Source organism: Streptomyces fulvorobeus (genome assembly GCF_013167895.1).
Classification (GTDB): Bacteria; Actinomycetota; Actinomycetes; order Streptomycetales; family Streptomycetaceae; genus Streptomyces; species Streptomyces fulvorobeus.
This window is the reverse complement of sequence record NZ_BLWC01000001.1, coordinates 5,199,674-5,313,313: the sequence shown is the minus strand read 5'-3', so window position 1 is coordinate 5,313,313 and position 113,640 is coordinate 5,199,674. Positions and strand designations below refer to the sequence as shown.

Annotated in this window: 98 protein-coding genes and 10 pseudogenes (1 of these 108 running past the window's edge); 40 read left to right on the top strand and 68 right to left on the bottom strand. The window is 71.6% G+C overall.

Going from position 1 to position 113,640, the window contains the following annotated elements:
• Window positions 1-33 precede the first annotated feature (33 nt).
• From Sfulv_RS23855 to Sfulv_RS23835, 5 genes are all read right to left on the bottom strand, one after another.
• Window positions 34-453: a hypothetical protein gene (locus Sfulv_RS23855; RefSeq protein ID WP_173316566.1), complete on the bottom strand. Its 420-nt coding sequence runs from the start codon at window positions 451-453 to the stop codon at window positions 34-36.
• Window positions 447-1,217, bottom strand: coding sequence for a M23 family metallopeptidase (locus Sfulv_RS23850; protein WP_173316565.1), 771 nt, complete (start codon window positions 1,215-1,217; stop codon window positions 447-449). Before Sfulv_RS23850 ends, Sfulv_RS23855 begins: the two co-directional genes overlap by 7 nt.
• A 74-nt stretch (window positions 1,218-1,291) precedes the next feature.
• Window positions 1,292-2,167 carry an NlpC/P60 family protein gene (locus Sfulv_RS23845; RefSeq protein WP_173316564.1) on the bottom strand — a complete coding sequence of 292 codons (876 nt, stop codon included), beginning with the start codon at window positions 2,165-2,167 and terminating at the stop codon, window positions 1,292-1,294.
• Window positions 2,168-2,290: 123 nt separating this feature from the next.
• Complete coding sequence (locus Sfulv_RS23840) at window positions 2,291-2,806, bottom strand: RNA polymerase sigma factor (RefSeq protein WP_173318164.1); 516 nt, start codon at window positions 2,804-2,806, stop codon at window positions 2,291-2,293.
• Window positions 2,807-2,927: 121 nt separating this feature from the next.
• Window positions 2,928-3,593: a M15 family metallopeptidase gene (locus Sfulv_RS23835; protein ID WP_173316563.1), complete on the bottom strand. Its 666-nt coding sequence runs from the start codon at window positions 3,591-3,593 to the stop codon at window positions 2,928-2,930.
• 221 nt (window positions 3,594-3,814) lie between these two features.
• Here Sfulv_RS23835 and Sfulv_RS23830 point away from each other — a divergent pair, with 221 nt between their 5' ends.
• From Sfulv_RS23830 to Sfulv_RS23820, 3 genes are all read left to right on the top strand, one after another.
• On the top strand, window positions 3,815-7,081 hold the full coding sequence (locus Sfulv_RS23830; RefSeq protein ID WP_173316562.1) for an AfsR/SARP family transcriptional regulator: 3,267 nt from the start codon (window positions 3,815-3,817) through the stop codon (window positions 7,079-7,081).
• Between the two features lie 212 nt (window positions 7,082-7,293).
• Entirely contained in the window at window positions 7,294-7,668 is a 375-nt protein-coding gene (locus tag Sfulv_RS23825; protein ID WP_173316561.1) for a hypothetical protein, read from the top strand.
• Between the two features lie 37 nt (window positions 7,669-7,705).
• Window positions 7,706-8,086, top strand: a complete 381-nt coding sequence (locus Sfulv_RS23820) for a hypothetical protein (protein WP_173316560.1) — start codon at window positions 7,706-7,708, stop codon at window positions 8,084-8,086.
• A gap of 97 nt (window positions 8,087-8,183) precedes the next feature.
• On the opposite strand, the gene Sfulv_RS23815 is transcribed toward Sfulv_RS23820, so the two are convergent.
• The 8 genes from Sfulv_RS23815 to Sfulv_RS23780 all read right to left on the bottom strand — a co-directional run bounded on the left by Sfulv_RS23815 (window position 8,184) and on the right by Sfulv_RS23780 (window position 16,549).
• Window positions 8,184-9,077 (bottom strand): NAD-dependent protein deacetylase, encoded by an 894-nt coding sequence (locus tag Sfulv_RS23815; protein ID WP_173316559.1) that lies wholly within the window; start codon window positions 9,075-9,077, stop codon window positions 8,184-8,186.
• A gap of 319 nt (window positions 9,078-9,396) precedes the next feature.
• Entirely contained in the window at window positions 9,397-11,265 is a 1,869-nt protein-coding gene (locus Sfulv_RS23810) for an ABC transporter ATP-binding protein (protein WP_173316558.1), read from the bottom strand.
• Window positions 11,262-11,696 (bottom strand): lasso peptide biosynthesis B2 protein, encoded by a 435-nt coding sequence (locus Sfulv_RS23805; protein ID WP_173316557.1) that lies wholly within the window; start codon window positions 11,694-11,696, stop codon window positions 11,262-11,264. The genes Sfulv_RS23810 and Sfulv_RS23805 overlap by 4 nt, the downstream gene beginning before the upstream one ends.
• Window positions 11,693-11,947 carry a lasso peptide biosynthesis PqqD family chaperone gene (locus Sfulv_RS23800; RefSeq protein ID WP_173316556.1) on the bottom strand — a complete coding sequence of 85 codons (255 nt, stop codon included), beginning with the start codon at window positions 11,945-11,947 and terminating at the stop codon, window positions 11,693-11,695. Before Sfulv_RS23800 ends, Sfulv_RS23805 begins: the two co-directional genes overlap by 4 nt.
• Window positions 11,948-11,987: 40 nt before the next feature.
• Complete coding sequence (locus Sfulv_RS23795) at window positions 11,988-13,844, bottom strand: lasso peptide isopeptide bond-forming cyclase (protein ID WP_173316555.1); 1,857 nt, start codon at window positions 13,842-13,844, stop codon at window positions 11,988-11,990.
• Window positions 13,845-13,870: 26 nt separating this feature from the next.
• Complete coding sequence (locus Sfulv_RS23790; RefSeq protein ID WP_173316554.1) at window positions 13,871-13,981, bottom strand: keywimysin-related RiPP; 111 nt, start codon at window positions 13,979-13,981, stop codon at window positions 13,871-13,873.
• A gap of 699 nt (window positions 13,982-14,680) precedes the next feature.
• A complete protein-coding gene (locus tag Sfulv_RS23785) occupies window positions 14,681-15,247 on the bottom strand; it encodes a VanZ family protein (protein ID WP_371874701.1) in 567 nt (188 codons plus the stop codon).
• A gap of 318 nt (window positions 15,248-15,565) precedes the next feature.
• A complete protein-coding gene (locus Sfulv_RS23780; protein WP_246353208.1) occupies window positions 15,566-16,549 on the bottom strand; it encodes a YihY/virulence factor BrkB family protein in 984 nt (327 codons plus the stop codon).
• A gap of 1,050 nt (window positions 16,550-17,599) precedes the next feature.
• Here Sfulv_RS23780 and Sfulv_RS23775 point away from each other — a divergent pair.
• Window positions 17,600-18,886, top strand: coding sequence for a PP2C family protein-serine/threonine phosphatase (locus Sfulv_RS23775; protein WP_173316553.1), 1,287 nt, complete (start codon window positions 17,600-17,602; stop codon window positions 18,884-18,886).
• A 122-nt stretch (window positions 18,887-19,008) separates the two neighbouring features.
• On the opposite strand, the gene Sfulv_RS23770 is transcribed toward Sfulv_RS23775, so the two are convergent.
• The 11 genes and pseudogenes from Sfulv_RS23770 to Sfulv_RS23720 all read right to left on the bottom strand — a co-directional run bounded on the left by Sfulv_RS23770 (window position 19,009) and on the right by Sfulv_RS23720 (window position 28,744).
• The gene (locus Sfulv_RS23770) at window positions 19,009-19,320 is read right to left on the bottom strand and encodes an SCO5918 family protein (protein ID WP_173316552.1); all 312 of its coding nucleotides are present in this window, start codon (window positions 19,318-19,320) and stop codon (window positions 19,009-19,011) included.
• Window positions 19,321-19,375: 55 nt separating this feature from the next.
• A complete protein-coding gene (locus Sfulv_RS23765) occupies window positions 19,376-19,780 on the bottom strand; it encodes a CBS domain-containing protein (protein WP_173316551.1) in 405 nt (134 codons plus the stop codon).
• Between the two features lie 67 nt (window positions 19,781-19,847).
• A pseudogene (locus Sfulv_RS23760) lies at window positions 19,848-20,897 on the bottom strand (DEAD/DEAH box helicase); the annotation flags it as partial.
• Between the two features lie 315 nt (window positions 20,898-21,212).
• On the bottom strand, window positions 21,213-21,416 hold the full coding sequence (locus tag Sfulv_RS23755) for a cold-shock protein (protein ID WP_173316550.1): 204 nt from the start codon (window positions 21,414-21,416) through the stop codon (window positions 21,213-21,215).
• A 400-nt stretch (window positions 21,417-21,816) separates the two neighbouring features.
• A complete protein-coding gene (locus Sfulv_RS23750) occupies window positions 21,817-22,152 on the bottom strand; it encodes a helix-turn-helix domain-containing protein (RefSeq protein WP_173316549.1) in 336 nt (111 codons plus the stop codon).
• A gap of 826 nt (window positions 22,153-22,978) precedes the next feature.
• A complete protein-coding gene (locus Sfulv_RS23745) occupies window positions 22,979-23,575 on the bottom strand; it encodes a hypothetical protein (protein WP_173316548.1) in 597 nt (198 codons plus the stop codon).
• Window positions 23,576-23,630: 55 nt separating this feature from the next.
• A complete protein-coding gene (locus Sfulv_RS23740) occupies window positions 23,631-24,797 on the bottom strand; it encodes an ROK family glucokinase (protein ID WP_173316547.1) in 1,167 nt (388 codons plus the stop codon).
• Between the two features lie 111 nt (window positions 24,798-24,908).
• Window positions 24,909-25,751, bottom strand: coding sequence for an ATP-binding cassette domain-containing protein (locus tag Sfulv_RS23735; RefSeq protein WP_173316546.1), 843 nt, complete (start codon window positions 25,749-25,751; stop codon window positions 24,909-24,911).
• A complete protein-coding gene (locus Sfulv_RS23730) occupies window positions 25,718-26,782 on the bottom strand; it encodes an ABC transporter permease (RefSeq protein WP_173316545.1) in 1,065 nt (354 codons plus the stop codon). Before Sfulv_RS23730 ends, Sfulv_RS23735 begins: the two co-directional genes overlap by 34 nt.
• Complete coding sequence (locus Sfulv_RS23725) at window positions 26,779-27,789, bottom strand: sugar ABC transporter substrate-binding protein (RefSeq protein ID WP_443098582.1); 1,011 nt, start codon at window positions 27,787-27,789, stop codon at window positions 26,779-26,781. Before Sfulv_RS23725 ends, Sfulv_RS23730 begins: the two co-directional genes overlap by 4 nt.
• Before the next feature lie 196 nt (window positions 27,790-27,985).
• Window positions 27,986-28,744: a GntR family transcriptional regulator gene (locus Sfulv_RS23720; protein ID WP_173316543.1), complete on the bottom strand. Its 759-nt coding sequence runs from the start codon at window positions 28,742-28,744 to the stop codon at window positions 27,986-27,988.
• Window positions 28,745-28,875: 131 nt separating this feature from the next.
• On the opposite strand from Sfulv_RS23720, the gene Sfulv_RS23715 reads away from it, so the two are divergent.
• Entirely contained in the window at window positions 28,876-29,877 is a 1,002-nt protein-coding gene (locus tag Sfulv_RS23715) for a Gfo/Idh/MocA family protein (RefSeq protein WP_173316542.1), read from the top strand.
• Window positions 29,878-29,997: 120 nt separating this feature from the next.
• On the opposite strand, the gene Sfulv_RS23710 is transcribed toward Sfulv_RS23715, so the two are convergent.
• Together Sfulv_RS23710 and Sfulv_RS23705 are read right to left on the bottom strand one after the other, a co-directional pair.
• Window positions 29,998-30,738 (bottom strand): response regulator, encoded by a 741-nt coding sequence (locus Sfulv_RS23710; RefSeq protein ID WP_173316541.1) that lies wholly within the window; start codon window positions 30,736-30,738, stop codon window positions 29,998-30,000.
• Window positions 30,735-31,952: a sensor histidine kinase gene (locus tag Sfulv_RS23705; RefSeq protein WP_173316540.1), complete on the bottom strand. Its 1,218-nt coding sequence runs from the start codon at window positions 31,950-31,952 to the stop codon at window positions 30,735-30,737. Before Sfulv_RS23705 ends, Sfulv_RS23710 begins: the two co-directional genes overlap by 4 nt.
• Before the next feature lie 145 nt (window positions 31,953-32,097).
• Here Sfulv_RS23705 and Sfulv_RS23700 point away from each other — a divergent pair, with 145 nt between their 5' ends.
• Window positions 32,098-32,301, top strand: a complete 204-nt coding sequence (locus tag Sfulv_RS23700) for a hypothetical protein (RefSeq protein ID WP_173316539.1) — start codon at window positions 32,098-32,100, stop codon at window positions 32,299-32,301.
• Here Sfulv_RS23700 and Sfulv_RS23695 read toward each other — a convergent pair.
• Window positions 32,291-33,220, bottom strand: a complete 930-nt coding sequence (locus Sfulv_RS23695; protein ID WP_173316538.1) for a DMT family transporter — start codon at window positions 33,218-33,220, stop codon at window positions 32,291-32,293. The two genes, Sfulv_RS23700 and Sfulv_RS23695, sit on opposite strands and share 11 nt — an antisense overlap.
• Before the next feature lie 163 nt (window positions 33,221-33,383).
• On the bottom strand, window positions 33,384-33,863 hold the full coding sequence (locus Sfulv_RS23690; RefSeq protein ID WP_173316537.1) for a hypothetical protein: 480 nt from the start codon (window positions 33,861-33,863) through the stop codon (window positions 33,384-33,386).
• Window positions 33,864-33,902: 39 nt separating this feature from the next.
• On the opposite strand from Sfulv_RS23690, the gene Sfulv_RS23685 reads away from it, so the two are divergent.
• Window positions 33,903-34,859: a helix-turn-helix transcriptional regulator gene (locus Sfulv_RS23685; protein WP_173316536.1), complete on the top strand. Its 957-nt coding sequence runs from the start codon at window positions 33,903-33,905 to the stop codon at window positions 34,857-34,859.
• 225 nt (window positions 34,860-35,084) lie between these two features.
• Here the strand turns inward: Sfulv_RS23685 and Sfulv_RS23680 are convergent, their stop codons facing one another.
• The 3 genes and pseudogenes from Sfulv_RS23680 to allB form a co-directional block, all read right to left on the bottom strand.
• Window positions 35,085-35,414: a putative quinol monooxygenase gene (locus Sfulv_RS23680; protein ID WP_173316535.1), complete on the bottom strand. Its 330-nt coding sequence runs from the start codon at window positions 35,412-35,414 to the stop codon at window positions 35,085-35,087.
• 92 nt (window positions 35,415-35,506) lie between these two features.
• Complete coding sequence (gene alc, locus Sfulv_RS23675; protein ID WP_173316534.1) at window positions 35,507-36,622, bottom strand: allantoicase; 1,116 nt, start codon at window positions 36,620-36,622, stop codon at window positions 35,507-35,509.
• Between the two features lie 2 nt (window positions 36,623-36,624).
• Window positions 36,625-37,967, bottom strand: a pseudogene (gene allB, locus Sfulv_RS23670) (allantoinase AllB).
• A 335-nt stretch (window positions 37,968-38,302) separates the two neighbouring features.
• Between allB and Sfulv_RS23665 the strand changes: the two are divergent.
• Window positions 38,303-39,103 (top strand): IclR family transcriptional regulator, encoded by an 801-nt coding sequence (locus Sfulv_RS23665; protein WP_173316532.1) that lies wholly within the window; start codon window positions 38,303-38,305, stop codon window positions 39,101-39,103.
• A 131-nt stretch (window positions 39,104-39,234) separates the two neighbouring features.
• Here the strand turns inward: Sfulv_RS23665 and Sfulv_RS23660 are convergent, their stop codons facing one another.
• Complete coding sequence (locus Sfulv_RS23660) at window positions 39,235-39,540, bottom strand: DUF5955 family protein (protein WP_371874700.1); 306 nt, start codon at window positions 39,538-39,540, stop codon at window positions 39,235-39,237.
• Window positions 39,541-39,756: 216 nt separating this feature from the next.
• On the opposite strand from Sfulv_RS23660, the gene Sfulv_RS23655 reads away from it, so the two are divergent.
• Both Sfulv_RS23655 and aceB read left to right on the top strand, forming a co-directional pair.
• Entirely contained in the window at window positions 39,757-40,362 is a 606-nt protein-coding gene (locus Sfulv_RS23655) for a nucleotidyltransferase family protein (RefSeq protein WP_173316530.1), read from the top strand.
• Window positions 40,363-40,619: 257 nt separating this feature from the next.
• Window positions 40,620-42,239, top strand: a complete 1,620-nt coding sequence (gene aceB / locus Sfulv_RS23650; RefSeq protein ID WP_173316529.1) for a malate synthase A — start codon at window positions 40,620-40,622, stop codon at window positions 42,237-42,239.
• A gap of 139 nt (window positions 42,240-42,378) precedes the next feature.
• On the opposite strand, the gene Sfulv_RS23645 is transcribed toward aceB, so the two are convergent.
• Entirely contained in the window at window positions 42,379-43,341 is a 963-nt protein-coding gene (locus Sfulv_RS23645) for a fibronectin type III domain-containing protein (protein ID WP_173316528.1), read from the bottom strand.
• 161 nt (window positions 43,342-43,502) lie between these two features.
• Between Sfulv_RS23645 and Sfulv_RS23640 the strand changes: the two genes are divergently transcribed.
• Entirely contained in the window at window positions 43,503-44,105 is a 603-nt protein-coding gene (locus Sfulv_RS23640; protein ID WP_173316527.1) for a TIGR03086 family metal-binding protein, read from the top strand.
• A gap of 252 nt (window positions 44,106-44,357) precedes the next feature.
• Window positions 44,358-45,179 (top strand): chitosanase, encoded by an 822-nt coding sequence (locus Sfulv_RS23635; protein ID WP_305961382.1) that lies wholly within the window; start codon window positions 44,358-44,360, stop codon window positions 45,177-45,179.
• Between the two features lie 65 nt (window positions 45,180-45,244).
• Here Sfulv_RS23635 and Sfulv_RS23630 read toward each other — a convergent pair whose 3' ends face one another.
• The 9 genes and pseudogenes from Sfulv_RS23630 to Sfulv_RS23590 all read right to left on the bottom strand — a co-directional run bounded on the left by Sfulv_RS23630 (window position 45,245) and on the right by Sfulv_RS23590 (window position 53,712).
• Entirely contained in the window at window positions 45,245-46,663 is a 1,419-nt protein-coding gene (locus Sfulv_RS23630) for a nucleobase:cation symporter-2 family protein (protein WP_173316526.1), read from the bottom strand.
• Between the two features lie 253 nt (window positions 46,664-46,916).
• Window positions 46,917-48,308: an 8-oxoguanine deaminase gene (locus Sfulv_RS23625; RefSeq protein ID WP_173316525.1), complete on the bottom strand. Its 1,392-nt coding sequence runs from the start codon at window positions 48,306-48,308 to the stop codon at window positions 46,917-46,919.
• Between the two features lie 45 nt (window positions 48,309-48,353).
• Window positions 48,354-49,745 carry a nucleobase:cation symporter-2 family protein gene (locus Sfulv_RS23620; protein WP_173316524.1) on the bottom strand — a complete coding sequence of 464 codons (1,392 nt, stop codon included), beginning with the start codon at window positions 49,743-49,745 and terminating at the stop codon, window positions 48,354-48,356.
• 67 nt (window positions 49,746-49,812) lie between these two features.
• The gene (gene pucL, locus Sfulv_RS23615) at window positions 49,813-50,736 is read right to left on the bottom strand and encodes a factor-independent urate hydroxylase (RefSeq protein WP_173316523.1); all 924 of its coding nucleotides are present in this window, start codon (window positions 50,734-50,736) and stop codon (window positions 49,813-49,815) included.
• Window positions 50,737-50,742: 6 nt separating this feature from the next.
• A pseudogene (gene uraH / locus Sfulv_RS23610) lies at window positions 50,743-51,149 on the bottom strand (hydroxyisourate hydrolase).
• The gene (gene uraD / locus Sfulv_RS23605; protein WP_173316522.1) at window positions 51,149-51,661 is read right to left on the bottom strand and encodes a 2-oxo-4-hydroxy-4-carboxy-5-ureidoimidazoline decarboxylase; all 513 of its coding nucleotides are present in this window, start codon (window positions 51,659-51,661) and stop codon (window positions 51,149-51,151) included. The pseudogene uraH and the gene uraD overlap by 1 nt, the downstream one beginning before the upstream one ends.
• Window positions 51,662-51,819: 158 nt before the next feature.
• Window positions 51,820-52,194, bottom strand: a complete 375-nt coding sequence (locus Sfulv_RS23600; protein ID WP_173316521.1) for a helix-turn-helix domain-containing protein — start codon at window positions 52,192-52,194, stop codon at window positions 51,820-51,822.
• Entirely contained in the window at window positions 52,191-52,442 is a 252-nt protein-coding gene (locus Sfulv_RS23595) for a YkoF family thiamine-binding protein (protein ID WP_173316520.1), read from the bottom strand. The genes Sfulv_RS23600 and Sfulv_RS23595 overlap by 4 nt, the downstream gene beginning before the upstream one ends.
• Window positions 52,443-52,545: 103 nt before the next feature.
• Window positions 52,546-53,712 carry a lactonase family protein gene (locus Sfulv_RS23590; RefSeq protein ID WP_173316519.1) on the bottom strand — a complete coding sequence of 389 codons (1,167 nt, stop codon included), beginning with the start codon at window positions 53,710-53,712 and terminating at the stop codon, window positions 52,546-52,548.
• Between the two features lie 224 nt (window positions 53,713-53,936).
• On the opposite strand from Sfulv_RS23590, the gene Sfulv_RS23585 reads away from it, so the two are divergent.
• From Sfulv_RS23585 to Sfulv_RS23575, 3 genes and pseudogenes are all read left to right on the top strand, one after another.
• Window positions 53,937-54,776 (top strand): TIM barrel protein, encoded by an 840-nt coding sequence (locus tag Sfulv_RS23585; RefSeq protein ID WP_173316518.1) that lies wholly within the window; start codon window positions 53,937-53,939, stop codon window positions 54,774-54,776.
• A gap of 48 nt (window positions 54,777-54,824) precedes the next feature.
• Window positions 54,825-55,718 (top strand): 2-hydroxy-3-oxopropionate reductase, encoded by an 894-nt coding sequence (locus tag Sfulv_RS23580; RefSeq protein ID WP_173316517.1) that lies wholly within the window; start codon window positions 54,825-54,827, stop codon window positions 55,716-55,718.
• Window positions 55,719-55,907: 189 nt separating this feature from the next.
• Window positions 55,908-57,364, top strand: a pseudogene (locus Sfulv_RS23575) (catalase).
• A gap of 389 nt (window positions 57,365-57,753) precedes the next feature.
• On the opposite strand, the gene gcl reads toward Sfulv_RS23575, so the two are convergent.
• Entirely contained in the window at window positions 57,754-59,529 is a 1,776-nt protein-coding gene (gene gcl, locus Sfulv_RS23570; protein ID WP_173316516.1) for a glyoxylate carboligase, read from the bottom strand.
• Window positions 59,530-59,756: 227 nt separating this feature from the next.
• On the opposite strand from gcl, the gene Sfulv_RS23565 reads away from it, so the two are divergent.
• Window positions 59,757-60,461, top strand: a complete 705-nt coding sequence (locus Sfulv_RS23565; protein ID WP_173316515.1) for a hypothetical protein — start codon at window positions 59,757-59,759, stop codon at window positions 60,459-60,461.
• Between the two features lie 95 nt (window positions 60,462-60,556).
• Entirely contained in the window at window positions 60,557-60,787 is a 231-nt protein-coding gene (locus Sfulv_RS23560; protein ID WP_173316514.1) for a hypothetical protein, read from the top strand.
• A 47-nt stretch (window positions 60,788-60,834) separates the two neighbouring features.
• Here the strand turns inward: Sfulv_RS23560 and Sfulv_RS23555 are convergent, their stop codons facing one another.
• The 3 genes and pseudogenes from Sfulv_RS23555 to Sfulv_RS23545 form a co-directional block, all read right to left on the bottom strand.
• Window positions 60,835-61,953: a winged helix DNA-binding domain-containing protein gene (locus Sfulv_RS23555; protein WP_173318155.1), complete on the bottom strand. Its 1,119-nt coding sequence runs from the start codon at window positions 61,951-61,953 to the stop codon at window positions 60,835-60,837.
• A 93-nt stretch (window positions 61,954-62,046) separates the two neighbouring features.
• Window positions 62,047-63,084 carry a glutathione S-transferase family protein gene (locus Sfulv_RS23550; protein ID WP_173316513.1) on the bottom strand — a complete coding sequence of 346 codons (1,038 nt, stop codon included), beginning with the start codon at window positions 63,082-63,084 and terminating at the stop codon, window positions 62,047-62,049.
• A pseudogene (locus Sfulv_RS23545) lies at window positions 63,081-64,588 on the bottom strand (MFS transporter). The gene Sfulv_RS23550 and the pseudogene Sfulv_RS23545 overlap by 4 nt, the downstream one beginning before the upstream one ends.
• Window positions 64,589-64,757: 169 nt before the next feature.
• On the opposite strand from Sfulv_RS23545, the gene Sfulv_RS23540 reads away from it, so the two are divergent.
• Window positions 64,758-67,154, top strand: a complete 2,397-nt coding sequence (locus Sfulv_RS23540) for a DUF8508 domain-containing protein (RefSeq protein WP_173316512.1) — start codon at window positions 64,758-64,760, stop codon at window positions 67,152-67,154.
• Between the two features lie 9 nt (window positions 67,155-67,163).
• Here Sfulv_RS23540 and Sfulv_RS23535 read toward each other — a convergent pair whose 3' ends face one another.
• The 9 genes from Sfulv_RS23535 to Sfulv_RS23495 all read right to left on the bottom strand — a co-directional run bounded on the left by Sfulv_RS23535 (window position 67,164) and on the right by Sfulv_RS23495 (window position 76,789).
• Complete coding sequence (locus Sfulv_RS23535; protein WP_173316511.1) at window positions 67,164-67,373, bottom strand: hypothetical protein; 210 nt, start codon at window positions 67,371-67,373, stop codon at window positions 67,164-67,166.
• Window positions 67,370-68,638, bottom strand: a complete 1,269-nt coding sequence (locus Sfulv_RS23530) for a beta-ketoacyl-[acyl-carrier-protein] synthase family protein (RefSeq protein WP_173316510.1) — start codon at window positions 68,636-68,638, stop codon at window positions 67,370-67,372. The genes Sfulv_RS23535 and Sfulv_RS23530 overlap by 4 nt, the downstream gene beginning before the upstream one ends.
• Window positions 68,635-68,868: an acyl carrier protein gene (locus tag Sfulv_RS23525; protein WP_173316509.1), complete on the bottom strand. Its 234-nt coding sequence runs from the start codon at window positions 68,866-68,868 to the stop codon at window positions 68,635-68,637. Before Sfulv_RS23525 ends, Sfulv_RS23530 begins: the two co-directional genes overlap by 4 nt.
• A gap of 372 nt (window positions 68,869-69,240) precedes the next feature.
• On the bottom strand, window positions 69,241-69,918 hold the full coding sequence (locus Sfulv_RS23520) for a hypothetical protein (RefSeq protein WP_173316508.1): 678 nt from the start codon (window positions 69,916-69,918) through the stop codon (window positions 69,241-69,243).
• A 78-nt stretch (window positions 69,919-69,996) separates the two neighbouring features.
• Window positions 69,997-71,136: an XdhC family protein gene (locus Sfulv_RS23515; protein WP_173316507.1), complete on the bottom strand. Its 1,140-nt coding sequence runs from the start codon at window positions 71,134-71,136 to the stop codon at window positions 69,997-69,999.
• Window positions 71,137-71,174: 38 nt separating this feature from the next.
• Entirely contained in the window at window positions 71,175-72,632 is a 1,458-nt protein-coding gene (locus tag Sfulv_RS23510; RefSeq protein WP_173316506.1) for an NCS2 family permease, read from the bottom strand.
• A 247-nt stretch (window positions 72,633-72,879) separates the two neighbouring features.
• Window positions 72,880-75,297, bottom strand: a complete 2,418-nt coding sequence (locus tag Sfulv_RS23505) for a xanthine dehydrogenase family protein molybdopterin-binding subunit (RefSeq protein WP_173316505.1) — start codon at window positions 75,295-75,297, stop codon at window positions 72,880-72,882.
• Window positions 75,298-75,302: 5 nt separating this feature from the next.
• Complete coding sequence (locus Sfulv_RS23500) at window positions 75,303-75,896, bottom strand: (2Fe-2S)-binding protein (protein ID WP_173316504.1); 594 nt, start codon at window positions 75,894-75,896, stop codon at window positions 75,303-75,305.
• Window positions 75,897-75,898: 2 nt separating this feature from the next.
• Window positions 75,899-76,789, bottom strand: a complete 891-nt coding sequence (locus Sfulv_RS23495; RefSeq protein WP_173316503.1) for an FAD binding domain-containing protein — start codon at window positions 76,787-76,789, stop codon at window positions 75,899-75,901.
• 272 nt (window positions 76,790-77,061) lie between these two features.
• Here Sfulv_RS23495 and Sfulv_RS23490 point away from each other — a divergent pair, with 272 nt between their 5' ends.
• Together Sfulv_RS23490 and Sfulv_RS23485 are read left to right on the top strand one after the other, a co-directional pair.
• Complete coding sequence (locus Sfulv_RS23490) at window positions 77,062-78,801, top strand: PucR family transcriptional regulator ligand-binding domain-containing protein (protein ID WP_173318153.1); 1,740 nt, start codon at window positions 77,062-77,064, stop codon at window positions 78,799-78,801.
• Window positions 78,802-78,965: 164 nt separating this feature from the next.
• Window positions 78,966-79,745 (top strand): annotated as a pseudogene (locus tag Sfulv_RS23485) (hypothetical protein); the annotation flags it as partial.
• Between the two features lie 41 nt (window positions 79,746-79,786).
• Here Sfulv_RS23485 and Sfulv_RS23480 read toward each other — a convergent pair.
• Window positions 79,787-80,543 (bottom strand): annotated as a pseudogene (locus tag Sfulv_RS23480) (GntR family transcriptional regulator).
• A 145-nt stretch (window positions 80,544-80,688) separates the two neighbouring features.
• On the opposite strand from Sfulv_RS23480, the pseudogene Sfulv_RS23475 reads away from it, so the two are divergent.
• Both Sfulv_RS23475 and Sfulv_RS23470 read left to right on the top strand, forming a co-directional pair.
• Window positions 80,689-81,536 (top strand): annotated as a pseudogene (locus Sfulv_RS23475) ((2Fe-2S)-binding protein).
• A 191-nt stretch (window positions 81,537-81,727) separates the two neighbouring features.
• Window positions 81,728-82,834 (top strand): DUF2637 domain-containing protein, encoded by a 1,107-nt coding sequence (locus Sfulv_RS23470; protein WP_173316502.1) that lies wholly within the window; start codon window positions 81,728-81,730, stop codon window positions 82,832-82,834.
• A gap of 44 nt (window positions 82,835-82,878) precedes the next feature.
• Here Sfulv_RS23470 and Sfulv_RS23465 read toward each other — a convergent pair whose 3' ends face one another.
• From Sfulv_RS23465 to Sfulv_RS23455, 3 genes are all read right to left on the bottom strand, one after another.
• Window positions 82,879-83,289: an ATP-binding protein gene (locus Sfulv_RS23465; protein ID WP_173316501.1), complete on the bottom strand. Its 411-nt coding sequence runs from the start codon at window positions 83,287-83,289 to the stop codon at window positions 82,879-82,881.
• 170 nt (window positions 83,290-83,459) lie between these two features.
• Window positions 83,460-85,202 (bottom strand): pyruvate dehydrogenase, encoded by a 1,743-nt coding sequence (locus Sfulv_RS23460; protein WP_173316500.1) that lies wholly within the window; start codon window positions 85,200-85,202, stop codon window positions 83,460-83,462.
• 65 nt (window positions 85,203-85,267) lie between these two features.
• Window positions 85,268-86,752, bottom strand: coding sequence for a protein phosphatase 2C domain-containing protein (locus Sfulv_RS23455; RefSeq protein WP_173316499.1), 1,485 nt, complete (start codon window positions 86,750-86,752; stop codon window positions 85,268-85,270).
• 435 nt (window positions 86,753-87,187) lie between these two features.
• Between Sfulv_RS23455 and Sfulv_RS23450 the strand changes: the two genes are divergently transcribed.
• Both Sfulv_RS23450 and Sfulv_RS23445 read left to right on the top strand, forming a co-directional pair.
• Entirely contained in the window at window positions 87,188-88,177 is a 990-nt protein-coding gene (locus Sfulv_RS23450) for a helix-turn-helix transcriptional regulator (protein ID WP_173316498.1), read from the top strand.
• Window positions 88,178-88,269: 92 nt separating this feature from the next.
• Window positions 88,270-88,752, top strand: a complete 483-nt coding sequence (locus tag Sfulv_RS23445) for a DUF456 domain-containing protein (RefSeq protein WP_173316497.1) — start codon at window positions 88,270-88,272, stop codon at window positions 88,750-88,752.
• Here Sfulv_RS23445 and Sfulv_RS23440 read toward each other — a convergent pair.
• From Sfulv_RS23440 to Sfulv_RS23420, 6 genes and pseudogenes are all read right to left on the bottom strand, one after another.
• Window positions 88,661-90,118, bottom strand: a complete 1,458-nt coding sequence (locus tag Sfulv_RS23440; RefSeq protein WP_173318151.1) for a DNA-3-methyladenine glycosylase 2 family protein — start codon at window positions 90,116-90,118, stop codon at window positions 88,661-88,663. The two genes, Sfulv_RS23445 and Sfulv_RS23440, sit on opposite strands and share 92 nt — an antisense overlap.
• 72 nt (window positions 90,119-90,190) lie before the next feature.
• A pseudogene (gene rsgA / locus Sfulv_RS23435) lies at window positions 90,191-91,380 on the bottom strand (ribosome small subunit-dependent GTPase A).
• 396 nt (window positions 91,381-91,776) lie between these two features.
• Window positions 91,777-91,977 (bottom strand): hypothetical protein, encoded by a 201-nt coding sequence (locus tag Sfulv_RS29815; protein ID WP_218578059.1) that lies wholly within the window; start codon window positions 91,975-91,977, stop codon window positions 91,777-91,779.
• 317 nt (window positions 91,978-92,294) lie between these two features.
• Window positions 92,295-92,585, bottom strand: a complete 291-nt coding sequence (locus Sfulv_RS23430; RefSeq protein WP_173316496.1) for a hypothetical protein — start codon at window positions 92,583-92,585, stop codon at window positions 92,295-92,297.
• Window positions 92,586-92,832: 247 nt separating this feature from the next.
• On the bottom strand, window positions 92,833-93,066 hold the full coding sequence (locus Sfulv_RS23425) for a chaplin (protein WP_173316495.1): 234 nt from the start codon (window positions 93,064-93,066) through the stop codon (window positions 92,833-92,835).
• A 316-nt stretch (window positions 93,067-93,382) separates the two neighbouring features.
• Window positions 93,383-93,595 (bottom strand): hypothetical protein, encoded by a 213-nt coding sequence (locus tag Sfulv_RS23420; protein ID WP_173316494.1) that lies wholly within the window; start codon window positions 93,593-93,595, stop codon window positions 93,383-93,385.
• Between the two features lie 310 nt (window positions 93,596-93,905).
• On the opposite strand from Sfulv_RS23420, the gene Sfulv_RS31260 reads away from it, so the two are divergent.
• Window positions 93,906-94,700 (top strand): chaplin, encoded by a 795-nt coding sequence (locus Sfulv_RS31260; RefSeq protein WP_246353205.1) that lies wholly within the window; start codon window positions 93,906-93,908, stop codon window positions 94,698-94,700.
• 154 nt (window positions 94,701-94,854) lie between these two features.
• On the opposite strand, the gene Sfulv_RS23410 is transcribed toward Sfulv_RS31260, so the two are convergent.
• Together Sfulv_RS23410 and Sfulv_RS23405 are read right to left on the bottom strand one after the other, a co-directional pair.
• Window positions 94,855-96,078, bottom strand: coding sequence for an acetyl-CoA C-acetyltransferase (locus Sfulv_RS23410; protein WP_173316492.1), 1,224 nt, complete (start codon window positions 96,076-96,078; stop codon window positions 94,855-94,857).
• 97 nt (window positions 96,079-96,175) lie between these two features.
• Window positions 96,176-97,099, bottom strand: coding sequence for a LysR substrate-binding domain-containing protein (locus Sfulv_RS23405; RefSeq protein ID WP_173316491.1), 924 nt, complete (start codon window positions 97,097-97,099; stop codon window positions 96,176-96,178).
• Between the two features lie 221 nt (window positions 97,100-97,320).
• Here Sfulv_RS23405 and Sfulv_RS23400 point away from each other — a divergent pair, with 221 nt between their 5' ends.
• From Sfulv_RS23400 to Sfulv_RS23390, 3 genes and pseudogenes are all read left to right on the top strand, one after another.
• Complete coding sequence (locus tag Sfulv_RS23400; protein ID WP_246353819.1) at window positions 97,321-98,238, top strand: CoA transferase subunit A; 918 nt, start codon at window positions 97,321-97,323, stop codon at window positions 98,236-98,238.
• Window positions 98,239-98,282: 44 nt separating this feature from the next.
• Window positions 98,283-99,061, top strand: a pseudogene (locus Sfulv_RS23395) (CoA-transferase subunit beta).
• Window positions 99,062-99,095: 34 nt separating this feature from the next.
• Window positions 99,096-100,634, top strand: a complete 1,539-nt coding sequence (locus Sfulv_RS23390) for a 3-hydroxyacyl-CoA dehydrogenase (protein WP_173316489.1) — start codon at window positions 99,096-99,098, stop codon at window positions 100,632-100,634.
• A 137-nt stretch (window positions 100,635-100,771) separates the two neighbouring features.
• On the opposite strand, the gene Sfulv_RS23385 is transcribed toward Sfulv_RS23390, so the two are convergent.
• On the bottom strand, window positions 100,772-101,917 hold the full coding sequence (locus Sfulv_RS23385; RefSeq protein WP_256669073.1) for a YihY/virulence factor BrkB family protein: 1,146 nt from the start codon (window positions 101,915-101,917) through the stop codon (window positions 100,772-100,774).
• 17 nt (window positions 101,918-101,934) lie between these two features.
• On the opposite strand from Sfulv_RS23385, the gene Sfulv_RS23380 reads away from it, so the two are divergent.
• The 12 genes from Sfulv_RS23380 to Sfulv_RS23330 form a co-directional block, all read left to right on the top strand.
• A complete protein-coding gene (locus Sfulv_RS23380; RefSeq protein ID WP_173316488.1) occupies window positions 101,935-103,572 on the top strand; it encodes an acyl-CoA dehydrogenase family protein in 1,638 nt (545 codons plus the stop codon).
• 279 nt (window positions 103,573-103,851) lie between these two features.
• On the top strand, window positions 103,852-105,060 hold the full coding sequence (locus tag Sfulv_RS23375; RefSeq protein ID WP_173318147.1) for a helix-turn-helix domain-containing protein: 1,209 nt from the start codon (window positions 103,852-103,854) through the stop codon (window positions 105,058-105,060).
• Window positions 105,061-105,181: 121 nt separating this feature from the next.
• On the top strand, window positions 105,182-106,420 hold the full coding sequence (locus tag Sfulv_RS23370) for a peptidase M23 (RefSeq protein ID WP_173316487.1): 1,239 nt from the start codon (window positions 105,182-105,184) through the stop codon (window positions 106,418-106,420).
• Window positions 106,421-106,510: 90 nt separating this feature from the next.
• Window positions 106,511-107,104, top strand: coding sequence for a GNAT family N-acetyltransferase (locus Sfulv_RS23365; RefSeq protein WP_173316486.1), 594 nt, complete (start codon window positions 106,511-106,513; stop codon window positions 107,102-107,104).
• Between the two features lie 119 nt (window positions 107,105-107,223).
• Window positions 107,224-107,304, top strand: a complete 81-nt coding sequence (locus Sfulv_RS31560; protein WP_371874725.1) for a putative leader peptide — start codon at window positions 107,224-107,226, stop codon at window positions 107,302-107,304.
• A 119-nt stretch (window positions 107,305-107,423) separates the two neighbouring features.
• Window positions 107,424-109,121, top strand: coding sequence for a nitrite/sulfite reductase (locus Sfulv_RS23360; RefSeq protein ID WP_173316485.1), 1,698 nt, complete (start codon window positions 107,424-107,426; stop codon window positions 109,119-109,121).
• Window positions 109,118-109,297, top strand: a complete 180-nt coding sequence (locus Sfulv_RS23355) for an IS1 family transposase (RefSeq protein ID WP_173316484.1) — start codon at window positions 109,118-109,120, stop codon at window positions 109,295-109,297. The genes Sfulv_RS23360 and Sfulv_RS23355 overlap by 4 nt, the downstream gene beginning before the upstream one ends.
• Window positions 109,294-110,010 (top strand): phosphoadenylyl-sulfate reductase, encoded by a 717-nt coding sequence (locus Sfulv_RS23350; protein WP_173316483.1) that lies wholly within the window; start codon window positions 109,294-109,296, stop codon window positions 110,008-110,010. Before Sfulv_RS23355 ends, Sfulv_RS23350 begins: the two co-directional genes overlap by 4 nt.
• On the top strand, window positions 110,010-110,579 hold the full coding sequence (cysC, locus tag Sfulv_RS23345) for an adenylyl-sulfate kinase (RefSeq protein ID WP_173316482.1): 570 nt from the start codon (window positions 110,010-110,012) through the stop codon (window positions 110,577-110,579). Before Sfulv_RS23350 ends, cysC begins: the two co-directional genes overlap by 1 nt.
• Window positions 110,576-111,511, top strand: a complete 936-nt coding sequence (gene cysD, locus Sfulv_RS23340; protein WP_173316481.1) for a sulfate adenylyltransferase subunit CysD — start codon at window positions 110,576-110,578, stop codon at window positions 111,509-111,511. Before cysC ends, cysD begins: the two co-directional genes overlap by 4 nt.
• A gap of 1 nt (window position 111,512) precedes the next feature.
• Window positions 111,513-112,865 carry a sulfate adenylyltransferase subunit 1 gene (locus Sfulv_RS23335; protein WP_173316480.1) on the top strand — a complete coding sequence of 451 codons (1,353 nt, stop codon included), beginning with the start codon at window positions 111,513-111,515 and terminating at the stop codon, window positions 112,863-112,865.
• A gap of 234 nt (window positions 112,866-113,099) precedes the next feature.
• Window positions 113,100-113,640 carry the start of an aliphatic sulfonate ABC transporter substrate-binding protein gene (locus Sfulv_RS23330; protein WP_173316479.1) on the top strand. It continues 575 nt past the right edge of the window, so 541 of the gene's 1,116 nt are visible here — the first part of the coding sequence; it begins with the start codon at window positions 113,100-113,102; its stop codon lies off the right edge, out of view.

Sequence of the window (113,640 nt, the reverse complement as noted above, 5' to 3'; positions counted from 1 at the left end):
GTCCCGGGGCATCCGGTCGGCGCGGGCGGTCGCTCAACAGGTCGGCAGACCCGAGTCCCGCTCGTCGTTGCCGCCTCCGACGAGGAAGATCTCACTCATGTACGAGGACGGGACCATGCCGACTGCCGGGGTCTTGACCCACCAGGTGTGCCAGTAGTCGCCGTAGGTCGCCCGGCCGCCCTTGACCTGGCACAGCACCTTGAGGAAGCCGTCGTCGGGCGAGGTGGAGGTGACCGGGGCCTGCGGATCGGGGGCGGAACGCAGGTTGACGTCCGAGCCCCAGATCGGGCACCGGAACCAGCCCCGGTAGTCCGGGTCGGGGGTGCAGGGCGCCGGGTCGGCGGCCTGCGCGGACGAGGTGACGGCAGGGGAGAGAAGCAGCCCGGCGGCCAGCGCGACCGCCGCGACACCCTTCGTACCGGCGCGGAAACGGCTCAAGGTGGCGGTCAGCACTGGTTCACCCCCGGCAGCCAGGCGTCGGGGTGGTCGATGTAGATGTTGGTGATGTAACCGCCGAGCGCCGGGATGTAGGACCAGGCGTCGTTGGTGTAGCCCTCGGCGGTGACCGAGTCGCCGCGCGTCTGGCACTGCACGTAGACCGCGGTCGGCCCGGTCAGCGTGCGCACGACCCCCGCGCTCAGCCGCGGCTCCGTGCGCACCCGGACCGATGTGCCCCAGGTGGTGAAGTTGGTGCTGGGCGTTCCGGTGCCCGGGGTGCACGGCAGGCTCACACCGCGCGCGCTCAGGTAGGGGACGGGGTCCATGCCCCGGGTGCTGGACGTGGAGGCGTGCGCCTCGAAGTGCAGGTGCGGCCCGGTGGACTGGCCCTCGGAGCCCATGTACGCGATCAGCTGGCCGCTGTTCACCCGCTGGTTCACGGAGACGGTGCGCTCGTACATGTGGCCGTACTCGGTGACGGTGCCGTCGTCGTGCCGGATGCGGATCCACTGGCCGTAGCCGCTGGCGGTGCCGGAGACGATGACGGTGCCGGCCCCGGCGGAGTAGATCGCCGTACCCCGGTTGTTGGCGATGTCCACGCCGTCGTGGCCCGAGTGGTACCACTGGGTCACTGTGCCGGCGGCCGGGCAGGAACCGGCGGCTGCGACTGCGGCGACCGGGGCGGCTTCGGCCGTGCCGGCCGCGAGCGGGACCAGCCCGGCCGCGGCGACCGTGGCGATGAACAGGCCGATGGACTTGCTGCGCGTGAGTGTGCGCATGACGGAGTCTCCTCTGTGAGAGTTGTCGGTGCGAGGCGTGAGGTGTGCCGGTTGTGGTGTGCCGACCCCGTGGATCAGCAGGTGGGGACCCCGGGCAGCCAGGCCGCCGGGTCGTTGATGTAGATGTTCGAGATCCATGCCTTGTACTTCGGCAGGTAGGACCAGGCGTCGTTGGTGTAGCCCTCGGCGGTGATCATTTCCCCGCGCACCTGGCAGAGCACGTCCACGGCCGTGGGGCCGGGCAGCCGGCCCACGGGAAGCTGCCGGGTGCTGGGATCAGGACGCAGGCTCACATCGGTGCCCCAGGTCATGAACCGCTTGGTGCCCGCGGGCGGCTGCTCGGCGCCGGCGATGCGCAGGGCCCCCGCGTACTGGGTGTTGAGCCGTACGTCACTGACCATCACGAGCGTCCCGGACTCCCGGGCCTCGACCATCCTGCCGTTGCCGAGGTAGATGGCGATGTGGTGGACGCTGCCGAGGTTGGCCGGGTCCGACCCCCACAGCAGCAGGTCGCCCGGCTGAAGCGGAGCGATCCCCTGGGCGCGGGTGAACCGGGCCGTGGCACCGCTCCACTTGGCCTGGTTCCACGTCCCCTCGGGCAGGGCGATGCCCGCTCCCTGCCACGCCGCGTACTGCACCAGGTGCGAGCAGTCAAAGCCCTTCACCTGGCTGTCGTGGGCGCCCGGGCCACCGCCGGGGTAGTCCTGACCGTACGTCGGCCCGTGGACGGAGCCGCCGCCCCACGAGTAGGGCACCCCGATCTGCGAGCACGCGGCGTTGACGATCGCCTGGGCCTGGGCGGGAGCGTCCGCCAGGGGACGGCAGTCGGCGGCGGCCACCGCCGTCGAGGAGACCGGCGACGAGGCGGCCATCGCCGTACCGGTACAAGCCAATGTGGTGGCGAGGAGCAGTCCTCCCGCCGTCGAGAGAGCGCGGTTGGTGCGGCGCATGGGGTTCCCCCTGGTGTGTCGGCGTGACGTGCGTGGGTGCTGTACGGGGCGGCGGCTCCCGGCAGTTGGTAGGGCTGCCTTGTGCCGCGTGGTGAAAGAGGCGGTCGGTTCGGCGGTCGGTTCCTATGCGTCGAGCACGGCGCGGATCTTGGCGAGTCCGCGCATACGGTTGCGTTGGACCGTGCCGCGGTGGGCGCCGAGCCGTTCCCCCGCCATGTCATGGGTCAGGTCCTCTATGTCGACCAGGATCACGGCGGCCGCCTCCTTGGGGGACAGCCCGCTCAGCAGCGCGGCCGTCACCGCCTCGGCCTCGCGGCTCGCGAAGCCGCCGTCCCAGCCGTGTTCCGGCAGCGTGTCGGTGCAGCGCTCCCGACGTGAGGGGTGCCGCCACAGGTCGCGCAGCAGGTTCAGCGCCGCCGCGCAGGTGTAGGCGTACGGCTGCTGCTGACGCGTCAGGGTGTGGGCGCGTGCCCGGCGGGAAAGCCTCAGGTACGTCTCCTGCAGCAGGTCGTCGGCGTCGTGCGGATTGCCGGTCAGGGCCAGCAGTCTGCGCCGCAGCCTCGGCATCACGGCGGTGAACGCCTCGTCGAACTCGGCAGCGGTCATGTGGCCGGCGAAGGCCCCCGTGGGCGTGCTCATGCTGGTGGTGGTCGTGGTCGTGGTCGTGGTCGGTGTCGCAGTGTCGAAGGTCCTGGACGACGTGGTCAGCGTCGTCGTCATGCAGGTGTTCTCCACGGTGTTTCCCCCGGGTCCGGCTGTCTCAGACTGTGGTTGGGCGCAGGGAGGCGGGACCGTACTTGGCCGTCGGCGCCTGGGTCAGGAGCGCCCAGTACCGGTCCCCGTACGACCAGTGCCACCACTCGGTGGGGTAGTTGACGAAACCCGCCGCCGTCATGGCCCGGCCCATCACCTCCCGGCCGGCACGGGCGACGGCGTCGATGTTGAGCGCGGCGGTGCGGCAACCGCCCTCGCTCTCCTCGGGGGTGGCGTTGACCTCCGTGCCCAGTGGCAGTTCGGCACCGTCGTCCGTGCACAGCGTCAGGTCCACCGCGCCGCCGCTGACGTGCGGGGCGACTTCCGGGGGCGAGATGTACGCGCTGGCCAGCTCCCGGATGCGGTCAGCCCCGGCGCCCGGATGCGCCGCCCGCAGCGTCGCCGCGTACTCGTCGAAGTAGCGGCGCTGCAGGGCGGGCGGCCGGAAGCCCTCCACCATCAGCAGGCGGATGCCCGGGGGCAGCGCGTCCTGTGCGAGCAGGAGCCGGCGCAGCACGTCGGCCCTGAGATGGGCATACGAGCCGTCGTCGTCCGTCTTCCGCGTGTCGACCCGCAGTGCGGCGACCTCCCGGGTGTCGACCAGGGGCTCACCGTTCTCGATGACACGCGTGGCGGCGACCCGGGGGTCCGAGAGCAGAATGATGTCCGTCACGCTCACAGCGTCCAGCCGGGCGATGCAGGATCGATGCAGATCCTCTGCAGGACGCATGCAGCGCCGGAACGGGCCACCAGCACCGGCAGACCCGACGGGTTCCGGCCACCCCGAACGCCACATCGGCCAACACTGAATCCGGCAGTCCGGCAACCGGCTTAGGAACGCCTGGCGGTGGATAAATTGTCCCCGACTGCGGAGACGTGAAATCGGGGGACACGGTGGACGTTCGCCTTCTGGGCCCGGTCGAGGCGGTGAGCGGGGGACACCGGATCGCACTGAACGGCGCCAAACCGACTGCGATCTTCGCGGCTCTCGTCGTGCATCTCGGTGAGGTGCTGTCCGTCGAGCGGCTGGTCGATCTGGTCTGGGAGGAGGAGCCGCCTGCCACCGCGCGGGCGCTCGTCGCCTCGCACGTCTCCGGACTGCGCCGGTCCCTGGCCGGTACGGAGGGCGCGGAGGCCATCCGTACCCGCTCCCCGGGTTACGTCGCGGAGTTCCCGCCCTCCGCCGTGGACGCCCGGTGTTTCGAGGAGGCGTTCGCCGCAGGACGGAGGGCGGCGGCCGACGGGCGGGCCGAGGAGGCTGTCGACATCCTGCAGGCGGCGTCGCGTCTGTGGCGTGGCCGGGACGCCCTGGAAGGGCTCGGTCAGTCCTTCGCCCGTGTCGAGGCCATGCGCCTGACGGAACTCCGGCATGAGGCGACCGAGTTCCGCTTCTCCGCCGAACTGGACCTGGACCGGCGTACGGACCTCATCTCCGAACTCGTCGCCCACGTCGCCGCCCACCCCCTCCGGGAGCGCCCGCGCGGCCAGCTGATGACCGCCCTGTTCCGCGCCGGCCGGATGCCCGACGCGCTGCGCTGCTACGACGAGGGCCGCCGTCTGCTCCGTACGGAACTGGGCATCGACCCCGGCCCGGAGCTGCGCGCGCTGCACCAGGCCCTGCTGCGGGCGGACACGACGGTGCTGGGAGCGCCGGCTGCCCGGCAGGCCGCGCCCGCCGGGAAGGGGCCCGTGCCCGCACCGGCGGCGGCTCGCCCGCGCTCGGACGAGGACACACCGGCGACCCGCCGCTCCGAGCGGTCCCGTGAGGACACCGGTCATCCGGCGCCCAGCCAGCTCCCGCCTGACGTCGCTGACTTCATAGGCCGTACCGAGCAGGCGGCCTGGGCGACCGCCCTGTTGCAGGAGGTGCGCGACCCGCTGCGCACCGCGCCGACCATCGGGGTCATCTCCGGCCGGTCGGGCACCGGCAAGACCGCCCTGGCCGTCCACGTGGGCCATCGCACCGCCGAGCTCTTCCCCGACGGACAACTCTTCGTGGACCTGCGTGCCTCGGACTCCGAGCCGGTACAGACCGCGGACGCCCTGGCCCGACTGCTGCGCGCCCTCGGGGTGGACCCCGAGACCCCGGCGCGCGACGAGAAGGACCTCATCGGGCTGTACCGCACCCACATCGCGAGCCGCCGGGTCCTGCTCATCCTCGACAACGCCGTCAGCGCGGCCCTGCTGCGCCCGCTGCTCCCGCCGGGCGGCGGCTCGGCCGTGCTGATCACCGCCCGCCGCCGGCTCATGGCGCTGGAGGGCGCCGCCCACCTCGATCTGGGGGTGCCGCCCGAGACGGAGGCACTGGACCTGCTGGCCCGTGTGGCCGGTCCGGCCCGGCCCGCCCTGGAGCCCGACCGGGCCGCCGAGATCGTCGCGCTGTGCGGTCGGCTGCCGCTCGCCGTCCGGATCGCCGGGGTCCGCCTGGCGGCCCGTCCCCACTGGACACCGGCGCGGCTCGCGTCACGCCTGCGGGACGAGCGTCGCCGACTGGACGAACTGCAGGCGGGCGACCTGGAAGTGCGCGCGAGCCTCGGACTGGGCTACGCGGACCTGGACAAGCAGGAGCAGCGCGCCCTGCGCCGTCTGGCCCTGCTCGATCTGCCCGACTTCGCCGCGTGGATCGCCGGACCGCTCCTGGACGTGAGCGAGGACGACGCGGAGGACGCGGTCGAGATACTCGTGGACTGCCACTTCGTGGAGGTCGTGGCCACCGACGAGACGGGCGGAACGCGCTACCGCATCCACGATCTGGCGCGCGAGTACGCCCGGGAGCGCTGCTTGACCGACGACTCCCCGGAGGAACGGGAGACGGCGGTCCGCAGACTGGTGGCCTGCTGGCTGGACATGGCCCGCGTCGCGGCGGCCCACGGACCGGGCGGCGCGTCCCGGCTCCTGTCGGTCACCACGACGGCCGCGCTGGCGCGGGGCATGGACGGGCTGACGCGGGACGTGGCCGGGTCACTGCGGGATGGGGAGGGGCCGGCGCAGGTCGCCGGTGGGGCCGCGCGGGTCTCGGACGGGTCGGCCCCGCCGACGGAAGCGCTGGCCCACCTGACGGACGAACCGGCCGCGTGGTTCGCCGCTGAGCAGCCGTGTCTGCTGGCCGCCGTCATCCACTGCGCGGACCACGGCATGTTCGACGCCGCCCGCGAGCTCGCCGCCACGCTCATGGCCGCCTCCATGGCCCTCTACAACCAGTTCGACGCCTGGTCCCGTTCCCACGACGTGGCCCTGGCGGCGGTACGCCGTGGCGGCGACGTCGAGGGCGAGGGCTGGCTGCTGAACGGGCTCGGCCAACTCCGTCTGGAGCAGGACCGCTTCGATGAGGCGTACGCGTTCTTCACCCTGGCGCTGCGGCTGTTCCAGGAGCGATCCGTACGCATCGGCTGCGCGGACGCACGGGCCGGCATGGGCGCGGCCCGCCGTGAACAGGCCCGCTTCGACGAGGCGTTGCCGCTGCTGACCTCGGCGCTGGAGCAGTACCGGGAGCCGGAGGACACGGTGTCCATGGCCCATGTGCTGTACGGCATCGGTTACGTGCACCGGGAACAGGGCCGCGACGACGAGGCGTGGGAGGCCCTCTCCCGCGCCCACCGCCTGTACGTCACCGCCTGGGACCGGCACGGCGAGGCGCTCGCGCTGCGCTCACTGGGCCTGTGCCACCGGGCGCGTGGTGACCTGGCGGGTGCGGAGACCCTCCTGCGGCAGTCCCTCGCCATCTTCGAGGAGACGGACGACGCCTACGGCGTCATGTACGCGAGCCAGGCACTGGCCAAGGTCGAGTTCCGGCAGGGCCGGATGACCGAGGCCCGGCAGCGGCTCGAACGGTGTCTGGACATCACCCGCGAGCGCCAGGACATGTTCGGCGAGGCCCTCGTCCTGCGCACCATGGGCGAGTGGCACCTCGCCGCGTCCGACTGGGAGACGGCTACCGGGACCCTGCGGCAGGCGCTCTCCCTGTGGGACGAGCTGCAACTGCCGCTGTGGCGTGCCCGTACCCTGAGGGATTTGGCCCGCGCCGCCCTGGCCCAGGGCGGGACCGGGACGAGCCGCGAACTCGAGCAGGAGGCGTACGAGGTCTTCCGCCGGCTCGGCACCCGCGAAGCGCTTGAAACCCTGAAGCCACGGGAAGGTAGGGCGGGCATCGGAACCGGCTGAGCCGGGGCGTCCACCGATATGGGCCAGGCGGCAACTGATAGAGGGCATACGGTTATCACCGGGGACGAGCACCTGGCCCACGTCAGCGACTGTGCGTTCTGACGGACCACCTTCGCGAAAGTGCCCCGCGGTGCTGTCATACGGACGCACCACCCCTTCCGTCACACAGTCGAACAGCAGGCAGTCACGGCAGAACGGCGAAGGGGAAAACAATGGCGAAGCGATCCAAGCTGGCGGCAGTGGGAATGGCGCTGGCCGCGGCTGTCTCCCTGCTCGGCACGGCCGGCAGCGCGGAGGCCGCCGCACAGGGCGTGAACACCACCGTCCAGGCCGGCAGCAATATCAGGGAGGCCGCCACCACGAACAGCCGGCTCGTGGGCACCACCGCGTTCCTGAGCGAGGCGTACATCCACTGCTACAAGCTCGGCCAGCACGTGACGGTCGGCAACTACGGCACCAATGTCTGGTACTACGGCAACGTCTTCGACGACGACGCGACGCCGGCGCACTTCTACAGGAACGTGTGGCTGTGGGGCGGCAACGTCAACGTCGGCACCGACCCGTCCCCCGACGTCGCGCCCTGCTGACGCCGCCGATTCCACGATCGAACCGAGGAGCATGCCCATGATCAGGCGACGTATGTCGGCCGCGGCTGCCGGGCTGGCGCTCGGCGCTGCCCTTTCCCTGCTCGGCACCACAGGGACCGCCCAGGCCGCGCCTTCCAGCGCCGACGGCTACGCGGCGACGGTGCAGGCGAACAGCAATCTGCGAGACGCCCCCAACACCAGCAGCCGGATCTGGGGCACCACGACGAAGGTGACCGAGGCCGGCATCGCCTGCTACACGCGCGGCCAGTACGTGCAGGTCGGCAGCTACGGCACCAACGTCTGGTACTACGGCACCGTCATCGACTACGACATCGGCCACATCTACAGCAACGTGTGGATGTGGGGCGGCAACGTGAACGTCGGTGCCGACCCGGCCCCCGGCATCCCCGGCTGCTGACCGACTCCCCCCGCCCCTCCCCCGCGCTCCACGCCCCCGAGGCTCCGTCCCGTGCGGACGCCCGGGGGCGCGGCAGGCTCTGCGGAGGCGAGGGAAGTCAGTGGTTGCCGTCGGCGGGGAGCTTCAGATGGCCGGCCACGCTGGTCAGGGCCTCGCCGAGGGGGAGCGCGACGCGGGTGAGGGCGAGCTGGTCGCCCCGGGTGGCATCCCGGTTGACGATGAGCACCGGCGTGGATGCCTGGAATGCCTGACGGACGAACCGTAGCCCGGACATCACGGTGAGCGAGGAACCCAGGACCAGCAGCGATGTCGCTTCCCGGACCAGCTGACGGCACTGCTCGACCCGCGGTGGGGGTACGGATTCACCGAAGAAGACGACGTCCGGTTTGAGGATGCCGCCGCAGCTCACGCAGGGCATCACGCGGAACCCCCCGACCTGGGCGTCGGTGAGGTCGGCATCGCCGTCAGGATTGACGCCGGCCGCCACCGGCTCGAAGCCCGCATTGGCCTCCTCCAGACGCAGGGCGAGTTCTCGGCGCGCGCTGCCGGCCCCGCAGGACAGGCAGACGACCCGTTCCAGGCTGCCATGCAGCTCGACGACGTCCCTGCTGCCGGCGGCCTGGTGCAGTCCGTCGACGTTCTGAGTGATCACACCCGAGAGCAGCCCGTGCCGCTCGAACGCGGCGACGGCCCGGTGGCCGGCGTTGGGGCGGGCACGGCCGAAGATGCGCCAGCCGAGATGGCTGCGGGCCCAGTACCGGCGGCGTGCCTGGGCGCTGGCAGTGAATTCCTGGTACGTCATCGGTGTGTGCCGGCCAAGGCTTCCGCCCTCGCCCCGGTAGTCAGGGATGCCCGATTCCGTGGAGAGGCCCGCTCCGCTGAGCACCAGCACCCCGCCTGTGCTCAGGGCATCGACGACCGGTGCCAGATCCGTGGTGCCGGGCGGCAGGTCCTCGGCAGGAGCCCAGCTCAGGGTGGGTCGCATGCGCATGCCGCCAGGATACGGAATCCGTGGCGGCACGGCCTTGGTACCGGTGCACGGCTGAGGCGGTCACCGTGTCGCTGCCACAGTGACCGGGGCCTGCCGTGCCGCTTCAGCCGGTGGTCAGCGCGGCGTTCCACACGAGCGGTCGACATAGTGGTTTCGCATGCCGAGCTGTTGAGGGCTGTGGTGGCGAGTGGGTTCCCACTTCGCTGCGCGTGCGGGCACGGGTGCCCGTCCCTGGAGGTCCTGGACTGCCCCGCGGCACTCGCAGAGTTCTCCGTCGTTCCAGTCGGCCGGTCCGGTGCTCGGCACTGTGGCCCTTCCCCTATCGGCCGGGTCGCAGGGGTCGGTACGCGTGGGTGGGGTGTGGTCCGGTGGAGCGCGTGGTGGCCGGCCGGAGTATCTGTCCGGCGGCGAGCTCCCGGTAGACGGGGCTGGTGGCGAGGAGTTCCTCGTGAGGTCCGCAGGCGACCGCGGTGCCCCTGTCGAGGACGACGATGCGATCGGCGTGCTGGACTGTGGACAGGCGGTGGGCGATGACCAGTACGGCGCATTCCTGGGCCGCGTCGCGCATCACGGCGGTGAGCGCGGTTTCGTTGACGGCGTCCAGGTGGGAGGTCGGCTCGTCCAGCAGGAGGAGGCTGGGCCGGGCCAGGAGGGCGCGGGCCAGGGCGACCCTCTGCCGTTCGCCTCCGGAGAGGGTGCCGCCTCGTTCGCCGAGCATCCCTGACAGGCCGCCGGGCAGGCGTGCGGCGACGTCGCTGAGCTGGGCGAGTTCGACTACGCGCTCGATCTCGGCCTCGGAGGCGTGAGGCTGGGCGTAGGTGATGTTGGCGCGCAGTGTGCCGTGGACGACGTGGGTGTTCTGGTCGACGATCGCGATGCGTGACCGGCACTCCTCGCGGCTCAGCTCGGTGGCAGGCCGGCCGTCGAAAAGCAGGAGACCGCCATCTGGTTCGTAGAATCTGGCCGCCAGGGCGAAGACGGTGCTTTTGCCCGCGCCCGACCGGCCGACCAGAGCTGTCTGGCTCCGGTGGGGGGCGGTGAAGGAGATGCCGCGCAGCACAGGGCGGTCCGGGTCGTAGCCGAAGGTGAGGTCCTCCAGGGCGAGTGCGGGCTTCTCCTGTGGACCGGCCGGCCGGGTGAGTACCCGTGTACGCGGGCGTACGGCCGGCATGTGAGTCCGTGCGGGTTCAGCGGGTAGGCACAGTGCCTGCCCGATGCGCTGGTAGGCCCCCATGCCTCGCTGGATGAGACCGACCGCGCGGAATACCGAGGACAGCGGCAGGGCCAGATACGAGGCGTAGAGCAGGAAAGCGACCAGGTCGCCGAGCGAGTTGGCGTCTGTGCTCACCCGCAGACCGCCGATGACCAGGACGATCAGGAAGGAGCCCTGGACGGCCAGTTCCACGGCCGGGCTCATCAGGGAGGCGAGCTTCGCAGTCCGTACACCGGCGCTGTACGCCGATTCGACGCATTCGCCGATGCGGGCGGCTTCACGGTCCTCCGCGCGGTGCACCCGGACCATCGGCAGGGCGCCGAGCGCGCGTTCCAGGTCGGCTGCGATGGCGCCGATGGAGGTCTGCATACGCTCGGAGGCGGCCCGGATGCCCTTCAGCAGCGAGATGACGATCACGGCGGCGACAGCTACGGTCGCCGCGACCAGGAGGAGGAGCAGTGGATCGATCCACAGCATGAGGACGATCGCCCCGGCGGCGACGAGGGTTCCGGTGACCAGGTCGACCAGCGCCTGGGACACCACTTCCCGCAGCAGGGTGGTGTCGGTGGTGACGCGGGAGATGAGGTCGGCGCTGCGGTGCTTGTCGTACTCCCGCATCTCCAGGCGGAGCAGCCGCCCCACGAGGCTGTGGCGCAGCTGCCGTACGACGCGCTCCCCCATGCGTTCCAGGACGAAACGGCCCATCGCTCCGGTCGCCGCTTCGGTGACGAACAGCGCGGCCAGGAGCAGCAGCAGGGGGCCCAGTACCTGTCCGCGTCCGCTGGCGTCCACGACCTGTTTCGCGACGAGTGGCTGAGCCAGGCCGAGAGCGGAGGCGACGAGTGTGAGCGCGGTGGCGACGAGGGCGGATGTGCGGTGCCCGTCGGTCAGCCGGTACATGGTGGCGACTGCGGCGCGCGTGGAGCGGTCGTCCTCGGTGGCCGGCTGTGGCTGGTCCGCGACGGTCTCGGTCATCGGCCCGATCGGGTCGCGGCAGCGATCGTCATGAGCCGGGTGAAGTAGTCGTCGGGTACGCCCTCGTCCACGGGGTGACCGTCCGCCTCGATCCAGGCGTGTGCGGTGAACGGCGGCACCACGCGCACCCCTGTGCACCAGGTCGGCCAGGTCCCGGTCAGGCGGCACAGCAGGGCGGCTCCCAGGGAACGGGGCAGACAGCCCTTCGGGCCGGCGCAGCGCAGGCTTACCGCGCACATGGCGTCCCGCGCGTTCTTGGCCTGTACGCCGGTGGCCGGCCTGGCGCCGCGGCATACGAGGCCGAGCACGGTACGGATGCGGCGGGGCGGCAACAGGGCGAGCACGATGGCGGGTACCAGGACGAGGCGGGCGGCCAGGCGCCACGCGAAGGGGACTCCGGTGGGCCGTTCCAGTGCGCTGGGGGTCGTCATTCTGCCAGCCCCGAGGTCCGCAGCTGCTGGACCAGGGCGGCGACGTCCTGCCTCGCCTGGGTGGCGTCGACGTCGAACTCGCCGGTGACAGCGGCGACCGCTTCCGCTTCGTCACCGCCCGCCATCAGCGTCCTGACCACCAGGCTGGCCGTGGGATTCAACTCGTAGTACTCACCGCCGCGTTCGTCCAGAAGGACCGTGCCGTACTCGGTCTCCGCTGCGGAGACGTCGGCGCCGAACCGCAATGCCATGGCGTACGTACCTTTCCTGGGTGGAGTGCAGGGAACAGTTTCAGGAACCGGCCCGCGCGGTGGACCCGGTGGTGCGGGCCAGGCCGCGCAGCCAGGCTTCGGCTGCGATGGTGGAGTAGAGGATCGCGTCGCGGAGTTCGGGTGTTCCCGGCCGCCGGGCGAGCCCGCGCAGCGCGTTCCCGTCGACCAGCCCCAACTGCTCCAGCCGGGAGTCCTCCCACAGGGCCACCAGGTCGGCGCGGTGCTCGCGCAGTCCGTTGGCGGCGTCCATGGACGCGGCGGCCTTGTTGGTGCGTCGCAGGCACGCATCGGGAACGATCCCGCTCATCGCGGCGGTCAGCAGGGGTTTGTACTGCCAGGGCGTGACGCGCTCGCTCGGGCGCACTGCCAGGCATGCCTCGATGACGCGGTCGTCCAGGAACGGTGATGCCATCGGCACCCCCGCCCGGGCTGCCATCCCGTCCCACTGACGCAGGATGCGCGTGCAGGAACGGATCTGGTCGAGGTCGGCGTGCAGACCCCGGTCCGGGTGCAACGGCATCGCGTTCGCCGCTGCCTCGCGCAGTACTCGCTGTGCTGCCCGTTCGGCGTCGGGGGTGACCCAGTCGAAGAGGCGTGGGGGCATGCCCCAGCCGAGGCTGGTGCTGACGCTGGTGGGCAGCGGGTCGCGCAGGCGGCCGCTGGAGTCGGCGAGCCACTTCCCGTACGGTCGCGAGTCGGTCAGCGCCCGTGCCGTGCCCCCCAGCGGCCACTGCCACAGGGCACGGAAGCCGCGGAGCCGGCGCAGGGCGAACAGCGGCCGGGTCCGCGCCAGGCGGTGGTAGTACGCCTCGGAGCACCAGGCCACATGGTCGCCGCCGATGCCGGTCAGATGCAGTCGGCTGCCGCGCTCGGCCATGGCGGGCAGGTGGTGCAGGACCCGGGAGCGGTCCATGACGCCGATGGTCGGTTCGTCCAGCAGGTCGTCGATGCTGAGCAGCTCGTTGTAGACCAGTGGGGAGGCGTCGGCGTCCCACACCACGTGATCGACGTCCGGCATGGAACGGGCCGCCTGCTGGGCCCAGTACAGGTCGGTGTCGGCGGGATCACGTCCCGGCCAGGTGCTCGCCACCACGTGGGCCGGTGAACGGTCGGCCAGGAAGCAGATGGAGGTGGAGTCCAGGCCGCCGGACAGGTCGGAGCTGACCACGCCGCCCTGCCGGGTACGGGCATCGACCGCCGCGGTGAGGGCATCGCGGACGAGGGGGGCACCCTCGGCGAGCGTGCGCGACGGCTCCAGTGGTGTCCACCAGCGGGAGTGGCGTACGGTCCGGCCGTCCGCCGCGACGGTCAGCGCGTCCTGCGGGGACACGGCGGTGATGCCGCGCCACATGGGTGCTTCGGCGAGCGGATGGGGAACCGGCCAGAGCAGGCGGACGGCCAGTTGCTCCTCGTCCAGTTCGGCGGCTGAGGCGGCGGCGAGCACATCAGCGCGGCTGGCAGCCACCTGTACGCCGTCGACGGCAGCGTGGAAGACCAGTCGGAGCCCGGATGCTGTGCCCTGGACCCTGATCTGTCCGTCGAGCGCGGCGATGAGATGGAAGCTCCCGGGGAGGGAGCGGGCCAGGGCGTCGAGTTCGCCGAGGTCACGCAACCGTCCGGCGCGGCGCTCCAGTTCGGTGGCGTCTACCGGGCAGCAGCCGATGACGGCGAGACCGGTGCGGCCGGCGAGCGCGGAGGTGATTTCGGTGTCGTGCCAGTGGCCGACGATCCAGGGACGGCCCGAGGCGTGGGTGAGGGTCCGGCTTCCGGGGCGGGAGAGGGAGCGGGCCACGGCGGCCGCGTCCTCACGGTCGGTGAAGACCGTGAAGTGCGCGTCGCCGGGGCCCGTCCCCGCACTCTCGTGCAGTTCAGTCATGACGTCGAATCAGGACCGTTTGTCCGTCAGTTCTTGCTCAGGAGCAGCCGGTCGTTGCCGGAACGCCCCAGGAGCCCGGTCACCTTCCGGAATGCCCCCAGCTTGGCGACCGTCGGTGCTTCGTAAGCCTTCTTCATGATGTCTCCCTCATGCAGGTTTACACGCCCGCCTCCCTGGCCGGCTGTGCACCGGAGACCGGTCCACAGCCGCCCTGCCCAGAGCCTGTCGGAAGCCCGGAACGAGGCAGCGGGTGCACTCCATAGCTACCTGCATCACCAGGTGCCGTGGCAAGGGCACTGAAGAAAGTCGGATAATCCGAACAATGCAGATCCGGTCGGATGTCCAGACGGCAGGTCAACCATATGGGCCGAAAGGCAACAAGGGGCGAGCGGAGTGCCCGGGAAGGAAGAGAAACGTTTCCACCTGCGGGTCCCAAATGCACATGGGCCGCTTTTCCGGGAGGGAATCCGAGGGAAACCGGCCGGAGCCGACCGGGCGCACTCACTCTCCTGGTCGCGCTACTTTGCCGTCCGCGTCTTGCCCGGATTCCGGATGCAACCGCCGCGCATCTCCAGCCTCACGGGTGGCCACCTGAGGCCGCGCGGCAAGGAGCCGCTGAATCCGCACGGGGCGGCATACGGTGCCTCACCGCCCGGACACTCCGGTTTCCTCCCCTCCCCGTACGTCCGCCGCAGACGGGAAGGTGACGGCCCTCAGGCCCCGGCGGACAGTGGACCCCGCCCCCTGCCGCGCCAGAACCTCAGTCGCGGCCGGAGTCGGGGTCATGGCCACCGCATCGACCGACAGCGGCGGCAGGGGCCGCCTGGAAGGCTCCGCTATGCCTGATCCGCAGCGGTCTCGGGGTGCTTGCTGGATCGGTGCCACCAGTGACGGCGTCGGGGATGCACGGCACGGCCCAGCCAGAGGCCGAGCAGCAGGTAACCCAGAAGGGCGCCCGTGGTGTTGAGCAGAACGTCATCGATGTCGAAGGTGCGCCCCATGATCAGGGCTCCCTGGACGAGTTCCACGAGGAGCATCACGACCGCGGTGGCCAGCGCCACCCGGACCAGCCCTCGCGTTCGGGGCACCAGCACCGGAAGCAGCACACCGAACGGCACACCCATCACGATGTTGCCGCCGAGCTGCTTGACCGTGTCGAAGGTCACCGGCTGGGCGAGGTAGGCACGGATGGAGTCACCAGGGCGCAGATTGCTGTGGGTCAACGGCACGGACGCCGCCGACGGTTCCAGCGTCAGCCGGGCCAGCACCACCGCGAACCCCACCATCGCCGCGAAGGCCACCAGCATGGCCAGTACCCGGCCGAGCACGGACATGGGGGGTGTGCCGGGGGCCCGGACCCCGGGTTCCGTCGCAGTCGTGTCACGCAGGACTGTTCGCGCCATCACAAGCTCCTAGCCACATTGGTCTACTTCTGGGTGTTCCGATATCCGCGACCTCAAGTGGCAGGCGCTGCGCTGGGCCCGTCCCGGTCCGAAGAGAGGTCGGTGACCGGGGCGGGGCACTGGTCACCGACGGACCAGTTGAGTGTGTCACGCTCGCAGCCTCTTCCCTCGCACGAGATCCGCCACAGGTCTTCCGAACCCGCCTTGTGCGACCGGTCATTCGTCGCTTTCCACCGGCGGAGTTCGTCAGAGGTGTACGCCGCGGGTCGGTGACGGGCGCCGGCGCCGGGGGTTGCTCGGCATCGGCTGCCCGGTGGGTCACCGACGACGGAGTTTGGCCAGTTCGGCGTTGAACTGGGCGCCGGTGAGGAGGGCCAGGTTGGACAGCCACAGCCACACCAGGAAGACGATGATCCCGGCGAGCGACCCGTACAGCCGGTTGTAGGTGCCGACGTGCGAGACGTAGAGGGCGAAGCCGCCGGAGGCTACGAGCCACAGGGCCACGGCCAGCGCGTCTCCCACAAGCCGCTGCCGCACCCCACGTGTCCCGGACGGGCCCGAGCTGAACAGCACCAGCACCAGGACGGCGACCAGGCACAGCAGGAGCGGCCATTTAAGCGCGTTCCAGGCGGTGCCGGCCATGCTGTCCATCCCCACGAGCCGGCCCACCGTGTGCGCCGCTTCGCCGGTCAGGATGAGCACCAGCGCACTGGAGACGAGAAGCATCAACAGCACCAGGGCGGTCACCACCAGGCGTGGTGCCGTCCTCCACACCGGGCGCAGGTCCTCGACACCGTGCATGACGTGCAGGGCCCGGCGGAAGACCCCCAGATAGCTGGAGGCGGACCACAGGGCGCCGACCATGCCGAAGACAGCCAGCGTCCAGGCGGCCGCGTGCTGCTCCGCCATGCCCTGCAATGTGCTCCGCATGACGGGGCGGGACTCGGTCGGCACGACAGCGAGCACGTTACCGATCAGGTTGTCGGTGGTCGATGCACCGACGATCCCCAACAGGGAGACCGTGACGAGGAGCGTCGGGAAGAGCGCGAGCACCGCGTAGTAGGTGAGGGCGGCGGCGAAGTCGGTCACGTTGTCGTTCCACACCGAGGCGGGGGTCCGGCGCAGCGCGGTACCGATGTGCTGCCAGCCCGGCAGGTCGCGCGCGTACTTCGGGGGCGGGAAGGGCGGCGTGGCTGCCTGGCGGGTCCGCACGTGGAGCGCGGGGAGCTCCGTTCCGGAGCGGGGCGGTGGCGGGCGGTCGGCACCGCCGGGCTCGAACGCAGGCATCGGTGAGCTGCTCATCAGGCGTGCGTGTCCCCCCTCGTGCCATGGGCCGACGTCCGGCTCCTGTTGGCAGACTTCCCCGGCGAGCCGTTCGTACGTCACCCCGGGCGACACGCCCCTTACATCGATGCGCGCATCCGCCTGAAGACACCGGCGTACCGCATCTGTCCGTGCCGCAGAACTTATCCGCTGCGCCGCCGGACAGCCAACTCCTTCACCTTCCGGGGTTTCAAGAGCGCGGGCTCCGGAGGGGGTCGACGCTCGCGGACCAGTCGTAATACCCGGGGGGACAGTGTCCGAAGGGGTGGACGAATCGTTCTGACCAATGTGACGGATGATCATTGGGCGGACTCCATCCGCAGCGCACCGGCCGGCAGCGGCAAGCGCAGAGCGGGTGCTCGTCTCCCGGAACAAATGCGCCGAGGACCTTCCCGCAGCCCGGCTCACGCCAGTGGGCCGGGCTCCGAGGAATCCGCGAACCGGAATACGCCTCTTTACAGTCGGCTCGCCGAGGAGTGGACGGCCCGGGGTGCCACCATCCCCTGCCACCCCGACCCGCTGTGGCAGCGCCTGGTGTCCGTCGAACACTTCAGACGCGAGACGGAAAGCACACTGCGCCGGCTCCACCTGTCAGCGGACCTCCCGTGGGAGCCGCAGCCGCGTCGGTACGACTGAAGGGGCCCGGAGTGATGCACGCCTCGCTGGTGTACCCCGGCCCCTTCACCACCCGGGCCCGCGCCGCGCCCGCGGCAGCCCGGGAAGCCGGTCACGGCACCACCCCGGTCTCCTCCCGTGCCTCGGGATCTCCCCCTGGACCTGCCGCTGGACCTCCCCTGGAAGGGTCGCCTCTCGCCTCCGCTGACGGCCCCACGCCGACCGCCGCCCCGAGGACCGGGTACGCACCACGGTGCCGCCCACCGCATCTCCCGGACCCGCCTCGGCACTCCCCTCGGCCGAGGGGTGAACCCCGTCCCGCGGTGGGGTAGCTTGCCTTCTCGTGCTCGCCAGCGAAGCCGTGTCACCGGGCATACGCTCTGGGGCGGCACGAGAGCGGGAAGGGGGGCTCCCATGCGGGACTTCGGAACGGACGAACTGGGTGAGGCACTGGCCGCGGCGGAGGCCGCACCGCCGGTGGAGTCCGTCGACGTCATATCCGCGGCTCTCCGAAGACAGCTCGGGGCCCGGTCCGTGTCGTTCCTGATCACCGACTTCACCGGCAGCTCCGTCGTCCGCCTGGGCACCACGGACGACATCGACCTGGACCGTCCCGCAGATCCGATCGCCGTCTCCGGCACCGTGTACGACAAGGTGATCCGGACTCAACGACCGCATGTGGAACGCGTAGGGGACGGTGCCTGGACCCGGGTGATCGCCGCGGTCACCAACCGCGGGGACGCGCTCGGACTGCTGGAGCTCTATCTGCCCCACCACCCCGGCCCGAACAGCCTGCAGAAGATCAGCCGGAGCGCGCACGCCCTGGCCTACATCATCATCGCCAACCGGCCCTTCACCGACCTGTACCAGTGGGGCCGGCGCACCACCCCGCTGAGCCTGGCCGCCGAGATCCAGCACCGGCTGCTGCCCACGTCGCTCGCCTGCGAAGCCGCCCAGTTCGCGGTCGCCGGCGCCTTGGAACCGGCCGAGTTCGTCGGCGGCGACACCTTCGACTACGTCATAGACCGTGACCACGTCCAGCTGTCCGTCACCGACGCCATGGGGCACGACGTGGACGCCGCCCTCCTCGCCACCCTCCTCGTGAGCGCACTGCGTCGCGCCCGCAGGCAGGGAGCCGGCCTCGCCGAACAGGCTCGGATCGCCGACCAGGCCGTGGCCGCGCACAGCGGCGGCCGCTACGTCACCGGACAACTGCTGCGTATCAGCCTGCACGACGGCCGAACCGAGTTCATCAACGCGGGCCACCCCTGGCCCCTGCGCCTGCGCGAGGGAAAGGTCGAGGAGATCGTGCCGAGCATCGACATGCCCTTCGGCCTCCTGGCCCCGCACACCTACACGGTCCAGCCCTTGGACCTGCGGGCCGGGGACCGGCTGGTCATGCTCACCGACGGGATGCTGGAGCGCAGCGCCGCCGGCCTCGATCTGCCCGCCCTGATCGAGAACACCCAGGACCTGCACCCACGGGAGGCCGCCCGTGTACTGATCGAGCATGTCGTCCACGCCCACGACGGGCTCCTGCAGGACGACGCCACCGTGATGTGCCTGGACTGGTACGGCATCGAGTCCACCCGCCGCGACGCCGACCACGGCGCCGACCTCACCGAAGCGTCCCCCACGGTCGGACAGCACACCGTCGGACAGCACACCTCTCCCCCAGGGCCCGCTGATCCTCGAAGGTGAGGTCGCCCGGCCCGGTTCGTCGCACGACGAGCGGGCGCGTCGGACCGGCGACAGGGCCTCACCGCCGCCACTGCGACCACTGACCCGCTGCCGCCCCGAGGAAGACCGGTACGCGGTGGGGGTCAGGCTGCCGCAGGGGCACCGAGCATCGCGGACGCGTGTTGCAAGGGGTTGAGAACGCGGGTGAGCGCGGGGGCCTGGGGAACGCCGCGACAGGTGAAGCCGAGCTGGGTCATGGCTCGGACGACCTCACCGGCGCTGAAGTCGCGGCGGTCCTGACGTGTGACGACCTGGCCGACCTGCTTGACGGGGTAGGTGCGTCGGCCGATGATCACGGACTCGCCGGACGCCTGCTCGGGCTTGATGCCCTTCATCGACTCCAGGACGCCGCCCTTGGTGAGATCGAAGGGGAGGCGGGCGATGACACAGCGCATGATGCCTCACAGGGAGAGGAGCGAAAGGGGGGTGTTCTGATGCGGTTGAGGCGGTTCAGCGGGCGAGAGCGAGGACGCCCAAGGCGCTGCCGTGTTCGTCGACCACTGGCAGGGCATCGACCTGGTTGTAGCGCATCATGTGGCCGGCTTCGGCCATGGTGGTCACAGGGGAGGTGAACGGTCCCCGGTCGCCGAGGATGTCCCGCAGCTGAACCCTGTCCGAGTACGCGGAGCCGTCATGGGCTGCTGTGAGCTGAGCCCGGGTGACCAGCGCGACACACCGGCCGCTGTCGTCGCAGACCAGCAGATGCCCGGTTCGGGCACTGGCCATGACGGACAGGGCCACCTCGACGGTCATGTCGTCGCAGACCTGCGGTCCCGCGGTGTCCATGGCGTCGGCCACCGTCCTGGGTACGGCAGTGGCATCGGTGGAGCGGGGCTGCATCTGGACCAGGGTCAAAAGGTGCCTCCTGCAAGAGTGGGTCAGCTTCCGGATCACGAAGTTCTCAGGCCGCCGCATCGAAGACGGGCTGCGACTTCCCGCCGTGCGGACCGGCCGCCTGTACGCCGTCGGCCGGCAGGTGGCCGGTGGGCTCGTCCACGGCCCGCCCGGTGTCCACGAACGTGACCACCCGGCCTTCGCGCGCCGCGATCCGCGTCGTCCTACGGTGCTTGTCGGCGCCGTGGACGTGCGGCACGTGACGTTCCGTCGTGGTGACCGCAGCGGAGGGGTCGACGGAGTGGACGACCAGGTCGGTGAAGTAGCGGCGCACCAGGCGGTCGACGTCATGGTCGAGGGTCGCGGAGAACAGCATCCGCTGACCCTCGGGGCGGACCTGGCCCAGCACCTCTGCCACCTGGGGCATGAAACCCATGCCGGCCATCTGATCGGCCTCGTCCAGGACGGTGACCGCGACCTGGTCCAGCAGGCAGTCACCGCGGTCGATGAGGTCATTGAGCCGGCCCGGCGTCGCGACGACGACCTCGGCGCCACCGCGCAGCGCGTTGGCCTGCCTGCCGATCGGCATTCCGCCGACGACGGTGGTCAGGCGCAGCCTCACCGAGCGGGCATACGGGGTGAGCGCGTCGGTCACCTGCTGGGCGAGTTCACGCGTCGGCACGAGGACCAGGGCCAGCGGCCGGCGGGGCTCGGCGCGCTGTCCGGCGGTACGGGCGAGAAGAGCGAGGCCGTAGGCGAGGGTCTTGCCGGAGCCGGTGCGCCCGCGCCCCAGGACATCGCGGCCCGCGAGGGTGTCGGGCAGGGTCGCGCCCTGGATCGGGAAGGGGACGCGCACGCCCTGCGCGGTCAGCGCCGCAAGCAGCTGCTCGGGCATGTCCAGGTCGGCGAACGCCTCGACCACGGGCGGCGTGGGAGAGACCGTCCTCGACCGGGCGAACTCTCCCTGGGCCACCGCGGGCCGCCGGCCGTGTCCGCCCGACCGGCTCGGACCACCTGAACGGCTCGGGGCGGACATGCCGAGGCGTGCGCCCCGCCGCGAACCGGCGTCGGGGCCGAGAGCGAGACCGCCGGCACGGCCGCGGCTGGAGGGACTGTTGTCCGTACGTGTGAGGTTCATCGAGAAACTTCCTTGATACACGGCACGTACCAAGGAATTCCCGCAACGGAGAAACGGTGCGGGGAATCACGAGAAACGGACCGAATGGACTGCTGAAAAGAATGCGGCCTACAGTGAGCCTGGCGCGATACGAAGGCGATGAAACGGGTGACGTCGTACGGACGAGAAATCCGGGGCACCGACCGGTCGCGGCTCCGAAGAGGCACAGGCCCTGAAGGGACACAGCCGGCGCCCAGGGACACCGACGTGGGAATGTCCGTAGCTGGGGCCCGCACCCGTGGGGTGCGGGCCCCAGCTACGGAGTACGCGTCGGCGTCAGGCGGGAACGATGTTCTCGGCCATCAGGCTCTTCTGGCCCGGCGCGATGTCGAAGACGACCTTCTGGCCTTCGAGCAGCTCACGCAAGCCCTGCGCGGCAAAGTTGGAGAAGTGGGCGAACACGTCAGCACCACCACCATCCTGCTCGATGAAACCGAAACCCCTGGCCGCGTTGAACCACTTCACGGTGCCTGATGCCACGCCATGTCTCCTTCGGGGCCCGACCGGCGAATGACCGGCAATACAAAGCGCTTCCAGAGGCCGGTAGTACCGGCGAAGGCGCGCTCGCAGTTCATGGGAATCAAAACTGCAACGGAGCCCGACAGTAGCACGAAGTAATGGAGCAGGCACGGTAGATAACTGCTCTCTCCTAGGTGCGCTATAAACACTCCCGGCATGGCGCGTTAAACCCTCACCTCACGGTCATAGATATCTCCCCGCCCGCAGCGCAGCGTTTCAACAAGAAGGGCAGTCGCGGAACCGGCGGGCGGCACAGCAGAGCGCCCACGCCGAAGGCGTGGGCGAGGAGGACCTGACGACTGCGGACGTCAGGCCCCGAGAGTGCGTGCGGGAACCACCGGCGCCCGGCGGGGGCTCGGCCTCAGACCGCGGGCGGACCGGACGGCCCGGTGGGGCGGTGGTGTTCGGCGTTGATGCGCTGGGCTTCCTGGAGCTGGTCCTCGAGGATGACGATGCGGCAGGCGGCGTCGATGGGGGTGCCCTGGTCGACGAGTTCGCGGGCGCGGGCGGCGATGCGCAGCTGGTAGCGGGAGTAGCGGCGGTGTCCGCCCGGGGAGCGGAGCGGGGTGATGAGGCGGGCTTCGCCGATGGCGCGGAGGAAGCTCTGGGTGGTGCCGAGCATTTCGGCGGCCCGGCCCATGGTGTAGGCGGGGTAGTCGTCGTCGTCGAGACGGCTGACCGGGTCGTCTGCTGTCACGTGCATCTCTCCGGGGAACGCGTTGGAGGGGCCCTGGTGTCCTATGACACCAGGGCCCCGAAGGAACTGCTACACCATCTGCCGACCTTGGTCCTGCGTCGGCCTGCTGTTTCCGTGGCCCCGACCTGCATGATGTCGGGGGTACGGGGATCGCGGTTGCTTGACCGGAGACCACCTCACTATCGATGTCCTGCGGTACCCGGGCCCACAACATCCGCCCGGGCGATCCTGATGGCGTTCGCCTCCTCCGTTCTTCCCTCTGGGAACACTCACCTGTCTCAGAGCCGTACGGCTCTGTGGCCTGTGTCAGCGCCACTCTCCGGCAGCCAGCCCCGTCGCCCGTCCTGCGCCTGCTCTGGCTTGGAACCCCACTGCCGAACCTCCCGGTGCGCGCGTCCGCAGCCGACGCCTTCACCGAGGTGCTGCTCAGTCCTGGCTGCTGAGAACTACCTCAACTGCGGTACTGCTCACGGCGGCCCCTGATCACTGCGGGCCCCCCGGTCCGGTCGCCAGCCCCGTCGCCGTCCTGCAACCACCCTGGCTTCGAAACTCCGCCACCGCACCGTGCTGCACACAACAACTGCGGTACTGCTCCCCGGCAGTTCGTCTCTGCCGGGCCCTGCTGTCTCTCTGGCTACGAGAGAAACCATAGCCATACCACCACCCAATGTCTACTCCAGCCGACATAGATTTCCGCGTGTCCAGCGGAGAGACAGTCGTCACCGGCCATGGAGGGGGTGAGCGGCGTCTTCGCACCACAGCTTCTCGTCCGACTGGGGGATGCCGGACAGGTCACGTCCGGCGGAGCCGCCCGTGCGGTCCCGGCTCAGGGGGTGGCCGCGGACACGACGTAGATGACGGGGGCGGCCGGATCGGTCATGTTGACGGTGATGTTCTGCGTGGGGCGCGGATCCTTGTTGGTGTGCGTCAGCCCCGCCCAGTACACACCCGGTCCGAAGTACCAGCCGGTGATCTTCGTGTCCCGGGGACTGATGGTGACCGCGCCGGGTTCGAGGGCGGCCCGCCCCGTTCCGACGCCGCTCAGGAAGCGGTCCAGCCCGGCCGACGTCGTACGGAACTTCACGTACATCCGGCTGGCCTTCCAGTTGTTGGTCTCGTAGTACTGGACCCCCGTCGCGTTGCCGGGGATCGGGATCTCGAAGATCCGCCGCTGCATGCCGGAGGGCCAGTCCTCGCGCAGTCCCTGCGCCGCCGCCTCGGCCTCCTTGTCCTTGCCTGAGCGGCGGCTCTGCCCCGCGGAGATCACCAGGTAGCCCGCCGGGACGCCGATGAGCAGGACGATCGTGATCGCCGTGATCAGCCGGCGGCGGATCATCCGGCGCCGGTCCTGCGGGGGCGGGCCGTCGCCTTCGCCGGACGGCGAGTCCTGGCGCGGCGCGGCGGTGTGCTCGGCTGCGGTCATGGTCGGAGGTCCCCAGGTGCTGCGGATACGGAGGGCGGAAGGCGGAGCGGCGCGGTCACTCCAGGGTGCGGGCGCTCCGGGTGCTGCGGATGGTGCTCGCCGCCTGGTCGTAGATCTGTGCGTACCGCTCGTACCGCTCGACCCGGCGGCGGTTGGCGCGGCGGAATCTGCGGGCGACCAGGCGTGCCAGGTCCGCGGCGCCGACCATACCCGCCTCGGGGCCGAGCTGTGCCTTCGCGATGCGGGCCTCGGGGCGGTAGCCGCGGCCGGTGAGGTGCCGCTTGAAGGCGTCGCGCGCGGGGCCGATCAGCAGGTCGTCCGCGGCGCTGACGCCGCCGCCGATGACGAAGCAGGACGGGTCGAGCGCGGCGGCGAGGTTGGCGATGCCGACGCCGAGCCACTGGCCGATGTCCTGGAGGAGTTCGACGCACATCGCGTCGCCCTCGCGGGCCAGTTCGGTGATGAGCGGTCCGGTGATGTCGGGGATGTTGCCCTTGACCCGCTCGATGAGGCAATGGGCCACCGGGGAGTCGGCGGCGGCCATTTCCCTGGCCTCGCGCACGAGGGCGTTGCCCGAGCTGTACTGCTCCCAGCAGCCGCGGTTCCCGCACGGGCAGCGGTGGCCGCCCGGTACCACCTGCATGTGGCCGAACTCACCGGCGACGCCGTACTTCCCGCGCTTGACGTGTCCGTCCTCCAGGATCGCGCCGCCGATCCCGGTGCCCAGCGTGATCATGACGAGGTGGTCCTCACCGCGGCCCGCGCCGAAGCGCCACTCCGCCCAGGCGGCCGTGTTGGCGTCGTTGTCGACCATCACGGGGACGACGAGGCGGGAGGCGATGGCGTCGCGCAGCGGTTCGTCGCGCCAGGCGAGGTGGGGGGCGAACAGGACCTTGGAGCGGTCGGCGTCGACCCAGCCGGCCGCGCCGATGCCCACGGCGTGCACGTCGTGCCGGTCGGAGAGGTCCAGGACCAGCTCGACGATGGTGTCCTCGACGACCTTGGGGCTCTTGGACTTGTCCGGCGTCTCGGTCCGCAGCTGTTCCAGGATGTTGCCGTCCGCGTCGACGACGCCGGCCATCACCTTCGTACCGCCGATGTCGATGCCGACGGTCGGCACCCGGGGGGCCGTCAGGTGCGAGCGCCGCTCGCGCGTGCCGACGGTCTTCAGGACGGTGGCGCGGGCGGAGCCGCGGTGTGCGAAGTCGCGGTACGTGCTCATCGTCCCTGCGTCGGTCGGGGGCCGGTGCGTGGTGGCGCCGGCGGCGGACGGTGTCCGTCCCGGTCGATTCTGCCATTGCGTGCCGGTGTCCGTCCGCCGGCCGTGCTGTCCTCAGCTGCCTGCCGCGCCCGGTGCCGGTCCGGTGGCGCGTTCCAGCTCGTGGCTCAGCTCCTCCAGTTCGCTGCCGCCCGCCATCTGCCTGGTCAGCTCGTCCAGCGTGATGCTGTCCCGGGTGTGGCTGCCGGACATGACACCGCGCTTGAGCAGGACGAACCGGTCACCCACCAGGTACGCGTGGTGGGGGTTGTGCGTGATCAGGACCACGCCCAGACCGGCGTCCCTGGCGGCGGCGACGTACTTCAGCACCACGCCGGACTGCTTCACGCCGAGCGCCGCCGTGGGCTCGTCCAGGACGAGGACCTTGGCGCCGAAGTGGACCGCGCGGGCGATGGCCACGCACTGGCGCTCGCCGCCGGAGAGCGTGCCGATCGGCTGGTCGACGTCGCGCAGGTCGATCCCCATCCGCAGCAGCGCCGCGCGGGTCGTCTCGCGCATCAGCCGTACGTCGAGGCGCTTGAGCGGCCCGGCGCCCCTGGTCGGCTCCGAGCCGAGGAAGAAGTTCCGCCAGACCGGCATGAGCGGTACGACGGCGAGGTCCTGGTAGACGGTGGCGATGCCCTGGTCCAGGGCGTCGCGCGGGTTGGCGAGCGTGGTCTCCTCGCCGTCGATCAGGAAGGTGCCGCCGTCGTGCCGGTGCAGCCCCGCGATGATCTTGATGAGGGTGGACTTGCCGGCGCCGTTGTCACCGAGTACGCAGGTGATCTCCCCCGCGTGGACCTCCAGCGAGACGTGTTCGAGCGCCTTGATGTTGCCGTAGAACTTGCTGACGTCGTCGAGTTCGACGAGTGCCTGGGTCGCGGTCATGCCGTCGCCTCCGCGCGCTTGCGCACCCATGCGTTGAGCAGGGTGGCCAGGAGCAGCATCGCTCCGAGGAAGAACTTGAACCAGTCGGGGTTCCACTCCGCGTACACGATGCCCTTGCTGGTCATGCCGAAGATGAACGCCCCGACCGCCGAGCCGATCGCGGAGCCGTAGCCGCCGGTGATCAGGCAGCCGCCGATGACGGCCGCGATGATGTACGTCAGCTCGTTGCCGACGCCTTCGCCCGACTGCACCACGTCGTAGCTGAACAGCAGGTGCTGTCCGGAGACCCAGGCGGCGAAGGCCACCCCGAGGTACAGCCCGATCTTGGTGCGGATCACCGGTACACCGACAGCCCGCGCGGCCTCGGCCTCGCCGCCGACCGCGAAGATCCAGTTGCCGAAGCGGGTGCGCAGCAGGACCCAGGTGGCGATCGCGACGAGCACGAACCACCACAGGATGGTGACCTTCAGCTCCATGCCGCCGATGGTCAGCTGCGAGGCGAAGACCTTGCGGGCCGACCCGAAGCCCTCCATGTCACCGATCGACTTCGTCGACACGGTGCCGCTGATGAGCTTGGTGAAACCGAGGTTGAGCCCGGTCAGCATCAGGAACGTACCGAGCGTGATGATGAAGCTCGGCAGTTTCGTACGGGTGAGCATGAAGCCGTTGAAGGCGCCGAAGGCCAGGGTGACCAGCAGGGAGACGAAGACGCCGACCCAGACGTTGGCCGTCATCTGGTAGCTGAACATCGAGGAGATCAGCGCGGAGCTGGTCACCAGCACCCCGGCGGAGAGGTCGAACTCGCCGCCGATCATCAGCAGGGCCACCGGCGCCGCCATGATCCCGATGGTGGAGGCCGCGTAGAGGACAGTGCCGAAGCTGGATGCCTGCAGGAAGCTGTCGGCGACGACCGCGAAGAAGAGGAAGACGGCCACGGCGCCGACGACCGAGCCGAGCTCGGGGCGGCCGAGGAGGCGGCGCAGCGGCGAGGTGCGCAGCAGCCGTTCGTCGGGCGCGCCGGGTGCGGGGGCCGGTGACGCCGGTTGCCCGGTCGCTGTCATCGGGTTCCCCGCTTCGTGTACTCGGCGAGCTCGGACGCGTCGTCGGCGGTGATGATCTGCGGGCCGGTGAGGACGGGCAGGCCGCCGCCGAGTGCGTTGCGGTTGTAGCGGTGGAGCCAGAGCAGGTCGACGGCCTCGTACCCCTGGAGGTAGGGCTGCTGGTCGACGGCGAAGCCCAGCGTGCCGTCCTTCAGCGCGGTGGCGACCTTGGCGTTCAGGTCGAAGGTGTCGATCTCGGCCTTGCTGCCGGCGCTGTCCTTCGCCTTCACGGCGGCGTCGGCGAACGGGGCGCCGAGCGTGACGACCGCGTCGATGCTCTTGTCGGACTGGAGCTTCGCCTCGATGGACGCCTGGACGTCGGGCATGTTGGTGCCGTCGACGTAGAGGTTCTGCAGCGTGCCGCCGAAGGACTTCTTCGCTCCGTCGCAGCGCTGTTCGTGGCCCACGTTGCCCTGCTCGTGCAGGATGCAGAGGGCCTTCTTGCGGCCCCGCTTGTCGAGCTCGTCGCCCACCGCCTCACCGGCGATCGACTCGTCCTGCCCGATGTGGGTCAGCGCGCCGAACTCCGCGGACTCAGCGGAGCCGGAGTTGACGGTGATCACGGGGATGCCCGCCTTGGTGGCCTTGGCGACGACGGCCTTCATGGCGTCCGGCTTGGCGAGCGTGACGATCAGCCCGTCCACCTTCTTGTCGATCGCCGCCTGGACGAGCTGGGCCTGCTGCTGCGCCTCGTCGTGGTGCGAGTACAGGAAGTTGATGTTGTCCTTCACGGCGGCCTGCTTCGCTCCGCTCTGGACGATGTCCCAGAAGGTGTCGCCGTCGCCCGAGTGGGTGACCATGGCGAAGGTCCACCGCGGTGTGTCCACCGCGGACCGCCCCTCGGCGGCCTGCGCCGCACGCTCCTCCGCCCGCTTGCCGCCGGTGCTGCTGCATCCCACGAGGGACGCCCCCAGCACCGCCGCCAGAACGGCACCCATCGCACGTACCCCTGTCCGAACCCTTGCCACGACGCCGTGCCCTTCCAGTGCTGCTCGCTGTGCTGCTTGGTGGAGCCGGTCGGAGCGCGCTCCCGGCCCGGCTGCCCAAGTATCCCCGAGAGGGTGTGCGCCTCGACCGGCAGGGGAGCGGGGGTGCGGCGCCGGGGTACCACCGTCACACGTCCTGTCCGCACATTCTCACGCACGGGGAGCCGGCGACAGCGGCTCAGGGGCGTACGAGCAGCTGGAACTCGAAGGAGTAGCGCGAGGCGCGGTAGACGTGCGAGCCGAACTCGACCGCGCGCCCGGTGTCGTCGAACGTGGTGCGCCCCATGGTGAGCAGCGGCGCCCCCTCGGACTCCGCGAGCCGCGCCGCCTCCTCCGCGGTGGCGGCCCGCGCCCCCACGGACTGCCGCGCGCTGTGCAGGGTGATGCCGGACGCCCGCATCATCCGGTACAGCCCGGTCGACTCCAGCTCTTCGGTGGAGAGGCCGAGCAGCCCGGCGGGCAGGTGGTTGCGCAGCAGCGCCATGGGTTCGCCGTGGGCGGACCGCAGGCGTTCGACGAGGTGGACCTCGCTGCCCTCGGCGACCCCGAGCTCGGCGGCGACCTCCGCGGTGGCGGGTTCGACGGAGTTGCGCAGGACACGGGTGGCGGGGCGCTGTCCGGCCTTCTCCAGGTCGTCGTAGAGCGAGCTGAGTTCCAGCGGGCGCCGCACCTGGCTGTGCACGACCTGCGTACCGACGCCCCGGCGGCGGACCATCAGTCCCTTGTCCACGAGCGACTGGATCGCCTGGCGGACCGTGGGACGGGAGAGGCCGAGCCGGGACGCGAGGTCGATCTCGTTGCCGAGGAGGCTGCCGGGGGCCAGCCGGCCCTGTTCGACAGCCGCTTCCAGCTGCTGCGCCAGCTGGAAGTAGAGCGGCACCGGGCTGGTGCGGTCCACGCTCAGCGGGAGCGGCTGGTCGGTTCCTTGTGTGGGCACGGAACGAGCCTAGTTCGGTTGTCCTGACAAAGCCATGCCGTCTCGAACGGGCGAACGAGCCGTTCGATCACCCTGTTCAATTGTCAGGACAAATGCTTGACATGTCCAAGGGTGAACGCCACCTTGGGGCCATGCGCATCGGACTTATCGGAACGGGACGTATCGGCACCTTCCATGCGGAGGCGCTCAGCCGCCACCCGGCCGTGGAATCCCTGGTGGTGGCCGACGCCGACCCGGCCCGCGCGGCTCTGGCAGCCGCCCGTACGGGAGCGACCGTCGCCTCGGTGGAGGAACTCCTCGCCCACGGCGTCGACGCGGTGGTGATCGCCTCGGCGACCGCGTCCCACGCCGGGCTCATCGCCCGTGCCGCCCGGTCCGGCCTCCCCGTCTTCTGCGAGAAGCCGATCGCGGTCGACCTGCCGGGCACCCTGCGGGCCCTGGCCGAGGTCGAATCGGCGGGCACCGTCCTGCAACTGGGTTTCATGCGCCGCTTCGACGCCGGGTACGGTACGGCCCGCGCCGCCGTACGGGAGGGGCGGCTGGGCCGGCTGCACACGGTGCGCGCGATCACCTCCGACCCGGCGCCGCCGCCCGCCGCCTACCTGCCGCTCTCAGGGGGCCTGTACCGCGACTGCCTCGTCCACGACTTCGACATGGTGCGGTGGGTGACGGGCCGTGAGGTGGCGTGGGTGTACGCGACGGGGTCGGACGCGGGGCCCGCGATGTTCCGCGAGGCGGGAGACGTCGACGCGGCGGCGGCGCTGCTGACCCTGGACGACGGGACGCTGGTGACGGCCACGGCCACCCGGTGCAACGGCGCCGGGTACGACGTGCGCATGGAGCTGGCGGGCGAGCTGGACCAGATCGCGGTCGGCCTGGACGACCGTACCCCCTTCACGTCGGCGGAGCCGCAGGGTCCCGGAGCCCCGCCGAAGCCGTGGCCCGGCTTCCTGGAGCGGTTCGCCCCGGCGTACGAGGCGGAGCTGGACGCCTTCGTGCGGGTGGTCCGGGGTGAGCTGGCGAACCCGTGCGACGGACGGGAGGCGCTGCACGCCTTGCGGATCGCGGAGGCGTGCGAGTGGTCGCGGCGCGAGCGCCGGCCGGTGGGTATGGCGGAGGTCCCGGGCGGCTGAACGGGTACGTCACTCCCGCGTCGGGGCGGGCGCGGCGGCCCCGGGATCAGCTCACCCGTACGCCGTCACAGCCCGGCCCGACCGGCGTCGAGCCGTGCGGGCGGCGTACTGGCGGCCTTCTCAGCTCCGGTCCGGCCGTTCGGCGCGGGCCGCGGGCCCGGCCGCGTCCTCGTCGAGCAGCCCCGCGTCGTGGATCAGCAGCGCGATCTGGACTCGGTTGTTGAGTCCGAGCTTGGCGAGGACGCGGGAGACGTGCGCCTTGACCGTGGCCACGCTCAGATAGAGCGCGGCGGCGATCTCCGCGTTGGAGGCGCCCCGCCCGACCGCGAGTGCCACCGCCTGCTCGCGTTCGGCCAGCCCGGCGAACCGCTGCCGGGCGCGGTCCGCGCGGCCCGCCCGGTCGTCCGGCGCGCCACCCGCCGCCCGGGCCATGAGCTGCCGGGTGACGGCGGGCGAGAGGACCGGATCTCCGGCGGCGACACGGCACACGGACTCCACGATCAGGGTGGGCGGGGTGTCTTTCAGGACGAAGCCCGCGGCCCCCGCGCGGATGGCGCGCAACACCTGTTCATCGGCGTGGAAGGTGGTGAGGACGACGACTTCGGGGGCGTCGGGCCGGCGGCGTACGGCCTCGGTGGCGGTTAGCCCGTCCATGACCGGCATGCGGATGTCCATGAGTACGACGTCGGGGCGCAGCCGGTCGACGAGTTCTTCGACCTCGGTGCCGTCCGCCCCCTCCCCCACGATGTCGATGGAGTCGGCCCCGCCGAGCATCAGGGTGAGCCCGGCCCGTACGAGCGGGTCGTCGTCCACGATGAGCAGCCGGACCGGTCGCGCCACCGGGGGCGTCGGGGTAGTCATGCGGCCCACGGTAGCCAGGCCCGGACGCCGAAGCCGCCGCCGGGTTCCGGGCCGTGGCCGAGGTGGCCTCCCGCGAGGGTGGCGCGTTCGGTGAGGCCGATGAGGCCCTGGCCCGAGCCGGGAACCCGCTCGAAGGGTTCGACGGGGGCGGGGTTCAGGGCCTCGATGGTGAGCCCGTCGCCGGGGCCGCCGGCCAGGATGAGGGTGACCTCGCTGCCGGGCGCGTGTTTGCGGGCGTTGGTGAGGCATTCCTGGGCGATGCGGTAGACGGTGCGGCCGAGGGCGGCGGGGGCGGCGGCGGGATCGGCCACCCGGTTGCCGAGGGTCACTTTCATGCCCGCGTGCCGGGACTCGGCGACCAGGGCCTCCAGGGAGAGGAGGGTGGGCTGAGGCCGGTCGCTCTCGTCGCCCTCACCGGGTGCCCGCAGCACTCCGATGATCTCGCGGAGGTCCTGGAGGGCCTCGTGGGCGCTGTCCCGGATGACTCCGGCGGCCCGGGCGACCTCGGCCGGGGGCGCGTCCGGCCGGAACTCCAGCGCGCCCGCGTGGACGCTGAGGAGCGTGAGCCGGTGGGCGAGTACGTCGTGCATCTCGCGGGCGATGGCTTCACGGGCCAGCCGCTGGGCCTGTTCCGCGCGGAGCCCGGCCTCGGCCTCGGCGCGGCGGGCGCGTTCGCGGAGGGTCAGGACGAGCTGGCGCCCTGACCGGACGACCATGCCCCAGCTGATGACCAGCAGGATGAGCAGGACGCCGATGATCGTGGAGGCGATCAACGAGACGCCCGGGTCGGGGCGCAGCCACGGTTGCAGGGGCGCGACGGCCAGCGCGCCCGCCGCGACGAGTGCGACCGGCTTGAACGGCCGGTGCACGGCCAGGCTGAACAGCGCGATCAGCAGGGAGCCGGCCGCCACGGGTTCGACGATGCCGATGACGGTGAGGGCCACGGCGAGCGCCACGGGCCACCGCCTTCGGACCCACAGCGCGCAGCAGGCCGCCCCGCCGGCCAGGGCGTCGACGAAGACGGCCGCGTCCGGTGTCGTGGGGTCCGCCTCGACCGTACCGAGGGCCAGCAGGCCGACGCCCACGGCACAGAGGAAGGCCGTGATGTCGACCGCCCAGTCCCGCACCGTGCGCCGCGGCCTGTCCCGGCCGGCCGGAAGCCCGGGGTCCGCCGTCGCCGACGGCAGCAGCCATCGGTACTCCGTTCGCGTCATGCCGGCAAAGCTACGCAGCGGGGAGGCCGGGGAGGGCCGGCGAGTGCGGGGAAGCGACCGAAGTCGCGCGGCCGAAGACTTTCGGCGCGGCTCGGCAGACCGGTGGCCGACGCGGGGGCGCCAGCGTGCGCGCGAGGCTCGGCGCATGAAGAGATTCGTGGAGTCGGTGGGCTTTGTCGTCTTCGTTCAGGGCGTGGCCGGGCTGTTGCACGAGTGGACGGGGTGGTTCCGGCTCTGGGCGGTCGTGCGGCGGGTCGAATTCCTCGAAGCGAACCAGACGTTCGCCCACATCGCGCTGGTGGTGACGGGCGTCGCGGTGATGGTCGCGGCCGAGGCGGTCAAGGAGTGACGGCGGCCCGGTCCGCGCTGCGACGCCCCCACGCGGTACCCGCCAGCACGAGACCGGCCCCCACCACTCCGAGGACGCCGAGCCGATCCCCGCCGATGGAGATGCCCACCGCGGCGGCCCACAGGGGTTCCGTGCCGAGCAGCAGGCTGACCCGGGACGGCGAGGTGCGGCGTACGGACCACATCTGTACGAAGAACGCGAAGAGCGTGCAGAACACGGAGAGGAACAGCAGCCCGGCCCACTCCCCGGCCCCGAACTCCGCGGCGACGGTCCAGGGTGCCGCACCGCTACCGGGAAGGGCGGCGAGAAGGACGAACACGGCTACCGCGCCGCCGAGTTGCACGGTGGTCAGCGACAGCGCGTCGGCGTCCTGGACGGACTTCATCCGGGCCATCAGCAGGACGTGGACGGTACGGGCGACGGCGGCCAGCAGCATGAGGACATCGCCCGTGGAGGGGCTCGTGAAGCCGCCGCCCTGGGTGAGCAGGAGCACCCCAGCCACCGAGAGCCCGGCCGCCGCGAGGAAGGCCCCCGGCGGCCTGATCCTCGTGACGGCGGCCTCGGCGAGCGGGGTGAGGACCATCGTGAGGCTGATGATGAGCCCCGCGTTGGTCGCGGAGGTGTGGACGAGACCGTACGTCTCCAGCAGGAAGATGCCGCTGAGTACGAGCCCGAGCAGTCCGGCGCCGCGCCACTGCGCCGCGTTCAGCGCGCGCAGTCCGCGCCATCCGGCGGCCACCAGGACGGGCAGCACGATCGCGAACCGCAGGACCAGGACGCCGATGACCGTGTGGGTGGTGGTGATGCCCTTGGCCGCCAGATAGCTCGAACCCCAGACGGCGGCGACGACCAGCACGGGCAGATCGGTGAGCCACGCACGGCGCTGGGGCGCGAGGACGGGCACGGTGACAGCGGACACCTGGTTCTCCTGGTTCTCCACAACGGACGGATGTGTGGAGACTTCACCGGCTCACACGCGGAGCGATCACCCTACCGGCCGGGCACGACCTGCGGGAACAGTCGTTCACCGGCCGGATCACGGCGCGTGCGGGGCGGCGCGCGCCCGCCTCCGGCGCCGTCGCTCACCCGCGGTCCCCGGTCGTCCCGGCGGGCATGGAGTCCGCGAGATAACCGCCGAGGTCGGGGCGTGCGGGCGCCAGCACGTGCCGTACCCAGGCATCGCGCTCGTGCAGGAGCGGGGGCAGCTCCCAGACGCAGCCGATCAGGTCGCGGGTCTGGTGCCAAAAGTGCGTCGGGTCGCGGTCCGGACAGCCGAGGGCCGGCTGCCCCGCGACGGCGCCGGCGAAGTGCAGGGCGTTGTCCCACATCCAGCTGTAGACGTTGAGGTAGGCGCCGTCGTCCCCTCCCCGGTGGAGGACGACGAAGGTGGCGGGCGGTGTGCCGTCCGGCTCGGGCAGCAGTGCGGGCAGGAAGGCGTACGCCGCCTCCTCGACCCGGCGGTCGATGCCCGCCGGGTCGGCGGTCACGTGGTAGCGCTTGATGTGCCGGCCGCCGACGTCGATCGGGTCCGGCACGAAGAGGTGTTTCTCGGCGAAGGCCATGGCTGGACCGTACGGACTCTTCACTGACATCCTCTGTCAGTGAAGTCCAGCCGTCTCCTGTCCGTCCTCCTGCTGCTCCAGACCCGGGGCCGGATGACCGCCGCGCAGCTCGCGGCGGAGCTGGAGGTGTCCGTGCGGACCGTCTACCGCGATGTGGAGGCGCTGCACGCGGCGGGCGTACCGCTCTACGGCGATGCCGGGCACAGCGGCGGCTACCAGTTGCTCGCGGGCTACCGGACCCGTCTGACCGGGCTCAACCCGGCTGAGGCGGAGGCGCTGTTCCTCTCCGGGGTCCCCGGTCCGGCCGCCGCGCTCGGCCTCGGCCCGTCCCTCGCCGCCGCACAGCTCAAACTGCGGGCCGCGCTGCCGCCAGCGCTGCGCGACCAGGCCGACCGGATGCGCACCCGGTTCCATCTGGACGCGCCGGGCTGGTACGCCGAGGGCGACGAGGTGCCGTTCCTGGCGCAGGTCGCGGACGCGGTGTGGCAGAGCCGGGTCCTCCATGTCCGCTACCGCCGCTGGAAGGAACCGACGGACGTCGACCGCCGCCTGGAACCGTACGGGCTGGTGCTCAAGGCGGGCCGCTGGTACGTCGTGGCGGGGCCGGGACCGCGCACGTACCGGGTCGACCAGATCCTCGGACTGCGCTGCGGGCCGGAGGAGTTCACGGTTCCGGAGGGTTTCGAGCTGGCCGCACACTGGGAGCGCCATCAGTCGGACTTCCACGCCCGGCTGCACCAGGGCGAGGCCCTGGTCCGGCTGACCACCGGCGCCGCCGCACGTCTCACCGGCGCAGCGGCGCGCGCCGTGGCGGAGAGCGGGAGCGCCGAGGCGGACGGCTGGATCCGGGCGGTGGTGCCCGTCGAGTCGGCCGACCACGCCCTCGGTGTGTTCCTCGCCCTGGGTGCGGGCGTGGAGGTGCTGGAGCCGCCGGAGCTGAGGGCGCGGATCGGTGCGACCGTGCGCGCGCTGGCCGAGCGGTACGCCGCGGGGTGAGCGGGGATCGCGCGCCCGTCCCGGCTCACTCCTGGGCGGGGACGCAGCCGAGCCCGGCCCGGTCGGCACCGGCCGCCGGCCCGGCCTCGACCCGGCCGCCGGCCCGTTCACCGCGGGCCGGCGGGCGGCCACGCCGCGTGCCCCCGGCCGCCGGGCGGGTCGGGGCGCTCTCCCGGCCCGGCCGCCCGGCAGGTCGTTCCCCGCGCCGGGGCGCGCGCCTATGCGTCAGCGGTTGCGGGGGGTGACCTCGGTCATGCGGCTCCAGCCCCCGCCCGGCACCTCGACGTTGATGATCTCCGGCACCTCGGACACCAGCTCGGACATCGTCTCCACCGCCGCCGCGAAGTGCGCGGACCGCACGTGCTCTTCGCCCGCCTCCGGCGAGGCGAAGGCTTCGAGCAGGACGAACTGGTCCGGGTTCTCGACGCTGTACGACCAGTCGAAGAAGAGGTTGCCCGGCTCCTGGCGGGTGGCCAGGGTGAAGTCGTGTACGGCCGGAAGCCAGTTGTCCCGCTCGGCGCTGCGCACGGTGAACTTGACGGCGATGAAGATCATGGGAAGCTCCTGGTCGGTTCGGCCGGCGGGCCTCCATTCAAGCCCTCCGAGGCACTGAGGACAAACGGCACCCGCGGGACGCCGGACGCTTGTCAGCCGCCCAGTTCGCGGTGGCGCGCGGCCAGCGCCGCCGCGCCCTCCGCGGTCAGCGAGCCGAAGAGCCGCAGCCGGGAGATCCCGCCGTCCGGGAAGATGTCGATCCGCACGTGGGTGCCGACGACGGCCTCGGGCAGGACGAAGCGGTGGTTCGTGTCGGGCTGGAGCCGGGTCCGGGGCAGGATCTCGGCCCAGTCGCCGGTCTCCCCGTTCCGCACCGAGAGCGTCGCCCAGCCCGCGGAGTTGCCCTTGAGGCAGGCGGTGTCGATCTCGACGGCGCCGATCCGCGCCTGCGCGGCCAGCCGGTAGCGAATCCAGTCGTTGCCCCGGTCGCGGCGGCGCCGGGTCTCCCAGCCGTCGTCCATCTTGTGGGAGCGGCCGGGCTGGATCGTGTGGGTGGCCGGTGAGTAGAAGCGGTCGGACGCGTCCTCGACCTGGGTGCCGTTCTCCAGGGCCGCGAGGTCGAAGGTGCCGAGTGCGGCGAGCCAGGCGGGGTCGGGGGCGACTTCCCCGTACACCCGCAGGCGGGCTATCCCGCCGTCCGGGTGCTGGTTGACCCGCAGGTGGGTGAAGCGCTGCTCGGCGTCGACGGCGAAACCGTTGGCCGCGTGGCCGCCGACCGCCGTGCGGGGCACCAGGGTTGTCCACTTCACGTCCGGCGCGAGCAGCTCGTCGGGTGACGGGGAGCCGGGCAGGGAGACCGCCTGGACGGAGACCGCCTGCGGGTAGTTGCCCCGGAAGTGCGCGGTGTCCACGACCAGTCCGCGTACGACGCCGGGCGCCCCGAGCCGGACGAGCGCCCAGTCGTGGTCGTCCTCGGTGGGGTGGGGCCGCGCGGCGCTCACCCCGCGGCGGCGCCGGGTCTCCCAGCCGTCCATGATCTTGCCCTTGTGTCCGAAGCGTTCGGGGTCGAAGACCGCGGGCCCCGGCTTCAGCAGGTTCTCGCGTTCGGCGAAGAACTCGTCGTTGGCGGCGATCACTCCGGCGCCGAGGCGGCGGTCGGCGAGGTCGACGAGCTGGGAGAAGGGGAACTCCGCGGTGCGGTAGTCGGCGTACGGGTCGCCGCCCCCGTACGGGCTCGCGTCACCGGTGAAGCGCGGGATGGCCGTCATGGTCAGGAGTTCCTTTCGAGCAGCCGGCCGGTGGGCTCGGCGAGGACGCCCTCGTCCGCGATCCGTACGCCGCGCAGCCAGGTGGACTTGACGACGCCGTCCAGGGTCTTTCCCGCGTAGGCGGTGACCTGGTTGCGGTGGAAGAGCTCGGCGGGGTCGACGGTGAAGCTCTCGTCGGGGGCGAGTACGGCGAAGTCGGCGTCGCGGCCGGCCTCGATGGCACCCTTGCGGGTCAGTCCGGCCAGCTCGGCGGGGGCGGCGGACATCCAGCGCACCACGTCGTCGATGCCGTGTCCGCGCCTGCGGGCCTCGGTCCAGATGGCGGGGAGGCCGAGCTGGAGGGAGGAGATACCGCCCCACGCGGAGGCGAAGTCCGGAGTCTTGAGGTCGGTGGTGCAGGGCGAGTGGTCGGAGACGATGCAGTCGATCGTGCCGTCGGCGAGCCCTTGCCACAGCGCGTCCTGGTTGGCGGCCTCCCGGATGGGCGGGCAGCACTTGAACTCCGTCGCCCCGTCCGGGACCTCCTCGGCGGTGAGGGTGAGGAAGTGCGGGCAGGACTCGACGGAGACCCGGACGCCCTCGCGCTTCGCGGCGGCGATCGGCGCCAGCGCGTCGCTGGACGACAGGTGCAGGACGTGGACGCGGGCGTTCAGCCGCCTCGCGTGGGCGATGAGGCCGGCGATCGCGGTGTTCTCCGCGTCGCGGGGCCGGGAGGCGAGGAAGTCGGCGTACGCGGGACCGCCGCGCTGCGGCGCGGACTCCAGGTGGTGCGGGTCCTCGGCGTGCACGATCAGCAGTCCGCCGAGACCGGAGATCTCGGCCATGGAGCGGGCCAGCTGCTCCTGGTCGAGCTCCGGGAACTCCTCGACGCCCGAGGGGGACAGGAAGCACTTGAAGCCGAAGACCCCGGCCTCGTACAGAGGGCGCAGGTCCTTCGTGTTGGTCGGGATCGCGCCGCCCCAGAAGCCGGTGTCGACGTGCACCTTGGGCGCCGCCACCCGCTGCTTGGTGCGCAGGTGGCCGACGGTCGTGGTCGGTGGCAGGGAGTTGAGGGGCATGTCGAGGAGGGTCGTGATGCCGCCCGCGGCGGCGGCGCGGGTGGCGGTGTGGAAGCCTTCCCACTCGGTGCGGCCCGGGTCGTTCACATGCACGTGGGTGTCGACGAGGCCGGGCAGCAGGATGTCGTCGCCGAAGTCCTCCAGGCGGGCGCCCGCGGGCACCTCGGCGTCGTACGGAAGGACGGCGTCGATCGTCCCGCCGGCGACGGCGACCGTCGCGGGGCGCGTCCCCCGGGGGTGACGACGCGCGTCGAGCGCAGTACCAGGTTCACGTCCGCACCGGACACCCGTGCTCCTCACTTCGTGGTTTCAACGAACTGTTGAACGAACTGCTGGGAGTCTTCATCGGAGATTCTTCCTCGTCAAGACCTTCACCGCGCCCGCCGGGCAGTCGGCCGGCTTCGTGCGAGAGCGCCTGGAGGTTTCCACAAAGTAGAATACTAATTCCGCAGCGCGGAATGTAGCATGAGCCAGGAGGAGCCCCGGGCGACCACCCCGGCGACCTGGCGCACCGGACGGAACCGCCCCTGACCGGCAAGGACGCCGCTGCGGGACAGTGGGCCGATCGGGAACCGCCCGGTAGGCTGGCGCCTTGCTGTTCCGCATCGAAAGGACCGTTGACGTGCCGCCGTCCCACGCCAGCACATCCGACTCCAAGCCCGCCGGCCCCAGCGGCGGCGTGCAGTCCCTTGAACGCGCCTTCGATCTGCTGGAACGGATGGCGGACGCCGGGGGCGAGGTCGGGCTGAGCGAGCTCTCCGCGAGCAGCGGACTGCCCCTGCCCACCATTCACCGGCTGATGCGCACCCTGGTCGTGTGCGGCTACGTCCGCCAGCAGCCCAACCGCCGCTACGCGCTGGGCCCGCGGCTGATCCGGCTCGGCGAGTCCTCGTCCCGGCTGCTCGGCACCTGGGCCCGCCCCTACCTCCAGCGGCTGGTCGAGGAGACCGGCGAGACGGCGAACATGGCCCTGCTCGACGGCGACGAGATCGTGTACGTCGCCCAGGTGCCGTCGAAGCACTCGATGCGCATGTTCACCGAGGTGGGCCGCCGGGTCCTCCCCCACTCCACGGGCGTGGGCAAGGCACTGCTGGCGAACACTCCGGCCGACGAGGTGCGGGCCCTGCTCGCGCGTACGGGCATGCCGGCCGCGACCGAGAAGACCATCACCACCCCGGACGGCTTCCTCGACGCGCTCGACGTGGTGCGCAGGGCCGGTTACGCGGTCGACGACAACGAGCAGGAGATCGGGGTCCGCTGCCTGGCGGTCTCGGTCCCCAACTCCCCCACATCCGCGGCGATCTCGATCTCGGGACCGGCCGGGCGGGTGACCGAGACGGCGACGGAGCGGATCGTACCGATCCTCCAGCAGGTCGCGAAGGAACTCTCCGAGGTACTGGCGAGCAGCGGCGCCGCGAGCTGAGGCCGCGGGACCGGTCCGTGCGGCCGCGTCCGGCGCGCTCCCGGCCTGTGCGCGGACTCCCAGGACGGGCGGCCGTCCCGCCGCCCCGCCATCCGGTCCATCCGCCGCCGGCCCCCTGCCCCGTACGCGGTTCAGCGGCGCGGCGGCTCCCCGAAGAGGTCCACCGCCATCCGTACCTCCCTGAGCCCGCGGGCCAGGGCACTGACCGAGCCGATCGCCCCCGCGACCAGCAGCAGCGAGCGGCGCAGCCGGGGGATCTCCGGAGCGCCGCCTGCCGCCATGGCGTCCAGCGCCGCGAGCTCGTCCTCGGCGATTCCCCGGTCCGGGAAGTCCGCGGGATGGGCGGCAAGCTGTCTGCGGAGCCGGGAGAGCGCCGTGCGCAGCTCCGTCACCCTCGGGTCGTCCGCGCCGCTTCCGGTCACCCGCTTCTGCTGCACGTTCCGCAACAAAACACTCCCCCTCGCACGCCGTTGTACCGGTGTATCGATCAGGTCCCCGACGGTGGTCAAGTCCCTGGGATCATCCGCAAGTTAACGGCATCGAAGGTGGCCGGCGCCACACCGTGGGCGGAATGGGGGGTGACCCCTTCGGGTGACGTTCCTTTCACGTGTGCGAACGGCGCGGCGGCGCCGGAGCAGTGATATCCAGGGTTCATGTCCTCTTCACACGAGAACCCGGTGGTCGCGGGTGTCCTGCTCGCCGCGGGTGGCGGCCGCCGGCTCGGCGGCAGGCCGAAGGCGCTGCTGACGCACCGCGCCCGCCCCCTGGTGGAGCACGCCCTGCGGACGCTGCGGGAGGGGGGCTGCGGACCCCTCCACGTGGTGCTGGGCGCGGCGGCCGACGAGGTGCGCGAGCGGGCCGATCTGTCCGGGTGCGTGGTGACGGAGAACCCCGGGTGGGAGCGGGGCATGGGCTCCTCGCTCCGCACGGGGCTCGGCTCGCTCGCCGGGAGCGGGGCGGACGCGGCACTGGTGCTGCTGGTCGACCAGCCGGGGATCGGGGCGCGGGCGGTGGCCCGGGTGCGGTCGGCGTACCGGGGGCGGTCGGGTCTCGCCGCGGCCTCGTACGACGGGAAGCGCGGCCACCCTGTGCTGTTCGGCGCGGAGCTCTGGGCGGACGTCGGGGCGGCGGCGGTGGGGGACCAGGGGGCGCGGGCGTATCTGCGGGCGCACCGCGATGCGATCACGCTCGTCGAGTGTTCCGATGTGGCTCAGGCGTACGACATCGACACGGTGGAGGATCTGGCACACCTGGAGTGAACGGCGGCGGCGAACCGGCCGTACGCGCCGTGGCACCCCGCGCCAGCGACGCGGCACGTCTGTCGACCCGGAGAATCTCGACATCAACAAACCATTGAACTTCCACCATGAGGAAACTACTATCCACAGGTCAGAAGCGCTCTGTAGCCCGCACAGCGCCCACGGCCGTATCCCGGAGCCCTGGCACGCCGTGCCGTCGAGGCGACCCGGCGGCCGTGAGAGGCCGCTCGCACCACCCGCTGAAGGAGTGACAGCTCATGTCCGCACCAGCGCCGTCCACGCTGGCCATCGTCGATGCCGAGCCCCTGCCCCGGCAGGATGAGGTCCTGACCCCCGAGGCCCTCGCGTTCGTGGCCGAGCTGCACCGGCGGTTCACACCCCGCCGTGACGAGCTGCTCGCCCGCCGGGGTGAGCGCCGCGCCGAGATCGCGCGTACTTCCACCCTCGACTTCCTCCCGGAGACCGCACAGCTCCGCGAGGACGACTCCTGGAAGGTCGCGCCGGCCCCGGCCGCGCTCGACGACCGCCGGGTGGAGATCACCGGTCCGACCGACCGCAAGATGACCGTCAACGCCCTGAACTCGGGCGCGAAGGTCTGGCTCGCCGACTTCGAGGACGCGTCCGCCCCCACGTGGGAGAACGTGATCCTCGGCCAGCTCAATCTGACCGACGCCTACGACCGTGCGATCGACTTCACCGACCCCGGGTCCGGCAAGTCGTACGCCCTGAAGCCCGCCGCCGACCTCGCGACCGTCGTCATGCGCCCGCGCGGCTGGCACCTGAACGAGCGCCATCTCCAGCTCGACGGCACGCCGGTGCCCGGTGCGCTGGTCGACTTCGGCCTCTACTTCCTCCGCAACGCCCAGCGCCTGATCGACCTCGGCAAGGGCCCGTACTTCTACCTCCCGAAGACGGAGTCGCACCTGGAGGCGCGCCTCTGGAACGACATCTTCGTCTTCGCCCAGGACTACGCCGGCATCCCGCAGGGCACGGTCCGCGCGACCGTGCTGATCGAGACGATCACCGCCGCGTACGAGATGGAGGAGATCCTCTACGAGCTCCGCGACCACGCGTCCGGGCTGAACGCCGGCCGCTGGGACTACCTCTTCTCCATCGTCAAGAACTTCCGTGACGGCGGCTCCAAGTTCGTGCTCCCCGACCGCAACCTCGTCACCATGACGGCGCCGTTCATGCGGGCGTACACCGAACTCCTGGTGCGCACCTGCCACAAGCGCGGCGCACACGCGATCGGCGGCATGGCGGCCTTCATCCCCTCGCGCCGCGACGCGGAGGTCAACAAGGTGGCGTTCGAGAAGGTCAAGGCGGACAAGGACCGCGAGGCCCACGACGGCTTCGACGGTTCCTGGGTCGCCCACCCCGACCTCGTGCCGATCGCCATGGCCTCCTTCGACGCGGTCCTCGGCGACCGGCCGAACCAGAAGGAACGCCTGCGCGAGGACGTCTCGGTGGCGCCCGGCGACCTCATCGCCATCGACACCCTGGACGCCAGGCCCACGTACGAGGGTCTCCAGAACGCCGTCGCGGTCGGCATCCGCTACATCGAGGCGTGGCTGCGCGGCATGGGCGCCGTCGCCATCTTCAACCTGATGGAGGACGCCGCCACCGCCGAGATCTCGCGCTCGCAGATCTGGCAGTGGATCAACGCGGACGTGGTCTTCGAGAACGGCGTGCACGCCACGGCGGAGCTGGCCCGCCAGGTCGCCGCCGACGAACTGGCCGCGATCCGGGCCGAGATCGGCGAGGAGGCGTTCGCCGCCGGCAAGTGGCAGCAGGCCCACGACCTCCTGCTCCAGGTCTCCCTGGACCAGGACTACGCGGAGTTCCTGACCCTCCCGGCGTACGAGCAGCTGCGCTGACCCGCACGCCTGCGCGACCGCCCGCCCCGGTGCCCCACGGCGCCGGGGCGGTGGGCTGTCCGCGACGGGGAGGCCGCGGCTCCCGGACCCGCGCGGGAGGACGTCCGGACGGCGGCCTCCGCGGCGGGCGCGGCGCCGGTCAGCCGGGCAGAGCGACCGTGCGCTGGGCGGAGAAGTCGCCCCAGGTGCCGTCCGGCAGTTTGGCGCGGATCTTCAGTGAGTAGCGGGTGCCGGGCGGATCATCGAGGGTCAGGCGGTACGTCGCCCGGCCCTTGGGCGGGGTGCCGCCCCAGACGATCGTCGTGGTCAGCTTTCCGTCGAGGAAGAGCTGGTACGCCGGAATCACGCCGCCGGTGTCGGGCTGGTCCCAGGACAGCTCGACGACGGACTCGCCGCCCTCGGCACTCAACGACGTCCGCAGACCGGTGGGGGCGGTGCTCGCGGGCGCACCGGGAACGGACGCGGTGGTGAGGTCCACGGCGTTGCTGTCCGGCGAGGACTTCTCCGACGCGTCACGGGCCCGGACGGTGAAGGTGTAGACCGTGCCGGGGCGCAGCCCGCTCAGCCGGGCCGTCGTCCGCGCGCCGGGCACGCTGTGGATACGGGCGTCCTCCTGGTAGATGTCGTACGAGGTGACGGACACGTCGTCCGTCGAGCCGCCCCAGGACAGGGTGGCGGTCCGGCTGCCGCCCGCCGTGGCGCGCAGTTTCACGGGGGCGGTGGGCGCCTCGGTGTCGGAGGGGGCGGGCGCGGGGGTGGTGACCCGCGCGGCGGCGCTCGGCCGGGAGAGGTTCCCGGCGCCGTCGCGGGCCCGGACGGTGAAGGTGTACGCCGTCGCGGCGGCCAGGCCGTCGACATCGGTCATCCGCTTCGCCGCCGGCACGGAACCGACCTTCCGGCCCTCGCGGTAGATCTCGTACCCGGTGATCGCCTTGTTGTCGGTGGCGCGCTCCCACATGACGTGCACCGAGGTGGCGCTGCCCGCCTGCGCGGTCACCCCTCGGGGCGTCGTCGGTTTCTGCGTGTCGGCGGCGGCGGTACCGGCGCAGCCCGTGAGCACGGCAAGGAGCAGGGCGGTGGAACAGGTCAACACAACGTGCATGTGGGGGCGTTGCACGGTCCTGCCTTCCCCTTCGGAAGCAATGGTCCAGACCTGTATGCCACGGCGCGGGGGTCGCCGACAAGGGGCGGGGCAGAACCTTCCGCAATGTGCCGTTGTGCGGCCGCCGATGAGTTCCGGGCGCCGCGGGGGTCTGAGGGAGTATGGAAACGAACAGGACGACTCCCGCCCTCGACCTGCGGTCGGCCGCCAGGCAGATGCGCTCGCTGCTCCCGGCCGTCGAGGACCACCGGCTCGACGACCCGACGCCTTGTCCCGACTACGCGGTACGGGAGCTGCTCGCCCACGTCGTCGGGCTGGCCACGGCCTTCCGCGACGCGGCCCGCAAGGAGTTCGGGCCCACGACCGACACCTCCCCCGACGCGGCTCTGCCGGTGCTCGGCGGGGACTGGCGCGAGGCGCTGCCGCGCCTGCTCGACGAACTGGTGACGGCCTGGGACTCCCCCGCCGCCTCGCAGGGCATGACCCGGGCGGGCGGTGTGGACCTGCCGGGCGAGGTGGCCGGTCTGGTCGCGCTCAACGAACTGGTCGTGCACGGCTGGGACCTGGCCCGGTCGACCGGGCAGGAGTTCCGGGCCGACGAGGTGGACCTGCGCCTCTCGGAGGCACTGCTGACCCCGGCGGAGGGCGGTCCGGGGAGCTCGGACATCTTCGGGCCGCCGGTCCCCGTACCGGCCGGCGCCCCGCTGCTCGACCGGGTGATCGCGCTGAGCGGCCGAAGGCCCGACTGGCGGCCGGGCGACTGAGCCGGCCGCGCACCCGGCTCACGGAGCGCGGCTCGTGAACCCGAGAACCCGTGCAGTGGCGGAGTGGCGGAGCTCAGCTCGTGAAGGACCCGGTGATGTCGTGGGCGACCTGCTCCGCCCGGATCGCGGGCATCCGGTGATCACGGCCTGGGCCACGCTCCCGCCGGTTCCCTCCGTCCACACGGGGTGCGGGCCGGTCAGCTGGGCCGGCACCACGTCCCGGGCCCCTCTCCGGCCTGGCAGGCTTGGCGTGTGATCCACACCGTTCGCTCCCTGTTCGTATCCGCCGCGGCCACCGCCCTCGCGGCGGCCGCAGTCCTGTCCGGCTGCTCGGGACTGACCGGTTCCGCCCCCGGGAACGACCTCGACGACCCGGCCAAGAAGCGGCTCGCCATGCAACTGGTGTCGAGCGCGGAGAACTCCTCGCTGGACTGGAAGGCGCAGTACGCGTACATCGAGGACATCGGTGACGGCCGCGGCTACACTGCGGGCATCATCGGCTTCTGCTCCGGCACCGGCGACATGCTCGCCGTGGTCGAGCGGTACGCGGCGGCCAGGCCCGGCAATCCGCTGGAGCGGTACCTGCCCGCGCTCCGCGCGGTGCGGGGCAGCGACGCGCACACCGGTCTCGGCCGGCCGTTCACCGGGGCATGGGCGAGGGCGGCAGCGGACCCCGCCTTCCGCTCGGCGCAGGACGCGGAGCGTGACCAGACCTATTTCGACCCGTCGGTCGGGCGGGCCAAGGACGACGGCCTGAGCGCACTGGGGCAGTTCATCTACTACGACGCCTATGTGATGCACGGCCAGGGCGACACGGACGGCTCGGTCGGCTTCGCCACGATACGGCGTGAGGCTCTCGCGGAGGCCGATCCGCCCGGGCGGGGAGGTGACGAGAAGAGGTATCTGCACGCCTTCCTCGACGCCCGCGTGGCCGCCATCCGCAAGGAGCCCTCCCACACCGACACCAGCCGGGTGGAGACCGCCCAGCGCGTATTCGTACGCGAAGGCAGACTCCAGCTGGAGACTCCGCTGCGCTGGCGGGTGTACGGCGAGAGCTTCCACATCAGCCGGTGACGGTCCTCTCACGCCCGTGGGCGCGTACGGCGACCGTACGCGCCCACAGCGCGGCGCCGGACTCCTCAGATGGCCACCGGGGCCGCGCTCTTCACGGCCTGTTCCTCGTCCGTCCGCTCCGGGGCCTCGTCCGTGTCCCGGCCGCGGCCGAAGTGGTTGAAGGCCAGGTTGAGCAGGATCGCCACCACACAGCCCGTGGAGATGCCCGAGTCGAGGACGACGAGCAGGTCCTCGGGGAACGCGTGGTAGAACTGCGGCGCGGCGATCGGGATCAGGCCGATGCCGACGGCAGCCGCGACGATCAGCGCGTTCTCGCCCTTCTCCAGGGCCGCGGTCGCGAGCGTCTGGATGCCGCTCGCGGCGACCGAACCGAACAGCACGATGCCCGCGCCGCCGAGTACCGGAAGCGGCACGATCGCGATGACGGAGGCGGCCACCGGGACGAGCCCGAGCACGATCAGGATGCCGCCGCCCGCGGCGACGACGAACCGGCTGCGTACCTTGGTCATCGCGACGAGACCGATGTTCTGTGCGAAGGCACTGCACATGAAGCCGTTGAACAGCGGGCTGACAGCACTGCCGAGGGTGTCGGCGCGCAGGCCGCCCTCGATGGTCCGCTCGTCCGCCGGGCGGTCGACGATCCGGCCGAGTGCGAGCATGTCCGCGGTGGACTCGGTCATGCAGACCAGCATCACGATGCACATCGAGATGATCGCGGCGATCTCGAACTGCGGTGCGCCGAAGTGGAACGGGGAGGGGAAGCCGACCACGTCGGCGTCCTTGATGGGGCTGAAGTCGGTGATGCCGACGGGGATCGCGATGAGTGTGCCGATGACCAGGCCGAGCAGGATCGCGATCTGCTGGAGGAAGCCGCGCAGCAGTTTGCGCAGGGCCAGCACGATCGCGAGGGTGACGGCGGCCATGGTGATGTTGGTCATCGAACCGTAGTCGTCGGCGGTGGAGTTGCCGCCCTGGGACCAGTTGAAGGCGACCGGCAGCAGCGAGACACCGATCAGGGTGATCACGGTGCCGGTGACGACCGGTGGGAAGAAGCGGATCAGTTTGCAGAAGTACGGGGCGAGGAGGAATCCGAGGAGGCTCGCCACGATGATCGCGCCGAAGATGACGGCGATCCCCTCGTGGCCCCGGTCCTTGCCTATCGCCACCATCGGCGTCACACCGGCGAACGACACCCCGTTGACGAACGGCAGCCGGGCGCCTATGCGCCAGAAGCCGAGGGTCTGGAGGAGGGTGGCTATGCCCGCCGTGAAGAGGCTCGCCCCCATCAGGAAGGCGGTCTCCTTGGCGGTGAGGCCCACGGCCGGCCCCACGATCATGGGCGGGGCCACCACCCCGGCGTACATGGCGGCCACGTGCTGGAGGCCGCTGGTGAACATCTTGAGGGGCGGGAGTGTTTCGTCGACCGGGTGTTTCCGGTCGGTTCCTGCGACTGCTTCATTGCGAAACCTGGGCTTGGCGGCCACGGCGGTTCCTCCGGTCGGGTACACGTCGGCGTGACGTGGGTGTCAGGGAGGTGGTGCGGAGTGGTGCGTTGGTGCAGGTGCTTCGTCATTCACGTGGGGTGCCCGGGCAGTGCGTTCATCACCGGTCCGGAGGCGCGCACGCTGGGTGCGCGCCTCCGGACCGGCTGCCGTGGACCCCGCTCGGGTCCACGGCGGCCGGACCGAGGGCCGTCCCCCTCGGCCGGCCGGTTCATGGGGGTGTCGTCGCGCGGAGTCAGGCTCCGGCGGCGATCCGCGCGAGGCGGCGGGCCTCGTCGCGGGTGTCGCGTGCGATGGCGTCCTCGTCCGCCGTCACCAGGTGGTTGCCCTCGACGACCGGCTTCCCGTCGATCAGAGAGAGCGTGACGGGGGCCGCGGCGCCGAAGACGAGCGCGGTCACCGGGTCGGCGATGGAGGCGTGGGCGAGGGTGTCCAGCTTCCACAGGACGAGGTCGGCGAGCTTGCCGGCCTCCAGGGAGCCGATCTGGTCGGCACGGCCGAGTACCTGGGCCCCGCCGTACGTACCGAGCCGCAGGGCCTGGCGGGCGTTGAGCGCCTTCTCACGGTGTGCGCCGAGGCGGTTGATGAGCAGGGCGTTGCGCAGTTCGGTGTGGAGTTCACCGGACTCGTTGGACGCCGTGCCGTCCACACCGAGGCCGACCGGGATGCCGGCGGCGAGCATGTCGGGGACCCGGGCGATGCCCGCGGCGAGGCGGGCGTTGGAGGACGGGCAGTGTGCGACGCCCGTTCCCGTACGGGCGAACGCGGCGATGTCGGAGTCGTTCATGTGGACGCAGTGCGCCATCCACACGTCGTCACCGAGCCAGCCGGTCGACTCGAAGTAGTCGGTCGGGCCCATCCCGAACAGCTCCTTGCAGAACTGCTCCTCCTCGACGGTCTCCGAGCCGTGGGTGTGCAGCCGCACACCCTTGCGCCGGGCCAGTTCGGCGCCCTGCCTGAGCAGTTCGGTCGAGATGGAGAACGGGGAGCAGGGCGCGACGGCGATCTGGGTCATCGCGTCGAACGAGGCGTCGTGGTGGGCGTCGACGGTCGCCTCGGTGGCCGCGAGTGCGCCTTCGAGCGTCTCGACCGCGAAGTCCGGCGGCAGCCCGCCGTCCTTGACGCTCCGGTCCATGGACCCGCGCGCCAGGGTGAACCGTACGCCCATGTCGCGGGCGGCCCCGATGATGGCACCGGAGAGATCACCGGAGCCCTTCGGGTAGACGTAGTGGTGGTCCATGGCCGTGGTGACACCGCCGCGCGCCATCATGGCGAGCGAGCCCTGGGCCGCGGCGCGGACCATCTGCTCGTCGACGCGCGCCCAGGTCGGGTAGAGCGCGACCAGCCACTCGAAGAGGTTGTGGTCGGTGGCGATCCCGCGGGTGATCCACTGGTAGAAGTGGTGATGGGTGTTGACGAGGCCGGGGGTGACCAGATGTCCGGTGCCGTCGATGCGCCGTACCACGCCGGCGAGGCCCTCCGGCGCCTTGCCCGCGCCGACGGACTCGATGCGGTTGCCCGCCACGACGACGTGTCCCGAGGCGTACTCGGTGTCGTGGGCGTCGACGGTCGCGATCGAGCAGTTCTCGATGACGATGCGCTGAGGGTCGTCTGCCGAAGCTGCCATGGTGCTTCCTTCTTCTCTCATCGGCGGTATGGGCACGGCAGGACCCTAGGAGGATTTGAGTGCCACAGCGGTGCGGCTGTGGGTGCCGAGATGGTGGAAGAACAGGTTGAGCAGGACCGCGACGAGCGCTCCCGCACTGATGCCGGAGCCGAGCACCGTCTGTGCCCAGGAGGGGAATCCGGCGTAGAAGGCGGGCGCGGCGAGCGGGATGATGCCCGCGCCGAGCGCCACCGCGACGAGGATGATGTTGGAGCTGTCGTCGAGGCCGGCCTCGGAGAGCGTACGGATGCCGCTCACCGCGATGGAGCCGAACAGGACGATGCCGGCGCCGCCGAGCACGGGCATCGGGACGAGCGAGACGACGGCGCCGAGTACGGGGAACGCCCCCAGGACCAGCAGGGCGCAGCCCGCCGCCGCGACGACGTAGCGGCTGCGCACCTTCGTGAGTGACACGACGCCGACGTTCTGGGCGAAGGCGCTGGTCGGGAAGCCGCCGAACACCGGGCCCAGCAGGGTGGCGACGCCGTCCGTGCGCAGGCCGCGGGTGATGGTGCGCCCGTCGGCGGGCCGCTCGCAGATCTCGCCGAGTGCCAGCATGCCCGCGGAGGACTCCGTCATCAGCACCAGCATGACGATGCAGAGGGAGAGGACAGCGGCCGGCTGGAACTCGGGGTGACCGAAGGCGAAGGGGGTGGGCAGAGCCGCGAGGGGTGCGGACTCCAGCGCGGAGAAGTCGGCGAGTCCGAACGGGATCGCGGCCAGCGTGCCGGCGAACATGCCCATGAGCAGGGCGACCTGCTTGACGAAGCCGCGTCCGAAGCGCTGGATGACCAGGATGACGGCGAGGGTGAACGCGGCCAGCGCGAGGTACCTCATGGCGCCGAAGTCGGCGGCGTCCGTGTCACCTCCCTGCGCCCATGCGACCGGGACGGGCATCAGGGTGACGCCGATGAGCGTGATGACGACGCCGGTGACGAGCGGCGGGAAGAAGCGCAGCAGCCGTCCGAAGAACGGTCCGACCGCCAGACAGAAGGCCCCCGCGACGAGCACCGCCCCGTAGATCTGCGGGAGTTGGTGGCCGGGCGCGCTGGTCTCGGCGATGGCGAGCATCGGGGCGATGCCGGCGGACGAGGCCGCGTTGACGAACGGCAGGCGGTTGCCCGCGAAGCCGCCGGCGCCGAGCGTCTGAAGGAGGGTGGCGAGGCCGGCGATCAGCAGGCTCGCCGCGATCAGCCGGGTCATACCGGCCGTGTCGAGGCCGACTGCCTGGCCGATGATCAGCGGAGGGGTGACGACGCCCGCGTACATGGCGGCGATGTGCTGGAGCGCGGCGGGCAGGAGCCGTGCGGCGGGGAGCTTCTCGTCGACCGGATGCACGGAGCTCTCCGGCGGTGCGGAACACGGGCCTTCTGCCGGCCCCGTTGCGGGCTGTGCCATGGGATGGTCCCTCCGGGATGACCGGCCCGCGCCCGCTGTGGGCGGGCGGGGGCCGTTCAGTGCCGCGTCAGAGGTTGGTCATGTCGACGGGGATCTTCGGTTCGACGCCGTCCCGGAGCACGGTCGCCTCGATGAGGCCGTAGGGGCGGTCCGCCGCGAAGTACACCTCGTTGTCGTTCTTGAGGCCGAACGGCTCCAGGTCCACCAGGAAGTGGTGGTTGTTCGGCAGCGAGAAACGGATCTCGTCGATCTCGCTGCGGCTGTTGATGACCCGCGAACCCATCTGGTAAAGGGTCTGCTGGAGCGAGAGGGAGTACGTCTCGGCGAACGCCTGGAGCATGTGCTTCTTCGCCTGCTCGTACGACTTCTCCCAGTTGGGCATCCGCTGGTCGTCGCTGGTCCAGTTGTAGCGCCAGGCGGCCGACACGTCGGTGCACAAAACGCGGTCGTACGCCTCCTTGAGCGTCGTGTACTTGTCCTTGACGTAACCCCAGAACTCCGAGTTGGTGGAGTTCATGACGGTGAGGTCCTTGAGACCGGAGATGATCTCCCAGTTCTCGCCGTCGAAGGTCACCTGGGTGGTGCGGAGCTCCTGTCCCTTACGGGCGAAGGAGTGGTTGACCTCGTCCGCACCGATGAACTTCGAGTTGCCGTCCGAGGTCGCGATGCGCTCCCAGGCGTACTCCTCGATCCGGATGCGCGCGACCTTGATCGGCTCCTGCGAGGTCACGAAGTGCCGGGCGAGGTGGATGCCGAACTGTTCGGCGGAGTCGATGCCGTACTCCTTGGCGAACGCGTACACCGTGTTCTTGGTGGTGTCCGTCGGCAGGACGTTCGCGTTGGAACCGGAGTAGTGGACGTCGTCCATGTCGCCGGAGAGGGCGACGGAGACGTTCAGGTCCTTGATGTGGTGGGTGTCGCCGTCCCGCGTGATCCTGACGACGCGGTTCTCTGCTTTGCCGTACTGGTTCTGGCCGAGAATCGTGGGCATTGTCTGCTAGCTCCCTCGGTAAACGGAGTAGCCGAACGGGTTGAGCAGCAGCGGTACGTGATAGTGCTCGCCCGGACGTACGGCGAAGGTGATCGCCACTTCCGGGAAGAACGCACCGCTGTCCCTTACGCGGGGGCGTCCTGCTGCGCCTCGGCTTGCTGGTTGTCCGCACTGTCGTTCCTGACGAAGTACGCCTCGACCTGGAAGTCGAGCCGTACGTGGGTCGTGCCCTCCGGCAGCGCCGGCAGGTCCTTGCAGCGCCCGTCCGCGTCGGTGGCGGACCCGCCCAGCGTCGTCCACCCGGCGTCGGGGCCGCTGCGGGCCGCGAGCGAGATGGCGACACCCTCGGCGGGGCGTCCGATGCTGGTGTCCAGGATGTGTGTGGACACCGAAGCGGTGGTGGCGGTGCTCATCAGTCCTTGTCCTCTTCCACGAGACGGGTCAGCCGGATGCGGTTGATCTTGCCCAGTTCGGTGCGCACGGTCTCGCGCTCCTGCTCGGGCGAGTTCTGAATCCGGGTCTTCACCGCGTCGCGCATCTGCTCACCGGTGGCTCCGGTGGCACAGATCAGGAAGACGTGTCCGAACCTCTCCTGGTAGGCCAGGTTCAGTTCGAGCATCTCCTCCCTGAGTTCCCCGGATGCGCCGGCCATGCCCCGTTGTTCCCGGGAGGAGGTCGGGTCCCCGGGCTTCGGGCGGCCGATCGGCGGATGACCGGCCATGGCTTCGCCCAGGTCCGCCGCGGAGAGCTCGGCCATGGCGGCGTCGCTCGCGGAGAGAAGGGCTTCCACCGTGGGGTACGGGCGCCGGGAGAGGATGGTGCTCCCCCAGGCCGCACTGGCACACACCTCGTGCAGCGCGGCGGTGGCCTCGCTGCCCGCCAGGGTGTTGAACCGGGCGAGGCCCGGCGTCGAGCTCGAAGTCACGGGAGCCTCCGTGGCTGTTTTTCGCTGTGCGTTGTTCGGGCTGCGGATAGCTAACGCCCTCCGCAACACGACGTCAACACTTTGTTGAAATCTCGCGAACGGAGAAAGCCGCCGTCCCGGCATCCGGACGGCGGCTTATCCGTGCTTGGTTCAACTACTCAGCCCTTGGCGGGATCTGCCCGGTTCAGGTAGTTGTACACCGTGAAGCGGCTGACGCCCAGAGCGCCCGCCACCGTCTCCACACCGTGCCGCACCGAGAAGGCACCGCGTGCCTCCAAGGTCCGTACGACCGACTGCTTCGTCCTGCGGTCCAGGTCGGAGAGCGGCATCCCGTGCCGTCGCTCCATCGCGGCCAGGATGTGATCGAGCGAGTCGGAGAGCTGCGGCAGCCGTACGGCTATGACGTCCTCCCCCTCCCAGGCGAGCACCACGTCGTCGTCCGCCGCCTGCGCGGGGGGCAGCAGCTCCGCGCCCATCGCGTCGACGAGCGGCTTCACCGCGCTGAGCAGGGGGTGGTCCGCGGGTTCGGTCACTGCACCTCCTCCCCGACCACGTTGACCTGGAGGGACACCCGGGTGGCGCCGGACTCCAGGGCCTTGCGCAGCAAGGAGTCCACCGCGGTGAGCACCTGGTCCGCTCCCCCTTCGGCGGTGTTGCCGAAGGGGCCGACATCCACGGCGTCCAGGTCGGCCGACTGGATGACCTCGCGGGCCACCACCGCATGGGCGGGCGCCTCGTCCAGGTCGAAGGGCTCGGTGGTGAATTCCACCCTCAAGCGCACTGTGCCTCCCTCATGTTCCCTCGCGGCGCTCTGCCCCGCGGCTCGGCCACGACCTTAGCCGCCGGGGCAGGTGCGCGAGGGGGACGGGACGTGCGGGGCGGCTTCAGAGAGGCAGTACGCAGGCGGCGCCGGGTACGTCGACCGCCGCGCCCGCGGGGCGCAGCCCGCCGTCCTGACGGTCCACGTGGAAGGCCGTGACGGTGCCGGAGCGCTGGTTGGCGGCGAGCAGCAGGGCGCCGTCCGGCGTCAAGGCGATCTGCCGGGGGAAGTCGCCGCCCACCGGGACCGTGCCGAGGAGGCGCAGGGCCGCCCCGTCCTCCTCGACCGCGTAACGGGTGAGGCTGTTGTGGCCCCGGTTGGCGAGGTAGGCGAAGGCGCCGTCCGCGGTGACCAGCAGCTGCGCCGGGTAGCTGGTGTCGGGGCCGGTGCCGGTGGACTGCCCCGCCCCGGGCGAGAGGGTGCCGGTGGCCGGGTCGTATCCGCAGACGACGACCGTGTCGTCCAGCTCGCAGGCGAGGTAGGCGAAGCGGCCACCGGGGTGGAAGGTGAGGTGGCGGGGGCCCGCGCCGGGCCGCACGGTGGCGCGGCTGACCTCGGCCAGTGTTCCGTGGGCCGTGTCCAGGCGGTAGGTGTACACGGTGTCGTTGCCGAGGTCGGTGGCGAGGACGTGGCGGCCGTCCGGGGCGGTGATGATCTGGTGGGCGTGCGGCCCCTCCTGGCCTGGGCCGGGCGGCGGCGAGAGGTGCGCGACCAGGTCCGATCGCCGGCCCAGGGAGCCGTCGCCCCTGATGGGGTGCACGGAGACGCTGCCGGAGTTGTAGTTCGCGCTGAACAGCCACCGTCCGCCCGGGTGCACGGAGAGGTGGGTGGGGCCCGCGCCGCCGGTCGGCCTGCTCCCCAGCACCCGGTGGACGCCGTCCGCGCCGAGCGCGACGGCGGTGACGGCGCCCTCCTCACGCTCGCTGACGGCGTAGGCCGTGGCGCCGCACGGGTGCACGGCCAGATACGAGGGGTGCTCGATGCCGACGACCGTCGCCGTCAGGGAGATCCGCCCGGTGGCGGGGTCGTACGTACCGGTGCGGATGCCCTGACCGCCGCCGGCCCCGGTGTACGTGCCGATGAGGAGCGGCCGGGTGGTGGCGGGCCGGGCGCCCACGGGGGACGGCCGACCGGAAGGGGTGGGACGGTCCGGCGGTGCGGCGGCCGTGGAGAGGGCCGCGCCCGCCAGTACCGCCCTGATCAGGCCGCGACGGCCGATGGTTCGGGTCATGTGAGGCACCTCGTGGGGGTCGGCTGCGCCTGCTGGTGACAGCCACCCTCGTACGCGGCGGGCATCCGGGCAAGGGCCCCGGCGACCCCGGCGCCCGGCCCGGTGACGGCGGCACGGAGCGGCCCGGATTTCGGGCCCCCCCTTGACAGCCTCGCCACCGGTTGTGCAATCTTCCGTTAAGCAGAAACTAACTTCCGCAATACGGAAGGAGCCCCGAACCCATCATGGGCTACCCGGACCAGCGCTTCGATGTGAACCTCTCGATCCTCTTCACGGAACTCCCGCTCGTGGAGCGTCCCGCGGCTGCCGCCGCGGCGGGCTTCACAGCGGTCGAGCTGTGGTGGCCCTGGATCGAGACCCCCACCCCCGAGCAGGCCCAGCTCGACGCGCTGAAGAAGGCGCTCGACGAGGCCGGCACCCAGTTGGTGGGGCTCAACTTCTACGCGGGGCAGCTGCCCGGCCCCGACCGCGGCGCGCTCTCCGTGCCCGGTACGGAGTCGGACCGCTTCCGCGCCAACATCGAGGTGGCGGCCGACTTCGCCGCCTCGGTCGGCTGCACGGCGCTCAACGCGCTGTACGGCAACCGCGTCGACGGCGTGGACCCGGCCGCGCAGGACGAACTCGCCCTGGAGAACCTGGTCCTGGCCGCCCGCGCGGCCGCCCGGATCGGAGCGGTCCTCCTGATCGAGACCCTCAACGCGCCGGAGTCACCGCGCTACCCGCTGGTGAGCGCACCGGCCGGTGTCGAGGTCGTCGACAAGGTCAACGCGGCGACAGGTCTCGGGAACGCCAAGTTCCTGCTGGACCTGTACCACCTGTCCATGAACGGCGAGGACCTCAGCCAGGTGATCAAGGCGTACGCCGGGAGGACCGGCCACGTCCAGATCGCCGACAACCCGGGGCGCGGCGCACCCGGCACCGGCTCGCTCCCGCTGGAGCGGCTCCTCGACGAGCTGGCCGAGGCCGGTTACGACGGCTGGGTCGGCCTGGAGTACAAGCCGGGCGACCGGCCGAGCGCCGAGTCGTTCGGCTGGCTCCCGGCAGAGGCCCGGGCGGCCCACTGAGGGCGCCGGACTCCCCCTCGTACACCCGTTTTCCAGGAAGGCACCCTCATGAGCAACAACCTCCCCAAGGTCGCGTGGATCGGGCTCGGCATCATGGGCTCACCCATGTCCGAGAACCTGGTGAAGGCCGGTTACGACGTCACCGGCCACACCCTGGAGCAGGACAAGATCGACCGGCTGGTCGCGGCGGGCGGCAAAGGCGCCTCCTCGATCGCCGAGGCGGTCAAGGACGCCGACGTCGTCATCACGATGGTGCCCGCGTCCCCGCACGTCGAGGCCATCGCCTACGGCCCCGAGGGCATCCTGGAGAACGTCAGGGAAGGCACCCTGCTGATCGACATGTCCTCGATCACCCCGCAGACCTCCGTCGACCTCGCGAAGAACGCCCAGGACAAGGGCGTCCGGGTCCTGGACGCTCCGGTGTCCGGTGGCGAGGCCGGCGCGGTCGAGGCCGTCCTGTCCATCATGGTCGGCGGCGAGCAGGCCGACTTCGACGCCGCGCAGCCGATCCTGCGGGCCCTCGGCAGGACCATCGTGCTCTGCGGCCCGCACGGCTCCGGCCAGACGGTGAAGGCGGCCAACCAGCTCATCGTCGCGGTCAACATCCAGGCGTGCGCCGAGGCCGTGGTCTTCCTGGAGAAGTCCGGCGTCGACCTCGCCGCCGCGCTCGACGTCCTCAACGGCGGCCTGGCCGGCTCCACCGTCCTGACCCGCAAGAAGGACAACTTCCTCAAGCGGGACTTCGCGCCGGGCTTCCGGATCGACCTGCACCACAAGGACATGGGCATCGTCACGGACGCCGCCCGCAACGTCGGTGCCGCGCTGCCCGTCGGCGCCGTCGTGGCCCAGCTGGTCGCGTCCCTGCGCGCGCAGGGTGACGGCGGCCTGGACCACTCGGCCCTGCTCCGTTCCGTCGAGCGCCTCTCCGGCGAGCAGGTCTGACACCCGCCCCCGCCCGGGGGCCCCTGAACTCCGGGTCGCGGTGGCGCTGACACCTGTCCTGTCGCGCCCAGGCGTCACCGCGGCCCGGAACCCACTCTTCGATTTCAACAAACTGTTGACGTCTCGTTCGCGGCGAACCTACGCTCCTCAAGCCGTCAGCAGCTCCAGCATGGAAGGTCATCCCGCCACATGGCTAAGCGTGTGCTTACGACCGAGTCAGGCGCCCCGGTCGCCGACAACCAGAACTCCGCCACCGCAGGTGTCGGCGGGCCGATCCTCCTGCAGGACCAGCACCTGCTGGAGAAGCTCGCCCGCTTCAACCGTGAGCGCATCCCGGAGCGCGTGGTCCACGCCCGCGGCTCCGGCGCGTACGGCTACTTCGAGGTCACGGACGACGTCACCGGTTTCACGCGCGCCGACTTCCTCTCCGAAGTGGGCCGCCGCACCGAGACGTTCATCCGCTTCTCGACCGTCGCCGACTCACTCGGCGGCGCCGACGCGGTACGCGACCCGCGCGGTTTCGCCCTCAAGTTCTACACGGACGAGGGCAACTACGACCTGGTCGGCAACAACACCCCGGTGTTCTTCATCAAGGACCCGATCAAGTTCCCCGACTTCATCCACTCGCAGAAGCGGGACCCGTTCACGGGCCGGCAGGAGCCGGACAACGTCTGGGACTTCTGGGGCAACTCCCCGAGGCCACCCACCAGGTGACCTGGCTGATGGGCGACCGCGGCATCCCCGCCTCGTACCGTCACATGAACGGTTTCGGCTCGCACACCTACCAGTGGACGAACGCGCGGGGCGAGGTGTTCTTCGTCAAGTACCACTTCAAGACGAACCAGGGTGTCCGCTCGCTCTCCGCAGAACAGGGCGCCGAGCTCGCGGGCAAGGACGCCAACTCGCACCAGACGGACCTGCTCCAGGCCATCGAGCGCGGCGTGAACCCCTCCTGGACCCTGTACGTACAGGTCATGCCGGCCGCGGAGGCCGCGGACTACCGCTTCAACCCGTTCGACGTCACCAAGGTGTGGCCGCACGGTGACTACCCGCTCCAGCGGGTGGGCCGGCTGGTCCTGGACCGCAACCCCGACAACGTGTTCGCCGAGGTCGAGCAGGCGGCGTTCTCCCCCAACAACTTCGTGCCCGGCATCGGTCCCTCGCCGGACAAGATGCTCCAGGGCCGGCTCTTCGCCTACGCGGACGCGCACCGGTACCGTCTGGGCGTCAACCACACCCACCTGCCGGTCAACGCCCCCAAGGGTGCTCCCGCGGACAACTACGGGCGGGACGGCCTGATGGCCACCCGCAACGGCTCGCGCCACGACAAGAACTACGAGCCCAACTCGTACGCGGGTCCGGTGCAGACCGACGCGGCGCTCGCGGCCCCGCTCGCCGTCCACGGCTGGACGGGCACACACGAGGCGCCCGCCCACAGCAAGGACGACGACTTCTTCCAGGCGGGCGAGTTGTACCGGCTCATGTCCGAGGACGAGAAGGGCCGTCTGGTCGCCAACATCGCGGGGGGCCTCTCGCAGGTCACACGCGACGACGTGATCGAGAAGAACCTCGCCCACTTCCACGCCGCCGACGCCGACTACGGCAAGCGCGTGGAGGAGGCCGTCCGCGCCCTGCGCGAGGACTGAGACCGGCGGCCCCCGAGGGCCGGCAGGTCTGCGCCTCCACCCCATGAACCCTGCCCGCGCCCGTGTACCCGGATGAGGGGTTGTACGCGGCGTGGGCAGGACGAGGCCGCGGCGGCTGCGCGATGCCAGTGCGGTGGTGAAGGCTCCGGTGCGCGTCCGCTGACCTGAAGCGGGCGCCGTGCCGGGCCGATCGCCGCCGCCGCGGCCCCTGTTCGCCCGAATGCCGGGGCGCGGAGTACGGATACGGTCCCGTACTCCGCGCCCCCTTTCGCATGTCCGGCGACTGAGGACGTCCTCCAGCCCGTCCGGCGACTGAGGACAGCGTCAAGGGCACACGCGACGGCCCCCTCCCCTGGCACTCCGGGAGGGGGCCGTCCGTCCGTGTGCGGTCAGGAGACCGTCAGCGGGCGGATCGCCGTCGGCGCGTGCTCCGGCTCCGTCGCCACGTCCTCGAACTCGTTGACCGACGCGATGTCCGTACCGCTCATCGCGATGTTCGTGACCCGCTCCAGGATCGCCTCGACCACCACCGGCACCCGGTACTCCGCCGCCAGCTTCTTCGCCTCCTCGAACGCCGGGAGCAGCTGGTCCGGCTCCGTCACCCGGATCGCCTTGCAGCCCAGGCCCTCGACGACCTTGACGTGGTCCACGCCGTAGACGCCCAGCTCGGGGGAGTTGACGTTCTCGAACTCCAGGTTGACCTGGAAGTCGATGTCGAAGTTGCGCTGCGCCTGCCGGATGAGCCCCAGGTAGGAGTTGTTCACCAGGACGTGCACGTACGGGATGTTGTGCTGCGCGCCGACCGCCAGCTCCTCCATCATGAACTGGAAGTCGTAGTCGCCCGACAGCGCGACGACCTGGGCCTCCGGCTCCGCCGTGGCGACACCCAGCGCGGCCGGCAGCGTCCAGCCGAGCGGGCCGGCCTGGCCGCAGTTGATCCAGTGGCGGGGCCTGAACACGTGCAGCATCTGCGCGCCCGCGATCTGCGAGAGCCCGATGGTCGTGACGTAGCGGGTCTCGGGACCGAACGCCCGGTTCATCTCCTCGTACACGCGCTGCGGCTTCAGCGGCACGTTGTCGAAGTGCGTACGGCGCTGGAGCGTCGCTTTGCGCTCCTGCGTGGACGCCGCCCAGGCCGAGCGGTCCTTCAGCGTGCCTGCCGCCTTCAACTCCCGCGCCACCTCCACGAAGAGCTCCAGCGCCGCCTTCGCGTCGGACGCGATGCCGAGGTCCGGGGCGAAGATCCTGCCCAGCTGGGTGGGCTCGATGTCGACGTGGACGAACGTGCGGCCCTTCGTGTAGACGTCCAGCTTGCCGGTGTGCCGGTTGGCCCAGCGGTTGCCGATGCCGAGGACGAAGTCCGACTCCAGGAAGTTCGCGTTGCCGTAGCGGTGCGAGGTCTGGAGGCCGACCATGCCCGCGTTGAGCTCGTGGTCGTCGGCGATGATGCCCCAGCCCATCAGGGTGGGGACGACCGGGACGCCGGTCAGTTCCGCGAACTCCACCAGGAGCTCGCAGGCGTCGGCGTTGATGACGCCGCCGCCCGCGACGAGCAGCGGCCGCTCGGACGCGTTGAGCATCTCGATCGCGCGCTCGATCTGCTTGCGGGACGCGGCGGGCTTGTTCGCCGGCAGCGGCTCGTACAGCTCGGGGTCGAACTCGATCTCGGTGAGCTGGACGTCGATCGGCAGGTCGATGAGGACGGGGCCCGGACGGCCGGAGCGCATCAGCTGGAACGCCTGCTGGAAGACGCCGGGGACCTGCGCGGCCTCCAGGACCGTCGTGGCGGCCTTGGTGACCGGCTTGGCGATCGACGCGATGTCGACCGCCTGGAAGTCCTCCTTGTGGAGGACCGCGGTCGGGGCCTGGCCGGTGATGCACAGGATCGGGATGGAGTCGGCGGCAGCGGAGTACAGGCCGGTGATCATGTCGGTGCCCGCGGGCCCCGACGTACCGATGCAGACGCCGATGTTCCCCGCGGCGGCGCGGGTGTACCCCTCGGCCATGTGGGACGCGCCCTCGACGTGCCGGGCGAGGGTGTGGTGCACCCCACCGGACGCCTTGAGGGCGGCGTAGAACGGGTTGATCGCCGCACCCGGCACGCCGAACGCGTTCGTCACGCCTTCGCGCTTGAGGATCTCAACTGCCGCTCGGGCAGCGGTCATACGACTCATTGAGTGCTCCTGCTCGGATTTGGTGGAGTCGGGCTCTGTCGCGCCACCTGAGAGCACCAATTCCGCATTACGGAAATTTAGTTCTGCTATACGGAATCAATCTAAAGTGCGGCCCGGGCGGCAGTCAAGGGAGGCAAGTACGCCAACTCGCCCCCTGGAACCTCGCTCCTGGTAGACCATGGGAGGAGAGCAGCAGGGGAGCGGAGGGGGAGACCGTCGTGGAGTCCGTGCCGGTGCGCTGCCCGGTCTGCCGTCGCGATCACGCGTACATCACACCCGTCTACCCGTGCCCGTGCGGCGCCCCGACCGCCCCGCGCCTGCTGCGCGGAGCCCCGGCGGAGCGCATCACCCACCGCACGTGGAACGACGACTGGGTCGCCGTACGCTGCACCGTCTGCGGGCGCCGCGACCAGTGGCCGTATCCGGAGCTGTGCTGCCCGTGCGGGACGGTGCTCCGCATACCGGTCCGTCCGCTGGCGGCAAGCGCCCCTCCCCCGCCCGGGCCCTCCCACATCCCGCTGCCGCGCACGGCCGCCCACCCGCGCCCCGCCTTCCGGCCGATGACGATCCGCACCGCACGCGACGCGGTCGCGGCCGCCGCGCTCTATCTGTCGTGGCTGGGCTACCGCGAGGTGGTGCAGGCCCGGGAGCGCCCCGCCTCCCGGATCGACATCCGCGCCACCGGGCTGATCTCGCAGGTCGACACCGCCACCACGCCGACCGTCGTGCGGGATGTCGAGTGCCTCTGGCTGAACGCGCTGAACGCCTCGGTCGCCGGGGTCCTCTTCTCCCTCGCCGGATACGCCCCGGACGCCAGGCAGCGCGCGGACGGCCTCGGGCTGCCGCTGTTCGTCATGGACCTCACGGGCACACCGCAGCCGGTGAACGGCCCGGCGGACGAACTGATCAGTACCGGGGCGTGACCCCGCCGCGCGGCCGGGGGCGATAAGCAGTCACGTCCGTCACACCGCGCCCATATGTTCGGTGCGTTGTCGGTGGTGAGACGTAAAGTGAGCGCATGGCCTTAACTCCTCGGCTTCCACGCCCCTCCAGCCCCCCACCCGCCGCGCCCGTCGCGCGGCGGACGAGCTCGTCCGCCGCCGAGGCGAACGAGGCCATACGCGCACTGGTGGACGCCCGGGCCGGAGAGGACTGGTCGTCGGTGGAGTCCGCCGCGTACGAGGTGCTGCTGATCGAGTGGGCCGCGGCCACCCAGGCTCTCGGCTCCGACATCACCGAGGCCGCCTGATCCCGTCGGCGGTCCCGCTCCCGTAGGGCCGGTCCGGGCGGAAGGCGCTACCCGAAGTCGATGAACGGGGCGAACCGGACGCCGTACGCGGTCGCCTCCGTCATCACCGACAGCATCCGCACGGCCTCCCCGGTGATCTCCTCCCGTTCCGCGCCGCTGAGCCGGCCGAGTGGCTGGACCCTGACGACGGCGGTGTCCCCGGCGTTTTCCAGCCGCCAGACCGCGGCGAGGAATCCGTCCACGAGCAGGCTCCCGTACGTCTGGTTCCCCTTGCCGTTGCGTCCCTTGTACGCGGGCGGGATGAGACGGGTGCGGTCGGCGTGGCCGAGCAGCACGTTGTCGAACTCCGGGAGGAAGCGCGGCGGGGCCGGGGTGTCCGGGTCCGGGCGCGGTGCGTCGGGGAGGTCGAAGAGCTCGACGCCGTTCTCGTCGCGGAAGGTGAGGAGCCGGGGCCGCAGCCGCTCGAACGCCTCCCGCAGCCGGGTCAGTCCGGCCCACGCCTGCATGTCCCGCACGGAGGCGGGCCCGAAGGCGGCCAGATACCGCAGAACGGTCGCGTCGGGGGCGGGCACGGGCTCCGAGGGGCGGCCGAGCCAGTGTTCGGCGGTCGTCAGCGCGACCTGGCCGCTGCGACCCCAGAGCCCGCGCGGGGTGACCTGGACGAGGGGCAGCCGGCAGCGGGCGGCGACCGCCAGCGCTTGCGGGTCGGCGTCCGGCCAGTGGCCGAGCAGAGTCTCCCGCAGCTCCTTCATCGTGCGGGGGCTCTCCTCGACGAGCTCCCTGCTGATCACCGCGAGCCGGTCGAGGTCCACGCCGACGAGTCCGGCCCGGAAGATGTTCAGTTCCCGTTCGCGCGCGGCCTGGACGAGGGGGCGCAGAGTGAGTGCGTCGTCGGCCGTGTGGGTGTGGATGGTGGAGCGGAGGGTGACGATCCGCACCAGCTCGCGGGATTCCATCAGCTCCGAGAGTGCCGCGGGCCGAAAACCTTCGAGACGGGCGTGGAGCTGGTGGTACGGCGGCCTGGGATTCTGCGCCTGGAGCCCCAGGAGGTGGCCGACCGCCTCCCTCACACCCATGGGGTCACGGTGCAGGAGCAGCTGGCGCTCCAGGGTGGCGCGGTTGAGCGCACGGCTGGAGAGCACGGGAGGATTCGTCTTCGCGGCTATGTACGGCACGCTACGCGGGCTTGCGGACAGCTTCGGTCCGCGATCGGAGTCCTCCCCTGGATGGAGAGGCGGGCTCAGGGCCCGGGGTCCGGGTCAGGGACGTCCTCGTGCCGGGATCTCCTCGTCGCCCGGCACCGGCCCCGGGGGGGTGCCGTCGCCGAACGGGCGGCCGCCCAGCTGCTCCCGGTGGTGCGGGGTGAGCCAGCCGGACAGGTCGGGGCCGAGCGGCACGATCCCGGTCGGATTGATGCCCGTGTGCACCCGGTGGTAGTGCTGCTTGATGTGGTCGAAGTCGACCGTGTCACCGAATCCGGGCGTCTGGTAGAGATCGCGGGCGTAGGCCCACAGGACGGGGTCCTCGGAGAGCTTCGAGCGGTTGCACTTGAAGTGGCCGTGGTAGACGGCGTCGAAGCGCACCAGCGTCGTGAACAGCCGGATGTCCGCCTCCGTGATGGTGTCCCCCACCAGGTAGCGGCGGCCCGCGAGGCGTTCGGACACCAGGTCGAGGCGGCGGAACACGTCGGTGTACGCGGCTTCGTACTCCTCCTGGCCACTGGCGAATCCGGCCCGGTACACACCGTTGTTGACGTCCCGGTAGATCCCCTCCATGACCTCGTCGATCTCCTCGCGGAGCGGTTCGGGGTAGAGGTCGGGGGCACCTTCCCTGTGCAGTGCGGACCACTCGGTGGCGAGGTCCAGGGTGAGCTGCTGGTAGTCGTTGGTGACGAGCCGGCCGCTCGGTACGTCCACGATCGCGGGCACACTCACTCCGCCCGGGTAGTCGCGTTCCCGTGCGTCGTACGCCTCGCTCAGGAAGCGGATGCCGAGGACCGGGTCCCTGCCGCCCTCGTCCAGGGTGAAGCGCCAGCTGCGGTCGTCCTGGACCGGATCGGCGACGGCGAGCGACAGGGCGCCCTCCAGGCCCAGGAGGCGCCGGGACACCAGGGCGCGGCTCGCCCAGGGGCAGGCACGGCTGACGACCAGCCGGTAGCGGCCCGCCTCCACCGGCCAGCCGTCCCGGCCGTCCGCCGTGACGCGGTCCGGAAAGTGACTGCGGGACCGTTTGAAGGGCTTGTGCCCGTGGGTGGTGTTCCCTTCGGTGCCCGCGCCCTCGCCCTTGTCGTGGTTCATGCCTCGGCCCTCCCTGCGTCGACGTACTCCTGTGTACGTTTCCTGCCCCGTCGGGTGGTTCCCACATCGGCGAGTGCCACGATCAGACCCGCCAGGACGAAGGCGACCGAGACGAGGAGCCCGTGGTCGTACGCGGTGGCCCAGCCGTCCGGTCCCACCTGGGCGAGGAACACCGACCCTACGGCGGCGATCCCGAGGGCGGACCCGACGCGCTGGCCGGTCTGGAGCGCGCCGCCGGCGCTGCCCGCCGTGGCCACCGGTACCTCGGAGAGGGTGAGGGTCTGGTTGGGCGCGATGACCAGGCCGCTGCCGAGGCCGGCCAGCAGCAGGGGGCGGCCATGGCCCATCCCGCGCCGGCGCCCGGGACCAGGTGCACGGCGAACGCGGTGAGTGCGATGCCGGCCGCCACCATCGTGAGACCGACGACGACCAGGGGCCGGCCGAAGCGGCCCACCAGCCGTCCGCCGATGCCGGCTGCGAGCGCGGAGCCCAGGGCGAACGGGGTGAGGGCGAACCCCGCCTGGAGGGCGGTGTAGTGCCGGCCGGACTGGAGGTAGAGCGTGGTGACGAAGAAGATCGAGGTGAAACCCGCGAAGTACAGCAGGCCCAGCAGGCAGCCGAGCCCGTAGGACCGCAGCCGGAAGAGCGAGAGGTTCAGGACCGGCTGCGTGGCCCGCCCGCCGCACCGGGACTCCCAGCCGGCGAATGCGGCGAGCAGCGCCGCGGCCAGGGGCAGGAGCAGCCATCTGCCGTTGCCCGGCCACTGCTGGGTCTGCACGAACGGCAGCAGCAGGGCCAGCACGCCCGCGCCGAGGAGCAGGACGCCGACCGGGTCGAGGTCACGCGCCCGCACCGGGGCGGCGGACGGGGTGTCCGGGAGCAGGCGCCGAGCCAGCAGGAGGCAGACGGCACCGATCGGCAGATTGACGTAGAACACCCAGCGCCAGCCCTCGGCCGTCCCGGCCACCTGGATCAGGAGGCCGCCGAGAAGTGGGCCGACCGCCGTCGAGACGCCGACCACCGTGCCGAACATGCCGAAGGCCCGGCCCCGCTCCCGGCCGGGGAACATCTGCTGGATGAGCGCGGAGATCTGCGGGGAGACCAGTCCGCCCGCGACGCCCTGGACCAGCCGGGCGATCACCAGCCAGAGGCTGGACCGGGCGGCACCGCAGGCGGCGGAGGCGAGCGTGAACAGCGCGAGCCCCACCATGAACACCGCCCGCCGCCCCCGGGCGTCGCCGAGGCGCCCCGCCGGGATGAGGAAGAGACCGAAGGCCAGCGCGTAGCCGGACAGCACCCACTGGAGATCCGACTCGGGCGTGTCGAGGCCCTCCCTGATGGACGGCAGCGCCACGTTGACGATGGAGACGTCCAGCAGCGTCATGAATCCGGCCACCAGGCAGACGGCGAGCGCCTTCCAGCGGCGGGGGTCGGGGACGCCGGAACCGGCGGCCGCCGCACCCGGGCCGGAGCCCTTTCCCGCACGCGCCGCGCTCTCTGCCATGTCTCGCACCCTAGGGCGTGTTCCCCGGTCGGGCTGTTCGGCGCACCTGGCCGGGACACAGCCCCGGGCAGAACCCCGCCGCGATGCGCGGAATTAACCTCCGGTGTCTTGTCACGCTCGTTCTACGCGCATAGCTTTTGCTCTCACTACACAGTTGGGGGCTCCACACGTGCACATATCCAGACACGGTTCCGCTCTGCTCGCGGGAGCCGTCGCCGTCACCCTCTCGGTGACCGCTCTGCCTGCCGCCTTCGCGGCCCCGTCCCCGACCGCCGTGGTCTCCGAGGTCTACGGCGGCGGCGGCAACTCGGGTGCCACGCTCACCCGGGACTTCATCGAGCTGGCCAACGCCGGGTCCGTTCCCTACGGCCTCGCGGGCTTCAGCGTGCAGTACCTTCCGGCCACTCCGTCCGCCGGTTCGCTGTGGCAGGTCTCGGCACTCACCGGGTCCATCGCGCCCGGTGGCCGCTACCTCGTCGCCCAGGCCGCCGGCACGGGCGGCACCGTGGCGCTGCCGACGGCTGACGCGACGGGCACGGTCGCCATGTCGGCCTCCGGTGGCACCGTCGCACTCGTCTCCGGCACCACTCCGCTGACCTGCAGGACGGCTGCCGACTGCGCCGCCGACTCCAGGATCGTGGACCTCGTGGGCTACGGCTCCGCCGTCGTGCGCGAGGGCTCCCCGGTGACCGGCGCGTCCGCCACCGCCTCCGTGGCGCGCGGCACGGCCCTGGCCGACACCGACGACAACGCCGCCGACCTCTCGGCCGGCACGCCCGGCCCGGTCAACGCGGCGGGCGAGACGTCCGGCGGCACGGGCCCCGGCCCCGGCGGCCCGGGCGAGCCCGGCACCGTCCGCGTGCACGACATCCAGGGCACCACCCGGCTCTCACCGCTGGCCGGGCAGTCGGTGACCGGCGTCCCCGGCGTCGTCACCGCGGTACGGACCTCCGGTTCGCGCGGGTTCTGGATACAGGACACCGCTCCGGACGCCGACGCCCGTACCGGCGAAGGGCTGTTCGTCCACACCGGCGGCTCCGCACCCGCCGTGGCCGTGGGCGACTCGGTGCTGGTCAGCGGAAAGGTGGCCGAGTACTACCCGGCCGCGACCGCCCAGTCCCTCACCCAGCTCACCGCTCCGAAGACCACCGTGCTCTCCTCGGGCAACGCGCTGCCCGCGCCGGTCGTCCTCGACGCGGCCTCCGTGCCGGACGCCTACGCGCCCACGGCGAACGGCGGCTCGATCGAGGCGTTGCCCCTCGACCCGGCGGCGTACGCCCTGGACCTGTACGAGTCCCTCGAAGGCACCCGGGTGCGGATCGCGGACACCCGTATCACCGGGGCGACCACCCAGTACGACGAGATCTGGGTCACCGTCAAGCCCGAGGAGCGGCCGACCGTGCGCGGTGGCACGCTCTACGCCTCGTACACCGACCAGAACACCGGCCGCATCAAGGTGCTGTCGCTCGACGCCGCCCGGCCCGTTCCGGTCGCGGACGTGGGCGACGTGCTGTCCGGCACCACGACCGGTGTCATGGACTACGCCTCCTTCGGCGGCTACAACCTCCAGGCCACCGAGCTCGGCACGCTCACCGACAACCACCTGCGGCGCGAGGTCACCCGCCCGCAGCGCGGCAACGAGCTCGCCGTGGCCACGTACAACGTGGAGAACCTGGACGCGCTCGACGACCAGGGGAAGTTCGACACGCTCGCCGCGGGTGTCGCCGTGAACCTCTCCTCACCCGACGTGCTGTCGCTCGAGGAGATCCAGGACGACAACGGCCCGGTCGCGGACGGCTCGGTCGGCTCCGACGCGACGCTGAAGCGGTTCACCGACGCGATCGTCGCGGCGGGCGGCCCGCGGTACGCATGGCGCTACGTCGCCCCCGAGGACGGCCAGGACGGCGGGGAGCCGGGTGGCAACATCCGTAACGTCTTCCTCTTCAACCCCGAGCGGGTCGACTTCGTGGACCGTGCCGGCGGTGACGCGACCACGCCCGTGACGGTGGTGGACACGAAGAAGGGCGCCACGCTCTCGGTGTCGCCCGGGCGGATCACTCCGACGAGCAGCGCGTGGGAGGACAGCCGCAAGCCGCTGGTCGGCGAGTTCCGCTTCCACGGGAAGCCCGTCTTCGTCATCGCCAACCACTTCACGTCCAAGGGCGGTGACCAGCCTCTGCACGGCCGCAACCAGGAGCCGGTGCGCGGTTCCGAGACCAAGCGGGTGCGGCAGGCCGCGGAGGTCAACACCTTCGTCAAGTCGCTGCTGGCAGCGGACCGTTCGGCCCGCGTGGTGACGCTCGGGGACCTCAACGACTTCGCGTTCTCCCCGACGATGGACGCGCTGACCAGTGGCCGGGTGCTCAAGCCGCTCATCACGACGCTGCCCGAGGGCGAGCAGTACAGCTATGTGTTCGACGGCAACTCGCAGACGCTGGACCACATCCTGACCAGCCCTGCCGTGACCCGCTTCGACTACGACGTGGTGCACATCAACGCCGAGTTCGCCGACCAGGCGAGCGACCACGACCCGCAGATCGTCCGGATGCAGGTCAACAAGGGCTGAGCCGGCACCTCACCGGGCCGCGCGCGACACCGTCACGTCGTGCGCGGCCCGGTCCCGGTGCGGCAGGACACCCGGTGCTGTCTGTTCCCCCGCGAAGGCCGGCGCGGGCACGCCGGAGAAGTCCGGGCGGTGCTCCAGGACGCGGTAGCCGTAGCGGGGTCCGTTCCCCGTCAGGGACCGGGTGATCTCCTCGGAGGCGGTGGTCGTTCCGCCGGTCACTTGGTGAGGACGAGCGCCGCGTTGTGGCCGCCGAAGCCGAGCGAGGTCTTGACCGCGCAGTCGAAGACGCCCGGCCTGGCCTCCTTGCTCACCACGTCGACGGGAATCCGGGGGTCGGGTGAGTCGAGGTTGGCGGTGGGCGGCACCAGTTGGTGCTGGAGCGCGAGGACGGTCAGCGCGGCCTCGATGCCGCCCGCCGCACCGAGTGTGTGCCCGGTCCTGGCCTTGGTCGAGGTGACGAGGGGGCGCTCGCCGAGCACCCGGTGGAGCATGGTCGCCTCGATGAGGTCGTTGGCGACGGTCGAGGTGCCGTGGGCGTTGACGTGGCCGATGTCCGCCGCGACCAGCCCCGCGTCCGCCAGCGCGGTGCGCAGCGCCCGCTCGATGCCGAGGCCGTCCGGGTCGGGGGCGACGGCCGAGTGCGCGTCACTGGAGGCTCCGTAACCGGCGACGTGCGCGCGGACCGCGGCGCCGCGGGCCCGGGCGTGACCGGGGTGCTCCATGACGAGGAGCCCCGCGCCCTCGCCGACGACGAAACCGTCCCGGTGGATGTCGAAGGGGCGGCAGGCCGCGCCCGGGTCGTCGCGGCGGGTGGAGACGGCCTTCATCTGGCAGGCGCTGGCGAACAGCAGCCGGCAGCAGACCGATTCGGCGCCGCCCGCCACGACGATGTCGCAGGCCCCGGTACGGAGCATCTGGTGGGCGGTGCCGATGGCGACGGTGCCGGACGAGCAGGCCGTGGAGACGGCCTGGCTCGGTCCGTGCACGCCGAGGTCCATGGCGACGCTGCTCGCGGCGCCGTTGACGACGGTGAGCGGGGCGAGTTTGGGGGAGACCCGCCGCGCGCCGCGCTCGGCGAGGGCGGTGTGCTGTCCGTCGTAGAAGGGCAGCCCGCCGTGCGCGGAGCCGATGACGACGGCGACCCGGCCGCTGTCCCAGACCTCGGGGCCGAGTCCGGCGTCGGCGACGGCCTCCCGGGCGGCGACCACCGCGAGCTGCGAGAAACGGTCCATCAGCCGCTGGGCGGCGACGCCCAGCACGGCCCGGGTGTCCAGGCCGGGGACGGTGTACATGAAGTCGCAGGGCAGACCGTCGAGTTCGGGCCGGTACCCGACGGAGGGCAGGGCCGCGGGATCGCAGACCCCCTGCCAGGCGGCGTCCGCGCCGACGCCCGCAGCGGTGACCAGGCCGATGCCGGTGACGGCGGCGGCGAACGGCTCAAGGGGCGGCCTGCCCCACGGTGACGCGGCCCCGCGGGCCGTCACGCGGTGACCTTTCCGTGCACGGCCGCGACGAGCTCGCCCACGGTGTCCCGCGAGGTGAGCGCGACGTCTTCAAGATCGATGTCCATGCGGTCCTCGATCAGCAGTCGCAGCTCCTCCAGCGCCAGTGAGTCCAGGCGCAGTTGGCGGAGCGGCACTTCGGGGCGGATGGCGAGGGGGTCGGTACCGAACTCCGTCACCAGCAGGGTGGTGATCTCTTGCGAGGTGCTCATGGGGCGCTCCTCCGCTGTCGTACGCGGTGACGCCGGCCGCGTGGGGTGGGGACAAGGCCATCGGGGGCGCCGGCTGCTTGGGAGGGACCCTTTATACGCCTTCACGGGCCGTGGGCCGCCTCGCGTTCCCCCGTGCGGTGGGGGGACGACCAGGTGTGCGAATCCCGTGCGGCGCCCGGACGGGTGACACGCCGGCCGGGCGGGGGCCCCACGCGGGCCTCGCGGCGGAACGGTACGGCACACGGTGCCGATGTACGGGCGCGACGGTGACTCCACCGGCCTGGGCGTCGAACGCGGCCAGGCTCCCCTCTCCCCCGCGTGGCTCACGCGCCGCTGACCGGCAGGGTCTCCCGGGCCTCGGATCAGTCGCCTTCACCCACCGACCGGGTAGCCGGTCTCCTCGATGTCGTCGGCCAGGTCCGCGAGGGTGATCTCCGGGTTGAGGGCCGCGACCACCTCGGCGGTGAGCGGCCTGAGGGCGTACACATGGCGCACGGCGGCCGGGTCGAGGGTGACCTCGTAGTAGTCCTCGGCCCATTCGAGGTAGGCGTCCGGGGTACCGGCGACCAGGAGCTGGAACACGTAGTCCGCCCCGTCCGCGGTGTCCCCCTCCTCGGGGAAGTCGATGTCCCCCGTGCACCACGCGCTGTCCGTGGTCCGGCGCCACAGACACGCCGTCACGAGCGGCACGCCCGCCTCGTCGCCGAAGGACGGCTCCGACACGAAGGGCAGGAAGACCGGCGGTACGTCGTCGAGCACCCCGGGCCACAGCGCGTCGTCGACGTACGGGCTCATCGGCGACTCGTGGTCAAAACCCCGGACGTACGCCCCGGCGGGCGAGAAGACGATCGAGTACGCGTCGCCCGACCCGTTGCGCATGGAGGCCAGCTCCAGCGGCTGTCCGCCCGACCCGGACCACCGGGCGTCGTAGCTGTGCCACCGGTCCGCCCACTCGGGGCACAGGATCGCGTCCAGCATCGCCATGGCACGGCAGAGGTCGCTGAGGGCTGATATCCCAGGCAGGTGACGGGCGACGTCGTGAACGCTCATGGCACCATCCAACCGCACGCCCCCACCGGTGGTGCGCGGAGGTGGCTCCGGAGGAAGGACCAGGAGCGGGAGGATGGTTCAGGCCACCGAGGCGAGCGAGGGACCGCCCTCGTGGTGGATCGGGGTGTGGGCGCCGGTGAGCGGGCGCCCGCTGCCGCCGCGCCGCTCGGCGACGATCTCGGCGGCGATCGACAGGGCGGTCTCCTCGGGCGTACGGGCTCCGAGGTCGAGGCCGATAGGTGAGTGCAGCCGCGCCAGCTGGGCTTCGGTGACCCCCACCTCGCGCAGCCGTTCGTTGCGGTCCAGGTGAGTGCGGCGCGAGCCCATGGCGCCGACGTAGGCGACGGGGAGCTTGAGGGCCGCTTCGAGCAGCGGTACGTCGAACTTGGCGTCGTGCGTGAGGACGCAGAGCACCGTGCGCGCGTCCACCTCGGTGGCCGCGAGGTAGCGGTGGGGCCAGTCGACGACGATCTCGTCGGCCTCCGGGAAGCGGGCCCGGGTGGCGAAGACCGGCCGGGCGTCGCAGACGGTGACCCGGTAGCCGAGGAACCTGCCGGCCCGGACCAGCGCCGAGGCGAAGTCGATCGCCCCGAACACGATCATCCGGGGCGGCGGGACGCTCGACTCCACGAGCAGGGTGACGGGCGTCCCGCACCGCGAGCCCTCCGCCCCGATGACCAGAGTGCCGGTGCGGCCCGTGTCCAGCATCGCGCGGGCCTCGGCCACCACCGTGCGGTCGAGCTCGGGATGTCCGCCGAGCCCGCCCTCGTACGCCCCGCCGGGGTGGACGAGGAGGGGCCGGCCGAGCAGTTCGGCGGGCCCTTCGGTGACCCGGGCGACCGCGGCCGCCGCCCCCGCCGCGGCGGCCGCGAGCGCGGCGGCGAGCACCGGGCGCGCGGGATCGTGCGCGCGCACCGGGGTGACCAGGATGTCGATGACGCCGCCGCAGGTCAGACCGACCGCGAAGGCGTCCTCGTCGCTGTAGCCGAACCGCTCGCGGACGGTTCTGCCGTCGTCGAGGGCCTGTCGGCACAGCTCGTACACCGCGCCCTCCACACATCCGCCCGAGACCGATCCGATCGCCGTGCCGTCACGGTCGACCGCGAGGGCGGCGCCCGGCTGCCGGGGCGCGCTGCCGCCGACCGCCACCACGGTGGCGACGGCGAACTCGCGTCCCTGCCCGACCCACCGGTGCAGCTCTTCGGCGATGTCCAGCATGGCGTGTCTCCTTAGGCGGGGTGCGGACGGGGCGGGCGTCAGTGGACGCCCAGCCAGCTCTCGATGGGGTTGAGCGCGAAGTAGACGATGAAGATCACCGTCAGCCCCCACATGAAGGCCCCGACCTCGCGGGCCCTGCCCTGCGCGAGCTTGATGGCGGTGTACGAGATGACGCCTGCCGCCACACCGGTGGTGATGGTGTAGGTGAAGGGCATCAGGACGACCGTGAGGAAGACCGGGATGGCGACGGAACGGTCACCCCAGTCCACGTGCCGGGCGTTCTGCATCATCATGGCGCCGATGACGACGAGGGCGGCGGACGCCACCTCGGTCGGCACGATCGCGGTCAGCGGGGTGAAGAAGAGGCAGGCGGCGAAGAACAGCCCGGTGACGACGGAGGCGAGTCCGGTCCTGGCACCCTCCCCGACACCCGTGGCCGACTCGACGAAGACGGTCTGGCCGGAGCCTCCGGTGACACCGCCGATGGCACCGCCTGCGCCGTCGATGAAGAGTGCCTTGGAGAGGCCGGGCATCCGGCCCTTGTCGTCGGCCAGCCTGGCTTCCGTACCGACACCGATGATGGTGGCCATGGCGTCGAAGAAGCCGGCCAGCACGAGGGTGAAGACGATCATGCCGACGGTCATCACGCCGACGTCGCCCCAGCCGCCGAACTCCACGTCTCCGAAGAGGGAGAAGTCCGGCGCGGAGACCGCGCTCCCGCTGAGCTCGGGCGGGCCGCTGCTCCAGGACGTGGCGGGGATGTCGCCGATCGCGTTGATGACGATCGCGAGGACCGTGCCCGCGGCGATCCCGATGAGGATCGCGCCGGGGATGTTGCGGGCCTGGAGCATGAAGATGAGCAGCAGGGTCACGCAGAAGATCAGGACGGGCCAGCCGGCGAGTTCACCGGCGGGGCCGAGGGATACGGGTGTCACGGCGCCCTGGTGGACGAAGCCGGCCTTGTAGAGGCCGATCAGGGCGATGAACAGGCCGATGCCCATGGTGATGCCGTGCTTCAGTGCGAGCGGGATCGCGTTCATGATCAGCTCGCGGAGGCCGGTGACCACCAGGAGGCAGATCACCACACCGTAGATCACGCACATGCCCATGGCCTGCGGCCAGGTCATGGCCGGGGCGACCTGCCCGGCGAGTACTCCGGAGACGCTGAGTCCGGCGGCGAGGGCCAGCGGGACCTTGCCGACGAAGCCCATCAGCAGGGTCGTCGCGGCGGCGGCGAGAGCCGTCGCGGTGATCAGGCCGGGCTGGCTGAGGAGATTGCCGTCCACGTCCTTGCCGCCGAGGATCAGCGGGTTGAGAAGGAGGATGTACGCCATCGCCATGAAGGTGGTGGTGCCCCCGCGCATCTCACGCGCGACGGTCGATCCTCTGTCGGATATGTGAAAGTACCGGTCGAGCCAGGACCGTCCGGCGGGGACGCGCGAGCCGTGGCCCGCGTCCTCCGCACCGGTCCTGGGCTCCACTGACTGCTGGGTCATGGTGCCTGACTCCCAAGGTTCACAGGGGCACCCGCGTGGAGAGAGGTGATTGCGGGATTTGGGATAGCTGCGGCGGCAGCACACCCGGGGGACGGCCCGAGGCGAACTGTTCGTGCAGGTACAGAGGTACTGAGGCGGTACGAGGACCGCGAGCGGTGCGGTACCCGGTGTCTCCGGGCGGTGCGGTACGCGGGGAAGTGTGACGTTCACGGCACCCGCGCCGCCCGGAGAGTTCGTGGGAGCCCGGTCAGGTGCCGGTGAGGTGCTCGGGGCGGACCGGCGTCCTGTTCAGCTCCAGGCCCGTCGCGTTCCGGATCGCCGCGAGGACGGCCGGGGTGGACGACAGGGTGGGGGCCTCACCGATGCCGCGGAGCCCGTACGGGGCGTGCGGATCGGCGAGTTCGAGCACGTCGACCGGGATGGTCGGGGTGTCGAGGATGGTGGGGATCAGGTAGTCCGTGAAGGACGGGTTGCGCACCTTCGCGGTCTTCGGATCGACGAGGATCTCCTCCATGACGGCGATGCCGAGGCCCTGGGTCGTACCGCCCTGGATCTGCCCGAGGACGGAGAGCGGGTTGAGCGCCTTGCCGACGTCCTGGGCGCAGGCCAGTTCGATGACCTTGACCAGGCCGAGCTCGGTGTCGACCTCGACGACCGCGCGGTGGGCGGCGAAGGAGTACTGGACGTGGCCGTTGCCCTGGCCGGTCCGCAGGTCGAACGGCTCGGTGGGCCGGTGGCGCCACTCCAGCTCGATGTCGAACGCCTCGTCCTCCAGTACGTCGACCAGGTCGGCCAGCACCTCGCCGCCGTCGGTGACGACCTTGCCGCCCTCCAGGAGGAGTTCGGCGGTGGCCCAGGCCGGGTGGTAGGAGCCGAACTTGCGGCGGCCGAGCTCCAGCACCTTCTCCCGGACGGCTTCGCAGGAGTTCTTCACGGCGCCGCCGGTCACGTACGTCTGGCGGGAGGCGGAGCTCGATCCGGCCGAGCCGACCCGGGTGTCGGCCGGCTGGATGGTGACCTGGCTGACGCCGAGCTCGGTACGGGCGATCTGGGCGTGCACGGTGACGCCGCCCTGGCCGACCTCGGCCATCGCGGTGTGCACGGTGGCGACCGCCTCGCCGTTGATGACCTCCATCCGCACCCGGGCGGTGGAGTAGTCGTCGAAGCCCTCGGAGAAGCCGACGTTCTTCAGGCCGACCGCGTAGCCGACCCCGCGTACGACGCCTTCGCCGTGGGTGGTGTTGGAGAGTCCGCCGGGCAGGGCGCGTACGTCGACGGTGCTGCCTTCCGCGTCGGCGGCGAGCCACTGGCGCTCGGGCGGCATCGGGCGGGCCTTGACCAGCCGGAGCAGCTCGGCGACCGGGGCCGGCGAGTCGCAGGGCTGGCCGGTCGGCAGGAGGGTGCCCTGCTCCATGGCGTTGAGCTGGCGGAACTCGACCCGGTCCATGCCCACCTTGTCGGCGAGCTTGTCCATCTGGGCCTCGTAGGCGAAGCACGCCTGGACGGCTCCGAAGCCGCGCATCGCGCCGCACGGGGGGTTGTTGGTGTAGAGGGCGATCGCCTCGATGTCGACGTCCTCGATCGCGTACGGGCCGACCGACAGGGACGAGGCGTTGCCCACGACCGCCGGGGAGGCCGACGCGTAGGCGCCGCCGTCCAGGACGATCCTGCACTTCATGTGCGTGAGCTTGCCGTCCTTGGTGGCGCCGTGCTCGTAGTGGAGTTTCGCCGGGTGGCGGTGCACATGGCCGAAGAAGGACTCGAAGCGGTTGTAGACGATCTTGACCGGCTTGCCGGTGCGCAGCGCCAGGAGGCAGGCGTGGATCTGCATCGAGATGTCCTCGCGGCCGCCGAAGGCACCGCCGACGCCGGAGAGCGTCATGCGCACCTTCTCCTCGGGCAGGCCGAGGACGGGGGCGATCTGTTCCAGGTCCGAGTGCAGCCACTGGGTGGCGACGTACAGCTCCACGCCGCCGTCCTCGGAGGGCACGGCGAGGCCGGACTCCGGGCCGAGGAACGCCTGGTCCTGCATGCCGAAGGTGTACTCGCCCCTGACGACGAAGTCCGCCCGCTTCGCCGCTTCGTCCGCGTCGCCGCGGATGATCGGCTGACGGTGGACGATGTTCGGGTGGGGCACGTGGCCCATGTGGCTGTCGTCGCGGCCCTCGTGGACCAGGATCGCGTCGGGGGCGGTCGCGGACGCCTCGTCCGTGATGACCGGCAGCTCGACGTAGTCGATCCTGATCTTCGCGGCGGCGCGGCGCGCGGTCTCCGGGTGGTCGGCGGCCACGAGGGCGACCGGCTCACCGTGGTGGCGGACCTTGCCGTGGGCGAGGACCGGGGTGTCCTTGATCTCCAGGCCGTAGTTCTTCATCGCGGCCGGCAGGTCGTCGTAGGTCAGCACGGCGTACACACCGGGCATCGCGACGGCCTCGCCGATGTCGATCGACCTGATCTCCGCGTGGGCGACTGTGGAGCGGAGCGTGTGGCCCCACAGCATGTCCTCGTGCCACATGTCCGAGGAATAGGCGAACTCGCCGGTGACCTTCAGGGTGCCGTCGGGGCGCAGCGTGGACTCGCCGATTCCGCCCCTGGTCTTCGTGCCCTGGGAGATGTTGGTGGGAGTGCCGGCCGGGGCGGAGGCGACTCGCGGTGTATGCGCCATGGTTCTCAGACCGTCTCTTCCTGACGGGCCGCCGCCAGGCGGACCGCGTCGAGGATCTTCTCGTAGCCCGTGCACCGGCAGAGGTTGCCGGAGAGGGCCTCGCGGATGTCCTGGTCGGAGGGTGAGGGGTGGGACTCCAGCAGTTCGTCGGCGGCGATCAGCAGGCCGGGGGTGCAGAAACCGCACTGGACCGCGCCCGCGTCGATGAACGCCTGCTGGACCGGTGAGAGCTCGGCGGCCTCGCCGCTCTGCCCGTCGGCGGGCTTGGCCTGCCAGCGCTTGGCGGCGTCGAGGGCCGTACCGCAGGCGCCGGAGGCGCAGCCTCCGCCCGGGTGGGCGTCCTCGCGGTGCCTGGCGTAGTCCGCGAGGCCCTCGACGGTGACGACCTCGCGGCCCTCCACCTGCCCGGCGGCGACGAGGCAGGAACACACCGGCACTCCGTCCAGGCGCACCGTGCAGGAACCGCACTCGCCCTGCTCGCAGGCGTTCTTCGATCCTGGCAGGCCCATGCGCTCGCGCAGGACGTACAGGAGGGACTCGCCCTCCCAGACGTCGTCGGCTTCCTGCTGACGTCCGTTGACCGTGAAATTGACTCGCATGGTTACGCAGCTCCTTCGAGGGTGCGGCCGGCGCCGCGGTACTGCTCCCAGGTCCAGCCCAGCGTGCGTCGGGCCATGATGCCGACCGCGTGCCTGCGGTACTTCGCCGTGCCGCGCACGTCGTCGATGGGGTTGCAGGCCCCGGAGGCGAGCTCCGCGAACTGCTTGGCCACCGAGGGCGTGATGATCCTGCCGCTCTCCCAGAATCCGCCCTCGTCGAGCGCGGCGTTCAGGAAGTCCTCGGCCGCCTTCGCCCGGACGGGTGTCGGGGCGGCCGAGCCGATGCCGGTGCGGACCGTACGGGTCTCGGGGTGCAGGGCGAGGCCGAAGGCGCAGACGGCGATGACCATCGCGTTGCGCGTACCGACCTTGGAGTACTGCTGGGGGCCGTCGGCCTTCGTGATGCGCACGGCCCGGATCAGCTCGTCGGGTGCGAGGGCGTTGCGCTTGACGCCGGTGTAGAAGTCGTCGATGGGGATCATCCGGGTTCCGCGTACGGACTCGGCCTCGACCTCGGCCCCCGCGGCGAGGAGCGCGGGGTGGGCGTCACCGGCGGGCGACGCGGTGCCCAGGTTGCCGCCGACACCGCCGCGGTTGCGGATCTGCGGGGAGGCGACGGTGTGGGAGGCGAGCGCCAGGCCGGGCAGCTCGGCCCGCAGGTGCTCCATGATCGCGCTGTACGGGACGGAGGCGCCGAGCCGTACGTGGTCCTGTTCCACCTGCCACTCGGTCAGCTCACCGATGCGGTTCAGGTCCAGGAGGTACTCGGGCCGCCGGTGGTCGAAGTTGATCTCGACCATCACATCGGTGCCGCCCGCGATGGGCACAGCCGTCGGGTGCTCGGCCTTGGCGGCGAGCGCCTCCTCCCAGCTGGCGGGGCGAAGGAAGTCCATGAGTGGCTCTCTTCTTCTCAATCGGTCGTTCGCTGGGGCTGGGGGACGGCCGGCCCTCGACTGGTCGTTCATCTGCTGTTAATGCGGTGTGTGACCCAGTACACAAGCCAGGATCAGGCCAGTGCAGTCACCGAAACCATGAAGGAGTTGGCTGGTCTCCTTCCTGGTCTTGTAGATTCGAACGAATGACGGGGATCAGAAACCTCACCGCAACTCACAGGTATCCCCCGCACCTGTCCCCCGCACCAACGAGAGAGATCGGCGGCAACGAGATGCGGCTGCGCGCACTGCTGGACACCGACGCGCTGGGCCTGCGGCTGCTCGGCGGCGACGACGAGCTGGACCGCACGGTCCGCGGCGTCATGACGACCGACCTCCGCGACCCCAGCCGCTATCTCTCCGGCGGCGAGCTGGTGCTCACGGGGCTGGCCTGGCGCCGTGACGCGACGGACTCCGAGCCGTTCGTCCGTATTCTGGCGAGCGCCGGGGTCGCCGGACTCGCGGCGGGCGAGGCGGAGCTCGGCGCCGTCCCCGCCGATCTGGTCGAGGCGTGCGGGCACCACCGCCTCCCACTCTTCGCCGTGAACGAAACCGTGGCGTTTGCAACCATCACCGAGCACGTGGTGCGCCAGGTCTCCGGTGAGCGGGCGGGCGACCTCGCCGCCGTCGTGGACCGCCATCGCAGGCTGATGACGTCGGGGCCGGCGGGCGGCGGCCCGGAGGTCGTCCTCGATCTGCTCACCTCCGACCTGGATCTCCGTGCCTGGGTGCTCTCGCCCACCGGCCGCCTGATCGCGGGGGCCGGGGAGCCGCTGCCCGGGCCGGTCGGCCCGGCGCTTGCCGGACTGCACCTGGCCGCGACCCGCACCGGGCGCCGGGGGCCCCACCGTGTGCCGGTGGACGGTACGACGTATTCGCTGTTCCCGATCCGGAACACCGGCCGGGGCGCCGTCCCGGCCTCCCGCGACGTCCGTGAGACGGTGCTCTCCGACTGGTTCCTCGCGGTCGAGGCCGACGCGAGCGACTGGCCGGCCGCCCGGCTCGACCTGCTCCAGGGCGTCACCCAGCTGATCGCGGTCGAGCGGGACCGGCGCGACGCGGCGCGTACGGTACGCCGCAGGGTCGCCCAGGAGGTCCTGGAACTGGTGCAGGCGGGCGCCGCCCCCACCGAGATCGCGGCCCGCCTGCGGGTCGCCGCCCCGGTGCTGCTGCCCGGCCTCGGCTCCGCGCCGCACTGGCAGGTCGTCGTGGCCCGCGTCGAATGGGCCGCCGACGGCGCACCCGGCGCGGCGGGCGGCCCGGTCGCCCAGGCGCTGCTTGAGGAGATTCTGGTCGACCCGGCGGTGACGGGGCCCGACTCGGCCGACCGGATCGCGGTCGCCCACACGGGTGACGAGGCCATCGCCCTGGTACCGCTGCCCGCCGTCCCGGCACCCGGCGCCGAGGCGGCCCAGGGCGCCGCCGACACCGCCGGCGCCGCGCGGGCCGGCGCGGCGTCCGGCAGGGAGCCGGACCCGGTGCTGCACGCCGACGTGCTGCTCGCCGCGGTCCGGGAACCGCTCTCCGCCGGACTCGCGGACGACGGTCGTCTGACACTGGGTGTCAGCGCGGCGGTGCACTCGGCCGAGGGGCTGCGCGGCGCCTTGGAAGAGGCCCGGCACGCCCGGCGGGTCGCCGCGGCCCGTCCGGGCCGGGTCTGCGCGGCGGGGCACCACGAACTGGCCTCGCACGTCCTGCTGCTGCCCTTCGTCCCCGACGACGTGCGCCGGGCGTTCACCGCCCGGCTGCTGGACCCGCTGCGCGACTACGACACGCGCCACCGGGCCGAACTGATCCCCACCCTGGAGGCGTTCCTGGACTGCGACGGCTCCTGGACCCGCTGTGCGGCCCGGCTGCACCTCCACGTCAACACACTGCGCTACCGCGTCGGACGGATCGAGCAGTTGACGGGACGTGACCTTTCGCGCCTGGAGGACAAGCTCGACTTCTTCCTCGCGCTGCGTATGAGCTGACGCCCGTTGGGGTAGCACGGCGGCGTGGAGCGCCGGTCGATTGTGAAATCCTTCACCTGACATTGACCGGACCTCTTGGCCCGGCGTGCCATTCCGTGCTGAGATGCGCCCACACTCAACAGCTCGATGGCGTGCTCGGGGAGGGCAATGTGGCGCATACCGCCATGTCTGGTTCCGGAACGACAGCAGATGACGATCCGCCGCTCCAGACAGCGGTATGGCGACTGCGATCACGCGCCTGCTGGACGGACGCGGCCGCTCTGCTCGAACCGCACGCGGCCACCGACCCGGCGGCCGCGCTCCAGCGGACCGCGCTGCTGACCGAGCGGTGCCTCTACACCGCGCAGGGGTGGACGGACGCCGAGGACGCCCTGCGCAACGCCGAGGCGCTGGCCCGGAGCGACGCCGAGCGCGGGGCGGCGGCCTGCGAGCGCGGCCACCTGGCCTACGCCTCGACGCTTCTGGGGGTACGGGACCGGGCCGACGAGGCCAGCGTGGCCCTGAGCAGGGCCGCGGCCCTGCTCTCCCCGGCGGCGCCAGGCCGGCCCCTCCTGGACTTCCGCCGGGGGCTGATCGCGCAGAACATCGCCGATTCGCCGCAGTCCGCCCGCGCCGCGTACCGCAGGGCGCACGCGGGGGCCACGGCCCAGGGGGACGAGCTGCTGCTCTCCTTCACCTGGCGCCACCTCGCCTCGCTCGCCCTGCGCGACGGCGAGCGGGCCGAGGCGCGGCACGGCTTCACGGAGTCGCTGCGGATCAGGGAGGAGCTGGGCTATCTCGTCGGTACGGCTCCCGCGCTGATGTCCCTGGCCGAAGCGGAATCCGAACCCGAGGCGGCCCGGCTGCGCGCCGAGGCGGGCCGGCTCTTCCGGCTGCTGGGCGGCGTGCCCACCTGGCTCGCCCCGCAACTGGCACCGGGGCTGCCGCACCAGGCCCCGCGTTCGGCGAGGGGTCGGGAGCCTGGCGGGTCAGGTGACCGTGGCGGTCAGCCCTCCGCGCCGGTGAAGTGCTCCCGCACGAGCGACTGCACGACGCCGAGGTTCCGCGCGATCAGGGCGTCGAGGAGCGCCGTGTGCTCCATGGCGTCGGCGAGCAGGTCGGCGCGGCGGGCGGCGGGGTTGCCGGCCGGCGGCCACTGGGAGCGGCGATGCAGGTCGTCGGCGACCTGCACCAGTTGTCCGTTGCCGGAGAGCGCCAGGACCGCCCGGTGGAAGGCGCGGTCGCTCTCCGCGTAACCCGCACGGTCCCCGACGGCCGCCGCCGCCACCGTGGCGTCGGCCAGGGGGCGCAGCGCCGTCCAGTGGCCCGCGGGGACGGCACGGGCGAGCCGCAGCATGACGGGGATCTCGATGAGGGCCCGCACCTCGGCCAGCTCCGCCAGTTCGCGCGGCCCGTGCTCACTGACCCGGAAGCCGCGGTTCGGTACGACCTCGACGGCCCCCTCCACGGCCAGTTGCTGCATCGCCTCGCGTACGGGCGTCGCGGAGACGCCGAAGCGGGCCCCGAGCGCCGGGGCCGAGTACACCTGGCCGGGGGCCAGCTCACCGTCGACGAGGGCTGCCCGCAGGGCGTCCAGGATCTGGCCGCGCACCGAGTGCCGCTGGACCGCGCGGGGGCGGGCGGCTCGTTGTGGGTGTGCTCCCCGCGCGCCTGCGCGGGCACCCGGTCCGGCGACGGGGCCGGGGGGCCGCCGGGGCCGCGTACGACAGCCAGGCGTCCTCGCGCGCACTGCCCTGCTCCACTGGACCTCCTCGGCTGCCGTGGGCTCGGCTCGCGTGCGCCATGCCTCCGTGTGCACGATAGGCGCAGGAGGCTCCAGTTCACACATCGATCAGGTCGGGTAAGGTAAGGCTTACCTGCAAACGATCCCGATTCGGTGGTCCCTGCATGACCCTCTCCACGCTGTTCACCGGCACCGCCGCGTCCTCCGTCACCGACGCGTACGCCCGTCTGGCCGAGGTCTTCCCCGGTCTGCGCGCCGAGGTGCTCGCACCGGACACGGCCGCGCCCTGCGGCACCGGCTGGGTGGGGGCGGCGGAGCTCGCCGCGGGCGGCGCCGCCCTGGACACCTTCCTCGCCTGGGACGACGCACAGGTACTGCGGGACTACGGACAGCGGGCCCGCCCGGACGTGGTGGCCAGTTTCGGACTCCACCGCTACGCCTGGCCGGCCTGCCTGCTGGTGACCGTGCCGTGGTTCCTGCACCGCAGGGTGCCCGCGTGCCCGTCCAGGACGTCTCCTTCCAGCGCGCGCTGGGGCACCTGACCGTACGGGTGCGGGAGTTCGCCTGCCTCCCGGGCGACCCCGCGGCCGCGTCGCCCGGCGCCCGGGTCGTCCCCGACGAGACGGCGTTGCGCGCCGAGGTGCTGGACGCCCTCGCGGAACACCTCGGGCCGGTGCTGGACGGCTTCGGACCGCGCATGCGGCGCGGCAGGCGGGCGCTGTGGGGCATGGCGACGGACGAGATCGTCGAAGGGCTCTGGTACATCGCTCACCTGCTGGGCGAGGAGCGCCGGGCGATGGCGGAGCTGGAACTGCTGCTCCCCGGTACCACCAAGCCGTACGTGGGCACCGCCGGGTTCCGTGAGCTGACCGGCCCGGAAGGCGAATCGCTGCCGACCCGCGACCGGGCCAGCTGCTGCCTCTTCTACACCCTGCGCCCCGAGGACACCTGCGTCACCTGCCCCCGCACCTGTGACGCCGACCGGGTACGGAAGCTGACACCCGCCGTCTGATCCACACCCCCCTTCCCGGTGACCCTTATTCGAACGTAACCCTCCTTCCCCCACGACAGTTCGAGAACATTTCGCTCATCCGTACGTCACGCCACCCCAATCGCGTTCTCTTGCCCCGAAACCGCCTGAGCCGTGCGGGATTTCCGTCACGATGGCGCCCGAAACGCCCTACGCGACGCAAGGGACCGCGCATGAGACTGACCGACATATCGCTTGACTGGCTGCTTCCGGGCGCCGTGCTGCTCGTGGGGGTCATGGCGGCGGTGACGGTGGTCGCACGCGGCAAGCGTGCCGCCGGCAAGGCGACGGCCGACGACAACTGGGAACGCAGCGAGGACCGCCGCCGGCGCAAGGAGGCGCTCTACGCGACCGCCTCGTACGTTCTGCTGTTCTGCTGCGCCGCGGTCGCCGCCGCGCTCTCCTTCCACGGACTCGTCGGCTTCGGCCGGCAAAACCTCAGCCTCACCGGAGGGTGGGAGTACCTGGTCCCGTTCGGGCTCGACGGCGCCGCGATGTTCTGTTCGGTGCTGGCGGTACGGGAGGCCAGCCACGGCGACGCGGCACTCGGCTCCCGGCTGCTGGTGTGGACGTTCGCCGGCGCCGCGGCCTGGTTCAACTGGGTGCACGCACCGCGCGGCATGGACCACGCGGGCGCTCCGCACTTCTTCGCGGGGATGTCGCTCTCGGCCGCGGTGCTCTTCGACCGCGCGCTGAAGCAGACCCGCAGGGCGGCCCTGCGTGAACAGGGCCTGGTGCCCCGCCCGTTGCCCCAGATCCGGATCGTACGGTGGCTGCGGGCGCCCCGGGAGACCTTCGGCGCCTGGTCGCTGATGCTCCTCGAAGGCGTACGCACCCTGGACGAGGCGGTCGACGAGGTCCGCGAGGACCGGCGGGAGAAGGAGCAGGACCGGTTGCGCAGACGGGGCCAGGAGAAGCTGGACCGGGCCCACATCAAGGCCCTGAACCGGCAGAACCGGGCCTGGGGACGCGCCGGCCGCGGCGGGCAGGGGGTGGTCCCCGCCATCGCACCGCCTCAGGGCGCGGCCCAGGGTGTCGCGGAGCCCGCCATAGCGGAGCCGGGACAGCTGCCCCTGCGGCCCCGGCCATCCCTGCAAGCCGTGAACGGCCCGAGACCGAAGGGCTCGAAGGGCTCCGCCCAGCAACCGGGCACCACGGCCCAGACCGCGCACGGTGATCCCAGGACCGTCGACCTCACCGCCGAGGACGACGCCCAGACGCTGCCCCGGCTCGACTCGCTGGAGCAGAAACTCAAGGACCTGGAGCAGCAGTTCGGCTGAGCACATCCGGTGGGAGGCGGTGTCAGGGCCTCCCACCGCGCGGCTCACGCCGGCGAGCCCGCGCCGTTCAGTTCGAACCAGACGACCTTGCCCAGTGCCTGCGCTGTGACGCCCCAGGCGTCCGCCAGGCTCCGTACCAGGACCAGGCCCCTGCCGTGCGTACCGTCGTCGGCGTTCGGTACGTACGGCTCGGGCGCTCCCGACATGAAGTCCCGCACCTCCACGCGCACTCTCTCCGGGTCCGCGGTCACGGTCACGACCGCGCCGTGGCGCGTGTGGATCAGCGCGTTCGTCACGACCTCGCTCAGCAGCAGCTCCGCCACCTCGGCCGCCTCGGGCTCGGACCGGCAGCGCAGGAACTCCCGCAGCGCCCGGCGCACCTCACCCACTCCGGACAGATCGGTGTGCCCCAGCCTGCGACGCAGCTGGGCCGTCCGTCCCCTTCGCTGCCTCATCGCTTCCCCCGCGCGCACAGTGAATCGACCTCCTTCGCCCCATAACGCCTCGAACACCTTCACGGGGATGCATGCCCCCGTACGCGGACAGTCACGCTCGTCGACACGTCAATAAGTGAACGGTCCTCATCGGGACCCCGGCGGGCAGGGCGCAGGTCCTGTCGCCGCCGTCAGGGGCGGGGCACGTTGCGGAGGTTGGAGCGGGCCATCTGGAGCATCCGGCCCACTCCCCCGTTCAGCACGATCTTTCCGGCGGAGAGCGCGAAGCCGGACACCATGTCGGCGCTGATCTTCGGCGGGATGGACAGGGCGTTCGGGTCGGTGACGACGTCGACCAGCGCGGGTCCCCTGTGCTTGAACGCCTCCCTGAGCGCGCCCTCCAGCTGCTTGGGCTTCTCCACCCGCACCCCGTAGGCTCCGGCGGCCCGGGCGACGGCGGCGAAGTCGGGGTTCTTGTTCGTCGTCCCGAACGAGGGCAGCCCCGCCACCAGCATCTCCAGCTCGACCATCCCGAGCGAGGAGTTGTTGAAGAGGACGACCTTCACGGGCAGGTCGTACTGGACCAGGGTGAGGAAGTCGCCCATCAGCATGGTGAATCCACCGTCACCCGACATGGAGACGACCTGCCGGCCACGGTCCACGAACTGCGCGCCGATCGCCTGCGGCAGCGCGTTGGCCATGGAACCGTGGCTGAAGGAACCGATCACCCTGCGCTTGCCGTTGGGCGTCAGATAGCGCGCCGCCCACACGTTGCACATTCCGGTGTCCACGGTGAACACGGCGTCGTCGTCGGCGAGTTCGTCGAGCACCGAGGCCACGTACTCCGGATGGATCGGCACGTGCTTGTCGACCTTGCGGGTGTACGCCCTGACGACACCCTCCAGCGCGTCGGCGTGCTTCTTCAGCATCCGGTCGAGGAACGTGCGGTCGGCCTTGGCCTTGACCCGCGGGGTCAGGCACCGCAGGGTCTCGCGGACGTCGCCCCAGACCGCCAGGTCGAGCTTGGACCGCCGGCCCAGGTGCTCGGGGCGCACATCGACCTGGACGATCTTCACGTCGTCCGGGAGGAAGGCGTTGTACGGGAAGTCGGTGCCGAGCAGGATGAGGAGATCGCATTCGTGGGTCGCCTCGTAGGCCGCCCCGTAGCCGAGCAGCCCGCTCATGCCGACGTCGTACGGATTGTCGTACTGGATCCACTCCTTGCCGCGCAGCGCGTGCCCCACGGGGGACTTGACCCGCTCCGCGAACGCCATGACCTCGGCGTGCGCGCCCGCCGTGCCGCTGCCGCAGAACAGGGTGACGCGCTTGGCCTCGTCGACCATCCGGCAGAGCTTCTCGATCTCCCCGTCCCCCGGGCGGACCGTGGGCCGAGTCGTGACGAGGGCATGTTCGACCGACTTCTCCGGGGCGGGCCGGGAGGCGATGTCGCCGGGCATCGACACGACGCTGACGCCACCCCGGCCGATCGCGTGCTGGATGGCCGTCTGGAGCAGCCTCGGCATCTGCTGCGGGTTGGAGATCATCTCGTTGTAGTGGCTGCACTCCTGGAAGAGCAGCTCCGGATGGGTCGCCTGGAAGAAGCCGAGACCGATCTCGCCGGACGGGATGTGCGAGGCGAGGGCGAGCACCGGGGCCATGGAGCGGTGGGCGTCGTAGAGGCCGTTGATGAGGTGGAGGTTCCCGGGCCCGCACGAGCCGGCGCAGGCCGCCAGGCTGCCGGTGATCTGGGCTTCCGCACCGGCGGCGAACGCGGCGCTCTCCTCGTGCCTGACCTGGACCCAGTCGATGGCCGCGTTACGCCGGATGGCGTCGACGACGGGGTTGAGGCTGTCCCCCACGACGCCGTAGACCCGCTTCACCCCCGCCCGCACGAGGATGTCGACGAACTGCTCCGACACGTTCTGCTTGGCCATGGGTGCGCACCCTCTCCACTGTGCTCCGTGCTCCTGTGGAGTCCATCAACCCATGGCCCGTGAGATCACGCCTCCCAGACCGCGGCGCTCGTGCGGTCGTCCGCGTACCCCTTGATCCGGAGCTGGACGTCCGCGAGATAACCCGCGAGTCCGGGCGGTCCGGCCGATGACCAGCGCTCGGCGAGCTCCTCGGCGAGGGCGGGTTCGCCGCGCATCGGGTCGGCGAGACCGCTGCTGCACAACAGCAGGGTGTCCCCGGGGCAGGCGACCGACGCGCGGAAGCGGAAGGGCTCGGACGGCGGCGGGGCGGGGGTCCCGGCGTACGGGGAGGGAGGCGTCGTGATCTGGAGGTCCATGGTCAGCCGGTCCCCCTCGGGCCCTTGCTCGCTCCGTGCCCCGGCGTCCGGCACGCGCGGTTCCAGGTCCTGCCACACACCGTCGCGGAGCCGGAAGAGGCCACCGGCCCCGGCGCCGAAGAACACCCTGGTGCGACACCCCGGGTCGGCCGTCAGGAGGAGGCAGCGCAGACCCGCGGTGTACGCGTCCGCTTCCAGGCCGAGTTCGGCCGCGCGGGCGCGCAGTCTGCCGTACGTGCGGCCGGCGAGGCGGTGGAGACCTGACTTCAGGTCGCCGCGGCGGCCCGCCCTTATGTCGGCGGAGAGCCGGGCGTGGCTGCGGCCGACCGCCTCGCCGATCCACCGGACGGCGTCGGCGGCGGCGAGGTGCGCTCCTTCGGCGGCCCGCGAGCCACCGGCGATCGCGACGAGGACGAGGGCGCTCTCCGCCGCGCCGAACCGGGCGGTGAGCAGGGCGTCGCGGCGGGGTTCGCCGCGGAAGCGGGCGGAGTCGCCCCGTACGGAGGCGGCCCGCAGGGTGTACGTCCCGTACCGGGCGCCGTCGAGCACGGTGTCGGGGACGAGCCCGTGCAGGTCCATGGGCCCGGAGGCGGGCAGGGCGGACGGTTCGGCGTCGTAGGTGGGCGGCCGGTCGCCCAGGTGGTCGAGCGGCGGGCGGGAGGCCGGGGCGGGCGCGGGGCCGGACGGCGGGTCGGTGGCGGCGCCGTCTGCGGCGGCCGGGCCCGCCGCGTCCGCGCTCGTCCCGGCCGGAACCGGGGGCGGAGGCGGAGGCGCGGGGAAGCCACGCGCAGGCGGGGAACCGGACGGCGGCTCCCGGGGCGCCCGGACCGCCATGACGGGTGGCTCCGTGGCCTGCCGCTGCGGTACGGGCCACGGCGCGGACACCGGGCCGGGCCCCGGCTCGGCCGGGTCGGGCGCCGGTACGGGGTCGGGCTCCCGCTCGGGTACGGGCTCCGGCTCCGGTACGGGCTCCGGCTCCCGCTCCGGTGAGGGCTCCGGGGCCGGGGCCGGGGCCAGGGCCGTGCCCTCCACCGCCGGGCCGGCCGCCGGGCCCACCGCGTCCGATGCGGAGTCGAAGCGGTCGTCGAGACTGTCGGCCGCGCTGCCCGGGCCGGTGTCCGGCGCGGTCTCGTCGTACAGCCTGCGCCACCAGTCGTCCTCATGGGCGGCGGGCCGATCCCCCTGCTGACTCATGCCGATATTGTCCACCGCGAGGGGCATCCGAAAACGGGTCATCCGGAAAAAGAGGCCCGCCGGGCGGTCCCGCCCACCGTGGGAGGGACGCCCCGCGGACCGGCCATGACGTGGTCAGCGCACGGCGTACGCCACGACCACGGCCGGGATGAGCGAGCTGCCACGGGTCTCCGGCAGTTCAGTCCTGAGGGTGACGCCTCCGCGCGGCACCGTACGCCCCGCCGAACGCGTCACTCTCGCCAGGCGATTCCGGACCAATCCGCACAAGGCGCCCTTACCGTGCAGGCATTGGGGGCGCGGTGGTGCCGCCTTGGCAGAGTGGTCACCGGCACGGGGGATGATGTCCGCGGCGGGTTCACGCCTTGGCCTCTTTCCGCCACGCAGGTCGTCAGGAACGCACGGTGTGCGACCACCACGCCCGGGGAGGGCCGAGGGATGCTGGGTGCGATAGGTCTCGACGAGAGACAGGAAGCGACGTACCGCGCACTGGTCGCTGCGGGAGCGGCGGAGGTCTCCGACCTCGCGCACCGGCTCGCGCTCCCGCGGTCCGATACGGAACGGGCGTTGCGCGGGCTGGAGCACCAGGGCCTCGCGGCCCGGTCGTCGGCGCGGCCAGGACGCTGGGTCGCCGCCCCGCCCGGGGTGGCCCTGGGCGCCCTGCTCATCCAGCAGCGGCACGAGCTGGAGCAGGCGGAGCTGGCGGCCGCCCTGCTCGCCGAGGAGTACCGGGCGGAGGCGAGCGAGCCCGCCGTGCACGACCTGGTGGAGGTGGTGACGGGAGCGAGCGCGGTGACCCACCGCTTCCACCAGCTCCAGCTCGGCGCGGTCTCCGAGGTCTGCGCCCTGGTCACCGGGAAGCCGATCCCGGTGAGCGGCACGGAGAACGAGTCCGATGAGCGCGCGGCGAACCGCGCGGTGTCCTACCGCGTCGTGGTCGAGCGCGAGGTGCTGGGGCTGCCGTCAGGAATCCTGGAGCTCTCGGCCGCGCTCGGCCGCCACGCGCAGTGCCGGGTGGTCGACCGGGTCCCGACCAAGCTGGTCGTGGCCGATGCCAGTCTGGCGATGGTGCCGCTGACGGGGCGAGGAGCGGAACCCGCCGCCCTGGTCGTCCACGCCAGCGGACTGCTGGAGTCGCTCATGGGGCTGTTCGAGGCGGTGTGGCGGGACGCGATGCCGTTGCGGCTCGGCGAGGGCGGTGTGGTGCGTGAGGAGAGGACGGGGCCCGATCCGACGGATCTGGAGATCCTGTCGCTGCTGCTGGCCGGGCTGACGGACGCGAGCGTGGCGAGACAACTGGAGCTGGGGCTGCGGACCGTTCAGCGCCGGGTCAAGGGACTGATGGAACTGACCGGGGTCTCCACGCGGCTCCAACTGGGCTGGCACGCGTACGAAAGAGGCTGGGTGTCCCGTACGCCACGGCCCTGACCGGAGCCCTCCGCTCACCGCCCCGATCGTCGCGGACCCCCTGGGACCTGCGCTGACGGGCGGGAACCCGCACACTCCGGCAGGCTGGTGTGATGGGTGTGTGGCAGCTCGTCGCCGTCGGCGTGGTCATGCTGCTCGGGCTGGTCGGCGTGCTCGTGCCGGGCGTGCCGGGGCCGGCGATGGTCTGGGCCGCCGTGCTGTGGTGGGCCCTGACGGACGTGGGCCGGGACGCCTGGGCCGTACTGATCGCGGCGACGTGTCTGCTCCTGGTGAACCAGGCACTCAAAGCCCTGCTGCCACCGCGCCGCCCCGGCGCGTCGGGTGCGCCCCGCAGGACCCTGAGCCTCGGCGGAGTCGCGGCGATCGCCGGGTTCTTCGTGGTGCCGGTGGTGGGCGCGGTCGCGGGGTATGTCGGAGCGATCTACGGGGCGGAGCGGCTGCGGCTGGGCAGCCGCGGCGCGGGCTGGGCTTCGGTCCGCTCCGTCATGCGCGCGACGGGCTACTCGGTGCTGGTGGAGCTGTTCGCCTGCCTGCTGGTGGCGGGCGTGTGGCTGCTCGCCGTCGTCCGGGGCTGACGCCGGCCGCCCCCGCCTCCCGGTGGCGTACGGCGTACGAGCGCCACGGCCGCCAGGCTTCGCTTCCCGGTACGGCGTCCGGGTCCACGTCGGGATCGCCCAGCGCCCGCATCCTGATCAGGGCAGCGGTACGGGGGCCGACGCCCGGGAGCCGCAGCAGCGCCTCCTCCGCCGCGTCCCGGTCCGCGCCCGCGTCCAGCCGCACCGTGCCGTCCGCCAGTGCGGCGGCCAGGCGCCGCAGGCCGGGGTCCTCTGCGCGGTCGGCCAGCACGCCGGGTTCCGGGAAGAGGCGGGTGAGGCCACCGCACGGCACGTCGAGGAGCTTCCCGTACCGCTCGACCAGCCCGGCCGCCACCACGGGCCCCACCAGCGTCTGTACGGCGCACTCGTCCGGGTCCGCGGCGCCCGGCGAGCGCAGTCCGGGGCGGGCGGCGACCAGCGGGGCGAGGAGCGGATCGGCGCCCAGCGTCTCGGCGACGGCCCGGGGGTCGGCGTCCAGGTCGAACAGCCGGCGCAGCCGCTGTACGGCCGTCGTCAGGTCGCGGAGGTCGGTGAGGTGGATACGGGCCTCCAGCCACGGCCCGGCGGACGCCTCGTCGACGGCGACGACGCCCGCCCCGCAGGGCAGGGTCAGGGTGCGCCGGTAGGTGCGGTGTCCGGGCACACCGCTGACCTCCTCGATCCGCGCCACCGTGTCGGCGGCGAGCAGGTCGAAGACCTCCCGGGCGGCGTACGGTCCCCGGTGTGCCAGCCGGAGCGGAATCCCGGCCCGGCTCCTCTCCCGTGCGCCGCCACCCGGACCGGTACCGGTGCCCGACTCGGCGCGCAGGGCGCTGGGGGTACGGGCGTAGATCTGCCGCATCGTGTCGTTGAACTGGCGCACGCTGGCGAAGCCGGAGGCGAAAACGATCTCGGTGACCGGCAGATCCGTGGTCTGGAGGAGGATGCGCGCGGTGTGGGCGCGCTGGGCCCTGGCGAGCGCCACGGGTCCGGCGCCCAGCTCGGCGTTGAGCTGGCGCTGCACCTGCCGGGGGCTGTAGCCGAGCCGGTCCGCGAGACCGGGGACGCCTTCCCGGTCCACCACGCCGTCGCCGATCATCCGCATGGCGCGGCCCACGACGTCGGCGCGTACGTTCCACTCCGCCGAGCCGGGAACGGCGTCGGGCCGGCAGCGTCTGCAGGCCCGGAAGCCGTTGCCCTGCGCCGCGGCGGCGGTCGGGTAGAACCGCACGTTCTTCCGCTTGGGCGTGACGGCGGGGCAGCTCGGCCGGCAGTAGATCCCGGTGGTCGTGACGGCGAAGAAGAACTCTCCGTCGAACCTGGCGTCACGGCTGCTCACCGCCTCGTACCTGGTCTGTTCGTCCATCACACCGCCAGTGTGCGGCACCCGCAGGTGCCGCACTCGCGGTTTTCGGACGTCGAATCCGCAGACCTCCCGCTACCGGAGCCGGCCCCGCTTGACGTCCACGGCGGCCCGCCCCTCGGCGCCCCTGCGCTTCCACTCGCGCAGGGTCTCCGAGCGCAGCCGGGCGTCGGTCTTGGCCGCGATCCGGTGGTTCTCGCGCAGGAGCTTGCGGTAGCTGCCGAGGCGCCGCTCGGGCAGCGCTCCCTCCTCGACCGCGCCGAGGACCGCGCAGCCGGGCTCGGCCTCATGGGCGCAGTCGTGGAAGCGGCACTTCCGCGCCAGGTCCTCGATCTCGGCGAAGACCTGGCCGACCCCGGCCTCCGCGTCCCAGAGCCCGACTCCGCGCAGCCCCGGGGTGTCGATGAGCACCCCGCCCTCCGGCAGGACGAGGAGGTTTCGGGTCGTGGTGGTGTGCCGCCCTTGCCGTCCACGTCACGGGCGGCGTTGACGTGCATCACGTCCTCGCCGAGCAGGGTGTTGGCGAGGGTGGACTTGCCCGCGCCGGAGATCCCGAGCAGTACGCTCGTACCGCCGGAGACGAGCGCGCGGAACACGTCGATGCCCTCACCGGTCGCGGAGCTCACGGGCAGCACCCGCACCCCGGGAGCGATGCCCTCGACGTCCTGGACGAGATGGGCCTGCGTGGCGCCGTCCGGCACCAGGTCGGCCTTGGTCAGCAGCACGATCGGCCGGGGTTCGGGCCCACCGGTCTCCTGGCCGTCGCCGTCGCCGTCGCCGTCGCCCAGGAGCGCGTCGCCGCTGGAGCTGGAGAGGGCGAGCGCGAGGAAGCGCTCCAGCCGCCCGAGATCGAGTTCGACCGCGAGCGAGACGCAGATGACGATGTGGTCGATGTTGGTGGCGAGCACCTGGCCTTCGGAGCGCTGCGAGGACGTCGAGCGGACGAAGGCCGTGCGCCGCGGCAGCAGGGTGCGGACGAACCGCGGGTCGCCGCCGGGGTCGACGGCCACCCAGTCGCCTGTGCAGACGACCCGCATCGGGTCGCGCCCCACCACGAAAGCGGTGTCCGCCCGCATCGGGCCGTCCGGGGTGACGAGATCGCACTGGCCCCGGTCCACCCGCACCACACGGCCGGGAAGCAGACCCCGCTCGGCATACGGGGCGAAGGCGGCGGCCCATTCCTCGTCCCAGCCGTACGGGGACAGCGCGTGCGACGAGGTCGGAACCGGAAGACCGGAGAGAGAAGAGAAAGACGAGAAAGACAAGGGAGACCCTTCGAAGGGCGGCCCCGGCACCGCGTCACGGACGCGGGAGAAAAGGTGGGAAAGGTCAGCCGGTGGCCACGGAGGTGGGAACGATGCTCTTCGGGCTGTGGGCAGTGCCCATCGCAACGACAGTCATCAATGTCCTCACCTCCTGGTTCTTCACGGCAGACGCACAGGGCCGGGGATTTCCGGCCCTCTGTGCGGACGGCCCAACCATAGCCCCCGGCCACCGAAGGGCGTCAACGGAATTATCCGCGTGACCGGAACGCGCTCGTCCCAGGCTTCCCTTTCCGGAGCGTCCCGTCGGGGGACGTACTGACCTGCCTCGTCCGGAGGTCTCCGTTCGGCAACATCACTCACATGGGTTGGTTCCGGCTCAGGGCCGAGGTTCCACGTTCACGCTCGGCCGGCTTCGCCGGAGGCCCGGGCCGCCGGGACGAAACCACCGGAGGGGCGCGGGGCGGGGTGGGAGGGGGCGCCCGGCCCGATGCCGCGGCCGGCCGCGCACCACTCAGCGAACAGGCGGTCGTAGATCGGCGTGCTGTCCTGCGCCGGCTGCCGGCCGCCTGACGGGTGTTGGCTGTCGTACTGGTCCATGAAGGGCCTTTACCCCGTACGGCAAATCCAGGCAGCCCGCGTGTGGGCCATCCGGCCCAGCCCTCGCGGTCCTCTGGCGCACGGCGCGGGACAGACAGCGTCCGGGGGGCCGGGGTGTCGTCCAGGATGCACTTGGTCCCACGCCGTGCGCACCGGCGTTCGCTTGGCCGGCAGGCCCATGCGGGGCTTGTTCAGCACCCCTGGGCGAGCGCGAACGGGCGCGAACGGTGCCTTCGCCTCGGGCCCCACTGGACGTGACGCGTCCGCACACGGAGGAATCCCGGAATCCGTAGGGCCATTACCACCGCGAGGACGGATCAGCCGCCGAGGGGCACGCCGCCGAGCAGCGGGGCCGCACCCTGGGCCCCACCGGTGGCCTGGCCCGCGAGCTTGCCGACGGCGCCGTCCTGCCCCAGGGAGTCGACGACACCGCCGACCGTGCCGACCAGCGGTTCGACGGCCCGCGGGGCAGCGGCCATGGCCTGGTTCAGGCCACCGTCGAGGCTGAAGTCGGAAGCCGTGGTCTCAGCGACGGCGAAGGCGGGAGCCGCCGTACCGAGAGCGACCACGGAACCGGCGACGAATGCGGCGGTCTTGGCGTACTTCACTTTGAGGTTCCCTTCCGCAGCGGCACCTGTTTCGGTCGCGTTCCCACGCCGCACGAGCATTCTTCAGCCGTGGCTTCTGCCGCTGTCAAAGAAGTAACGATCAAGCAGGGAACGGGAAACTGTGTTCTGTCGGCTTTCTCGGACGGTCTTCGGTCCGAGCCGCCACCACGAAAGCGAAGTGGGCCCCGGACCGCTTGTGCGGTCCGGGGCCCACCGATGGCAAGGCGTCAGCTCACCGTGCGAGCGTTCAGCTGTTGACGCAGGTGTTGCCGAAGGCCGGGTTCAGGATACCGATGACGTTCACGGTGTTGCCGCAGACGTTGACCGGAACGTGGATCGGAATCTGGGTAACGTTTCCGGAGAGAACGCCCGGGGAGTTCGCGGCGGCACCCGCGGCACCGGCGTCGGCCATGGCCGGCGCAGCGGCGCCAATCGCAATGAGGGTTCCGGCGGCGACAGCGGCAACCTTGGTGTACTTCACTTTTCGTACCTTTCTCGCAGCGGAGTCCAGGGCGGTCACGTCTTTCGTGCCGCACGAGCGTTCGTCCTGATCGCCCGTAACTCCGGAGCTGTAATTCATAACGACCGTCGAGCGAGATGGAAACTCGATGGTGAGGAGATTCTCGGAAGATCCCCAGTTCGGCGCAACAACAGGCCCGGACCACCGGGAGGAGGAATACCGGCGGCCCGGGCCTGTGGCGTGGCCGGGCCGGCCGTTGTGCGCGCCGTTCCCGGAGAGAGGGGGCTGTCCTGGACCGTGACCGGCATCTCGGCGGCGGGCGAAACGACGCCGCCCTTCACCGGCGGACCGGCACACGGCTTGTTCGGGAGCCCTGGACCGGGCCGAACCGAGGGCTCCGGCCACCGCGCGATCCGGAGTCGCCGAACGCCCGCGCGGCGCCGCCGCCGTCGACCGAGGCCGTTTCTCCGTCATCGGCGATCGCCATGGCCCGCGTGACCGGGAGACCGGGGACGGAGGCGGCACCCGCAGCCTGAACCTTCGTGATCACGTTGCCCTCCCCGTGCCGGTTGCCTCGTGCCGAGCCCCCTGCACAACTCGCGGCGGCACGCTTGGTTCTGCGCATTCACTCGAATGCCACGAGGCCGCCGCGGACCGGCCCCCGATGGGCCGTGATGGAAGCGAACGTACGTACGTCATCCGTCTGGGTGATTACAAAATTTCCACCCCTCTTCGAGTTTCCCGCGCTTCTCTCCTTCGTTATGGGTGACGTCCAGCGTGCAGCTGGACCGCCCCACACGGAATGTCCTGTGGAATGTCCTAGGAAAGGACAAATAATGCGGCAGGTTTTGAATAGAAGCATGATCGTCATGGCGGCGGCTTCGGGCATTCTGTCCGCGGCCGGCGGTTATGCACATGCCGACGCCTCGGCCGATGGCGCCGCTGTCGGTTCGCCGGGTGTCGGTTCGGGCAACACCGTGCAGGTCCCGGTGCACGTCCCGGTGAACGTCTGCGGCAACACGGTCGATGTGATCGCCCTGCTGAACCCCGCCTTCGGCAACAAGTGCGCCAACGTCGACTCGGGCAAGGGCAAGGGGCACGGCAGCGGCAAGGGCACCTCCCAGGGCGGTGCTTCCGCCGACGGTACGGCCACCAACTCCCCCGGCATCGTGTCGGGCAACGTGATCCAGGCCCCCGTGCACGTGCCGATCAACGCCTGCGGCAACAGCGTCGACGTCGTCGGTGCGCTGAACCCCACCTTCGGCAACAACTGCGCCAACGTCAGCGACCCGGACCACCGGCCCCCGGTGGAGCCGCCGGCCGAGGAGCCGCCCGCGGAGGAGCCCCCTGCGGAGGAGCCGCCCGCCGAGGAGCCCCCGGCCGAGGAGCCTCCGGCGCAGGAGCCGCCCACCGGCAACCCTCCGGTCGAGGAGCCCCCGGCCCACCAGCCGCCGTCCGAGGAGCCGCCGGCCAACGAGCCCCCCGCGCTCAGCCCGCCGACCGAGGAGACCCCCGCGGACCACGGCCCGCACGACGGTGGCTCCCAGCTCGCCGAGACCGGTTCGGCCGACCTCGGCCTCGCGGCCGGTGGCGCCGCCGTGCTGATGCTCGGCGGCGCGGTGCTGATGCGCCGCACGCGCAACTCGCAGAGCTGAGCCGGGTACACCGCGACGGCGGAAGGGGCCGTCCGGACAGGTGACTGTCCGGACGGCCCCTTTCCGTTTCGGCGGCGTGACGCGCCCCGGGAGCCCGGCCGGTGGTTCTCTCGCGGGTCACTCGGGCCCGACGGGACGGGCGGAGGCCGGGGCGTCAGCCGGTGAGGCGTTCGAAGACCGCGGCGAGGCCCTGGCCGCCGCCGATGCACATGGTCTCCAGGCCGTAACGCGCCTCGCGGCGGTGCATCTCGCGGGCCAGGGTGGCGAGGATGCGGGCTCCCGTGGCACCCACGGGGTGGCCCAGGGAGACTCCGGAACCGTTGACGTTGATCCGCTCGTGGTCCTTGTCGCCGAGGCCCAGTTCGCGGGTGCAGGCGAGCACCTGGGCGGCGAACGCCTCGTTGAGTTCGATCAGGTCGAGGTCGGCGAGCGCCAGCCCGGCGCGGCCGAGTGCGGCGTGGGTGGCCGGTACGGGGCCGATTCCCATCGTCGCGGCGGGGACTCCGGCGCGGGCGAAGGAGACGAGGCGTACGAGCGGGGTGAGGCCGAGCCGCTCGGCGGTGGCGGCGCTGGTGACCAGGCAGGCGGCCGCGGCGTCGTTCTGGCCGCTGGCGTTGCCCGCGGTGACGGTCGCCTCCGGGTCGGTCTTGCCCATGAGGGGCCGCAGGGCGGCGAGTTGCTCGGCGGTGGTGTCAGGGCGGGGGTGCTCGTCGGCGGTGACGACCGTCTCGCCCTTGCGGGTGCGTACGGTGACGGGCACGGTCTCCGCGTCGTAGCGCCCCTCGGCGGCAGCGCGTGCGGCGCGCTGCTGCGAGCGCAGGGCCAGGGCGTCCTGGTCGGCGCGGCTGATGGCGTAGGCGCGGCGGAGGTTCTCCGCGGTCTCGATCATGCCGCCCGGGACGGGGTGGTTGACGCCGCCCGCCGTCACCCGGCCGCGGGCGAGCGAGTCGTGGAGCTGGAGGCCGGGGCCCTTGATGCCCCAGCGCCCGTCGTGCGTGTAGTAGGGAGCGGCACTCATGACGTCGACGCCGCCCGCGATCACGACGTCGCTGAACCCGGCCCGGATCTGCATCGCCGCGTCGAGGACGGCCTGGAGGCCGGAGCCGCAGCGCCGGTCGATCTGCGCGCCGGTGACGGAGTCGGGCAGTCCGGCGTCCAGTGCGGCGACCCGGCCGATGGCGGGCGCCTCGGATGTGGGGTAGGCGTGCCCGAGGATCACTTCGTCGACCCGGGCGGGGTCGACGCCGGTGCGGGCGACGACCTCGGCGATGACGCGCGCGGCGAGCGAGGCCGGCGTCTGCTGTGCGAACGCTCCGCCGAAGCGGCCGATGGGGGTGCGCAGGGGTTCGCAGATGACGACGTCGGGCTGGTCGGGCACGGCGGGGGCCTTTCGCTGTGTGGGTGGGCAGAGCCTCGCACCGGGGCACTGATTCGGTCCAATATCGAATTCACCCTGGTTCAGGACGGCCCGCGTCTCAATCCGGGAGCACCGACGTCTCCCCGCGGAGGACGGGGGTCGGCAGGGCCTCCTCCGCGACGGCGAGCACGGCGCGGAGCGCGGCCGATGGGTTGTCATGGCGCCAGGCCAGGGCCGCCTGGCGCCGGATGGGCGGGCCGGTGAGGGGCCGGTAGGCCAGGCCGCTCTGCTGGATGTGCTGACAGGAGGTGACCGTCAGTGTGACGCCCACACCGGCCGCCACCAGGGCCAGGATGGTGTACGAGTCGGGGGCCTCCTGCACGACCCGCGGGTTGAACCCGGCGGCCTCGCAGGCTCCGGTCATGGCGTCCCGCACGGTCGATCCGGCGTTGGCGGGGAAGGAGACGAACGGTTCCCCGGCCAGCTCCGCCAGCGGAACGCTTCCCAGCTGCGCGAGCCGGTGGTCGAAGGGCAGTGCGCAGATCAGCTCCTCCTCGTCGATCACCCGGTGGGCCACGCCCGGCCGGGTCACCGGCAGCCGTACGAAACCGAGGTCGAGCGACCCGTCGGCGACCCGGGACAGCGCCACGTTGGCGTACGTCTGGCCCGTCATGACGAGCTCCAGGCCGGGGTGGGCGGCGCGCACGGCACGGGTCAGCCGGGGCAGCGTCTCGTGGCTGGAGGCTCCGGCGAATCCGATGGTGACCCGCCCGTACTCCCCGCGTCCGGCGGCCTTGGCCGCCCGTACCGCCGTATCGAGGTCGTCGAGCACGGTGCGTACCGGTTCGAGGAACGACTCGCCCGCGCTGGTGAGGCGCACGGAGCGGGTGTTGCGCTCGAAGAGCTGCACGCCCAGCCGCTTCTCCAGCTGGCGGATCTGCTGGCTCAGCGGCGGCTGGGCCATCTGGAGCCGCTTGGCGGCCCTGCCGAAGTGCAGCTCCTCCGCCACGGCGACGAAAGCGAGCAGATGACGCAGCTCCATGCCGCTCCCCCTCCTGCCCGCACGTCCGCGCGCCACTTCCATCCGGCTCGATGACCGGCATTCATCAGCCGGCGGTCTGAATGCGACCCTAATTCGGTATTGGACAGCAATCAATGGCCGCTGAGACGGTGGAGCCACCCGCATGCGCACGCCTGAGGAGCACCGTGGACAGGACAGACCGGCCGCACAGGACGGGCAGGACGGGCGGTACGGACAAGGTCATGACGATGAAGGCGGCGGTGGCCGCCTTCGTCCATGACGGGGACACCGTCTGCCTGGAGGGCTTCACCCATCTCATCCCGACCGCCGCGGGACACGAGATCATCCGCCAGGGCCGCCGGGACCTGACCGTCGTCCGGATGACCGCCGACATCGTGGTGGACCAGATGCTCGCGGCGGGCTGCGTCTCCCGGCTGGTCTCCTCCTTCGTCGGCAACTCGTCCGCCGGATCGCTCGGCAATCTGCGGCGCCGCATCGAGAGCTCCGATCCTGAACCGCTCGCCTTCGAGGAGTACAGCCACTACGGGATGGTCTGCCGCTATCTCGCGGGCTCCCAGCGGCTGCCGTTCCATCCGCTGCGCTCGTACGGCGGCAGCGACCTCCCGCGCGTCAACAGCGACCTGCGGAAGGTCACTTCGCCCTATCCGGGACCGGACGGGGAGCCGGAGCAGATCTATGTCGTGCCGCCGGTCAACCCGGACGTGACGATCATCCACGCGCAGCGGGCCGACCGCGGCGGCAACACCCAGATGTGGGGTCTGACGGGCGTCCAGGCGGAGGCGGTGTACGCGGCGAGGAAGGCGATCGTCGTCGTCGAGGAGCTGGTGGACGACGAGGTGGTCCGCTCGGACCCGAACCGCACGCTCGTCCCCGCGCACGCGGTCCACGCCGTCGTCGTCTGCCCGCGCGGCGCGCACCCCTCGTTCGCGCAGGGGTACTACGACCGCGACAACGCCTTCTACCGTGCCTGGTCGGCGATCAGCCAGGACCCGGACCGCATACAGGCGTGGCTGGACGAGTGGGTGCGCGGGACGGCGGACCACGCGGAGTACGTGGCGAAGCTGGGCGAGGAGTACTGGGCGGGGCTGGCCGTCGGTGAGGCGCTGAGCGAGCCGGTCGACTACGGGCGCCGGCTGTGAGGCACGTGAGGACCCGCGCGTACGGACACGAGAAGGAGCCGGTCATGACCATGGGCGCGCAGGGCACCCCCGTCACCTCGTCGGAGCTGCTGTCCGTCGTCGCGTCACGCGAACTCGTCGCCCGGCGCACGGTGTTCGCGGGCATCGGGCTGCCGACCCTGGCCACCGAGCTGGCGCAACTGACGGTCGCACCGGAGATCGAGGTCGTGTACGAGTCGGGGGTCTGCGGGGCCCACCCCTCGCACCTGCCCGAGACGATCGCGGACTCCGTCCTCATCACGGGGGCCGAGGCGGTGATCTCCATGCCGACGCTGTTCGGCTGCGTGCTCCAGGGCGGCCACATCGACGTCGGCTTCCTCGGAGCCGCGCAGATCGACCGCTGGGGCAACCTCAACACCTCGGTCATCGGCGAGTGGGACAGCCCGGCGGTGCGGCTGCCCGGGTCCGGCGGCGGGGTCGAGGTGATGGCCAACGCGCGCGAGGTCTTCGTGGTGATGCGCCGCCACACCCCGCACTCGTTCACCGATCCGCTGGACTTCTGCACGGCCCCGGGGCCCGACCGCGCGCTCGCCGAGGGCATCCGGCCGCTCGGGGCCGGCGTCACCCGGGTCATCACCGAGCTGGGCGTCCTGGCCCGCGAGGGCGTCGGCCACGAGCTGCGGCTGGTCGCCGTCCAGCCGGGGGTCACGGTCGGCCAGGTCAGGGCCGCGACCGGCTGGGACCTCCAGGTCGCCGACGCCGTCACCACGGTCGAACCCCGACCGCCGAGGAGCTGCGCCTGCTGCGCGAGGACGTCGACCCCGGCCGCGTCTATCTTCGCTGAGCCGTAACCCGACCTAACGAAAGGACCGACCGCCATGCGGATCAGGATCGTCGGCGCCGGAGCCATGGGCCGTGGCATCGCCCAGTGGGCGGCGACCGCGGGACACACCGTCGAGCTGTGCGACGTACGCGCCGAGGCGGTGAAGGACGCCCTGGAGTTCGTGACGGGCATGCTGGAGCGTGCCGTGCTCAAGGGCCGCCTCTCGGCCGGGGAGCGCGCGGCCGCAGTCGGCCGTCTCGTACCGCTCGACGACCCGTGGGCGCCCGGTCCCGGGGTCGAGCTCGTCATCGAGGCCGTGCGGGAGGACCTGGCGACCAAGGCAGAGGTCTTCGGCAGGCTGGAGCGGGCGCTGCCCGCGTCGGCCGTGTTCGCGACGAACACCTCCTCCCTCTCGGTCACCGGGATCGCCGCCACGCTCCAGGACCCCTCGCGTCTGGCGGGGCTGCACTTCTTCAACCCGGTGCCGCTGATGAAGATCGTGGAGGTGGTGCCGGGCGCGGCCACCCGCCCGGAGATCCCGCCGGTCCTCACCGCGCTGGTCGAGAGCTGCGGGCACCGGGCGGTCACGGTCGCCGACACTCCGGGGTTCCTGGTCAACCACGCGGGGCGCGGCCTGGTGACGGAGGCACTTGCGCTGCTGGAGGAGTCGGTCTCCGATCCGGCGGGCATCGACCGGATCGCCCGCGAGGTACTGGGGCTGCGGATGGGCCCGTTCGAACTGATGGACCTGACCGGCCTCGACGTGACGGCCGCGGTGATCGACTCGATCTGGCAGGGCTTCCGGCACGAGGACCGTCTGCGGCCCTCCTTCCTCACCCCGAACCGGGTCACGGCGGGGCTGCACGGCCGCAAGACCGGGCAGGGGTGGTTCGCGTACGGCCCCGGGGCGCCCGCCCCGGCCCCCGAGCCGCCGGTCACGGGTGACGCGGACCGTCCGGTGCACGTCGTCGGTGACGTGTCGGACCCGGACACGGCCCGGCTGCGCGCCGAGCTGGCCGGGGCGGGCGCGCGCGTGACGGCCGGGCCGGTGCCGGCCGGGGAGACCGTGGTGCTCGTACCGGTCTGGGGCACCACGGTGGCCGCCGCCGTCGCCGCGCGGGGCCTGCCCCCCGGCCGCACGTTCGGCGTGGACCCGCTGCCCGCGGCGGGGCGGCGGCGGGTACTCGCCGTGACGCCCGCGGCGGACCCGGCCGCCGCGCGGGACGCCCGTGCGGTGCTCGCCCGGGCGGCGGACGGAGAGGAGCCGTGGGCGGTCTCGGTGGTCCGGGACACGGCGGGGTCGGTCGCGCAGCGGCTGCTCGCCTCCGTGGTCTCCGTCGCCGCGTCGATCGCGGAGCGCTCACTCGCCACGCCCGCCGACATCGATCTGGCCGTCACGGCCGGGCTCGGCTACCCGGCCGGGCCACTGGCCTGGGGCGAGCGCGTCGGCGCCGGGCGGATGCTGGAGCTGCACCGGGCACTGCACGCGTCGACGGGCGACCCGCGCCACCGCCCGACCCGCTGGGTCACCGAACGCGCCCAGCTCGGTCTGGCGCTGACGGAGCCGGGCACCTCGCCGGCGGACTGCGCGTAGCGGTGGGCCGGGCGGCGTGGGACGCGTAACCCAGGCCGCCCGGCCCACGGCCGGCGGGTCCACCCTGCCGGTCCGCCCTTCAGAGGACCGCGCCCCCGACGTGCGACGCCCGTGCCTCGTACATCCTCGGTCTCTCCCTACGGGCCCGGTCTCGTCTCCTTGTCGCGGGGGCCGTGCAGCCGGGACTTCACGTCGTCCGGCGGCAGGAACCGTGACCACCGCTCCGGGAACTCCGAGGGCATGTACACGTCGTCTTCCCCGTCCTCGTCGTCCCCCTGCGCGGACGTGGCGGCGGACCAGGTGCGGGCCACGAACTCGGCGGCCTGTGCCGCGCGGGCCCGCTCGTTGGCGGCGCGGGCCGCGGAGGTCGCGAGCGAGGGCCACACCCGGTCGATGGCCGCGTTGACGGCGGCACCCACCAGGACCGCGAAGGCGGAGATACCGATCCACAGCAGGACAGCGATGGGGGCCGCCAACGAGCCGTAGATCGTCGGCCCCTCGACCGTGCTGGTGAGGTAGATCCGCAGCAGGAAGCTGCCGACCACCCACATGGCGAGGGCGACCAGGGCGCCCGGTACGTCCTCGATCCACGGTGAGCGGACCGGCACCGACACGTGGTAGAGGGTCGTGAGGAAGGCGATGGTCAGCAGGATGACCAGCGGCCAGTACAGGACGGCTATGACCTCCGTGCCCCAGGGGACGAACTCCACGACCCGGTCCGGGCCGACCACCAGCAGAGGCAGGACCACCGCGCCGAGCAGCAGCGCGATGACGTACAGCAGGAAGGCGAGCAGCCGGGTCTTGACGATGCCACGCTCGCCGTCGAGCCCGTACATGACGGTGATCGTGTCGATGAAGACGTTCACCGCGCGCGAGCCGGACCAGAGGGCGATGGCGAAGCCGATGGAGATGACGTCGGGGCGGGCGCCGGTCGTCACGTCGTCCAGCAGCGGTTTGGCGAAGTCGTTGACGCCCCGCTGGGAGAGGACCGTCTGCGCCGCGCCGAGGATGTTGCGCTCGATGGAGGCGACCGTGGTGGTGGTCGTCCACTCGTCGACGTATCCGAGCAGCCCGATCAGGCCGAGCAGAAGCGGCGGCATGGACAGGAGGGTGAAGAACGCCGCCTCGGCCGCGAGGCCGAGGATGCGGTACTCGATGCACGAGTTGACGGTGTCCTTGAGCAACTGCCACGCCATCTGCCGCTTGGAGACGTTGCGGTAGAGGACTCGAGCCCGGTTGAGCCGACCCGAGGGGCGCTCGGGTGTTTCTTTTGCTGCCTGCACGTCCTTACCGTAGCCGTATGGCAGCCACCACCCACACAGTGACCAACCAGGTTCCGCCGCTGGTCGGCTATGACGTCTTCCACGCCGATCTCGTCCTCGCGGAGGCGGTGGAGCGGCATGTCGCACCGGACCTCTTCCCCTCGGTGCGCGGGGAGCTCAGCACGCTCGGCCGGTCCGCCGGTTCCGCGCACGCCCAGGAGTGGGGGGTGCAGGCGAACGAGAACCCGCCGAAGCTGCGTACGCACGACCGGTACGGCAACCGGGTCGACGAGGTGGAGTTCCATCCGTCCTGGCACCGGCTGCTGGGCCACGCGGTGTCGGCGGGTCTGACCGACGCCTGGGGCAGGCCGGGCGGTCATGTCAGGCGCGCGGCCGGTTTCCTGGTGTGGACGCAGAGCGAGGCGGGTCACGGCTGTCCGCTGTCCATGACGCACGCGGCGGTGCCGGCGCTGCGGACCGATCCGGTGCTGGCCGCCGCGTGGGAGCCGCTGCTGACCTCGAAGGTGTACGAGGAGGGTCTGCGGCCCCCGCTGCGCAAGTCCGGTGTGCTCCTCGGTATGGGCATGACCGAGAAGCAGGGCGGCACCGACGTGCGGTCCAACACGACACGGGCCGAGCCGCTGGCCGCGGACGGGGAGTACCTGCTCACCGGCCACAAGTGGTTCTGTTCGGCGCCCATGTCCGACGGCTTCCTGGTGCTCGCGCAGGCGCCGGGCGGACTGACCTGCTTCCTGCTGCCCCGGGTGCTGCCGGACGGCACCCGCAACGTGTTCGCCATCCAGCGCCTCAAGGACAAGCTGGGCAACAGGTCCAACGCGTCGGGCGAGGTCGAGTTCGACGGGACGTGGGCCCAGCGGGTCGGCGAGGAGGGGCGCGGGGTGCGCACCATCATCGAGATGGTGGCGGCCACCCGGCTGGACTGCGTGGTCGGTTCGGCCGCGCTGATGCGCCAGGCGGTGGCGCAGGCGATCCATCACGCCTCGTACCGCAGCACGTTCGGCGGCCTGCTGGTCGAGAAGCCGCTGATGCGCAACGTCCTGGCCGACCTGGCGCTGGAGTCGGAGGCGGCGACGACACTCGCGCTGCGGCTGGCCGCGGCGTACGACGCCGATACGCCCCAGGAGCGGGCGTTCCTGCGGATCGCCGTGCCCACCGCCAAGTACTGGGTGACGAAGCGGTGCGCGGCGGTGGTGGGCGAGGCGCTGGAGTGCCTCGGCGGCAACGGGTACGTGGAGGAGTCGGGTATGCCCCGCCTGCTCCGCGAGGCACCGCTCAACTCGATCTGGGAGGGTTCGGGGAACGTCCAGGCCCTGGACGTGCTGCGGGCGTTGCGACGTGAGCCGCAGGCACTCGACGCCTTCCTCCAGGAGATCGGTGCCGCCCGGGGCGCCGACCACCGCCTCGACGGGGCGATCAAGGACCTGCTCACCGAACTGGCGGACCTGGAAGCGGTCGAGGCGCGGGCCAGACGGCTGGTCGAACGGATGGCGCTGGTGCTCCAGGGGTCCCTGCTGATCCGCTGGGCACCGCCGGAGGTCGCCGACGCGTTCTGCGCCTCACGGCTGGGCGGGGACTGGGGGTCGGCCTTCGGGACGCTGCCGCACCAGCTCGCTCTGGCCTCGGTGGTGGAGCGCGCACGGGCCTGCGACCGTTAGAGACGGGAGCACGAGCGACGGAGGGTGGTGCTGCGCCGACACGGCACCACCCTCCGTGCTTGTGCTGCACCTGACCACGGGACACATGCCCCGCGGCGCGGTGTTCCGTCACTCTCGTCCGGAGCTGTACCCGCTGGCCAGAGTTGCGAGGGGTTGCAACCCTTGCTGACACGCGACGCGGGTCAGCGGCAGGATAGGGCCTGACAGGCCGCTCCCGGCCGGTCCGCGGGCCCCCACCCGCAGCGGAGGCACGGGCAGAGTGAGGAGGGGGAAGCCGTGATGCGGACCAGCCGCGCCGGGCGGGCGCGCGGGGGCGCCCCGCGCGCCGAGATCGACGCCTCGTGGAACCGCGTGGCGCGCAATGGCGTCGTTCCGGATCAGTCGACGGAGAGCGAACTGCTCGGTTCCGACGAGATCGAGCACCGGCGCAACGCCTCCACGATCGGCGAGGCGATGCCGCTGCTGCGCAACGGCCTGGCCTCCATCGCCGACGCCTCGCAGCAGATCATGGTGGTCACCGATGTGGACGGCCGGGTGCTGTGGCGCCAGGGGCACTCGCTGGTGCTGCGCCAGGCGGACGGGATCTGTCTGGAGGAGGGCGCCGAGTGGTCGGAGGCGACGACGGGCACCAACGCCATCGGTACGACGCTCGTCACGCGCAGACCGATACAGGTGCACTCGGCGGAGCACTTCGTGCGCTCCCTGCACACCTGGACCTGTGCGGCCGCTCCCGTACGCGACCCCCGGGACGGCAGGCTCGTGGGCATCCTGGACGTCAGCGGGCCGGCCCGCACCTTCCATCCGGCCACGCTCGCGCTGGTCGACTCGGTGGCCAGGCTGGCCGAGAACGAGCTGCGGATGCGGCATCTGGTCGCGATCGAGCGGCTGCGGTCGGTGGCCGCGCCGATCCTCTGCCGGCTCGGCGGCCGGGCGCTGGCGGTCGACACGCGGGGCTGGCTCGCCGCGGTCACGGGCATGCCTCCGGTGGACCGGCTGCCGCTGCCCAAGTCCCTGGCGGCGGGTCGGGTGTGGCTGCCGTCCCTGGGTATGTGCCGGGTGGAACCGCTGCCCGGTGGCTGGCTGGTACGGGTGGCCGACGCCGGTCCCGACGGCCCGCCCCGCCGGGTGGTGCTGGATCTGAGCAGGGCCCGGGGGCTGACGGTCCAGGTGGTCAACCCCGTGGGCAGCTGGACCCAGCGGCTCTCGCCGCGCCACGCGGAGCTGCTGTACGCGCTGGCGGTGCACCGGGAGGGGCGTACGGCGGCGGAGCTGGCGCGGGACATCTTCGGGGACGCGACCAGGACGGTGACGGTCCGGGCCGAGATCTCGCGGCTGCGGCGCCATCTCGCGGAGGTGCTCGCCCACCGCCCGTACCGCTTCGGCGACGGTGTGGAGGTCGAGGTGATCCACCCGCAGGACCCGGCCGACCTGCTGCCCCGTTCGAAGGCGCCGGTGGTGCTCGGGGCGCGCGGACCCGCTGGTCCGTGACCGGACCGCGAGGCCATCTTGTCATGTACAGATCTTCCGGAGACCCTGGTTCCGACCACGTGTCCATGCGCGTAGACCGTTGCCCGGCAGCGGCCCGCGCCTCGCCGGAGGAGACAGCCTGATGTCGCATTCAAGACGCCGCACCACGTCCATCGCGAGACTGGTGACCACCCTGGCGGTGACGGCGGCCGGCACGCTGCTCACCGCGGCCGCGTCCGTGGCCGGGGTGCCGGGGCCGGCCGCCGCCGACCTGGGGCCCAAGGCCGCGGTGACCGCGTATCTGCACGAGCGGGGACAGCAGCGGGCCGGGGCGGCCGCCGCGGGCGACCGGCCGGTGGTCAAGGTGGCGCGGACGGCCGGGGCGTGGGCCCACGGCACCGCCGTCCTGGCCACCGAGCCCGGTTCCGAGCGGATGCCGGAGGGCTGGCTGTTCATCGCCCACCGGGACAGGGGCACCTGGCAGGTGGCGTTCGACGGCGAACCCCGGTTCGCCGAGCTCGCCGCCCGCTCCACCCTCACCAGGGCGGCCGAGAAGCCGCTCTTCGCCCAGCAGGACGGCAGGCAGCCGGCCGGGCGCACCCCATCCGGCTCCGGCGTCACCCCGCTCGCCGGAAGCGACTTCCGTACGGGCATGGCCCTGCCCTGGGCCGACGGCCAGAGCTGGACGATGACGTCGGGGCCGCACGGCTGGGGCGGATCGGAGACCCCGTGGAGCTCGGCGGACTTCGCGGGCGGCGACCAGGTGGTGCGCGCCACCCGCGGCGGCACCGCGTACACGATGTGCACGGGCTGGGTCCGGGTCATCCATGACCGTGGCTACTCGACGGACTACTACCACCTGTGGAGCAGCATCGGTGCCAACGGAGCGGCCGTGGGAGCCGGGGCCTACCTCGGCTACACCGGCACGGACGTGACGTGCGGCGGCGCCGCGTACGGACGGCACGTCCACTTCGGGCTGCGGCAGAACAGTGCCTACGTCGGCCTGGCGGGCCACGGCCTCGGCAAGTGGTCCATGGAGAACGGCGGCGCCGCCTACCAGGGCTCCGCCCTGCACGGCAGCGTCCGCGTCGGCGCGGGGGGCAACCTCCACAACTACGGCGCCCTCGCCCTGAACCAGGGGATCATCGACGCCAACGGCGGCGGCTCCGTCAACAAGCGCACGGGCCCCGGCGCCGGCTACGCCCTGAGCGGGTCCGTGGCGGACGGCGCCACGGTGACGGTGTCGTGCTCGGCCAACGGAACCTCGCACACCGGCCGCTACGGCACCACGGGTCTCTGGAACAGGCTCTCGGACGGCACCTGGGTGAGTGACGCGTACATGTGGACGGGCGTCAACGGGACGATCAACGGTTACTGCTGAGCCTCACCGCCACCCGAGGCGGGCCCGGCTTCCGGACGGTACGCCCGGGCCCGCTTCGGCCGGAAGGGGGCGTCGTGATTTCCTGATCGTATGAGCACTCCCTCCCGCCCCGCCACCACCGTCCCGGTGACCGTCTGGTCCCTGGAGCAGACCTCGCCCGGCGACCTGCGGCCCCCGGCCGCGCCCCGGGGCGAGGTGCGGGTCGTGCGCTCGGAGAGGCCGCTGCCCGAGTTCAGCCGGTTCCTGTACACGGCGGTCGGCGGTGACATCCGGTGGACCGACCGGCTGGGCATGTCGTACGCGCAGTGGGAGGAGGTACTGAACCGGCCCGGCGCCGAGACCTGGGTGGCGTACGAGAACGGGACCCCGGCCGGATACGTGGAGCTCGATCCGCAGGACGACGGCACGGTGGAGATCGTGCACTTCGGCCTGATTCCGGCCTTCCGGGGGCGGCGCATCGGCGGGCACCTCCTCTCGGTGGGTGTGGAGCGCGCCTGGGACCTGGCCAGGCGCTGGCCCGAGCGGCCCCCGACGAAGCGGGTCTGGCTGCACACCTGCTCCCTTGACGGTCCGCACGCGATGGACAACTACCTGCGCCGGGGTTTCCGGCTCTTCGACACCCGGATCGAGCACGAGGCCGAGGCGGAGGCACCCGGCCCCTGGCCCGGGGCGCACACCCTCTGAGCCGACTTGTCGACCTTTCCGGAGTGACGAACGACACACTGTCTCATAGTTCGAGACCATGTCGTCCACATCGTGGATCGTGGTGGACTGCTCCGAAGTGCGCGTGACACGCTTCCGTCATGCCTGGAACTGGAATTGCCTTGGTGAGTCGGCGGCACGTCGACCTCGGCCGCATGTCCAGCGCCATCTGTCCGGTCTAGCTGAGACACCCAGCGCCGCCGAGTTCTCTCCTACCTCTGCTGACCCAGCGCACCGCCGCGCCTCCGCGCGAGTGTGCAGTTCAGAGCCGCCCTCCCGCAGTCCCGAAGGACGTACTGTCATGGCCGCCACCCCCGAACAGCCTGCGACCACCGCGCCACGCCGCAAGGCCGGACGCCACCGTGGCGAGGGCCAGTGGGCGATGGGGCACTTCACCCCGCTCAACGGGAACGAGCAGTTCAAGAAGGACGACGACAGTCTCAACGTGCGGACACGCATTGAGACGATCTACTCCAAGCGCGGCTTCGACTCGATCGACCCCAACGACCTCCGTGGACGGATGCGCTGGTGGGGGCTGTACACCCAGCGCAAGCCCGGCATCGACGGCGGCAAGACGGCGATCCTGGAGCCGGAGGAGCTGGACGACCGCTTCTTCATGCTCCGCGTCCGCATCGACGGCGGCCGGCTGACCTCCGCACAGCTGCGGGTCATCGGCGAGATCTCGCAGGAGTACGCGCGCGGCACCGCCGACATCACCGACCGGCAGAACGTCCAGCTGCACTGGATCCGCATCGAGGACGTCCCGGCGATCTGGGAGAAGCTGGAGGCCGTCGGGCTCTCCACGACCGAGGCTTGCGGTGACTGCCCCCGCGTGATCATCGGTTCCCCGGTGGCGGGGATCGCCGCCGACGAGATCATCGACGGCACACCCGCGGTCGACGAGATCCACGACCGCTACATCGGCAGTCCCGAGTTCTCGAACCTGCCCCGCAAGTTCAAGACCGCGATCTCCGGCTCGCCCGTGCAGGACGTGGTCCACGAGATCAACGACATCGCTTTCGTCGGCGTCGACCACCCCGAGCACGGCCCCGGCTTCGACGTCTGGGTCGGCGGCGGGCTCTCCACCAACCCGAGGCTCGCGGAGCGGCTCGGCACCTGGGTGCCGCTCGACGAGGTCCCGGACGTGTGGGCGGGAGTCGTCGGCATCTTCCGCGACTACGGCTACCGCCGGCTGCGCACCCGCGCGCGCCTGAAGTTCCTGATGGCCGACTGGGGCCCCGCCAGGTTCCGCCAGGTGCTGGAGGACGAGTACCTCAAGCGCCCGCTGCTGGACGGCCCCGCCCCCGCGCAGCCCTCCTCCCGCTGGCGCGACCACATCGGCGTCCACCAGCAGCGCGACGGCCGGTTCTACGTGGGCTTCGCCCCGCGCGTCGGACGGGTGGACGGCTCCACCCTGGCCAAGATCGCCGACCTCGCCGCCGCGCACGGCTCGGACCGGCTCCGTACCACCGTCGAGCAGAAGATGATCATCCTCGACGTGGAGCAGGACCGGATCGACTCGCTGGTCTCCGGCCTGGAGGCGCTGGACTTCCAGGTGAAGCCGTCGCCGTTCCGGCGCGGCACGATGGCCTGCACCGGCATCGAGTTCTGCAAGCTCGCGATCGTCGAGACGAAGGCGCGCGGCGCCTCGCTCATCGACGAACTGGAACGCCGCATGCCGGAGTTCGAGGAGCCGCTGACGATCAACATCAACGGCTGCCCGAACGCCTGCGCCCGTATCCAGACGGCCGACATCGGCCTCAAGGGCCAGCTCATGCTCGACGAGGAGGGCAACCAGGTCGAGGGCTACCAGGTGCACCTCGGCGGCGCCCTGGGCCTGGAGGCCGGATTCGGCCGCAAGGTCCGTGGCCTCAAGGTCACGTCGGCCGAGCTGCCCGACTACGTCGAGCGCGTCCTCGGCCGCTTCCAGGAGGAGCGCGAGGACGACGAACGCTTCGCGACCTGGGCGGCCAGGGCCAGTGCGGAGTCGCTGTCATGAGCGAGCGAGCCGCGCCGTTCTACTGCCCGTACTGCGGCGACGAGGACCTGCGCCCGCACGAGACCGGGCACGGCGCCTGGGAATGTGCTTCCTGCAATCGCGCGTTCCAGCTGAAGTTCCTGGGACTCCTTTCCCAGGGCCTGAAGCGCAACGAGGTTGAGGGGAACGGGATATGACGGACACTCTGCAAGCCGCCGAGCTCACCGACGAAGCCCTGCGTGAGCTGGCCGAGCGCGCGGGCCGCGAGCTGGAGGACGCCTCCGCGCTCGACATCCTGACGTGGGCGACCGACACGTTCGGCTCCCGCTTCTGCGTCACCTCCTCCATGGAGGACGCGGTGGTCGCCCACCTCGCCTCGCGGGTGGCTCCCGGGGTGGACGTGGTGTTCCTGGACACCGGCTACCACTTCCCGGAGACCATCGGGACACGGGACGCGGTGGACGCGGTGATGGACGTGAACGTCATCACGCTCACCCCCCGCCGGACGGTGGCCGAGCAGGACGCCGAGTACGGGCCGAAGCTGCACGACCGCGACCCCGACCTGTGCTGCGCGTTGCGCAAGGTCAGGCCCCTGGAGGACGGCCTCACCTCGTACACCGCGTGGGCCACGGGCCTGCGTCGGGACGAGTCCCCGACCCGGGCGAACACCCCCGTCGTCAGCTGGGACCACAAGCGCCGCAAGGTCAAGGTCTCGCCCATCGCCAGGTGGACGCAGGACGACGTGGACGCCTACGTCGCCGAGCACGGCGTCCTGACCAACCCGCTGCTCATGGACGGGTACGCCTCCGTGGGCTGCGCGCCCTGCACCAGGCGGGTGCTGGTGGGCGAGGACGCACGGGCCGGCCGGTGGGCCGGGCGCGGCAAGACCGAGTGCGGACTGCACGGCTGATGACGACGGATCAGGAGACTTCGATGAGCGTGACGGAGACGGGGGCCACCGTCTGGCTGACCGGTCTGCCGAGCGCGGGCAAGACGACCATCGCGTACGAGCTGGCGGGCCGGCTGCGCGGTGACGGGCACAAGGTGGAGGTGCTCGACGGTGACGAGATCCGGGAGTTCCTCTCCGCCGGGCTCGGCTTCTCCCGCGAGGACCGCCACACCAACGTCCAGCGCATCGGCTTCGTCGCGGAACTGCTGGCGGCCAACGGCGTGAAGGCGCTGGTCCCGGTCATCGCGCCGTACGCGGACAGCCGCGACGCGGTCCGCAAGCGCCACAGCGCCGAGGGCACCGCCTACCTGGAGGTGCACGTCGCCACGCCGGTCGAGGTGTGCTCCGAGCGTGATGTGAAGGGCCTTTACGCCAAGCAGGCAGCGGGCGAGATCAGTGGCCTCACCGGGGTCGACGACCCCTACGAGGCTCCCGAGTCACCCGATCTGCGGATCGAATCGCACCAGCAGACCGTGCAGGAGTCCGCAAGCGCGCTTCACGCGCTGCTCACCGAGAGGGGCCTGGCGTGACGACCGTCGCCACCGTGCCGGAAGGCACCGTCCATCCTTACGCGCTCAGCCACCTGGACTCCCTGGAGTCCGAGGCGGTGCACATCTTCCGCGAGGTGGCGGGGGAGTTCGAGCGGCCGGTGATCCTGTTCTCCGGCGGCAAGGACTCGATCCTGATGCTGCACCTGGCGCTGAAGGCGTTCGCGCCCGCGCCGGTGCCGTTCACTCTGCTGCACGTCGACACCGGGCACAACTTCCCCGAGGTCCTGGAGTACCGGGACCGCACGGTGGAGAAGCACGGGCTGCGGCTGCACGTCGCCTCGGTACAGGAGTACATCGACGCCGGGAAGCTCCGCGAGCGCCCCGACGGCACCCGCAACCCCCTCCAGACGGTTCCGCTGACCGAGGCCATCCAGCAGCTCCGCTTCGACGCGGTGTTCGGCGGCGGGCGCCGCGACGAGGAGAAGGCGCGCGCCAAGGAGCGGGTGTTCTCGCTCCGCGACGAGTTCTCCCAGTGGGACCCGCGCCGCCAGCGCCCGGAGCTGTGGCAGCTCTACAACGGCCGCCACGCCCCCGGCGAGCACGTGCGGGTCTTCCCGATCTCCAACTGGACCGAGCTCGACGTCTGGCAGTACATCGAGCGCGAGGGCATCGAGCTCCCCGAGATCTACTTCGCCCACGAGCGCGAGGTCTTCAACCGCGCCGGGATGTGGCTGACCGCGGGCGAGTGGGGCGGCCCCAAGGACCACGAGAGCGTGGAGACCCGGCTGGTGCGCTACCGCACCGTCGGCGACATGTCCTGCACCGGCGCCGTCGACTCCGACGCCACCACGCTGGAAGCCGTGATCACCGAGATCGCCGCCTCCCGGCTCACCGAGCGGGGCGCGACGCGGGCCGACGACAAGATGTCCGAGGCCGCGATGGAAGACCGCAAGCGCGAGGGGTACTTCTAACATGACCACACCCACCCAGCAGGCCGGCCTCACGTCGACCACCACGCTGCTTCGGTTCGCCACCGCGGGCTCGGTCGACGACGGCAAGTCCACCCTGGTGGGACGGCTGCTCCACGACTCCAAGTCGGTCCTCACCGACCAGCTGGAAGCCGTCGAGCACGCGTCGCGCAGCCGGGGCCAGGAGGCGCCCGACCTGGCGCTGCTGACCGACGGACTGCGGGCCGAGCGCGAGCAGGGCATCACCATCGACGTCGCCTACCGCTACTTCGCCACCCCGGCCCGCCGGTTCATCCTCGCGGACACCCCCGGCCATGTGCAGTACACCCGCAACATGGTCACCGGCGCCTCGACCGCCGAACTGGCCGTGGTCCTGGTCGACGCCCGCAACGGTGTCGTCGAGCAGACCCGCAGGCACGCCGCCGTCGCCGCGCTGCTGCGCGTCCCGCACGTGGTCCTGGCCGTGAACAAGATGGACCTCGTCGAGTACGCGGAGCCCGTGTTCGCCGCCATCGCCAAGGAGTTCACCGCGTACGCGGCGTCCCTCGGCGTGCCGGAGATCACCGCGATCCCGATCTCCGCACTGGCCGGTGACAACGTCGTGGAGCCCTCGGCCAACATGGACTGGTACGGCGGCCCGACCGTGCTGGAGCATCTGGAGACGGTGCCGGTCAGCCATGACCTCACCGCCTGCCACGCCCGGTTCCCCGTCCAGTACGTCATCCGCCCGCAGACCGCCGAGCACCCCGACTACCGCGGGTACGCGGGACAGATCGCCGCCGGGGCGTTCCGGGTCGGCGAGTCCGTCACCGTCCTGCCCTCGGGCCGCACCTCGACGATCGCGGGCATCGACGCGCTCGGCGTGAGCGTCAAGGAGGCGTGGGCACCGCAGTCCGTCACCATCCGGCTGGCCGACGACATCGACGTCTCACGCGGTGACCTGCTCGCCCCCACCGACGACGCGCCCGCCGTCACCCAGGACGTCGAGGCGACCGTCTGCCACGTCGCCGACCAGCCGCTCTCGGTGGGCCAGCGGGTGCTGCTCAAGCACACCACCCGCACGGTCAAGGCGATCGTCAAGGACATCCCGTCCCGGCTGACCCTCGACGACCTCTCCCAGCACCCCGCACCCGGGCAGCTCGTCGCCAACGACATCGGCCGCGTGGTGGTACGCACCGCCGAACCCCTCGCTCTCGACGCCTACGCGGACTCCCGGCGCACCGGCTCGTTCCTCCTCATCGACCCGGCGGACGGCACCACGCTCTCCGCCGGCATGGCGGGCGCCTCGTTCGCCGAGGTGGCCGGCGCCGTGCGGGACGAGGCCCCGGCGGCCGACGACGCCGAGTGGGACTTCTGATGACCACCGATGTCTTCTCGACCTTCGCGAAGGAGGGCGGCCGGGTCGGCAGCGGCGCACTCGGCAGCGGTCAGGGCGGCGTCGGACGATGTGCGTGATGACGTACGCGCACTGCCCGCGCGCCCGCTCGCACCCACCGCACAGCCGTTCAGCACGAAGACCCGCCGACCGCCCGGCCGCGTCCCCGGACCTTTGGGGGATGTGAGGACCGGGCCGACGAGAGGAATACCTCCCGTGTCTGCCCCACGTTCCGCCGTCCGCCGCAGCCTTGCCGCGGCCGCCGCCCTGCCCCTGCTCGCCGTGGTGCTCACGGCCTGCGGTTACGGCTCCCAGGCCAAGGACGACGGCGCCCCGAAGGTGAACGTCGCCGCCGGCGGCGAGAAGCTCTCCGCGGACAGCGTGAGAATCGGCTACTTCCCGAACCTCACGCACGCCACGGCCCTGGTCGGTATCGAGAAGGGGCTGATCGCCAAGGAGCTCGGCGGCACCGAGGTGAAGCCCTCGACGTTCAACGCGGGTCCCTCCGAGATCGAGGCGCTCAACGCCGGTTCGATCGACATCGGCTTCATCGGCCCCTCTCCCGCCATCAACGGCTTCACCCGGTCCCAGGGCAAGACCCTGCGGATCGTGGGCGGTGCGGCATCCGGCGGGGTGAAGCTGGTCGTGGACCCGGAGAAGATCAAGACCCTGGACGACGTCAGGGGCAAGAGGATCGCGACTCCTCAGCTCGGCAACACCCAGGACGTGGCGTTTCTGAACTGGATCGCGGAGCAGG

Excerpts from the sequence above, each read along its gene's own strand:
- Sfulv_RS23490 (WP_173318153.1), top strand. The coding sequence starts at position 77,062 with ATGCGGCTGCGCGCACTGCTGGACACCGACGCGCTGGGCCTGCGGCTG.
- Sfulv_RS23825 (WP_173316561.1), top strand. The coding sequence starts at position 7,294 with ATGGCGAAGCGATCCAAGCTGGCGGCAGTGGGAATGGCGCTGGCCGCG.
- Sfulv_RS23580 (WP_173316517.1), top strand. The coding sequence starts at position 54,825 with ATGAGCAACAACCTCCCCAAGGTCGCGTGGATCGGGCTCGGCATCATG.
- Sfulv_RS23645 (WP_173316528.1), bottom strand. The coding sequence starts at position 43,341 with ATGCACGTTGTGTTGACCTGTTCCACCGCCCTGCTCCTTGCCGTGCTC.
- Sfulv_RS23690 (WP_173316537.1), bottom strand. The coding sequence starts at position 33,863 with ATGGCCTTCGCCGAGAAACACCTCTTCGTGCCGGACCCGATCGACGTC.
- Sfulv_RS23455 (WP_173316499.1), bottom strand. The coding sequence starts at position 86,752 with ATGAGTCAGCAGGGGGATCGGCCCGCCGCCCATGAGGACGACTGGTGG.
- Sfulv_RS23495 (WP_173316503.1), bottom strand. The coding sequence starts at position 76,789 with ATGGACTTCCTTCGCCCCGCCAGCTGGGAGGAGGCGCTCGCCGCCAAG.
- Sfulv_RS23785 (WP_371874701.1), bottom strand. The coding sequence starts at position 15,247 with ATGGCGCGAACAGTCCTGCGTGACACGACTGCGACGGAACCCGGGGTC.
- Sfulv_RS23845 (WP_173316564.1), bottom strand. The coding sequence starts at position 2,167 with ATGCGCCGCACCAACCGCGCTCTCTCGACGGCGGGAGGACTGCTCCTC.
- Sfulv_RS23440 (WP_173318151.1), bottom strand. The coding sequence starts at position 90,118 with ATGGACGAACAGACCAGGTACGAGGCGGTGAGCAGCCGTGACGCCAGG.
- Sfulv_RS23500 (WP_173316504.1), bottom strand. The coding sequence starts at position 75,896 with ATGCGAGTCAATTTCACGGTCAACGGACGTCAGCAGGAAGCCGACGAC.
- aceB (WP_173316529.1), top strand. The coding sequence starts at position 40,620 with ATGTCCGCACCAGCGCCGTCCACGCTGGCCATCGTCGATGCCGAGCCC.
- Sfulv_RS23365 (WP_173316486.1), top strand. The coding sequence starts at position 106,511 with ATGAGCACTCCCTCCCGCCCCGCCACCACCGTCCCGGTGACCGTCTGG.
- Sfulv_RS23510 (WP_173316506.1), bottom strand. The coding sequence starts at position 72,632 with ATGACCCAGCAGTCAGTGGAGCCCAGGACCGGTGCGGAGGACGCGGGC.
- Sfulv_RS23525 (WP_173316509.1), bottom strand. The coding sequence starts at position 68,868 with ATGAGCACCTCGCAAGAGATCACCACCCTGCTGGTGACGGAGTTCGGT.
- Sfulv_RS31560 (WP_371874725.1), top strand. The coding sequence starts at position 107,224 with ATGCCTGGAACTGGAATTGCCTTGGTGAGTCGGCGGCACGTCGACCTC.
- Sfulv_RS23625 (WP_173316525.1), bottom strand. The coding sequence starts at position 48,308 with ATGGCAGCTTCGGCAGACGACCCTCAGCGCATCGTCATCGAGAACTGC.
- Sfulv_RS23805 (WP_173316557.1), bottom strand. The coding sequence starts at position 11,696 with ATGACGACCCCCAGCGCACTGGAACGGCCCACCGGAGTCCCCTTCGCG.
- Sfulv_RS23775 (WP_173316553.1), top strand. The coding sequence starts at position 17,600 with ATGCGGGACTTCGGAACGGACGAACTGGGTGAGGCACTGGCCGCGGCG.
- alc (WP_173316534.1), bottom strand. The coding sequence starts at position 36,622 with ATGACGGCCATCCCGCGCTTCACCGGTGACGCGAGCCCGTACGGGGGC.
- Sfulv_RS23360 (WP_173316485.1), top strand. The coding sequence starts at position 107,424 with ATGGCCGCCACCCCCGAACAGCCTGCGACCACCGCGCCACGCCGCAAG.
- Sfulv_RS23520 (WP_173316508.1), bottom strand. The coding sequence starts at position 69,918 with ATGAGCGTTCACGACGTCGCCCGTCACCTGCCTGGGATATCAGCCCTC.
- Sfulv_RS23585 (WP_173316518.1), top strand. The coding sequence starts at position 53,937 with ATGGGCTACCCGGACCAGCGCTTCGATGTGAACCTCTCGATCCTCTTC.
- Sfulv_RS23715 (WP_173316542.1), top strand. The coding sequence starts at position 28,876 with ATGCGCATCGGACTTATCGGAACGGGACGTATCGGCACCTTCCATGCG.
- Sfulv_RS23840 (WP_173318164.1), bottom strand. The coding sequence starts at position 2,806 with ATGAGCACGCCCACGGGGGCCTTCGCCGGCCACATGACCGCTGCCGAG.
- Sfulv_RS31260 (WP_246353205.1), top strand. The coding sequence starts at position 93,906 with ATGATCGTCATGGCGGCGGCTTCGGGCATTCTGTCCGCGGCCGGCGGT.
- Sfulv_RS23655 (WP_173316530.1), top strand. The coding sequence starts at position 39,757 with ATGTCCTCTTCACACGAGAACCCGGTGGTCGCGGGTGTCCTGCTCGCC.
- pucL (WP_173316523.1), bottom strand. The coding sequence starts at position 50,736 with ATGCCCACGATTCTCGGCCAGAACCAGTACGGCAAAGCAGAGAACCGC.
- Sfulv_RS23705 (WP_173316540.1), bottom strand. The coding sequence starts at position 31,952 with ATGACGCGAACGGAGTACCGATGGCTGCTGCCGTCGGCGACGGCGGAC.
- Sfulv_RS23745 (WP_173316548.1), bottom strand. The coding sequence starts at position 23,575 with ATGACCGCAGCCGAGCACACCGCCGCGCCGCGCCAGGACTCGCCGTCC.
- Sfulv_RS29815 (WP_218578059.1), bottom strand. The coding sequence starts at position 91,977 with ATGGACCAGTACGACAGCCAACACCCGTCAGGCGGCCGGCAGCCGGCG.
- Sfulv_RS23815 (WP_173316559.1), bottom strand. The coding sequence starts at position 9,077 with ATGCGCATGCGACCCACCCTGAGCTGGGCTCCTGCCGAGGACCTGCCG.
- Sfulv_RS23680 (WP_173316535.1), bottom strand. The coding sequence starts at position 35,414 with ATGATCTTCATCGCCGTCAAGTTCACCGTGCGCAGCGCCGAGCGGGAC.
- Sfulv_RS23740 (WP_173316547.1), bottom strand. The coding sequence starts at position 24,797 with ATGAGCACGTACCGCGACTTCGCACACCGCGGCTCCGCCCGCGCCACC.
- Sfulv_RS23355 (WP_173316484.1), top strand. The coding sequence starts at position 109,118 with ATGAGCGAGCGAGCCGCGCCGTTCTACTGCCCGTACTGCGGCGACGAG.
- Sfulv_RS23780 (WP_246353208.1), bottom strand. The coding sequence starts at position 16,549 with ATGAGCAGCTCACCGATGCCTGCGTTCGAGCCCGGCGGTGCCGACCGC.
- Sfulv_RS23445 (WP_173316497.1), top strand. The coding sequence starts at position 88,270 with ATGGGTGTGTGGCAGCTCGTCGCCGTCGGCGTGGTCATGCTGCTCGGG.
- Sfulv_RS23620 (WP_173316524.1), bottom strand. The coding sequence starts at position 49,745 with ATGGCACAGCCCGCAACGGGGCCGGCAGAAGGCCCGTGTTCCGCACCG.
- Sfulv_RS23515 (WP_173316507.1), bottom strand. The coding sequence starts at position 71,136 with ATGCTGGACATCGCCGAAGAGCTGCACCGGTGGGTCGGGCAGGGACGC.
- Sfulv_RS23450 (WP_173316498.1), top strand. The coding sequence starts at position 87,188 with ATGCTGGGTGCGATAGGTCTCGACGAGAGACAGGAAGCGACGTACCGC.
- Sfulv_RS23800 (WP_173316556.1), bottom strand. The coding sequence starts at position 11,947 with ATGGCATTGCGGTTCGGCGCCGACGTCTCCGCAGCGGAGACCGAGTAC.
- Sfulv_RS23640 (WP_173316527.1), top strand. The coding sequence starts at position 43,503 with ATGGAAACGAACAGGACGACTCCCGCCCTCGACCTGCGGTCGGCCGCC.
- Sfulv_RS23405 (WP_173316491.1), bottom strand. The coding sequence starts at position 97,099 with ATGGAGCTGCGTCATCTGCTCGCTTTCGTCGCCGTGGCGGAGGAGCTG.
- Sfulv_RS23700 (WP_173316539.1), top strand. The coding sequence starts at position 32,098 with ATGAAGAGATTCGTGGAGTCGGTGGGCTTTGTCGTCTTCGTTCAGGGC.
- Sfulv_RS23560 (WP_173316514.1), top strand. The coding sequence starts at position 60,557 with ATGGCCTTAACTCCTCGGCTTCCACGCCCCTCCAGCCCCCCACCCGCC.
- Sfulv_RS23505 (WP_173316505.1), bottom strand. The coding sequence starts at position 75,297 with ATGGCGCATACACCGCGAGTCGCCTCCGCCCCGGCCGGCACTCCCACC.
- Sfulv_RS23335 (WP_173316480.1), top strand. The coding sequence starts at position 111,513 with ATGACCACACCCACCCAGCAGGCCGGCCTCACGTCGACCACCACGCTG.
- Sfulv_RS23770 (WP_173316552.1), bottom strand. The coding sequence starts at position 19,320 with ATGCGCTGTGTCATCGCCCGCCTCCCCTTCGATCTCACCAAGGGCGGC.
- Sfulv_RS23850 (WP_173316565.1), bottom strand. The coding sequence starts at position 1,217 with ATGCGCACACTCACGCGCAGCAAGTCCATCGGCCTGTTCATCGCCACG.
- Sfulv_RS23550 (WP_173316513.1), bottom strand. The coding sequence starts at position 63,084 with ATGAACCACGACAAGGGCGAGGGCGCGGGCACCGAAGGGAACACCACC.
- Sfulv_RS23380 (WP_173316488.1), top strand. The coding sequence starts at position 101,935 with ATGGCAGCCACCACCCACACAGTGACCAACCAGGTTCCGCCGCTGGTC.
- Sfulv_RS23735 (WP_173316546.1), bottom strand. The coding sequence starts at position 25,751 with ATGGGTGCGCAAGCGCGCGGAGGCGACGGCATGACCGCGACCCAGGCA.
- gcl (WP_173316516.1), bottom strand. The coding sequence starts at position 59,529 with ATGACCGCTGCCCGAGCGGCAGTTGAGATCCTCAAGCGCGAAGGCGTG.
- Sfulv_RS23810 (WP_173316558.1), bottom strand. The coding sequence starts at position 11,265 with ATGACCGAGACCGTCGCGGACCAGCCACAGCCGGCCACCGAGGACGAC.
- Sfulv_RS23465 (WP_173316501.1), bottom strand. The coding sequence starts at position 83,289 with ATGAGGCAGCGAAGGGGACGGACGGCCCAGCTGCGTCGCAGGCTGGGG.
- Sfulv_RS23710 (WP_173316541.1), bottom strand. The coding sequence starts at position 30,738 with ATGACTACCCCGACGCCCCCGGTGGCGCGACCGGTCCGGCTGCTCATC.
- Sfulv_RS23390 (WP_173316489.1), top strand. The coding sequence starts at position 99,096 with ATGCGGATCAGGATCGTCGGCGCCGGAGCCATGGGCCGTGGCATCGCC.
- Sfulv_RS23730 (WP_173316545.1), bottom strand. The coding sequence starts at position 26,782 with ATGACAGCGACCGGGCAACCGGCGTCACCGGCCCCCGCACCCGGCGCG.
- Sfulv_RS23370 (WP_173316487.1), top strand. The coding sequence starts at position 105,182 with ATGTCGCATTCAAGACGCCGCACCACGTCCATCGCGAGACTGGTGACC.
- Sfulv_RS23590 (WP_173316519.1), bottom strand. The coding sequence starts at position 53,712 with ATGACCCGAACCATCGGCCGTCGCGGCCTGATCAGGGCGGTACTGGCG.
- Sfulv_RS23400 (WP_246353819.1), top strand. The coding sequence starts at position 97,321 with ATGACGATGAAGGCGGCGGTGGCCGCCTTCGTCCATGACGGGGACACC.
- Sfulv_RS23470 (WP_173316502.1), top strand. The coding sequence starts at position 81,728 with ATGAGACTGACCGACATATCGCTTGACTGGCTGCTTCCGGGCGCCGTG.
- Sfulv_RS23460 (WP_173316500.1), bottom strand. The coding sequence starts at position 85,202 with ATGGCCAAGCAGAACGTGTCGGAGCAGTTCGTCGACATCCTCGTGCGG.
- Sfulv_RS23790 (WP_173316554.1), bottom strand. The coding sequence starts at position 13,981 with ATGAAGAAGGCTTACGAAGCACCGACGGTCGCCAAGCTGGGGGCATTC.
- Sfulv_RS23795 (WP_173316555.1), bottom strand. The coding sequence starts at position 13,844 with ATGACTGAACTGCACGAGAGTGCGGGGACGGGCCCCGGCGACGCGCAC.
- cysC (WP_173316482.1), top strand. The coding sequence starts at position 110,010 with ATGACGACGGATCAGGAGACTTCGATGAGCGTGACGGAGACGGGGGCC.
- Sfulv_RS23820 (WP_173316560.1), top strand. The coding sequence starts at position 7,706 with ATGATCAGGCGACGTATGTCGGCCGCGGCTGCCGGGCTGGCGCTCGGC.
- Sfulv_RS23350 (WP_173316483.1), top strand. The coding sequence starts at position 109,294 with ATGACGGACACTCTGCAAGCCGCCGAGCTCACCGACGAAGCCCTGCGT.
- Sfulv_RS23375 (WP_173318147.1), top strand. The coding sequence starts at position 103,852 with ATGCGGACCAGCCGCGCCGGGCGGGCGCGCGGGGGCGCCCCGCGCGCC.